This is a genomic window from Rhizobium sp. BK008, from assembly GCF_014197345.1.
Lineage (GTDB): Bacteria > Pseudomonadota > Alphaproteobacteria > Rhizobiales > Rhizobiaceae > Rhizobium > Rhizobium anhuiense.
The window spans coordinates 1-112,958 of sequence record NZ_JACIFK010000011.1 but is presented as its reverse complement, the minus strand read 5'-3'; the positions used below and the strand labels follow the sequence as shown (position 1 = coordinate 112,958).

The following is a 112,958-nucleotide window of genomic DNA, read 5'->3' as shown; positions in this document are numbered from 1 at the left end:
GCATGACGGTCTCGGCCGGCGCCAATGTCGGCGAGCGGCTGATGGCGATCGGCGACCGCCACTATGGCAAGATCCGCGCCTCGGCGATCGACTGGCTCGAGCGCGTCGAGATCGACGCCGATCGCATCGACGACCAGCCACGCGCTTTTTCCGGCGGCATGCGCCAGCGACTGCAGATCGCCCGCAACCTCGTCACCGGCCCCCGCCTCGTCTTCATGGACGAACCGACGGGCGGCCTCGACGTCTCGGTGCAGGCGCGCCTGCTCGATCTCGTGCGCGGCCTCGTCAACGATCTCGGTCTCTCGGCCATCATCGTCACCCATGATCTCGCCGTCGCCCGCCTGTTGTCGCACCGGATGATGGTGATGAAGGACGGCTACGTCATCGAGCACGGACTCACCGACCGCGTGCTCGACGATCCGCGCGAACCCTATACGCAGCTGCTCGTCTCCTCGATCCTGCAGGTCTGAGCTCCGAAACCAAGGAAGAAGAAATCATGGCAACGCCCCTCGTCGTTTCCGAAGTCTCGAAGAGCTTCACCATGCATCTGCGCGACGGCATCAGGCTGCCGGTCGTCTCCGATGTCGCCTTCTCGGTCGCGTCTGGCGAATGCGTCGTGCTCGGCGGCCCGTCGGGTATCGGCAAGAGCTCGCTGCTCAAGATGATCTACGGCAATTATGCCGTCGACACCGGCCAGATTCTCATCCGCCACGACGGCCGCATCGTCGATCTCGCCGCCACCGATCCGCGCACCGTGCTCAAGGTGCGGCGCCATACGCTCGGCTATGTCAGCCAGTTCCTGCGCACCGTGCCGCGCGTCGCGGCGATCGACGTGGTTGCCGAGCCGCTGGTGGCGCGCGGCGAGGACGCCGGCACGGCACGGGAAAAGGCCGGCGCTCTGCTGGCCAGGCTCAACCTGCCGGAAGCCCTCTGGCAGCTTCCGCCCGCCACCTTCTCCGGCGGCGAGCAGCAGCGCGTCAACATCGCCCGCGGCTTCATCACCGAACACACGATCCTGCTTCTCGACGAACCGACAGCCTCGCTCGATGCCAGGAACCGTGCCGTCGTCGTTGGCATGATCGCGGAAAAGAAGAAGGCGGGTGTCGCCCTTCTCGGCATCTTCCACGACGAGGAAGTGCGCGAGGCGGTCGCCGACCGGATCCTCGACGTCCAGCAGTTCTCACCGAGAAAGATCGCCGCATGAGCCGCAAGCTTGGTATCGAACCCTACTTTCATGAGACGGCATCCATCAGCGATTCCACCTTCGGGCGGTATACGGAGGTCTCCGAACGGTGCCGCATCAGCGAGGCTACGTTCGGCGATTATTCCTACATCATGCAGGACGGCTCCGTCTGGTGCGCGACGATCGGCAAGTTCGTCAATATCGCCGCCGCCGTGCGCATCAACGCCACCAACCATCCGACCTGGCGGGCGACGCTGCATCATTTCACCTATCGCGCCGCCGACTACTGGCCGGACGGCGACATGGAGACCGACTTCTTCGCCTGGCGCCGTGCAAACCGGGTGACGATCGGCCACGACGTCTGGATCGGCCACGGTGCGACCATCCTGCCGGGTGTGACCGTCGGCAACGGTGCGGTGATCGGGGCCGGCGCCGTCGTGTCGAAGGATGTTGCGCCCTACACGATCGTCGGCGGCGTGCCGGCCAAGCTCATCCGCGAACGCTTTCCGAAAGAGGTCGGCGAACGGATGGACAGCCTTGCCTGGTGGGACTGGGACCACGATCGGCTGCGTCTGGCGCTAGCCGATTTTCGCAACCTGAGCGCGGAAGATTTCCTGTCCCGCTACGGCGGCTAAACCCCCGATATAGGGGCGGAGAATTGTGACAGGACTTACACAAATGTGACACGCGAGGTTCATCAAGCGGGACTAATGCGATGCTGACCAAGGCCTGGATCGCAAGGGAAGAGCATGATGTTCGAGCTGAAGAATGTCACACGTCGTTTCGGAAAAAAGCTCGCCGTCGATTCCGTCACGCTCGCCATTCCCCAGGGCCAGATGGTCGGCATCATCGGCCGCTCCGGCGCCGGCAAGTCGACGCTGCTGCGCATGATCAACCGCCTTCAGGAGCCGAGCTCCGGCACCATTCATTTCGCCGGCGTCGCGGTCTCCGGGCTTCGCGGCCGGGCGCTGCGCAACTGGCAGCGCGACTGCGCGATGATCTTCCAGCAGTTCAACCTGGTGCCGCGCCTCGACGTTCTGACCAATGTCATGCTCGGCCGTCTCAACCACCGCTCGACGCTGATGAGCCTGCTCAACATCTTCACCCGTGAGGAACGTGTGCATGCCATCGCCGCGCTCGAACGCCTCGGCATCGAGCAGACGGCGCTGCAGGCAGCCGGCACGCTTTCCGGCGGCCAGCAGCAGCGCGTGGCAATCGCCCGGGCGCTGATGCAGAACCCGAAGATGGTTCTCGCCGACGAGCCGATCGCCTCGCTCGATCCGCTGAACGCCAAGATCGTCATGGATGCGCTGCGCGATATCAACGAGCGCGAAGGCATCACCGTCATCACCAATCTCCACACGCTCGATACCGCCCGCAGCTATTGTGAGCGCATCGTCGGCATGGCCGGCGGCCGCGTCGTCTTCGACGGCAAGCCCTCGGAGCTCACCGCCGAGGCGGTGAAGGAAATCTACGGGACGGACAAGGACGGCGCCGGGATCGACGAAACGGTGACCTCGACATCCATCAATATCGCCCCCGAGCGGGCAGACAATCAATCCGCCGGCACCCAACCGTTGGCGCTGGCCGGTCTCTGAGAGAGGCGGCCGCGATCGAGCGCCCGCGTCAAGGGCACACTTCTTCGTAACGGGAAGACCGGGGATACCGGTCAATAGGAGAGACATATGTTGAAGAAAGCACTCTTTGCAGCAACGGCGCTCTTCGCGCTCGCCGGCGCTGCCCATGCTGTCGACCTCAAGGAATTCCGCATCGGCATCCTCGGCGGCGAAAACGAAACCGACCGCCTGCGCAATTATGCCTGCCTTGCCGACCACCTGAAGCAGGAATTCGGCTTCGAGAAGGTTTCGCTTTTCCCGGCCGCCGATTATGACGGCGTGATCCAGGGCCTGCTCGGCGGCACGCTCGACTTCGCCGAACTCGGCGCCTCCGGCTATGCCGCCGTCTACATCAAGGATCCGAAGGCTGTCACGCCGATCCTGACGACGCAGCAGAAGGACGGCTCGACGGGCTACTACTCGATCGGCCTCGCCCTGAAGTCCTCCGGCATCAAGTCCATCAAGGACGCCAAGGGCAAGAAGCTCGGCTATGCCGATCCGGATTCCACCTCGGGCTACCTCGTTCCGCTGACGCAGATCCCGAAGGACACCGGCATGCCGAACGACAAGTTCTTCGCCTCGACCCAGTTCAACGGCGGCCATGAGAACAACCTGCTTGCTGCCTATGACGGCAAGGTCGACATCGCCGTCGACGACTCGTCGGGCATCGGCGATTTCAAGGACGGCTACACCTCCGGCACCTTCCGCAAGGAAGTCGACAAGGGCGCCGTCGATCCGAACAAGCTGGTCGAAGTCTGGCGTTCGCCGCTGATCCCGAACGGCCCGCTCGTCGTTCGCAACGCTCTCGGTCAGGAGTGGCAGACGAAGCTTGCAGCCTTCTTCACGGCTCTGCCGGCCAAGGATCACAAGTGCTTTACCGCCGTCGAAGGCGGCGACTACCAGGGCTACTCGCCCGTCAAGCACGACTTCTACAACGCTGTCGTTGAAGTCCGCAAAGCTGCCATCGGCGGCTGATCGGATCCTTGAATGCGGGCGGCCGGGAACGGCCGCCCTTGTAACCGGACGAGGCCTTGATGACCATTGCCGACACACAGCCGCAGATGCAGAGCACCAAGGACATCGGCACCGCCTGGGACCGCATGGTCGCCAAACGGCGCTTCTACACCATCCTCGGCCTGGTCATTCTGATTGCGGCTTTCGTCAGCTCCGTCCGTTTCGCTGACGAGAGCAACGCCGGCCATTTCTTCGACCGCCTGCCGCATCTCTTCGACTTCCTGAGCTGGCTCATCCCCAAGGATTGGCATGATGTCTGGCGGGCATTGTTCGACATTGCGAGCGTCAACGACAAGGGCGGCGAGGAATTCAATTTCGACAAGGGCCGCGTCTACGTCTGGGGCGCCTTCTACATTCCCGAATATTTCGAACTGATGATCGTCACCATCAACGTGGCGCTGATCTCGACGATCATCGGTTTCGTCTTCGCCGTTCCCTTGAGCTTCTTTGCTGCCCGCAACCTGACGAATTCATGGCCGCTGCGCATCTTCTCCAAGCGGCTGATGGAGTTCCTGCGCGCCTTCCCCGAGATCGTCATTGCCGGGCTGTTTTCGGCGATCCTGTCGATCGGACCGGTCGCCGCCATCATTGCCATCAGCCTGCACACGGTCGGCGCACTCGGCAAACTTTTCTACGAAGTGGCCGAGAATATCGACATGAAGCCCGATGAGGGCATGAAAGCCGTCGGCGCCAACTGGTGGGAGCGCGTACGCTTCGCCGCCCTGCCGCAGGTGCTGCCGAATTTCACCTCCTACGCGCTCTTACGCCTCGAGATCAACGTGCGCGCCTCGACCATCATCGGCGCCGTCGGCGGCGGCGGCATCGGCGAGGAGCTGAAGCTTTCGATCTCGCGGGGATTCGGCGCCAAGACGATGGCGCTCGTCCTCCTGCTGTTCGTGACGATCGTCGCCGTCGACCAGTTCTCCGCCTGGCTGCGCCGCCGCCTTGTCGGCGAGCACGCCTTCCTCCTGCAACATTGAGGCCGCCATGACGGTGATCGACGCAAACCGCATGCACGAGATAGAGACGCGCTATCCGGAATATTTCCATCGCTCGTTCCGCCAGCGTTTCGGTGGGCTGATGATCCTTATGGCGACGCTGCTCTACGGCCTCTACGCCGCCTGGTTCTTCGACCTGTCCAAGCTCTTTGCCGAAGCGCATTGGGAGCGCGTCGGCATCTATCTCAGCCAATGGGTGAGCTACGACGTCCAGCCGGAACTCCGCATTCAGGACGACGGCTCGATCGAGGTGCGTTATCCGCGTTTCTCGCCGCTCGGCGACAATCCGCATCCGGATTGGCTGGTCAACAATCCCGACGGCAGCATCAGCGTTTCGATCAGCGGCACCAGCCGCAGCGTCACTGTCTCGAAGAGCGAGACGATCGTCACCGCGCATGGCGTCAGCGTCCCGATTGAGCTTTCCAGCGGTGCGCCGAAAGTCGTCGGACCGGTGCCCGGCTGGATGACGGTCTATGACGACAACGTGCTGGCCGATCTCGGCTTTGCCGGCAATGTCAGCATATCCGTCGACCGGGTGAAGATCCGCAAGCGTTTCATCGGCTGGGCGAATTTCATCTTCGACACGCAATCCTCCTTCTTCGACAAGCCGGTCGGCGAAGTCGTCAGCCTCATCGTCTCCGGTCCGCGCATCAAGCCCGACCAGTCCAACCTGTCGCTCGCCTTCGACGATATCTGGAACAACAGCGAATGGCAGCACGGCGACGTCTGGACGAAGCTTTTCCAGACGATCGTCATGGCGTTCCTCGGAACGCTGCTCGGCTCGCTTACCGCCTTTCCGCTCGCCTTCATGGCAGCGCGCAACATCACGCCGAACCGGCTGCTGAACCAGATCCTGAAACGCTTCTTCGATTTCCTGCGCTCGGTCGACATGCTGATCTGGGCGTTGTTCCTGACGCGCGCTTTCGGCCCCGGCCCGCTTGCCGGCAGCGGCGCGATCTTCCTCACCGAGACCGGCACGCTCGGCAAGCTCTATTCCGAAGGATTGGAGAATATCGACAACAAGCCGCGGGAGGGCATCAAATCGACCGGCGCTCAGACGGTGCTCGTTCATCGTTACGGCATTATGCCGCAGATCGTTCCGGTCATCGTCAGCCAGACGCTCTACCAGTGGGAATCAAACGTGCGCGGCGCGACCATCATCGGCGCTGTCGGCGCCGGCGGCATCGGCCTCAAACTCTGGGAGGCCATGCGCACCAACGCCAACTGGGAAAATGTCGCCTATATGGTCATCCTGATCCTGATCGTCGTCTTCCTTTTCGACACGGCCTCGAACGCGCTGCGCCACCGGCTGATGGGCACAAAAACCCACTGATCCACCCATCAAAGGCGGCGGCGGCGCTGCCGCCATCATCATTCTGTCACGGAAATCTTTTAGCCGGAGCCTGCTTGCGGTTCGCCGCCAAATCACTGCACATTGCGCTCCCCCGTTTCGAAGATCCCCAGGATAAAAGCCTTGCGCTACGCTCTCTATTTCTCGCCGCCGAAGGATCATCCCCTGACCGGCGCGGCCTCGCTCTGGCTCGGCCGCGACGCTTTCACGGGCGAGACCTATCCGGCACCGGACCATGAGCGACTGGGTGCGGCAGAGCAGTTCGAGCTGACCACCGACCCGCGCCGCTACGGCTTTCACGCCACGATCAAGGCGCCGTTTTCGCTCGCTGCCTCCGTCACCGAGAAGGATCTCCTGGGGGTTGCCGAGGATTTTGCCCAGCGCACGCCAGCCTTCGAGATTCCGGAACTCGTGCTCGGCCAGCTCGGCCGTTTTTTTGCCCTCGTTCCCGGTTCTCTTCATCAACCTCTTCAGGATTTCGCCGCGAAGGTGGTAAGGTCGTTCGAACCGTTCCGTGCCGCGCTTTCCGAGGCCGATATGGCGCGGCGCAACCCGGATAAGCTCAGCGACAGCCAGCGCGCCCATCTGCAGCGCTGGGGTTATCCCTACGTCATGGAGGATTTCGGCTTTCACATGACGCTGACCGGCCAGGTGCCCGAAGCGCGCGCCGCGGTTATGAAAGCGATTCTGACCGAGCGTTTTGCCGATTTCACCGGCCGTCCGCTTCCAATTTCCGGCCTTGCCGTCTTCACCGAGGAGACGCGCGGTGCCCCGTTCAAAGTTCATTCCTGGCTGCCGCTTGCCGGCGCCAAACGCTGAAAGACCTGACGAGATGAGCAAAGAGACCGTGTTTTCCAATGCCCGCATCGTTCTCGAGGATGACATCCTCTCAGGATCGATCCTCATTCGCGACGGCAAGATCGCCGATATCTCCGAGGGCAGCTCGGTAGCCGGCGAAGATTTCGAAGGCGACTACGTCATTCCCGGCCTCGTCGAGCTGCACACCGATCATCTCGAAGGCCATTATCAGCCGCGTCCCGGCATACGCTGGAACAAGACCGCCGCAGTCCAGGCGCACGACGCCCAGATCGTCACCTCGGGCATCACCACGGTGTTCGACTGCCTGCGCATGGGTGCGGATGAGGACGGCGGCTTCGAACATGGCGAGATGCGTGAGATGGCCGATGCCATCCAGTCGGCGGAGAAGGAGGGCAGGCTGCGCGCCGAGCACCTGCTCCACCTGCGCTGCGAGGTCTCGGCCGACAATGTGCTCGAACATTTCGCCGATTTCGAAAACGACCGGCATGTGCGGCTCGTTTCGCTGATGGATCATGCGCCCGGCCAGCGTCAGTTCCAGACGATGGACCAATATATCTTCTACTACCAGAAGAAGCGCGGCCTGAGCGACGAGGCCTTCGCCCGTTTCGTCGCCAAGCGCCAGGCGGAATCGGCCCGCAATTCGACGCCGCACCGCAACGCCATCGCCAAGGTCTGCGCCGAGCGCGGCATCACCGTGGCAAGCCATGACGACGCCACACTCTCCCACGTCGACGAGGCGATCGACAACGGCGTGCGCCTGGCCGAATTCCCGACCAGCTTCGATGCCGCCCGGGCATCGCACGGACATGGCATGAGCGTGCTGATGGGGGCGCCGAACATCGTGCGCGGCAAATCCCACTCCGGCAACATCGCTGCCCGCGATCTTGCCGAAATGGGCGTACTCGACGTGCTTTCCTCCGATTACGTGCCGCTCAGCCTGCTGCATGCACCCTTCATTCTCGCCGACGAGGTGGAGAGCATCACGCTCCCGAAGGCGATCGCCATGGTGACGTCGACGCCTGCCCGCACCGTCAGCCTTGACGATCGCGGCCGGATCGCGACGGGACTGCGCGCCGATCTCGTCCGCGTCCACCGCGCGCATGGCGTGCCGGTGACACGCTCCGTCTGGCGCCAAGGACGCCGTGTCGCATGATGCCGCACGAACCCCATCCCGGAGCCGGAGCCGAGCGCGGCATCATGGTCGTCGTCGTCGGGCCGAGCGGCGCCGGCAAGGATACCCTGATGAACCTTGCCGCCCGGCATTTCACCGGCCGCACCGACGTTCATTTCACCCGCCGCGTCATCACCCGTCACCGTGACGCCGGCGGCGAGGATCATCTGTCCATCTCCCTCGAAGGCTTCGCCGCCATGGAGCAATCAGGCTCCTTTGCCGTCTGGTGGGAGGCGCACGGCCTGAAATATGGGATTCCCGCCGAGGTTTCGGTGGCGCTGTCCAGAGGCCATGTCGTCGTCGCCAACGGCTCGCGCTCGGCGCTTCACCGTTTCCAGGCCGCCTTCCCGCGGCTGAAGGTCATCAACGTCACCGCCCGCCCGGAAGTGCTCGTCGGCCGGCTGGAGGCGCGCGGACGCGAGACGCATGAGGATATCATGGCCCGACTCGCCCGCGGACCGCTGACGGTGCGCGGCGAATATGACGTGACGGAACTCGACAATAGCGGCTCGCTCGAAGAGGCCAAGCAGAAGATGATCACGATCCTCGAGGGATTGCTGGCGGAGACGCACTGACGGGAGAGGCAGGGCATGCGCGCCATCAGAGTGGTCGACTACGATCCTTCCTGGCCGCGGCTCTTTGCCGAAATCAGCGCCGAGGTCTCCATCCTGCTCGGCGACCTCGTGCTTTCCACCGATCATATCGGCAGTACGTCCGTGCCCGGCCTGGCGGCCAAGCCGAAGATCGACCTCGATGCCGTCGTGATATCCGACGACGTCCTGCTGGTGGCGATCGAGGCCGTGCGCGCTGCGAATTTCGTCTTCCACGGCGATACCGGTGAACAACGATGGGCCTTCACGCGCGATTGTGAAGGTTATGGCTTCAAGCTCTATCTTTGCGGACCCGATAATCGCGCACATCGAGAGCGCATTCTGTTTCGCGATTATCTCAGGGATCACCCGGAGCGAGCCAAAGCCTATGCCGATCTGAAACGTAGGCTGGCCGCGGAGGCAGACGGCGATTGGGGCCTTTACACCGGCGGAAAGACCACGTTTGTTCGCGAGACGCTGCGACCGGCAAGCTTGAGGCTGTGAAATTGAGCTGCGCCCCTATCTTCAAAGCGTGTCCGGCCCTCTCCTGGAGCGATTCCGTTTTTCTTCTAATCACGGAATTGCTCTATCTCTTTTGTTTTCACGCAATTCCCGGCAAAAGCGTTTCACGCTTTGCCTGGCAAAATCGCTGCACACTTTTGCTGGATTGCTCTTTCACCCCGGCCGGCTGGTTTCATCAGAGGCGTGACCGCCCATGGTTTCACCGATTGACTGTTGCATCCATGCGCGGAAACGCGCCAATGTCACCTCATTCCAGCGCTCTCGCGATCCGACGAAGTAATAGCCTCCAAGCCGGACATCCGTTCCGAGCAATTCGACGAGCCGCCCGGCACGCAGGTCGTCTGCAGCGATCAAACGCGTGGCAAGGGCTATTCCTTGGCCTGCGACAGCCGCGTCGACCGTCAGATTGGCCGACCACAGCCGTGGACCATTCAAAATTACTTCATGCTCGAAGCCAGCCTTGCGAAACCATTGCCGCCATTGATCGCGGCTTTCCTCGTGGATCAACGGTTGGCGCACCAGATCGTCGAGGGTGCGTATTGGCGCATTCCTGCTGATCCATTCGGGGCTTGTGACCGGAAACATGCGAGGCCTTTCCAGCAGGATCCAACGGACATTCCCTCTTGGCTCCTCCGAGTAGCGGATGTCGACATCGGCCTCATAGCGCGTGAAATCCGGTTCGAGATCGGTCGCGCGCATCACGAAATCGATCCCGGGCAAGGCAAGCTGGAGCTGATTGAAGCGCGGTGTCAGCCAACGCGTTGCGAGGCCGGGCACGCACCAGATGCGCAAGACAGTGCGGTTGACTGCTGGGCGCAATTCCGCCGTCGATTTGGCAATGAGGTCGAAAGCCGTTCCCACGGTCTCGGCAAAAACCCTGCCTTCCGCCGTCAGCCTGATGCCGCGCGGTCCGGCATCGACAAGCCGCGTGCCAAGCCAGGCTTCGAGGTTACGGACGTGGCGGGATATGACGGTATGGCTGAGATTGAGATCGTCCGCGGCCCTGCGCATTGAGCCCAGCCGGCTGACCGCCTCGAAGGCGCGCACCATGGATAACGGCGGTAAACGTCCGCGTTTCTGAGCACCTTCCGGTTCATCTGCTAACGATTTCCCTCTGCGCAATCCCGTCCCCCAAAGGAAAACCAAAATCGGAATGCCGTGTACACATCCATATGCCATAGGCTTCGGAACTTGGGTGTAACGAAGAGTGGTGCACGGTGGTGCATATGGTGCACCACTAACCTGTCGATTGGCAATTGCCATATCCGACCTTTTCATAGGCGAGTCGTGTCGAATTTGCCGGCGGGTGCAACGCCTGGCCGGAAACACCGGTTGGGAGTGGTGCATCGACGTGTCCACCGAGGGCAACAAAAAGCGCCTTTCCGCCCCTTGGGACATACGCCAGCATTGTTCGCAGCAAAACCGTCCGCCTGTTGGAGATGACACACGGCAAGCCCGTTGAAGCCGGCCTTGCCTACCCCACGGACGCGGCCGGCGATCGCCACCGATCCCGAAGATCGTGGTTGTCAACCAAGCATCGGGCAGATGCTCAACAAACAGGGGAAAGCGAATGAAACTCAAGAACACGTCGACGATTGCAGCTCTGGGATTGCTGTCACTGGCGGTTGCTACGGGGCCGAGCGTGGCCAGGGACCTCACCATAGCTTCCTGGGGCGGCAACTTTCAGGATGCTCAACGAAAGATTTTTTTCCAACCCTTCGCCGAGGATACCGGAAAGCCTCTGCTCGATGAGGCCTGGGATGGCGGCATCGGTGTCCTTCAGGCGAAGGTCAAGGCTGGCAATCCTTCCTGGGATGCGGTGGAGGTCGAGGCGGATGAGCTTGCGCTCGGCTGTGCCGACGGTCTTTTTGAAAAGGTGGACTGGAGCAAGCTCGGCGGCAAGGATGCATTCCTCCCTTCCGCCGTAAGCGATTGCGGCGTCGGCTCCATCGTCTGGTCGACTGCGATCGCCTATGACGGCGCAAAGATTGCCAAGGGCCCGGAATCCTGGGCCGACTTCTGGGACGTGAAGAAATTCCCCGGCAAGCGCGCCCTGCGCAAGGGGCCGAAATACACACTCGAATCCGCGCTGATGGCCGATGGCGTGCCGGCCGATAAGGTTTACGAGGTCCTGGCGACGCCGGAAGGCATCGACCGTGCTTTTGCCAAGCTCGACGCATTGAAGCCGAGCCTGGTCTGGTGGACCTCGGGCGCCCAGCCACTGCAACTGCTTGCCTCCGGCGAGGTTGCCATGACCAGCGCGTATAACGGCCGCATCACCGGCATCAACCGCTCGGAAGGCAGGAAGTTCAAGGTTGTCTGGCCGGGCAGCATCTACGCCGTCGACAGTTGGGTCGTCCTGAAGGGCGCTGAAAACAAGGATGCGGCCTTTGACTTTGTTGCCTTCGCTAGCAAGTCGGAAAATCAGGCAAAGCTGCCGCAATATATCGCCTACGGCCTCACGAACACCGAAGCCGGCAAGACCCTGCCGCCCGATCAACTGGCCGACCTGCCGACGACCCCGGCCAACATGCAGGGAGCCGTCAGCCTTGATACGGACTTCTGGATCGACAATTCGGAAGCGCTGACCAAAAGATTTGACGCCTGGCTGGCACAGTAGCGGCACGATATCGCCCCCACGGATCGCTCCTGCCGAGGATCCATGGGGGCTTCCGCCTATCCTCGTCACTTCGTCTCCTTGAGAACAGACAATCCGAACGGAGGGCCGCCGTGGCTACGCCGCGCATACGCTTTGAAAGAGTCTCCAAATCCTTTGGCACGCTTCAGGTCGTCAAAGACCTGTCGCTCGACATCGAGAGGGGCGAATTCGTCAGCCTTCTCGGACCGTCGGGTTCCGGCAAGACAACCTTGCTGATGATGGCGGCGGGTTTCGAAAACCCCACCGGTGGCAGCATCTTTCTCGACGGCCGCCGTATCGACCATCTGCCACCGTATCGGCGCGAAATGGGCGTCGTCTTCCAGAACTATGCGCTCTTTCCGCATATGTCGGTTGCCGACAACATCGCCTTTCCGCTGAAGATGCGCGGTATCGGACGCAGCGAGATCGAAGGTCGAGTAAAACGGGCGCTCGACATGGTGCAACTGTCTGCAATGAGCAACCGAAAGCCGGCCCAGCTTTCCGGTGGTCAGCAGCAGCGTGTGGCACTTGCCCGCGCTCTGGTGTTCGAGCCGGCCGTTGTGCTGATGGACGAGCCGCTGGGGGCGCTTGACAAACAGTTGCGGGAACAGATGCAACTCGACATCCGCGCGCTGCACAAGCGGCTGGAGCTGACCGTGGTGTTCGTGACCCACGATCAGGCCGAGGCGCTTACCATGTCCGATCGGATTGCAGTCTTCAATCATGGGAACATCGAGCAGATCGGCTCGCCGCGCGATATTTATGATCGCCCGCAAACGCGCGTCGTCGCCGAATTCATCGGCGAAACCAATCTGATAGAAGGAACGGTGACGGCGACGGGAAAAACCGGGGCCTCGGTCGAGCTCGCCGATGGGCGGCATCTGATCGTATCGGGCAGCGGCTCCCTCTCCGTCGGAACCCGCGTCCATATTTCGGTCCGTCCTGAGCGGATTTCTCTTGCGGCCCGCGGGACTGGGTCTGCGACGAATGCCTTGCCGACGAAAATACTCGACAGCGTGTACCAGGGCGATCACCTGCGGGTGCAGCTTGACCACGATGCCTTCCGCTTCATAGTCCGGACCGACAGGCGATCGGCGGAGTGGGCAGCGGGCGCCGATGTGGTGGCTCATTTCGCACCGGACGATTGTTGGGTGATTGCGGCATGAGTCCGTTCCGTCAAAGCATCGGCACCTTCGCTCTTGTCCTTCCTCTTACTCTGTTCCTGGGTGTCTTCTTCATCTGGCCACTTCTGACGGTGCTTGAGCAGGCGGTGTCCGATCCGGTCGTCAGCCAAAACCTGCCCCGGACGACGGCCGCGATCTCCGCCTGGAACCGTAATTCCGAGTCCTCCGACGAGATGCAGATTGCGCTTGTCGAAGACCTGAAATCGATCGACGACGATCAGAATCTGGGCGAGGTGGTTCGAAGACTTAACAGCGCCCAGCCGGGCTTCCGCACGCTGATGCGAAAGACCGTCGCCGCCGCGGAAGGCAGCGCCGAACCGACAAAACTTGGAGAGGTGGACTCACGATGGAACGATCCCTCGTTCTGGCGGGCCATTGCCGAGGCGACCTATCCTTATACCGATCGCAATCTCCTAGCCGCAGTCGATCTTCAGCATGACGCATCGGGAGCGATCGTGGCGATGCCGGCCGGGGAGTCGGCCAATCAGGCGATTCTTCTCAGAACATTCACTGTGGCTGCTGTCGTGACCGTGGCAACATGCCTCATCGGCCTGCCATATGCGATGCTGATCGCAGCCTCCAGCGGCTGGCGGCGACAGCTCCTCCTTGTCGCGGTGCTCCTGCCGCTATGGACGTCGTTGCTGGTGCGCACCGCGGCTTGGTACATCCTCCTGCAGGACAAGGGACTTATCAATTCCTTCCTCATGTCGCTCGGCCTCTTCAGCGACCCGTTGCCGCTTCTCTTCAACCGAACGGGCGTCATTATCGCCATGACGCATGTTCTGCTGCCCTTCATGGTCCTGCCGATCTACAGTGTCCTCATCGCAATCCCCCGAAATCTCATGCCGGCGGCAGCCTCTCTCGGCGCGCGGCCGATCCGGGCCTTCCTGCAAATCCTGTTGCCTCTGACATTGCGCGGTATCGCTTCCGGTGGACTGCTCGTCTTCATGGCAGCCCTCGGTTACTACATCACGCCGGCGCTCATCGGCGGGCCCAAAGACCAGATGATCAGTTCGGTGATTGCCTTCTATGCCACCGGCTCCGCCAATTGGGGGATGGCCGGCGCGCTCGGCATCGTGCTGCTCGCCGCGACCATCGTGTTCTACGGCGTCTATGGCCGGCTCTCAACGAAGACGGCAGGTGCCTGACATGACAGTTCGTTTGCTTAAATTTCTGTATGGTGCGGCAACGGTGATTTTTCTGCTGGCCCCGCTTTTGGCGATCCTTCCGATCGCATTTACCTCCAGCAGTTTCCTGTCCTATCCCATCCCTTCTTTTTCGACCCGCTGGTTTGCGGAACTCGCAAACGCGGACGCCTGGCGGCGGTCCATCGTCAACAGCTTGCTGATCGGCACGGGGACCACACTGCTTTCAACCGTGCTCGGCATGCTGGCCTCACTTGCATTGCGCAGGCGCATTGTCTTCGGCTCTACACTGCGGACAATGTTCCTTCTGCCGATGGTCGTTCCGGCGGTCGTGCTCGGAGTCGGGCTTCAAATTCTGTTTGCCAAGCTCGGATTTCCGAACACCTTTGCGGCCGTCATCATAGCGCATACGGTTGTCGCCGTACCTTTCGTGCTGATCAGCATCACCGCGTCGCTTGACGGCATCGACTATCGAGTCGAACGGGCGGCGACGAGCCTGGGCGCTTCTCCAGCAAAGGTCTTCTGGAAAATAACGCTGCCGCTCGCCATACCGGGTGTACTGTCGGGCGCGGTGCTTGCTTTTGCCACCTCGCTTGATGAAGTCGTGCTGACCCTGTTTGTCGCCGGCCCAAACCAGTTGACGCTCGCGCGCCAGATGTTCTCGTCCATTCGCGAAAACATCAGCCCGGCCATCGTTGCCGCGGCATTTCTCTTCATCCTCGGAACGATCTTTCTCGGAGGCCTGCTTGCCATCGTGCACAAACGCGCCGCCCGTTCCGCAGTCGCGGGGTGATGTTCGGCCACTGGAATGCCGCGCCCTCACGCTGAGCCGCGATGGCGCGGCTCCTGCCGATCAATCCCCGTCGCCCCGCCCAGAAACGATCTCGCGCTTGCCGACGTGGTTGGCCGGGCCGACGAGGCCTTCCTTTTCCATGCGTTCCACCAATGAGGCGGCGCGGTTATAACCGATGCCGAGGCGGCGCTGGATGTAGGAGGTGGAGCATTTCTTGTCGCGCATGACGACCTTGACCGCCTGCTCGTAGAGTTCGTTGCCATCCTCGGAGGCCATGGCGCTCTTGTCGAAAACGGCGCCGGCTTCCTCCTCTTCCGTCTCGTCCTCCTCGTCGGCGGTGACGGTGTCGAGATATTCGGGGCGCCCCTGTGTTTTCAGATGGGCGACGACCTTTTCGACCTCCAAATCCGAAACGAAGGGACCGTGGACGCGGGAAATGCGCCCGCCGCCCTGCATGTGCAGCATATCGCCCTGACCGAGCAGTTGTTCGGCGCCCTGTTCGCCGAGGATGGTGCGGCTGTCGATCTTCGAGGTCACCTGGAAGGAAATGCGGGTCGGGAAGTTTGCCTTGATCGTGCCGGTGATGACATCGACCGATGGGCGCTGTGTGGCCATGATCAGATGGATGCCGGCGGCGCGGGCCATCTGGGCGAGGCGCTGGATCGCGCCTTCGATGTCCTTGCCGGCGACCATCATCAGGTCAGCCATTTCGTCGACGATGACGACGATATAGGGCATCGGCGTCAGGTCCAGCGCCTGGCTTTCCTCGATCGGAGCACCGGTGCCCTTGTCGAAGCCGACCTGGACCATGACGTGGATGGTCTCGCCCTTTTCGCGGGCCTGCGCCACGCGGTCGTTGTAACCGTCGATATTGCGCACGCCGAGGCGCGACATCTTGCGGTAGCGCTCCTCCATTTCGCGCACGGCCCATTTCAGCGCCATCACCGCCTTCTTCGGATCGGTGACGACGGGCGTCAGCAGATGCGGGATGCCGTCATAGACGGAGAGTTCGAGCATCTTCGGGTCGACCATGATCAGGCGGCACTGTTCCGGCGTCATGCGATAGAGCAGCGACAGGATCATCGTGTTGATGGCGACCGACTTGCCCGAGCCGGTGGTGCCGGCAACAAGCAGATGCGGCATCTTGGCGAGCTCGGCAATCACCGGCTCGCCGCCGATCGTCTTGCCGAGGCCGAGCGCCAGCTTGTAACCGCTCTTCTCGAAATCCTGGCTTTCGATCATCTCGCGGAAATAAACGGTTTCACGTGTCACATTCGGCAATTCGATGCCGATGACGTTGCGTCCGGGGACGACGGCGACACGGGCCGAGAGCGCCGACATCGAGCGGGCGATATCGTCGGCCAGTCCGATGACGCGCGACGACTTCACGCCTGGCGCCGGCTCGAATTCATAGAGGGTGACGACGGGGCCGGGACGGACATGGATGATCTCGCCCTTGATGCCGAAATCTTCCAGCACGCTTTCCAAGAGCCCGGCATTCTGCTCCAGCGTCTCCTGCGACATGATCTCGCCGAGGCGTTCCGGCGGTTCCTGCAGCAGGGCGCGCGGCGGGAATTCGTAGCCGGATGCGTCGACCCTTTCGGGCCTCACGGCCAGACGCGGCGACGGTAGAACCGCAGCCACAGGCGGCGTACGCTGCGGCGCGGGCGCTGCCGGAGGGGCTGATGCAATTTGAGGGGCTGGCGTGACCTGGGGTGCGGGTGCAATCTGAGCCTGCACGACCGGCGCCTCGACAATAATGCGCCTCGGCTTTTCCAGGGATGGGGCGGCCGGAGGACGCACGGCGACCTTTGCGGACATCGCAGCGGGCGGCGAGACCGGGCGGGAGGGCACGGGAGCGACAGCCGGCCGGCCGGGGCGCCATTCCATGATCTTGAACAGCGAAGTGATCGATTCGGGCGTGGCCTCAGCCTTCGGGAACGAGATCACGGGGGGGGCGCGAACCGGCTCGGCCTCTTCGAAGGCCATGACTTCCCAGAAGGCGAAATCCGAAATGGAGGAAAGCTCAGCGGTGGCGCGGAAGGCAGGCGCGCGGACCTCATCAGGCAACGGTGCCTGCTGCAGTTCGACCATGTCGGGTGCCGTGGAAATTTCCTCCGGCTCCGGCAGATAGATATCGAACGGCACGTCGACGGCAACCGGCTCTATCCGTATCGCCTGCTGTGCAAGCTGCGAATCATCGCGACCGGGCTCATTCGGCGCGCGCCGTTTGCTGATCAGCGTTTCCGGCGTGCGGGTGAAACGAACATTCGGCGCGAGGGAAAAATTGCTCTGCCAAATGGGCGCTGCCGGCTTTTCTCCTGGATTTTCCTCCGGAAGCTCAGTTTCAATCCCGCTGGAAAAGTCCCCGGCGTCCGTCAAATTGGTTCTGGGAAAACGCATGCGTCCGCTACTCACTCATGCTTGGCAAATTACGACCCTACCGGGATAGAAAAGGAAGGTTAATAAGTTCCTTCCTTCCGTACCGTTCCGACACGGCTCCTGGTGGCAAATTGCTGCACTTTCAATGGCTTGCGCTAAGCGGAAAAATCTTTGCCAATTTTGAAGAGGTGGCTAAGCGCGTCGCGTCGAATCTGATTGATGCGACGTGCTTCGGGTCTTTGTTTGATGCATGTCGTTGTCCCAAAACCGCCGCGCACTTTTGGGCGACATGCATTAGTGCGCCTCGTCCCAATTGGTGGCGGCGCGCGCATCGACCCTCAGCGGCACGCGCATTTCGAGCGCCGGCATGGTGGCGTTTTCCATGACCGAGACGATGACCGGCATCGCCTTTTCGACATCGTCATCCTCGACCTCGAAGATGAGTTCGTCATGCACCTGCAGCAGCATGCGGACGCGATCGCCAAGGCCGACTTCGGCAAGCGCCGGCTCCATCCTGATCATCGCCCGGCGGATGACGTCGGCAGCCGAGCCCTGGATCGGCGCGTTGATCGCCGCACGCTCGTTGAAGGCGCGCACGGACGGATTGGACGAGCGGATTTCCGGATAGTTGATGCGGCGGCCGAAGATCGTCTCGACATAACCCTTGTCGCGCGCCATGGCCTTTCGGCTTTCCATATAGTCGCGGATGCCGGGGAAACGCTCGAAATATTTCTTGATGTAGTCGCCGGCTTCCGAACGCTCGATCGAAAGCTGATTGGCAAGGCCGAAGGCCGAGATGCCGTAGATGATGCCGAAATTGATCGCCTTGGCGCGACGACGGACCTCGCCCGGCATGCCTTCGACCGGCACGCCGAACATTTCCGACGCCGTCATGGCGTGGATGTCGACGCCGTCCTCGAAGGCTTTGGTCAGCTGCGGGATTTCGGCCACATGGGCAAGCACGCGCAGCTCGATCTGGCTGTAGTCGGCAGAGATCAGCTTGTGGCCGGGCGTCGAGATGAAGGCGGTGCGGATCTTCCGGCCTTCGGCGGTGCGCACGGGAATGTTCTGCAGGTTCGGCTCAGAGGACGACAAGCGCCCCGTCGTCGTCGATGCCAGCGAATAGGAGGTATGCACCCGCTTGGTCTCAGGGTGGACATAGCCGGGGAGCGCGTCGGTGTAGGTCGATTTCAGCTTGGTGAGCTGGCGCCAGTCGACGATCTTGCGCGGCAGCTCGAAACCGGCGGCAGCCAGATCTTCGAGCACCTGGGCGGAGGTGGACCATTGGCCGGTTTTCGTCTTGCTGCCGCCGGCAAGGCCCATCTTGCCGAACAGGATGTCGCCCAGCTGCTTCGGCGAGCCGATATTGAAACGCTCGCCGGCCAGCACGTAGATCTCGTCCTCGAGGCGCGCGGCCCCCTGGGCCAGCTCGCCGGACAGGCGCGACAGGATCTGCCGGTCGACGGTGATGCCGCGCGCTTCCATGCGCGCCAGCACCGGCAATAGCGGTCGCTCCAGCCGCTCATAGACGCTGGTCAGCCCTGCCGCCGCCAGCCGGGGCTTCAGCACCAGCCAGAGGCGCAGCGTCACGTCGGCATCTTCGGCGGCATAATGGGTGGCGCGGTCGATGGCGACCAGATCGAAGGTGACGTTCGCCTTGCCGCTGCCGGCCACGTCCTTGTAGGGGATCGGAGTATGGCCGAGGAATTTTTCCGAGAGCGGATCCATGCCATGCGCGCCGGTGCCGGCGTCGAGCACGTAGGAGATCAGCATCGTATCATCGAAACTCCGGGTCTCGATGCCGTAGCGCTTCATCAGCAGGTAATCGTATTTCAGGTTCTGGGCGACCTTGAGAACCGATTCGTCCTCCAGCAAAGCCTTCAGCCGCGGCAGGGCATCGCGCATGGGGATCTGGTTTTCGGCAAGGCCGCCGCCGAGCAGATCGCCGACGCCGTTCTTGTGGACGAGCGGCACATAGGCGGCGCGGATCTTCGTGCCGGTGGGATCGGCCGTATTGTCGGCGATCGCCATCGAGAAGCCGACGATCTCGGCCTGCATCGCATCGAGCGAGGTCGTCTCGGTATCGAAAGCAACGAGGCCGGTCGCGCGCGCATCGGCGATCCACCGGTCGAGCGTCGCCAGGTCGCGGATCGTCACATAGGCCGTATGATCGAAGGGCAGCGTCGCAAAGGCCTCAGCCCGCGCCTTGGCAAGATCGGCGGGCGAAAAGGCGCCTTCGACGACAGCCTTCGCCTTGGCGCGCGGCGGCACCGGCACGGATTCGCCCGAGACTTCGGGGATCCCGCCGGCAACGGGTTCGGGTTCCGCCGCACTGAGATCGGGGCCGTGGGCCGCCTCGCCCCATTCGATGTGGACGACCGCCGGTTCGATGCTGCTGGCATCGCAATCGCAGGCTTCGGCGACCCGGCGCGTCAGGGTGGTGAATTCCATCGTCTTGAGGAAGCCGATCAGCTTCGGGCCATTCTGCGGCTCGAGCACCAGCGCGTCGAGATCGAGATCCAGCGGCACGTCGGTGCGCAACCGCACGAGGTCGCGCGAGAGCTTGGCCATGTCGATATTGGCGAGGATCGTCTCGCGGCGCTTGACCTGCTTGATCTCGGTGGCGCGCTCGAGCAGCGTGTCGAGATCGCCGTATTCCTCGAGGAGCTGGGCGGCGGTTTTCGGGCCGATGCCGGGAATGCCGGGGACATTGTCGACCGAATCACCGGTCATCGCCTGCAGGTCGATCATCTTTTCAGGCGGCACGCCCCATTTTTCGATGACATCGGGAATGCCGATCTGCTTGTCCTTCATGCTGTCATACATATGGACATTGGGGCTGACGAGCTGCATCAGATCCTTGTCGGAGGAGACGATGGTGACATCGGCGCCTGCTGCCTCGGCCTGGCGGGCGTAGGTGGCGATGATGTCGTCGGCCTCAAAACCTTGGGTCTCGATGCAGGGCAGATTGAAGGCGCGGGTCGCCTCTCTTATGAGGCCGAATTGCGGGATGAGCTCTTCCGGCGGGGCGGAGCGGTTCGCCTTGTAGGCGTCGTAGAGATCCTTGCGAAACGTCTTGGCAGAATAATCGAAGATGACGGCAAGATGTGTCGGCGTCACGCCGACATCGGTATTGCGTGCATCCCTCAAGAGCTTCCACAGCATGTTGCAGAAACCGGACACGGCGCCGATCGGCAAGCCGTCCGTCTTGCGGGTCAGCGGTGGCAATGCATGAAACGCCCGGAAGATGAATCCGGAACCATCGATTAGGAAGAGGTGATCGCCTTTTTTCATGCGTGCATGGATAGCGCGGGCATTGGACGAGGTCCATATAAAGTTCGGCGCGCAAAAAGGATTCAGCGTGCGCAGCGCCGTCTATTCCTGCTCACCAAACTGTTACCGATTTGTAACGATCGCTCTCCCTTGAAAAACCACATTCGCAGCCACAAATCCATGTCACCGGCGCTTGATCGCGCCGCGGGTCTGATTACCGGCTTGTCCCCCGCCGCGTCAGGCTTGGACAAAGGCCTTATCCCCCTCTCCGGGCCTTTGTCCCCACTTTAAAGTCGCCATGGCCAACCTCCAGGCCATGGCGACTTTTGTTTTTTCCAGCCACTCGAAATTATCGTCGCGGCTTGCATCTTATGAAGCATCGCCTGCGATTTGCTGCATTGTCTCCAGCATGGTTTTGAGCCTAACTTGCAATCATGGGATTTAACCGCATGGATTCGGGAGCCTACCTTGCCAGCCAACTGGCGAAGGGTTTTGCCCGCTCGCTGCACCAGCGCGCGGTCGGTCTGGGTTTTTCTCCGGGCCAATTCCCCATTCTGCTGGAACTCTGGGCCGAAGACGGGCTGACCCAGAAACAGCTTCTCGAGCGGGTCGATATCGAGCAGGCGACCATGGCCAATACGCTTTCGCGCATGGTCCGCGACGGATTGATCGAACGCCGTCCACATCCCTCCGACAGGCGGGCGCAACTGCTCTTCCTGACGCCGAAGGCCCGCGCCATGGAGGCCGAGGCGATCGAGATCGCGCGGGAGGCCGACCTTGCGCTGTTTAAAGGTTTTCGGGTCTTCGAGCGCGAGCTGACGCTCGAATATATCCGCCGGCTTCTGGAAAACGCCAAGGCGCTGTGAAGAAGCTCATTCGCCAGCACTGTGTGCGTGTCGTAACGAGAACACGCCGGTTTCAATCTGCGCGGTCAGGACGTTTTCGTGGGCGGCAAGCTTGACGCTCGGTTCGATATCCGGCTTGCCAAGCAAAAGGCCCTGTACTTGCGCGCAGCCTTCCTCGACGACGATCCGGCGCTGCATTTCGGTTTCCACGCCCTCCGTCACCACCGGCATGCCGAGGCTGTGGCCAAGACCAATGATGGCGCGCACGATCGAGCGCGCCGCCGCATCATGTTCCAACAGGCCGGTGAAACTGCGGTCGACCTTGATCTTGTCGAAAGGGAATGAACGCAGGTTGGAAAGCGAGGAAAAACCGGTGCCGAAATCATCCATGACGATGTGCACGCCGAGCTTGTGCAGCCGCAGCAACATCGTCATCACCCGGTCGCGATCGCGCATGAGGGCCGCCTCGGTGATCTCGAGCTCCAGCCGGCTGGGTGCAAGCCCGGTTTCGGCGAGGATCGCCTCGATCCGCTCACAGAGGTTCGGCAGCATGAATTGCACCGGCGAGAGATTGACGGCGATCATCAACGGCAGCGGCCAGCGCACGGCCTCCCTGCAGGCCTGCTGCAACACCCATTCACCGAGTTGGACGATCGAGCCGCTTTCCTCGGCGATCGGGATGAAGATATCGGGCTCGGTCAAGCCGTGACCTGGCCGGTTCCAGCGCATCAGGGCCTCATAGCCGCCAATCTCGCCGCTCAGCGCATCGAGGATCGGCTGATAGCTGACATGGATCTGGTTGCGGATGATCGCATGGCGCAGTTCGCTTTCGATCTGGCGGCGGTTCCGTGCCGCCTTATCCATTTCCGCGTCGAAGAAACAGACCTTGCCGCGACCGTCATGCTTGGCGCGGTAAAGTGCAATATCGGCATTGTTGCAGAGTTCTTCAGCAGCAGCGCCGTCCGCCGGATAGAGTGCGATGCCGACGCTGACACCAACGGCTGTGGGGTCACGCGCCGTGTCCATCTCGGCGGCGAATTCGTCGAGTATCGCCGCCGCAAGCTTTTGCGCCGCTGCCGGCTGCTGTCCGGCGGGCTGAAGGATGGCGAATTCATCGCCGCCGAGGCGGGCGATCGTATCGCTCTCATCGGCCACGCGGCGCAGGATCGAGGCGACCTTGCCGAGAATGCGGTCGCCTTCGGCATGACCGAAGATATCGTTGACGGCTTTGAAGCGATCGAGGTCGAGATAGAAGAGGGCAACCTCGCTGTTCTTTCGTTCGGCCATCTGCAACGCCTGCCGGATGCGGGTATCGAACAATGACCTGTTCGGCAGATCGGTGAGCACGTCGTGGTGGGCGAGATGCTCGATCATCTCCTCGGCCTGCCTGCGCTCGGTGAGATCGCGCACCGCCAGCACCTCGCAATTGTGTCCGCGATAAACAATCCTGCTCGCGGTCACTTCGACGGCAATCTCCTTGCCGTTCCTGGTGTTGAGCAGCGTTTCGCCTGGCTTGTTCTGCCCAGTCCCCTGAATAGCGGTCAAAACAGCCGAGGGCGCCTTGCCGGCAAGATCGGCAAGCTTCCAGCCGGAAAGCCCCTGAAAGCGTTCATTGGCATCGATGATCCGGCCTTCCCGCAGGATCAGCAGTCCTTCCTGCGAGGCATTCGCGAGCCCCCTCAGATCCGTCAGGTGGCTTTCGATAAAGACCACCGCGAGCGCAATCAGAATGAGCGTCGTCGCCGCCGCCACGACGATCGCGGCGAGCAGGCTGGCGTCGAGCACCGTTGCCGGAACCTCTTTGCCGGGATCCGGTACGAGGGTGATGCTGGCCATCGAGATGAAATGGAGAGCGCAGATCGCGAGGACGAAAGTGATGGACGAGGCGAGGAGCCGCCTCGATCCCTTCAATTCGAAAAAAGCGTGGAAGGCGGCGCTCGACAACAGCGCTCCTGCGAGAACCGCAGTCAGCGTCATGAAGGGATCATAAACGATTACCGCCGGCGTTTCGATCGCCTGCATGCCGGTCAGGTGCATGGAGGCGATGCCGAGCGCCATCAGAACGCCGCCGCGCACGCGAGAAAGCCTGCCGCGGCTTTCCGAAGCGACGAGGATCGCCGCCCACGAACCGGCAACCGACAAGAGGAAGGAAAGCGCCGTCAGGCCCAGCTGGTAGCCGATCGGCATGCCGCCGTCATAAGCCAGCATCGCAATGAAGTGCGTTGCCCATACGCCGGTGCCGAAAGCAAATGCCGAGGCGCCAATCCAGAGTTTGCGCCGCCCGGCATCGCATTCCTGGGCGCGGGAAAGCGGCAGCATCGCCGCCATCGCGCCGACCAGACAGACCGCTGCCGCCGCAAGCACCAGCCGCCAATCGTGATTGTCCCGAATACATGCGATGACCGAAAACATCTGCCCCTCCCACAGCTGAATTCGATCAGGTTATTTAGGTTATGCTAAATAACCGTAAATTGAATTAGTATTCTCTTCTATATTATTCAGTAAATCTTCCTGATATTGATCCATGCCCCGCCGGTCTTTCGCGCCGCCGATTTTTTGTTTTTCCGCCTCGCCTGCCTTTCTGGTTTGGTCTATCGTCCGGCCGAATTTCAAAAGGAGTCGAAAATGACCGATATCAATCAGGTGCTTGCGCGCGCGGACCAGAACCTTCCATCGAGCCTCGACAAGCTATTCGAACTTCTGCGCATCCAGTCGATTTCCACTGATCCCGCCTATAAGGCCGAATGCCGAAAGGCGGCGGAATGGCTCGTCGCTTATCTTGAAGGGCTCGGCTTTACGGCCTCGGTGCGCGACACGCCTGGCCATCCGATGGTGGTCGCCCACCATGCCGGCGCTGCTTCCGATGCACCGCATGTTCTCTTTTACGGCCATTACGACGTCCAGCCGGTCGATCCGATCGAGCTCTGGGAAAACGATCCGTTCCAGCCGTCGATCAAGGATCTCGGCGAGGGTCGCAAGATTTTGACCGGCCGCGGCACCTCGGACGACAAAGGCCAGTTGATGACCTTCGTCGAGGCCTGCCGCGCCTATAAGGAGATCAACGGCGCGCTTCCCTGCCGCATCACCATTCTCTTCGAGGGCGAGGAAGAATCCGGCTCGCCATCCCTGAAGCCCTTCCTCGAAGCCAATGCCGCCGAGCTCAAGGCCGATTATGCGCTCGTCTGCGATACCGGCATGTGGGACCGCGACACGCCGGCAATCGCCGCCGCATTGCGTGGCCTCGTCGGCGAGGAAGTGATCGTGACGGCCGCCGACCGCGACCTGCATTCCGGTCTGTTCGGAGGCGCTGCGGCCAATCCGATCCATATTCTCGTCGAGGCTCTTGCCGGCCTGCATGACGTGACAGGCCGCATCACGCTCGACGGCTTCTATGACGGCGTCGAGGAAACACCCGACAATATCAAGGCGTCCTGGGAGACGCTCGGCAGGACCGCGGAGAGCTTCCTCGGCGAAGTCGGCCTTTCCATTCCGTCCGGCGAAAAGGGCCGTTCGGTGCTGGAACTCACCTGGGCGCGGCCGACCGCCGAAATCAACGGCATCTGGGGCGGATATACCGGCGAAGGCTTCAAGACGGTGATCGCCGCCAAGGCTTCGGCCAAGGTTTCGTTCCGGCTTGTCGGCACGCAGGATCCAGACGCCATCCGCAGGGCTTTCCGTAGCTATATCAGCACGAAGATTCCCGCCGATTGCTCGGTCGAGTTCCATCCGCATGGGGGCTCGCCGGCGATCCACCTTTCCTATGATTCGCCGGTTCTGACCAAGGCGAAGAACGCGCTGTCCGACGAATGGCCGAAACCCGCCATCGTCATCGGCATGGGCGGGTCGATCCCGATCGTGGGGGACTTCCAGAAGATGCTCGGCATGGAATCGCTGCTGGTCGGCTTCGGCCTCAGTGACGACCGCATCCATTCGCCGAACGAGAAATACGAGCTTGTCTCCTACCACAAGGGCATCCGCTCCTGGGTACGGATCCTGCAGGCGCTCGCCGCCTGAGAGGGAAAGGCGCGCCTTCAGGATGCGCCATGCGAAAATCGCGACAACAAAAAGGCCGGTTCGAACCGGCCTTTCGTCGTCCGCTCATCTCAGTGCCAGTTCATCCGTGGTCAAGGAGAAAGCGGTATTGCAATGAGACTGCCCGCGAAAGGTTAACGGGGCGTTAACGGCACCAACTCCAGTCGGAAACATTGGTTGCAGCTTCAGGCGCCGCGGATTTGCCGTTCAAGCTACGTTCATCGCGGACGACATATAAGCCATTGAAAGATAAGATGAATGATAGCGCCCTAACAGCTGCGGGCGATCGCTCTATCTTTTGTTTCAAGGGCACATGCCACGGAAACACGGCCAATTGCTGCCTGAAAAACGTGCCAACGAGGACTGAGAAGCGTGAAAAATCTCTTTGTTAAAATCGCAGCGGCCGGCCTGTTCATGCTGGCGCCCGCCATAGCGCAGGCTGCCGAGGGCTACTCGACGGCGAACGTCAACATGCGTGCGGGTCCGAGCACCCGATATCCTGCCGTCGCAGTCATACCGGCCGGTTCCTCGGTCGAGATCCGCGGATGCCTTTCCGACGTCAACTGGTGCGACGTCGAGTTCTACGGCGGCCGCGGCTGGGTCTCCGGCCAGTACGTGCAGGCCCTCTACCAGCAACGCCGCATCTATGTCGGTCCGCAATATTACCGTCCGCTCGGCATTCCGGTTATCCGCTTCAGCGTCGATAATTATTGGGACCGCTATTACCGCAACCGCGATTTCTATCGCGAGCGTGACCGCTGGAGCCGCGGTCCGGACTATTATTACCGCGACCGCGACAACCGGGATCGGGATCGGGATCGGGATCGGGATAACGTAGATCGCGACCGGGATAACCTAAATCGCGAGCGGGATAACCGGGATCGCGACCGGAACTGGCGCGAGCGGGATCGCGACCGAGATTGGCGTGATGGTGACCGGGATCGGCGCGGCGTCAATCAAAGGGACGATCGGCAACGAGACGATCGGCAAAGGTACGACCGGCAAGGAGCCGACCGGAGGGGCGATGATCGCAGACCGGGCCGTAGGGATTTTGATTGCCGCCCCGGCGATCCCTCCTGCGACCAATGAAACAGAAGGGGCGGCAGCGCCGTCCTCTCTCGAGGTTTGCCAGCCAAGGCAACCATCCAAGAAAAAGCCCGGCGCTCCCATGAGGGATGCACCGGGCCTGATGTCGATCGGCGCGTGTTGAGGGGAGACGGCCGATCATGCGCGGGACGTGAGGGGTTGTCCCGCTTCTCCCTAAACAATCGCCGAGCCTATTGGTTCCACCGACCAGACGGAAGATGTTCAACGCAACGCCGAAAGCAGCGTGTGCATTTCCGCCTCACGGCCACGAGCCATCCTCAGCCGGCTTTCCTCCATCCCCGGATTTCTCCAAGGCCGGCTTCATTCAATTTTGTCGAATCGACCGTTACCGCCTGCGCAGATATGACGCCTGTGTGCGTCTGCCCGCCTCGCCGGCGAGCGCAAATCGGCGCGCGCTATGTCAGATTTGCGACAGTCATGAAAATTGGCATGGATGCGCGCAAGAGGCCGACGACAATTTGATGTGAGGGTATCGTGATGCTCTTGTGTTGCGGGGTTGTTTATTGCAATTTCGTGGCGTTGCGGATTGATCGTAATCCGTTCGAGGCTGGACCCTGATGACGCAAGACTACCTGGCTTTCCTGGGGCTTTTCGCCCCCCGGGCAGCCGCCACAGATGTTACCGTTTGGCATAAACACAACCCACTCCTGCCTGTCCGCCTTACCGATGGGGCGAAGCTCAATCCTTCCGGCCAGATCTGGCGCCGCTTTCATCTGGGCGAGTGGGAATATAAGCAGGACCCGGAAACGCTCGACGATTACGAGGCCCGGCAGTTTTGAAGGCCAATGCATGTCGCAGAGAAATCTGTGGCGGTTTGGGACTTACGGCGCACCGTATCAATGCGGTTTGACGCGACGCGCTTTACCTGCGCGATCTGCTTTGATTTCCATTATTAACACCCCGTTAAATCGCCGCATTTACAGTTCAGTCGGATGATCACGGCGCCCGCAAGTGCACCGTTGTGCGAAGCCAAGCTTCGCGATCGAACATGGGGTATGACCGGTCCGCGATGGCAGGCAGAGGCAGATCAGGCGACAGAATAGAACCGTCCTTCAGCGGCCGCCCGGCACGCGACGATGACGAATTTTCGCTCGATGCCGACGATCGCATCGCCGGCAGCCGATCCCAGCGCCGCGGCGGTTCAAAACCGCCGCCGCAGCGTGCCGCCCCCCGGCGGCGGCGCGAGCCGCGGGAGCGTGACGGCGGCGGCCTTTTCGGTTTCATGCGCCGCGTGATCTACTGGTGCGTCGTGCTTTTCATCTGGGCCGGCATCGGCGTTGCCGGGCTGGTGGTTTATTATGGCTCGCGCATGCCGAGCGCCAGCACATGGGCGATCCCGGAACGGCCGCCGAACGTCAAGATCACCGCCGTCGACGGCAGCGTCATCGCCAATCGCGGCGCCACCGGCGGCGAGGCGCTGTCGCTCGAAAACATGTCGCCCTATATTCCGGAAGCCGTCATCGCCATCGAGGATCGGCGTTTCTATTCGCATTTCGGCGTCGATCCGCTCGGCCTCGGCCGGGCTGTAGTGACCAACTTCACGGCCGGCCACATGGTGCAGGGTGGCTCGACACTGACACAACAGCTTGCCAAGAACCTCTTCCTCTCCCCTGAGAGGACGCTGGAACGCAAGGTGCAGGAGGTGCTGCTCTCGCTCTGGCTGGAGCAGAAATACACCAAGGACCAGATCCTTGCGATGTATCTCAACCGGGTGTTCTTCGGATCGAACGCCTATGGCGTGGAGGCGGCCTCGCGCCGCTATTTCAACAAATCGGCGCGTGACGTGAACCTCGGCGAGGCCGCGGTGCTGGCCGGCCTGCTCAAGGCGCCGTCGCGGCTTTCGCCAGCCCGCGATGCGGAAGCGGCGAATGCACGCGCGCAGCTTGTGCTCGCGGCAATGCGCGAACAGGGCTTCATCACCGATTCCGAAGTCAAGACCGCGATGTCGCAGACCCCGGCTTCGGCCAAGAGTTACTGGTCGGGCGCCGGGCACTATGTCGCCGACATGGTGATGGACGAGCTGCCGGGCCTGATAGGCGACGTCAAGGAAGACGTCATCGTCGATACGACGATCGACAAATCGCTGGAAAAGAAGGCCGAGCAATCGCTGGTCGACGTGCTCGACAAGGAGGGCGGCAAGCTCGACGCCTCGCAGGCGGCCCTCGTCTCGATCGACGGCACCGGCGCGATCCGGGCGCTGGTCGGCGGCAGGGACTATGCGACGAGCCAGTTCAACCGCGCCGTCAAGGCGAAGCGCCAGCCGGGTTCCTCGTTCAAGCCCTTCGTCTATGCCGCCGCACTCGAGAAAGGGCTGACGCCCTACTCGGTGTTCAACGACGCGCCGATCCGGATCGGCGACTGGACACCGGAAAATTATGAGAAGAAATACAATGGCGAAGTGACGCTGGCGACCGCCCTTGCCAAGTCGCTGAACACGGTGGCCGCCCAACTGGTGATGTATGACGGGCCGGATCAGGTGATCAAGCTTGCCCACCGGCTCGGCATCGAAAGCGAACTGCAGCCGAACGCCTCGATCGCGCTCGGCACGTCCGAAGTGTCGCTGATGGAACTCACTGCCTCCTATGCCGCCTTCATGAACGGCGGCTACAAGGCGACGCCGCACGTCATCCGCCGGGTGACGACCGCCGAGGGCAAGGTTCTGTACGAAAATACCTATGACAGCCCGCCGCGCGTGCTCTCCGAGCAGATCGTCGCCGAGATGGATGCAATGATGATGGGCGTCATAGACAACGGCACCGGCAAGAGCGCCAAGATCCCCGGCTGGCAGGCCGCCGGAAAGACCGGCACGACGCAGAATTCGCGCGACGCGCTCTTCGTCGGCTTCACCAGCAACCTCACCACCGGCGTCTGGTTCGGCAATGACGACGGCAAGCCGATGAAGAAGGTGACCGGCGGCGGCTTGCCCGCAAAGGCCTGGAAGGAATTCATGATCGCCGCCCACAAAGGTCTTTCGCCGGCGCCGCTCTTCGGCAACGGCCAGTTGACTGCCGATCCGAACAGTGGTCAGCCGATGGCACAGACGGCCCCCGGTGATGGACAAGGGGGTAGTGCACAGTCGGGCGGCGGGCAACCGATGACGGCGGAGGCGCCGCCGTCGACGATCGGCGGCATCATTTCCGGCGTCTTCGGCGGCAACGACAATGCAAACCGCTATCCGCAAGCGCCTGCCCGGCAGCCGGCGGCGCCCTCCGGCAACGGCCCGGTTCCGCCTGCGGACATTGCCGAAGGCGGCGGTTCCGGCTATGAGGGCATGGTGCCGCCGGGCGATGTCGGCGGGCCGCAGACGACCTCTTCCGTGCAACCGCGGCGCACGACGCTGCTCGATCTGATCATGGGCCAGTGAGATCCTTTGCTGCATGCCCGGCGCAAGGCCGATGCTCTAGATATCGACCGCTTTGCGGACATGAGGCAAGCTCTTTCCCGGCGACTGTCAAAATTGAATGCAACACATTCGTTTTGCCGGATTCCGGGCCATTTCTCGCCTTGCAGTCCAGAAAACCGCTCCTTATATACGCCGCATCACCGCAATCACGATTGCGTAATCTTAAGTAGACCCATCCCGTAAGGGGCTGTCAGGGAAATGCCTTCTCGGGGTTCCGACAGCTTGCTTCAAGGAGAGAATGACATGGCAAAAGTAATTGGTATCGACCTTGGAACGACAAATTCCTGCGTCGCAGTCATGGACGGCAAGGACGCCAAGGTTATCGAGAATGCGGAAGGTGCACGCACGACCCCTTCCATGGTGGCATTTTCCGATGATGGCGAACGCCTCGTCGGCCAGCCGGCCAAGCGCCAGGCAGTCACCAACCCGACGAACACGCTCTTTGCGGTCAAGCGCCTGATCGGCCGCCGCTACGAAGATCCGACCGTCGAGAAGGACAAGCACCTCGTTCCCTTCACCATCGTCAAGGGCGACAATGGCGATGCCTGGGTCGAAGCCAATGGCAAGGGCTATTCGCCCGCACAGATTTCCGCGATGATCCTTCAGAAGATGAAGGAAACCGCCGAATCCTATCTCGGCGAAAAGGTCGAAAAGGCCGTCATCACCGTTCCCGCCTACTTCAACGACGCGCAGCGCCAGGCAACCAAGGATGCCGGCCGCATCGCCGGTCTTGAAGTCCTGCGCATCATCAACGAGCCGACCGCTGCAGCCCTCGCCTACGGCCTCGACAAGAAGGACGGCAAGACCATCGCTGTCTACGACCTTGGCGGCGGCACCTTCGATATTTCGATCCTTGAGATCGGCGACGGCGTCTTCGAAGTGAAGTCCACCAACGGCGATACCTTCCTCGGCGGTGAAGACTTCGACATGCGTCTCGTCGAATATCTCGTCGCCGAGTTCAAGAAGGACAACGGCATCGACCTGAAGAACGACAAGCTTGCCCTGCAGCGCCTCAAGGAAGCTGCCGAAAAGGCTAAGATCGAGCTGTCGTCCTCGCAGCAGACCGAAATCAACCTGCCGTTCATCACCGCCGACGCCTCCGGTCCGAAGCATCTGACGCTGAAGCTGACCCGCGCCAAGCTCGAAAGCCTGGTCGACGATCTCGTCCAGCGCACCATCGCGCCGTGCAAGGCAGCCCTCAAGGATGCCGGCGTTACCGCCGCCGAAATCGACGAAGTGGTTCTCGTCGGCGGTATGAGCCGCATGCCGAAGGTCCAGGAAGTCGTCAAGCAGCTGTTCGGCAAGGAGCCGCACAAGGGCGTCAACCCGGATGAAGTCGTGGCGCTTGGCGCCGCCATCCAGGCCGGCGTTCTGCAGGGCGACGTCAAGGACGTGCTGCTCCTCGACGTGACGCCGCTGTCGCTCGGCATCGAAACGCTCGGCGGTGTCTTCACCCGTCTGATCGAACGCAACACGACGATCCCGACGAAGAAGAGCCAGACCTTCTCGACCGCCGAAGACAACCAGCAGGCCGTCACCATCCGCGTTTCGCAGGGCGAGCGCGAAATGGCCGCCGACAACAAGCTGCTCGGCCAGTTCGACCTCGTCGGTCTGCCGCCGTCGCCGCGCGGCATGCCGCAGATCGAAGTCACCTTCGACATCGACGCCAACGGCATCGTGCAGGTTTCGGCCAAGGACAAGGGCACCGGCAAGGAACAGCAGATCCGCATCCAGGCTTCCGGCGGCCTTTCCGACGCCGACATCGAGAAGATGGTCAAGGATGCTGAAGCCCATGCCACCGAGGACAAGAAGCGCCGCGAGGCCGTCGAAGCCCGGAACCAGGCCGAAAGCCTGATCCATTCGACAGAAAAGTCGCTGAAGGATTACGGCGACAAGGTTTCCGAGGCCGACCGCACCGCGATCTCGGATGCGATCGCCGCGCTGAAGACGGCTTCGGAAGCCTCCGAGCCGGATGCCGACGACATCAAGGCCAAGACCCAGACGCTGATGGAAGTGTCGATGAAGCTCGGCCAGGCGATCTATGAAGCACAGCAGGCCGAAGGCGGCGCTGCCGGCGATGCCTCCGCGGAAGGCGGCGACAATGTCGTCGATGCCGACTACGAGGAAATCAAGGACGACGACCGCAAGAAGTCCGCGTAATCCGCGACGGCGTGGTTATGCTTCAACACCTGATCCGGCTGCTCACCATGGCAGCCGGAAATCCATTTCCGGGGTTTAATCCTTAATGGCAAAAGCGGACTATTACGAAACTCTGGGTGTAGCCAAGACGGCGGACGAGAAAGAGCTGAAGAGCGCCTTCCGCAAACTGGCGATGAAATTCCATCCGGACAAGAACCCGGATGACAAGGACGCCGAACGCAAGTTCAAGGAAATCAACGAAGCCTACGAGATGCTCAAGGACCCGCAGAAGCGGGCGGCCTATGACCGTTATGGCCATGCGGCCTTCGAGCAGGGCGGCATGGGCGGCGGTGGCGGCGGATTTGCCGGCGGCGGCTTCTCCGACATTTTCGAGGATATCTTCGGCGAGATGATGGGTGGAGGGCGCGCGCGCCAGCGCTCGTCGGGCGGCCGCGAGCGCGGCGCCGATCTTCGCTACAACATGGAAATAACGCTGGAAGAATCTTTCTCCGGCAAGACGGCGCAGATCCGCGTTCCCACGTCGATCACCTGCGACGTCTGTTCGGGCTCTGGCGCCAAGCCCGGCACACAGCCGAAGAACTGCGGCACCTGCCAGGGATCGGGACGCGTGCGCGCGGCCCAGGGCTTCTTCTCGATCGAGCGGACCTGCCCGACCTGCCACGGCCGCGGCCAGATCATTCCCGACCCCTGCCCGAAGTGCCATGGCCAGGGCCGGGTGACGGAAGAGCGTTCGCTCTCGGTCAACATTCCCGCCGGCATCGAGGACGGTACGCGCATCCGCCTGCAGGGCGAAGGCGAAGCCGGCGCCCGCGGCGGACCGGCCGGTGACCTCTATATCTTCCTGTCCGTCAAACCGCATGAATTCTACCAGCGCGACGGAGCCGATCTCTATTGCGCCGTTCCGATCTCGATGACGACGGCCGCGCTCGGCGGCACCTTCGACGTGGCGACGCTCGACGGCACCAAGTCGCGCGTGAGCGTGCCCGAGGGCACGCAGGCCGGCAAACAGTTCCGCCTCAAGGGCAAGGGCATGCCGGTGCTGCGTTCGGCACAGACGGGCGACCTCTACATCCAGATCCAGATCGAGACACCGCAGAAGCTCACCAAGCGCCAGCGCGAACTGCTTCAGGAATTCGAGCAGCTTTCCTCCAAGGAGAACAATCCTGAATCGACGGGCTTCTTTGCCCGGATGAAGGAATTCTTCGAGGGCTGAGCGGCGATCGACACGCCTATCTCTAAAGCCGGGGACGGAAACGTCTCCGGCTTTTTGTTGCGCGAGTCCCAATTTGCGACATTCGCCGCTCGTGCCGGGAAATCTGTTCCAGAACGACACGGCGGCGCGAGGGAAGACGACTTGCATTAACGCAGCCAGATGATGCCGCTTGCAAGTTTTCCAAATGAATTCAGTCTCTGCCGTCAGCGCACAACACCGAAAACCGGAAGCGATATTCGGAAGAGACGATGCCCAGGTTCGAAGCGATAGAGCATCCTTTGCTCGACGCGACGTGCTTTAGAGCAATTGCAGCAAAAGTGCGCAGCGGTTTTGCCAGGCAAAGCGTGAAACGCTTTTGCCGGGAATAAACAAAAAGATAGAGCATTTCCGTGAATCGGAGAAAAACGGAAATGCTCTAGTGGGAACAACCAAACCAAGGGTATCGACCATGGCGCCAGCCTTTTCCTCTCAGTCCGAAGACGTCGACGTTCTCGCCGGCGCCATCTACACATGGTGCGCCGAGCGCAATATCAAGCTTCGCAGCCAGCAGGGCCTTTCGATCGCCAGCATCGCGATCGACCTCTATCATGCCGGCCACCAGACGCAGGACGACCTGCTGATGGCGCTGCACGAATGCGAGATTCACTAAAACGCGATATCGAACCTCATTCAGGTGACCTGCTTCCAGTCTCTGTCCTGATGCACGCCGTTCCCCAACCGCTGCACAGCCATATCTATCCGGACATAATTCAGGCCCGGAACAGATCGTGCTTTTCGGTGAGCCGGCGGCAGGGATCAGACGGCGGTTTCTGCCGCTTCGCCTGTCATGAGGGTGACAATGGTCTTGACCGCTTCCTTGCCTGCCGGTGAGCTCAGCTTGTCGTAGCTCAGCGCAAGCGCATAGGCGTCGGGGCTGAGTTCGATACGGCTGCCGAATTGCGATATGCCGGCTCCCTCGAAAAGAGCAGAGATATCGACATCGAGAAAAACCGCGATCTGATGCAGCTTGCTGGCGGAAACGCGGTTCGTCCCCTTTTCGTATTTCTGGATCTGCTGGAAAGTCAGTCCGAGTGCTTCGCCAAGCTCGAGCTGGGAAACACGGCGAAGAGCGCGAAACTGTCTTACGTTGCGACCAACGATAATATCAACCGGATCTGGCACTTCATCACTCTCTGATACGTAAACGGTTCGTTTACCATATCGTTTTCACGGGATAACTCAACCCTACAGTTGCAAATTTCAACCGACTTTTTTTGGACCTTACGTTACGTCAGTGGCCTCAAGGGAATGCGGCAAAAGCCCGAATATCTGGCGCTTGACGACATTGAGCGTGACCGTCGACGGTATCGGTCCAGCGATATGGGATCATCCTCTCTCAGGTTGTATTTTTAGCTGATTAGAGGGCGGCATGCTGACCGTTACATCGGAAGGATGCCGGACGCCAGGACCTCGGTCACGGGATCTGCCGGAAAATATGCCCCCGCGGTATTTCGCGCCCTGAACTTATCCCCATGTGGCCCCCAAGCCTCGCTGCGACACCACCAGGGCACGCGATCCACGGCCGTCAAGCTGTCAGCCTTGCCATCAACGCCGCTTAGGCTTAGCTGTCACGCTTCACGATTCCGGACATTCAATGCCGCACAAGGTTTCTCTTTCCCGTCTGAAGCTGACCGACTTCCGCAATTATGCGGCGGCGGCCCTTACCCTTGACGGTCGACACGCCGTGCTCACGGGAGACAACGGCGCCGGCAAGACCAATCTCATGGAGGCCGTCTCGCTGCTTTCGCCCGGCCGCGGTCTGCGCCGCGCCGCCTATGGCGATATAACCCGGGTCGGCGCGGCCGGCGGCTTTTCGATCTTCGCCGCACTCGACGGCATGGAGGGCGACGTCGAGATCGGCACCGGCATCGAAACAGGCGAGGAGACCACCACCCGCAGGCTGCGCATCAACGGCACCCCGGCAAAGACTGCCGACGAGTTGACCGACCACCTGCGCCTTCTCTGGTTGACGCCGGCGATGGACGGCCTCTTTACCGGCGCCTCTTCCGACCGGCGCCGTTTTCTCGACCGGCTGGTGCTGTCGCTCGATCCCGCCCATGGCCGCCGCGCCAGCGATTTCGAGCGCGCCATGCGCAGCCGCAACAAATTGCTGGACGAGGGCCGCTTCGATCCCTCCTGGCTCGCCGGCATCGAGGAGCAAATGGCAAGCCTCGGCATCGCCATGGCGCTCGCCCGCCAGGAGATGCTCGGCCTGCTGACCCGGCTGATCGAAGAAACGCGGGAGACTTCGCCCTTCCCTTCGGCATCGCTGCAGCTCTCGGGCTTCATGGACGGACAATTTTCGCGCCCCTCGGTCGACCTCGAGGACGATTACGCGGCGATGCTGGCAGAGAGCCGCTATCGCGATGCCGGCGCAGGGCGCACGCTCGAGGGGCCGCACCGGGCCGATCTCATCGTGCATCACCGCGAAAAGGCGATGGAGGCGGAGCGTTGTTCCACCGGCGAGCAGAAAGCATTGCTTGTCGGCCTGGTGCTTGCGCATGCGCGCCTCGTCGGCAATCTCACCGGCCATGCACCGATCCTGCTGCTGGACGAAATCGCAGCGCATCTCGACGAGAATAGACGCGCGGCGCTGTTCGATCTCATCGACGGGCTCGGCGGCCAGGCCTTCATGACCGGAACGGATCGCTCGATGTTTTCGGCGCTGGGCGACAGGGCGCAGTTTTTCACGGTGGCGGAGGGACGGGTGTTCGAATGACCGAGGCAGCTTTTCCCGACGTCGGCCGTCATGATAACATCGGTGCCATGGAACCGCTCAGCCCGGACGAAATCGCCCGTTATCACCGCCACATCCTGCTCCCCGAGATCGGGGGCGCCGGCCAGCAGAAACTGAAAGCCGCCCGCGTGCTGGTGATCGGCGCCGGCGGCCTCGGCGCGCCGATCCTGCAATATCTGGCCGCAGCCGGCGTCGGCACGCTCGGTATCGTCGACGACGACCGGGTGTCGCTCTCCAACCTGCAGCGCCAGGTGATCCATGATTCCGGAACGATCGGCGAGTTGAAGACGGAGAGTGCTGCCTTCGCCATCGCCCGGCTCAATCCGCATGTCCGGCTGATCCGCTTCGAGGAACGCTTTTCCCCGGAGGCCGCCCGCCGTCAGCTCTCCGGCTTCGATCTGCTGATCGACGGCTCCGACAATTTCGACACGCGTTATGCCGCCGCCGATGCGGCCGAGGAAGCGCGCATTCCGCTCGTCACCGGCGCCGTCGGCCGTTTCGACGGTTCGCTGACGGTTCTCAAGCCCTATGAGAGTACCGAGGACGGAACACTCTACCCTTGTTATCGTGACCTCTTTCCGGAAGCGCCGCCGGCGGGGCTCATTCCTGCCTGCGCCGAGGCCGGCATCATCGGCGCGCTGACCGGCGTCATCGGCACGATGATGGCGATGGAAGCGATCAAGCTCATCACCGGCACCGGCGAACCACTGGTCGGACGGCTGCTGCTCTACGACGCGCTCTCGGCCCGCTTCGACACGGTCCGCTACAGAAGACGCCGCACGCGGGAGAGGCAGACCGGATGACAATCGTCCCTCTCGACCAGAGCTTCACGCGCTGGGACGAACTGCTCGCGCTCATCCTCGCCGCCTTCGCTTCCATGAACGGCAGGATCGACCCGCCATCCTCGGCGCTCAAGCTCACGACCGAGTCACTGGCCGAAAAGGCCAGGGCCGAGATCGGCCATGTCGCCATCGACGGCGAAAAGCTGATCGGCTGCCTCTTCCTGCGGCCGGAGGCCGATTGTCTCTATGTCGGCAAACTCGCCGTTCTGCCCGAAGCGCAGGGAAAGGGCATTGGCAAGCGGCTGCTGACGATTGCCGAGGAAACGGCCGCATCGCTCGACCTTCCCGCCTTGCGGCTGGAAACGCGGATCGAGCTCACGGAAAATCATACCGTCTTTGCCGCCTGGGGATTTTCCAGAACCGCCGAGAAAGCGCATCCCGGCTTTGCCCGGACGACGTTCATCGAGATGCGCAAGGCCATTGCGCCGACGATTCGCCCCGTCTAAATCAAATGCACGGCTTCAACGCCCCGGCAGCACCCGATTGGGCGGCCTGTGACCGTCGATGAAGGTGCGGATATTGATGATGACCTTGTCGCCCATATCGATGCGGCCTTCGATCGTCGCCGAACTCATATGCGGCAGCAGCACGACCTTGCCCTCATTGGCGAGTTTGACGAGCTTCGGGTTGACGGCAGGCTCGTTTTCGAAGACGTCGAGGCCGGCGCCGGCAATCCGGCCCTCCCTGAGGCATTTGATCAGCGCAGCCTCATCGACCACGTCGCCGCGCGCGGTGTTGACGAGATAGGCCGTCGGCTGCAGCAGCGCCAGACGGCGCGCCGAAATCAGGTGGAAGGTCGCCGGCGTCGACGGACAATTGATCGAAACGATGTCGACGCGGGCGAGCATCTGGTCGAGGCTTTCCCAATAGGTCGCCTCCAACTCGTCCTCGACGGCTGGATTGACGCGTTTGCGGTTGTGATAGTGGATCGACAGGCCGAACGACTTGGCGCGGCGGGCCACCGCCGTACCGATGCGGCCCATGCCGACGATGCCGATGCGCTTGCCGTGAATGCGCCGGCCGAGCATCCAGGTGGGAGACCAGCCGGCCCATTCGCCCGGCTTGTCGGTCAGCACACGCGCGCCCTCACCAAGCCTTCTCGGAACAGCGAGAATCAGCGCCATGGTCATGTCGGCGGTGTCCTCGGTCAGGACGTTCGGCGTGTTGGTGACGGTGATGCCCTTGCGCGCCGCCGCCTCGACGTCGATGTGATCGGTGCCGTTGGAGAAGCTCGCAATCAGCTTCATCTGTGGCCCCGCCTGTTCGATCAGCGCCGCGTCGATGCGGTCGGTGACGGTCGGCACCAGCACGTCGGCGGTCTTGACCGCGGCGACAAGCTCGGGAACGGAACGCGGCGCATCGTCGATGTTCAGCTCGGCGTCGAAGAGCTCGCGCATGCGGGTTTCGACGGCATCGGGCAGCTTGCGGGTGATGTAGACCTTCGGTTTTTTCTTCGCTGTCATGGCTGGCTGTGGTGCCTTGTTCAGAGGTCTTTAACCAAGAGGGGTGATAATTTTCCCATTCCGGGCATTTTCTACCAGACCCGCACGCGAAGACAAACAAAACTCGCGGTGCAGCCGGGGAATGTCAGAGCCCGGACCGCGAGCAGGCCGGGCCTGCCCGCGAATTCGAGCAAACGGAAACCTCCATGCGCAGCAAAGTTCTGAAGTCCTGCCTCGCCCTTGCCATCGCTCTGGCTACATCCATGGGAACCGTCGAATTCGCCCATGCGCAGGCGGCCAAAGGTCCAAGCGGATTGCCATTGCCGCGTTTCGTCACCCTGAAATCCAAGCGCGTCAATCTGCGCATCGGCCCGGGAACGGATTACGCCGTCTCGTGGATGTACCTGAAATCCGGCCTGCCGGTGGAAATCATCCAGGAATACGACAACTGGCGCCGCATCCGCGATGCCGACGGGACCGAAGGCTGGGTCAACCAGTCGCTGCTATCGGGTCAGCGCGCGGCGATCGCCGCCCCCTGGATGAAGACGAAAGGCAAGGGCGTCTATGTCAATCTGCGCCGCGAGGCGCTGCCCTCCGCCTCGATCGTCGCCAAGCTGGAACCCGGCGTGATGATCACGATCGGCGAATGCAACGGCGACTGGTGCCGGGCCGAAACCGAAGGTGCCTCCGGCTGGGTGGCGCAGTCGGAGATCTGGGGCGCCTATCCCGGCGAAGCCTTTAAATAAGCCCTGCCTGTTTGGCGGCCTCGGCAAGCGAGGTCATCGGGCGCGGGCCGATCTGCTGAATGACGATGCCGGCGGCCAGGCAGCCGAGCTTGCCGCAATCCTCCAGAGAGCGCCCCTGGGTGTAGCCATAGAGGAAACCGGAGGCGAAGAGGTCGCCGGCGCCCGTCGTATCGACAACTTCCCTGATCCGGATCGCATCGACGTAAAAACGCTCGTTGCCCTTCAGGATGACGGCGCCATGCTCGCTCATCGTCACGGCAGCGATCTTGCAATCGGCGGCGATCCTGTTCAGCGCCTCCTCGAAATCATCGGTCTCGTAGAGCGACAGCGCTTCCTGGCGATTGGCGAAGACGATATCGACCTTGCCGGAGCGCATCAGATCGAGGAATTCGCCGCGGTAGCGGCCGACGCAGAAACTGTCGGACAGCGTCATCGACATTTCGCGGCCGTTTTCGTGGGCGATGCGGGCACAGTCGAGAATCGCTTCCTTGGCGCGTGGCGGATCCCAGAGATAACCTTCGAAATAGGTGACCTTGGCGTCGGCGACGACGTCGGGCTCGACGTCTTCGGGGCCGAGCTCGACGCAGGCGCCGAGATAGGTGTTCATCGAACGCTCGCCGTCCTCGGTGACGAAGATCATCGAGCGCGCCGTCGGCGGGAAAGTGCCCTTGGGCCGGGTCTGATAGTGGACGCCCTGGGCGCGGATGTCGTGGGTGAAGATGTCACCGAGCTGATCGGCGGCGACATTGCCGAAATAGGCAGCCTTGCCGCCGAGGTTAGCCACGCCCGCCGCGGTATTGCCGGCGCTGCCGCCGGAGGCTTCGAGCGCCGGTCCCATGCGCGAATATAGAAGTTCGGCGCGTTCGGCATCGATGAGGTTCATCGCCGCTTTGGTGATCTGATTGTCAATGAGGAACTGGTCGTCGCAACGGGCAATGATATCCACGATTGCGTTGCCGACTGTCAGAACATCGAATCTTGTCATGAAAAGGGAAGTCCCCGGATTTGTGATAGCCGGGGTTTGGTCTTAGCGAAATTTCCGCGGTTTGGAAGGATAAATGGGACGACGCTTCTATTTCTTCGCAAAAGTGCCGCCTATTCGTCATGTCGCTGTCATTTTCAAAATCTAGAAATACTCGCAGGAAGACCGGCATGAGCAGCTTTCAGTTGCAGCCGGGCGCACGAGGGATGACCCTTCGATCTTACCGGCGCGATGCTGACCACGGATGAACTGGCAGCTTTGTGATCCGGATATCCGGCAGGGCCGGAGCGGAAAAGCGGGCTGAGCCCGCTTTTTTTGCCTTTGGGTGCCCCGGCTGCCGGATCGGGCGGTGATGGCCTTTTCAATCCAAACAGTTTGCTGGTACTCAATAATTCCGTAAATCGATTCCGCTTTACGGAATATGCAGGAATTCAAAGTGCTGCAGTGTCCTTTGCGCATCTGAAAAGCGCGCGACGCTGTAGATGTCGGATACTCCCCGCGCAGAGCAACCTCCCTCATGTCAGCCATCATTCTCGACGTCCTTCCCATCTTCCTCCTGATTCTCATCGGCTGGGTGATCGTCCGCAGCGGCCTGATGGCATCGAATGTCGGCGATGCGCTCGGCGAATTCGTCTTCAAGATCGCCGTGCCGCTGCTGCTCTTTCGCACCATCGCCGAGGCGGATTTTCATGGCGCCTCGCCCTTCCGGCTCTGGATCGTCTATTTTTCCGGCGTCGCCATCACCTGGACGGCCGGCCATCTCGCCGCCACGCGGCTCTTCGGCCGCGACGAACGCATCGGTGTCTTGGCCGGCGTTTCCTCGGCCTTCGCCAACAATGTCTTTATCGGACTGCCGCTGGTCGAGCGTACCGTCGGCGACGAGGGGCTGGTGGCGCTGTCGATCCTGCTTGCCGTGCATCTGCCTGTCATGATGGTCGCGGGCACGGTGCTGATGGAGCATGCCGAGCGCAAGATCGACGGCAAAAGCGACCGCAGCATGATGTTCGTGCTACGCCAGATCGCCATCAATCTCGTGCGCAACCCGCTGGTGATCGGGCTTGCGGCCGGCATGGCCGTGCATCTTTCCGGTCTCACCATGCCGACGGCGGTGGCATCGGTCGTCGGGCAGATCGCCGGCATCGCCGGTCCGGCGGCGCTGATATCGCTCGGCATGGCGCTGGAGAAATACGGCGTCTCCGGCAATGTCGGCATCGCCAGCGTCACCTCGACATGCAAGCTGCTACTGCTGCCCGGTTGCGTGTGGGCGGCGAGCCATCTCCTCGGCCTCAGCCCCGAATGGACGGCAGCGATCGTGCTGACTTCCTCCGTACCGACGGGCGTCAACGCCTGGCTGATCGCCAACCGCTTCGGCGTCGGTCACAGCCTTGCCGCCTCGACTATCACGGTGACGACGGCGCTCGGCGCCATCACGGTCTCGCTCTGGGCCTATTTCCTCGGCGCCTAGAGCGGTTCAGCTTTTTTACGCGATTCCCGGCAAAACCACTTCGCGCTTTGCCTGGAATTGCTTGGCGGATCTCCGCAAAACGAAAGCCCGGCTTGCGGGCCGGGCTTCCATACCATGCGATTGTCCTGCTGCGTCACTGCGTCGCGGTTTTCGGATCCGGCAGCGGCACCGGCGAATCGGCCAGCGTGTGCAGGTAGAGGATGACGTTGGCGCGATCCTGATCCTTCGCCAGACCGGCGAAGCCCATCGCAGTGCCGGGAACGTCCTTCTTCGGCGCCAGCAGGAACTTGTTGAGATATTCGAAAGTCCACTTCTCGCTGCCGCCCTTGGAGAAATCCTTCATGGGAGCGGAATAGGCGAAGCCTTCATGCGAGGCGATCGGGCGATCTACGACACCAAAGAGGTTGGGACCGACCTTGTTCGGTCCCCCTTTGGTGCCGTCATGACAGGCCTGACACTTCTTGAAGACCGTTTCACCGGCCTTGGCATCTGCAGAAGCGAGCAATTGCGCGATCGGAACGGCAACGGCAGGCGCAGCCTCACCACCAGCGGCGGGCGCCTCTTCGGCAACGATCGCGAAACCTTCCTTTTCCGGCGCTTCGGAATGGAAGATCCCTTCGGACGCGATGGAGACAGACATCAGAACGAAAATCGTCCCGAGCAGCGCCCCCACGGCCGTATTGACGTATGAATTCATCTGCAATGCTCCCCTTGCAGCCGGCAGACCATAAACCGGACCATCTTGAAATCGCGCGGAACCTATGTCTTTTGGTGGATCGTTGCAACTGTCTAAATGGTCTTGTGCGTGAGACTTTTTGACACTTTTCAGCCCGGAATAGAAGGCCCGAACAATGAGTGATTCAAATTTAGACGGCGTGCTCGTATTGATCCCGGCGCGCATGGCCTCCACTCGGCTTCCGGGCAAGCCGCTTGCCGATATTTGCGGCCTGCCGATGATCGTTCAGGTGGCGCTGCGCGCCAGGGAAGCGGCCATCGGCCGGGTCGTCGTCGCCGTCGACGATGATCAAGTGTTCGATGCCGTGGCCGCGGCCGGCTTCGAGGTCGTCATGACCAGCACGGATCATCAGTCGGGTTCCGATCGGATCTTCGAGGCGCTGACGAAAGTCGATCCGGACGGAAAGGCGAAAATCATCGTCAACGTCCAGGGCGATCTGCCGACGATCGATCCGGAAACGGTGCGCGCAGCCTTGCGCCCTCTCGAAAACGAGGCGGTCGATATCGGGACGCTGACGACCATAATCGACAATGAGGAGGACAAGACCGCGCCGCACATCGTCAAGATCGTCGGCTCGCCGCTTTCCGACGCCCGTCTGCATGCGCTCTATTTCACCCGGGCAACCGCGCCTTACGGTCAGGGGCCTCTCTACCACCATATCGGCCTTTATGCCTATCGGCGGGCAGCGCTTGAACGATTCGTCTCGCTCGGTCCGTCGACGCTCGAAAAGCGCGAATCGCTGGAGCAATTGCGGGCACTGGAGGCCGGCATGCGCATCGATGCCGAGATCGTTGACACGGTTCCGCTTGGTGTCGATACTCCCGCCGACCTCGAAAAAGCGCGGCGCATCCTCTCCGCAAAGTCGAATTGACGGAACCATCATGAATATCAAGACCAACAGGATCGCCTTCCAGGGCGAGTTCGGCGCCAATTCCGACATGGCCAGCCGCGACATGTTTCCGACCATGGAGCCGCTGCCCTGCCAGACCTTCGAGGATGCGTTCACGGCGGTCGACAACGGCGACGCCGACATCGGGATGATCCCGATCGAGAACACGATTGCCGGGCGCGTCGCCGATATCCACCATCTGCTGCCGGAATCGCGGCTGCACATCATCGGCGAATATTTCATGCCGATCCGTTTCCAGCTGATGGTGCTGCCCGGGGTGACCAAGGACGAGATCCGCACGGTGCACAGCCATATCCACGCGCTCGGCCAGTGCCGCAAGATCGTTCGCGCCAATGGCTGGAAGCCGGTGATCGCCGGCGATACGGCCGGGGCGGCAAAGCTCGTGAAGGAAACCGGCGACCGCTCGATGGCCGCCTTGGCACCGCGCCTTGCCGCCGATCTCTACGGTCTGGAGATCATCGCCGAGAATGTCGAGGATACTGAAAACAACGTCACCCGTTTCGTTATCCTGTCCCGTGACGAAGAATGGGCACAACGGAATTCGGCGGAAGAAAAGGTCGTCACCACCTTCGTCTTCAACGTCCGCAACATTCCGGCCGCGCTCTATAAGGCGCTTGGCGGTTTTGCCACCAACAATATCAATATGACCAAGTTGGAAAGCTACCAGCTCGGCGGAAAATTCGTGGCGACGCAGTTCTACGCCGATATCGAAGGCCATCCGAACGATCCGAACGTGCGCCGGGCATTGGAGGAACTGCGCTTCTTCTCCGAGAAAGTGAGGATTCTCGGCGTCTACAAGGGGCACGCGATGCGAGGCCTGCTTTAAACAGGCCCCGTTCTTAAACAGACCTCGTCATTCGGCGATTATTTATCCGGCTCACAGACGCGCAGGCGATGACCGTCAGGATCGAGCACGACGAAGGTCGGGCCAAAATCCAGCTCGGTCAGTTCCTGGGCGATCGGCAGGCCGCGTTGACGCCAGTCCTCATAGTGCCTGGCGACGGCATTTTCTCCCTCGACCATGAAAGCCACTTCGCCGCGGTTGCCGATGGCGGAGGGCTGCGGCTCGACCTTGCTGCGCCGCCAGAGGCCGAGCGTGAAGCCGCCCTCGAGCGGAAAAGCGACGAAATTCGGCGCTTCCACGGCCGGTTCGCGGTTCAAGAGGTTCCGGTAGAAACTGGCGCTTTCGGCCGGGTCCTTGACGTAAAGGATTATGAGATTGGGGCTGGTCATTTCGGTTCTCCCGTTGTTGTGAAATAAATCCGCGAGGGATCGCCTGCTGCCAATTCATGGCAGCAGGGTGCGACGGGGCGTAGCGATCGCAACGCCCCGTTCTCGTCAGGCAGATTGTTGGAAGGGATAGGCGACCTAAAGCGGGAAACGGTCCTCGCAGTGCGGGCCGCGTCCGTCGATGAAGCCGAGGTCGCGCTTTAGGTAATCCGGCGTTGCTTCAAGGTCGAGGCTGGTGCGGTTCCCCTTGGGAAACCTGAAAATATTGATGACCAGATGCAGCAGGCCGGAGCGCGCCGACTGGCGGACATCGGCAAAAGTTTCGGCCGAAATGACATCGGCAAAGGTGTCGCCCGTAAAGCGGTCGTTGGTCAAATGAATGGCTGGAGGCGTTACCATGATCAGTACTCCTTCCTGGTGGAATGGTACTCATAATAACCCTGCCTACTGACAGTTTCTGGCAGCAGCGTTAGTTCTCGACCGGAACGTCCTGCGTCTCACGCCACTCCTTGAGCAGTACCGTGCGGCGGCGCGGATAACGCACCTCATGCAACGCCATGTCGATAATGCGGTCGGTGCGGAAATGGCGGAAATCCTGGCGCAGTTCGCACCAGGCCATGAGGACACGCACATGCTCGAAATAACCGAGCGCAAAAGGCCAGACGCGACGGCGCGAGATTCGGCCCTGCTCGTCGCCATAATGCAGTTCGAGGATGCGCTCCAGACGGATCGCCTTGCGGATGGCCGAAACATCGGCCTTGTCCTCGTCCCGGCGTTTGGGGCCGACGAAAAGGGCTGCCGAATCGATCATCTCCCGCATATCGGCCGGCAGCACGGCGGCAATCTTGGCCAGCGCGTCGGCGCCGGCGCCGGCAAGGCGCGGCTCGGCGGCGCGAGCCACCCAGCGCGAGCCAAGCACCAATGCCTCCAGCTCTTCTTCTGAAAACATCATCGGCGGCAGCATGAACCCCGGCTTCAGCACATAACCGATGCCGGCTTCGCCTTCGATCATCGCGCCCTGCGCCTGCAGGCTGGCAATATCGCGATACAGCGTGCGCAGGCTGACGCCGGTCTCCTCAGCCAGCACCGTGCCGGTCACCGGCCGGCGGTAACGCCGGAGCGTCTGCAGCAGCGTCAGCAGCCGTTCCGAGCGGGCGACCGGCATGACGCTAGCGCTTCCACTCCACCCAGTCGCGCATCAGGCGGTGGGCGATCGCCCCTTTCGGCGGCGAGGCCTTGCCTGTCGCGCTCGGGCGTTCCAGCATCTCGATCGTTTCCTCGCGGGTGAACCAGCGGCAATCCTCGAGTTCCGTCTCGTCGCGGTTGATTTCGGTGGATTTCGCCTCGGCGTAACAGCCGATCATCAGGGAATGCGGCATCGGCCAGGGCTGCGAGGCGTGGTAGCGGATGCGGCCGGTGCGGATGCCGGATTCTTCCAGCGTTTCGCGACGCACGGCATTCTCGATGGTCTCGCCGGGTTCGACGAAGCCGGCAAGGCAGGAATACATGCCGGGCGCGAAATGCGGGCTGCGGCCGAGCAGGCAGAGGTCGCGTTTCTCGTCGATCGTCAGCATGATGACGACGGGATCGGTGCGGGGAAAGATCATGTGTTGGCAGGCGGCGCAGACACGCTTGTAGCCGCCGATGTGGATCTCCATCGCCGAGCCGCAGCGGCCGCAGAAGCGGTTGTCGCCATTCCAGCGGATGAGGCTGGCGGCCTGGGCGAATTCGCCGAGCAACACCTCGTCGATCAGCATTTCGCGAAACAGCGTGCGACCATCGGCGGGCTTGTATTGGCTGGTGAGGTCGTCGACGCCGATGCCGACGGGAACGGCAAGGCGCGGCTCGCCTGATTTACGATAACCGAGAAGCACCGTCTCATCCCAATCCGGCTGCAATTCCTGGAGCTCATAGCGGGCAAAGAGCGGATCAAGCACCTGGCCGTCATGCTTCAGCACCAGCTTATCCCCGGCGAAGGCGAAGATATGGGTGCCGTCCTTGGCCAGCGCCTTTTCGACGGACTGTTCGTCGCGATGCTCGGAATCGCGATTGAGGTCATTGGCGGCAAAGGCCGTGAGATTGCTGGGTTCCGGATGCGGCACATCCGAATCGAAAAGCGAATGACTCATGATGAAAGGGCTTCCCGCAGCTTCACTGTGAATTCATCTCTCTTTCCGTCTTCGTAGGGTTCCGCGCGCCCGAAGCCCCAGACGGGACCCGGCCAGTTGGCATCGCCTACGAAGCGGGCAATGACATGAACATGAAGCTGGCGGACGATATTGCCAAGAGCCCCGACATTGATTTTTGTCGCGCCGGTGATCTCCTTCAGGGCTTTGGAGACCAGTTCCGTCTCGAAGGCGAGCAGCACCTGGTCGAGCGGCGTCAGTTCGAAGATTTCGGTGATATCGGCCCGGCGCGGCACAAGAATGAGCCAGGGCCAGCGGGCATCCCTCGACAATCTCAGATCGCAGAGACCGGTAACCATGATGCTGACGCTATCGTTTTCCAGCCGGGGGTCGAGCACGAAACCGTTCAAAGGGCATTCTCCTCATGTTTTCCAACGACTAGCAGTTTTTTTGCATGTTGGCTTGCTTTTGATGACGATATTGCCGATATGTGCATCCGGGAGGTTGGTGGTGGACGAGCCACTCGCCAACCGGGTCAGGTCCGGAAGGAAGCAGCCCTAACGAGCCCGGCACGGGTCATCGTGCCAGCCTCCCACCTTCTCTCCACGAAGTGCCCGACGATCCGGGCGACAAGCAGGGCGATGAGCGACACCGAGCGACAATCAAAAGATGCCGCCTCGACGGGCACCGGGTACCGGGTGCTGGCTCGCAAATACCGCCCCAAGGATTTCACGGACCTGATGGTCGGCCAGGAGCCGATGGTCCGCACCCTCACCAATGCCTTCGAAACCGGCCGCATCGCCCAGGCTTACATGCTGACCGGCGTGCGCGGCGTCGGCAAGACGACGACGGCGCGCATCCTGGCGCGGGCGCTGAACTACAAGACAGCCGACATCGACAAGCCGACGATCGATCTGCGCGTGCCCGGCGAACACTGCCAGGCAATCATGGAAGGCCGGCATGTCGACGTGATCGAGATGGATGCCGCCTCCCATACCGGTATCGACGATATAAGAGAGATCATCGAGCAGGTGCGCTACCGACCGGTTTCGGCGCGCTACAAGGTCTATATCATCGACGAAGTGCACATGCTGTCGACGCAGGCCTTCAACGGCCTGTTGAAGACGCTCGAAGAGCCGCCGGAGCATGTGAAATTCATCTTCGCCACCACCGAGATCCGCAAGGTGCCGATCACCGTGCTGTCGCGCTGCCAGCGCTTCGACCTGCGCCGCATCAGCGCCTCCGATCTTGTCGGGCTGTTTTCAACTATCGCCGCCAAGGAAGGCATCGAGGCGGAAGCGGACGCGCTGGCGATGATTGCGCGTGCTGCCGAAGGCTCAGCGCGCGACGGCCTGTCGCTGCTTGACCAGGCGATCGCCCATGGCGCCGGCGCCGTGCAGGCGGAAGCCGTGCGCGGCATGCTCGGACTTGCCGACCGTGCCCGGATCGTCGATCTCTTCCAGCACGTCATCAAAGGCGACGTGGCCGCCGCACTCGGCGAGTTCCAGAGCCAGTACGAGGCCGGCGCCAATCCGGTGGTGGTGCTGACCGACCTTGCCGATTTCACCCATCTGGTGACGCGGCTGAAATATGTGCCGGATGCGGCAAACGACCCGTCGCTCAGCGAGATCGAACGCACCAAGGCGGCGGAATTCGCCAAGGGTGTTGCGGTGACGACGCTGTCGCGCATCTGGCAGATGCTGCTGAAGGGCATTCCGGAAACGGAAGGCTCGTCGCGGACGGCAGGAGCAGCCGAGATGGTGCTGATCCGACTTGCACATGCCGCACACCTGCCAGCGCCCGAGGATGCGGCGCGGCGGCTTGCCGAATTTTCCGGCGACAATGCCGGTCCGCGGCCCTCCCCTTCGCCTTCCGGCAACGGCGGCGGCAGCGGAACGCGGGTCCCCTATCAGAGCAGTGTCGCGGCGCGCGCACCCGAGCCGACACCACGGCCACTACCCTCAGGGCCGACGGCGATGCTGCGCGCCGTGCCCAATCCCGAACCGCAGAATATCGGCCGTACCGAGGCAAAGCCTGCAGAGGCTCCGAAGCCGCTCGTGCGTGTCAATTCGATCGGCGACATCGTCGACCTCGCGGGCGAGAAGCGCGATGTCAAATTGAAAGCACTGGTGCGCAACTTCGTGCGGCCGGTGCGGCTCGAGCCGGGCCGGCTGGACGTGAACCTCACCGAGGGCGCCCCGAACACGCTGCTTAACGAACTCGCCGTCAAGCTCAAGGAATGGACCGGAATCCACTGGATCGTCAGCACCAGCCGCGAAGAGGGCGGGCCGACGATGGTGGAGGCGGAAGCCAAGGCACAGGAACAGCGCGTCAGCGATGCGCGTCAAGATCCCGATGTCGCGGCGATCCTGGCGCATTTTCCGGGCGCCAAGATCATCGACGTGCGCGTGCGGGCGCCCGAACCGGACGAGGAAGGCGAGGCGACGCCGCCGGCTGCCGCCGAATCCGAGGAAGGTGACATCCTGCCCGGCGACGACATGGAATTCTAAAAGTTCAACAAGGAGCGAGACGATGCGCGACATCATGGGCATGATGGGCAAAGTCAAGGAAATGCAGGCCAAGATGGAGCAGATGCAGGCGGAGATCGCCGAGCTCACGGCCGAAGGCAAGGCGGGCGGCGGCCTCGTCGCCGTCGTCATGTCAGGCAAGGGCGAGCTGAAGAGCCTGAAGATCGACCCGTCGCTGTTCAAGGAAGACGATGTCGAGATCCTCGAGGACCTGATCGTCGCCGCTCACAAGGACGCCAAGGAAAAGGCCGAGGCGCTCGCCGCCGAAAAGACCAAGGCTCTGACCGCCGGCCTTCCGATCCCGCCGGGCTTCAAGCTGCCGTTCTGAGACGGGCGCACCTATTCAAGGCCCAAAGTCCGATCTAGCGCGCTTCGTCGCTCTCGGATTCCAACATAGCCCGCAGTTTGTAGTGAATTGGGGCGGCGAGATATCGCGCCCGATCTGCCGCCCGAAGCCGTCGACCGAAAGTCTCCATCAGCTCCGGCATGGTGATCTTGGCTCCGTGAAAGGGCGTGCATTCCACCGACATTCCGGCCTTGGCCACGCCGCTCCGGATGACACGGCAATAAATGCCGGGACGGGCGGCGGCGGTATAACGTTTGACGAATTTCGGATCGGCCATCCTGGCGGCAAACGTGGCGCAGGGGATGCGGCACGCGGTGACTTCGAGGACGAGAGCGCCGATCACGAAGCGGTCACCGACGGCGACATCGCGATTGTCGAGATCCGAGATCACCATGTTTTCGCCGAAAGTGCCGGGCTCGTATGGCCGACCGAGCTCGCTGCTCCACCAGTCGAGCGTCAGCGATCCCTCGACATAAACAGCCTGATCGACACCGCCATGGTGTTTGCGGTTGCAGATGGCATCGCCGACCAGACCTTCGGCATCGATCATCACCGCGCCGTTGACGGCATGTTTGAAGATGCCGGTCTTGTAGCTCTTGCCCGGCAGTCTTTCCGGATTGCCGGTGCACAGCGCCAGGATTTTCATGGGATGGCCAATCCTTCCGCGATTCCGTTTCCGTTCCATATCAGTTAAGAACGGCGCATGGCAAAACGAGTCACCGGCCCCGAAATCGAAAAACTCATCCAGCTTCTGGCGAAGGTGCCGGGCCTCGGGCCGCGCTCGGCGCGCCGGGCGGCACTGCATCTGATCAAGAAGAAGGACCAGTTGCTCGGCCCGCTGTCGAATGCGATGGGCGAGGCCTATGACAAGGTGAAGATTTGCTCGCGCTGCGGCAACGTCGATACGGTCGATCCCTGCACCGTCTGCACCGACACGCAGCGCGATCAATCCGTCATCATCGTCGTCGAGGACGTATCGGATCTCTGGGCGCTGGAGCGCGCGGGCGCGATGAACGCCGCCTATCACGTCCTCGGCGGCACGCTGTCACCGCTCGACGGGGTCGGGCCCGACGATCTCAACATTCGCGGGCTGATCGACCGGGTCGGCGAAGGCGGTATCCGCGAGCTGATCATCGCCGTCAACGCCACCGTCGAGGGGCAGACGACGGCGCATTATATCACCGACCAGCTGCAGGGGCTGGACGTGAAGATCACCCGGCTGGCGCATGGCGTGCCGGTTGGCGGCGAACTCGACTATCTCGACGAGGGAACACTCGCGGCGGCCCTTCGGGCGCGGACAGTGATATGAGGGGTTTGCCTATGCCGAAAGAAGTTCCACGGCGGCTATTCGCACTCGCCCTAGCGACCGCCCTCCTCCCCCTCTCCGCCCTCGCAGCCCCTTCGAAAGCCGATGTCGAAGCGCAGTTCGAGACATGGGTACGGAAAGACCTCTGGCCGGAAGCGAAGGCGGGCGGGATTTCCGAGAAGACCTTCCAGGCTGCCTTTTCCGGCATCACGCTGAACTGGAACCTGCCCGATCTTGCCCCGCCGGGCTTCCCGCCGCCGAAGGAGCAGAAGCAGACGCAGGCCGAATTTTCCTCGCCCGGTCCCTATTTCAACGAGGACCGGCTGAAGAAGCTTGCCGCAACGGGGCGCGGCTTTACGGCGCAATATGATTCGACGCTGAAACGCATCGAGAAGACCTATGGCGTGCCCGGCTCGATCGTGCTGGCCATCTGGGGCCGGGAGACAGGCTTCGGTGCGGCGAAGATCCCGAACTCGGCAATCGAGGTGTTGGCGACCAAGGCCTTCATGTCGACGCGCAAGGAGATGTTCCGTACCGAGCTGGTGGCCGCACTCCATATTCTCGATGGCGGTGATGTCGCACCGGCCGATTTCAAGGGGTCGTGGGCGGGCGCACTCGGCCAGCCGCAATTCATGCCGACCAGCTATCTGAAATATGCCGTGGATTTCGATGGCGACGGCCATCGCAACATCTGGACCTCGGTGCCCGATACGCTCGCCTCGATCGCCAATTTCCTGGTCAAGAAGGGCTGGCAGCGCGACCGCGACTGGGGCTTCGAGGTGTCGATCCCGGAGGCGGTTTCCTGCGCGCAGGAGGGGCCCGATCTGGCAAAGCCGCTGTCGCACTGGGCCTCGCTCGGCATCGACCGCATCTCCGGCAAGGGGTTTCCCTCCAGCGAGATGAAGGCTGAAGGCATGATGCTGGTGCCGGCCGGCCGCGACGGGCCGGAATTCATCGTCACGCCGAATTTCTACATCATCAAGGAATATAATAATTCCGATCTCTACGCGCTCTATATCGGCAATCTCGCCGATCGGATCGCCTATAATGGCGGCGCCTTTGAGGGCAGATGGGGCGATGTCGGCAAGATGTTGCGCTCGGATGTCGCCGCCATGCAGAAGGCGCTGGAACGGCAGGGCTATGATGTCGGCGGTTCCGATGGTCTGCCAGGCTACAAGACGCGGCGTTCGATCGGCCAGTGGCAGGCCAAGAACGGCATGAAGCCGACATGTTTTCCCGAAGCGACGATGAAGGGCAAGCTGAAGTAGCCGGCTTCAGAGACTGCGCTTCAGCCCTTCATGGCTGGCCACAAAACCGAGCTTCTCGTAGAAGCGGATCGAATCCGCCCGCGTCTTGTCCGATGTCAGCTGCACGAGGCCGCAGCCACGCTCGACGCATTGGGCGATCGCCCATGCGATGAATTCAGAGCCGAGGCCCGAGCCGCGAAGGTCGCTGGCAACACGCACGCTTTCGATCTGACCGCGCCACATGCCTGTTCTCGAAAGGCCGGGAAGAAAGCTCAGCTGCAGGCAGCCGACGACACGATCGGCCGCGTCGGTTGCGACGGCCAGCAGCTGATTGGCGTCCGCCTCGATCGCCGCGAAGGCCGAGAGATACCGTGCGTCGACGGGATCGGTAACGATCTCCCTGGCGCCGCCGAGATCGTCATCGGCCAGAAGCCGGACGATGGCGGCAAGATCGGATTGGCGGGCGAGCCTGAACCTATACATGGCCGTTCTCAATGATGCAGATCGATCGGCGCCTTGTGGAAGACGTCGTTATCAGGCGGAATAGCCTGGCGTTCGATCATGCGGTGAACATGCGGCAAACCTTCGCCGCGGTGAAGCGCGCGAAGCCTGTCGATGTTTTCGGCATCGGCCTGCGTGCGCCGCTGGTTGTGTCTTATATATTCGACCCAGGTCGACGTATGGTAGGTCTCCGTCCAGAGCCCGGGATTTTCGAGATCGCGCATCAGCGCCCAATTGCGGGCGCCGTCGCGGATGCGGATGCGGCGGCGCTCACCCATCAGCGTCATGAATTCGGCAAGGTCGGTATCGGCGATCTCGTAGTCGACAAGGATGACGATCGGGCCACTGCGCGGCGTGATGTCGAGGCTGAGGGCCGGCTCGATGAAGCGGTTCAGCGGATCGAGGTTGAGCGAAGCGAAGGCCGGCATGGAAAAACGCAGGCCGATCGCGATGCCGAGCAGCATGACGACCGATGACATCAGCAGCGCATCGGCAACGCCATAACGATCGGCGGCAACGCCCCACAGCCAGCTGCCGCCGGCAATGCCGCCGAAGGTGACGGTCTGGTAGAGCGACAGCGCCCGGCCGACCACCCAGCGCGGCGTCGAAAGCTGGACGATGGTGTTGAACAGCGAAAGTGCGGAGACCCAGCAGGCGCCGGAGACGAGCAGCCCGGCGGAGGTGAGGACGGCACTCGGGCTCACGGCGGCGATGACGGCGCTCATCGCGAAGCCGGCAAAGGCCAGGCGGATGATCGTCTCGCTGGAAAGCATCTGGCGAAGCCTCGCATTCATCACCGCGCCGCCGATCGCGCCGATGCCGAAAGCGCCGAGCATGAAACCATAGGTCAGCGGCCCGCCGGCAACGAGATCGAGGGCGACGACCGGCAGCAGCGCCAGGATCGAGCTGGCGCCGATGCCGAAAAGCAGGCCCCTGACGAGGACCTTTTCGAGATTGGGCGACATCGAAATATAGCGCAGGCCGGCAAAGATGGCGCTGCCGAGCGCCTCCCGCGGCAGGGTCGAGACCGGCGTGGCCGGCCGCCAGCGCAGCAGGGCATAGATCAAGGCGAAGTAACTCACCGTGTTCACCGCAAAGGCCGCGGCCGCGCCGGCAGCGGCGACGATGACGCCGCCGATCGCCGGGCCGACACTGCGGGTGATGTTGAAGCCCATGCTGTTCAGGGTGACGGCGCCCGGCAGATCGGCGCGCGGCACCATGTCACCGACCGAGGCCTGCCAGGAGGGATTGTTGAGCGCCGTGCCGCAGCCGATCAGGAAGGTGAAGAAGAGCAGCAGCCAGGGTGTGATCCAGCCGAGAAGGGCCGAGGCCGTCAGCAGCGCCGAAACCGTGAGCATCATGCATTGCGCCGTCAGCATGACCCGGCGACGGTCATAATTATCGGCCAGCGCGCCCGATATCAGCGAAAACAGCATGATCGGTAGAGCCGTCGAGGTCTGCACCAGCGCGACCATGTCCTCCGAGGCGGTAATGGTCGTCATCATCCAGGCAGCGCCCACCGCCTGGATCAGGCCGCCGAAATTCGAGGAAAGGCTCGCGAACCAGATGGTGCGGTAGGTATCGTGCCGCAAAGGCGCCAATGTCGAGGAAGTGTAGGCCACGATTTCTCCCGCTTTTGTTATTGCGCCCCAGCGGCACTATATGCGCAAGACCGGCGCTGGCCATAGGCCTGTTCACGCGCGGCAAGCGAATTGGCGGAATCGGTCGCGGACCTTGCAATTTCGGAAAAACCCGACTATATGCCTCTCAAATTCTTGATCGCTTGATGAAGAGTGGGCCGCAAGGACCCGCTCTTTTTTATTAGCGCGATCGCCCGAACAGCTTGAAATTGCGAGGAGCGCACCGCTTGTCGGACATGACAAACGCAGACAACGAACTTGAGCCGCGGCTGATTACCGAAACCGGGCTCGACCAGCGTCTTGCCGATATCATCGAACCCGTCCTCGTCGGCCTGGGCTTCCGGCTTATCCGCGTCCGCATGCTGAACCAGAACGGCGCGACGATGCAGGTCATGGCCGAACGCAACGACGGCACGATGACGGTTCAGGACTGCGAAGAAATCTCGATGGCGATTTCTCCCGTCCTCGATGTGGAAGATCCGATCGATAAAGAGTATCATCTCGAGGTGTCTTCGCCCGGCATCGATCGTCCGATGGTGCGGAAATCCGATTTCGTCCGCTGGCAGGGCCACCTTGTGAAATGCGAGACGTCGATCTTGATCGACAATCGCAAGCGCTTCCGCGGCAAGATCGTCGAAGCAGGCGCAGATGGTTTCACGCTCGAGCGTGACCAGGTCGCCTATGGGGAAGAGCAGAAGGTCACCATTCCCTTTACGGCGCTCAGCGATGCGAAGCTCATTCTGACCGACGACCTGATCCGCGATGCGTTGCGCGCCGACAAGCTGGCAAAAGCACAGGCCGCCAACCAGAACGAAGCGGACGACCAGGAATAACCGATCAACAGACCGCTCCAGGGACGGGAACCCTGGAGTAAAGACGGAGAAACAAGACAATGGCAGTCAGTGCGAACCGGCTCGAACTTCTGCAGATCGCAGATGCAGTGGCGCGCGAAAAGGTCATCGACCGCGAGATCGTGCTGGCCGCAATGGCCGACGCTATCCAGAAGGCGGCACGCTCCCGTTACGGCACCGAGTCCAACATCCGGGCCGACATCAATCCGAAGACCGGCGAAATCCGCCTGCAGCGCCTGCTCGAAGTCGTCGACAAGGCCGAGGATTATTCGACGCAGATCCCGCTGGAGCTGGCCCGCGACCGCAATCCGGACGCCGCACTCGGCGACTTCATCGCCGACCCGCTGCCGCCGATGGATTTCGGCCGCATTGCCGCCCAGTCCGCCAAGCAGGTGATCGTGCAGAAGGTGCGTGAAGCCGAGCGCGACCGCCAGTTCGACGAATTCAAGGATCGCGTCGGCGAAATCGTAAACGGTACCGTCAAGCGCGTCGAATATGGCAACGTCATCGTCGATCTCGGCCGCGGCGAAGGCATCATCCGCCGCGACGAAATGATCCCGCGCGAAAACGTCCGCTATGGCGATCGCGTCCGTGCCTATGTCTATGATGTCCGTCGCGAGCAGCGCGGCCCGCAGATCTTCCTGTCGCGCACGCATCCGCAGTTCATGGTGAAGCTGTTCACCATGGAAGTGCCAGAAATCTACGACGGTATCATCCAGGTGAAGTCGGTCGCCCGCGATCCGGGTTCGCGCGCCAAGATCGCGGTGATCTCGAACGACAGCTCGATCGATCCGGTCGGCGCCTGCGTCGGTATGCGCGGTTCGCGCGTCCAGGCCGTCGTCGGCGAGCTCCAGGGCGAGAAGATCGATATCATTCCGTGGAGCCAGGACCCGGCGACCTTCGTCGTCAACGCCCTGCAGCCGGCCGAAGTCGCCAAGGTCGTTCTCGACGAGGATGCCGAGCGCATCGAAGTCGTCGTTCCCGACGAGCAGCTGTCGCTTGCGATCGGCCGCCGCGGCCAGAACGTCCGGCTGGCCTCGCAGCTGACCGGCTGGGACATCGACATCATGACGGAGGCCGAGGAATCGGAACGCCGCCAGAAGGAATTCAACGAGCGCACCAACCTGTTCATGGATTCGCTCGACGTCGACGAGATGGTCGGCCAGGTTCTGGCCTCCGAAGGTTTTGCCGCGGTTGAAGAACTGGCCTATGTCGATCTCGACGAAATCTCCTCGATCGACGGTTTCGACGAGGAGACGGCGCAGGAAATCCAGCAGCGCGCCCGCGAATTCCTCGAGCGTCTCGAAGCCGAGATGGACGAGAAGCGCAAGGCGCTCGGCGTCCAGGACGAGCTGCGTGAAATCGACGGCATGACCGCCCAGATGATGGTGGCGCTCGGCGAAGACGGCATCAAGACGATCGAGGACTTTGCCGGTTGTGCGGCCGACGATCTCGTCGGCTGGACGGAGCGCAAGAACGGCGAAACGAAGAAGTTCGAGGGTCTGTTCTCGAAATTCGACGTCTCGCGCGTCGAGGCGGAACAGATGATCGTCCAGGCCCGCCTCTCGGCCGGCTGGATTACCGAAGAGGACCTGGCGAAGGGGACCGAAGAAGAGGTCACCGAAGCCGAACAAGAAGCATGATGACCGTGCATGAGCCGGACGCTCTCCCTGATGAGGACGACGATCTTGCAGGTTATGACGTGAACGGACGCATGTGCATCGTGACGCGCGAAAGCGGATCGCCGGAAGAGTTGATCCGCTTCGTTGCCGCTCCCGATGGAACTATTGTCGCCGACCTGAAGCGCGAGCTTCCGGGACGCGGATGCTGGGTGAAGATCGACCGGTCGCTGGTCGACCGGGCGGTGGCGAAGAAGCTCTTCGCCCGCGCACTGAAAATGGATGTGAAGGCGGCGGACGATCTCGGCGCGAGCGTCGATCGGCTGCTCGCGGCGCAATTGATGCAGATGATGAACATGGCGCGGAAAGCCGGCCAGTTCGTCAGCGGGTCCGCGAAAGTGGATGCCGCGGTCAGAAGCGGAGCAGCGCTTGCGGTGTTCCACTCGACTGACGCAGCGGACGACGGCGTCCGGAAAATCGACCAGGCCCGCAAGGCCTGGCACCTCGGAATGGAGACCGAGGAGGAGATACCTTCCTTCCGTCTCTTCTCGGAGAGCGAAATGGAAGGCCTGATGGGCCAGAATGCTTTTATCCATGCCGCAGTGCTTGCAGGGCAGGCGGGTGAGGGTGTAGTGAAGCGCGCAAAGATGCTCGAACAGTACCGTATTGGCGGTCAGTCCCGGGCAGCGGGCGGCGCTGGCCGGCAAAAACAATGACGTGGTCACCGGCATCGGCCGGTCCCATTCTCATTGATCGACAGTATTGAACGACAGGGTCTGATCTAGTCATCGCTCCCTGTCCGAAGGAACGGGAACGAATGACCGATAGTAACGACGACAAGACAATCAGCGTGACGGGCAAAAAGACGCTTACCCTGAAACCATCGGGGATGAGCCAGGGCACCGTTCGCCAGGATATGGGTCGAGGTCGCACCAAAGCGGTCGTCGTCGAGACCCGTAAGCGGCGCCCGATGCGCCCGGAAGACGAAAAGCCGATCACACCTGTCGCTCCCGCGCCCGTCCGCGCAGCCGAACCGGCGCCTGCACCCGTGCAGGCACGCCCGCAGCAGCCGACGCCGGCACCGCGGGTTCAGCAGGGCAACAACAGCCAGACCAACCAGCGTCCGCAGCAGCCCTATCAGCAGCCGCGCTCGAACGATCGTCCGCGTCCGGTGGTGCTGAACCATCTGTCTCCGGAAGAGATGGACGCCCGCCGCCGCGCATTGGCCGAATCCCAGGCGCGCGACGCCCAGGACGCCATTCGCCGCGCCGAGGAAGAAAAGCGCCGTGCGGCCGAAGAGGTTGTCCGCAAGGCGGCCGAAGCGGAAGAAGCAGCCCGCAGGGCCGCCGAAGAGGCTGTCCGACAGGCGGAAGCGCCCGCTGCTGCCGAACCGGCAGCCGCCGCGGCCGCACCGGTTCCTGCTGTGGCCGAAGCTCGCTCCAACGCTCCGCGGCCGGCATCATCGGCGCCTGCTGCGCGCCGGCCCGATGCCGCAACACCCGCTGACGCCCGTCCGGCGCCGGGCGCCGCCGCACCGGCCGGTGTCCGTGGCCGTCGCAACGACACCGAGGATGACGATCGCGGCGCTGCGCGCGGCGGTCCGGCCCGTGGCCGTGTCGTTCGCCCGGAACCGGCAAAGCCGGTCACGACGCGTCCGAAGACGGAAGAAGAGCGCCGCCGCGGCAAGCTGACGATCACCACCGCTGACGCAGATGGCGACGACAATGCTCGTGGCCGTTCGCTTTCGGCGATGCGCCGCCGGCAGGAGAAGTTCCGCCGCAGCCAGATGCAGGAAACCCGCGAGAAGATCTCCCGCGAAGTCGTTCTGCCTGAGACCATCACCATTCAGGAGCTGTCGCAGCGCATGTCCGAACGCGCCGTCGACGTCATCAAGTACCTGATGAAGGAAGGCCAGATGATGAAGCCGGGCGACGTCATTGACGCCGATCTTGCCGAACTCATCGCCGGCGAATTCGGCCATACGGTCAGGCGCGTATCGGAATCCGACGTCGAACTCGGCATCTTCAACGTGTCCGACGAAGATGGCGAACTGGTTTCGCGCCCGCCCGTCGTTACCATCATGGGTCACGTCGACCACGGCAAGACCTCGCTGCTCGACGCCATCCGCCATGCCAACGTGGTTGCCGGTGAAGCCGGTGGCATCACGCAGCATATCGGCGCCTATCAGGTGGAGCAGAACGGCCAGAAGATCACCTTCATCGACACCCCCGGCCACGCCGCCTTCACGGCTATGCGTGCCCGCGGCGCCCAGGCGACCGACATCGCGATCCTGGTCGTCGCAGCCGACGACAGCGTAATGCCGCAGACGATCGAATCGATCAACCACGCCAAGGCGGCCGGTGTTCCGATCATCGTTGCGATCAACAAGGTCGACAAGCACGAAGCGGATCCGCAGAAGGTCCGTAACCAGCTGCTGCAGCACGAAGTCTTCGTGGAATCCATGGGCGGTGAAGTGCTCGACGTCGAAGTTTCGGCCAAGACCGGCAAGAACCTCGACAAGCTGCTCGAGGCGATCCTGCTGCAGGCGGAAATTCTCGACCTCAAGGCCAATCCGAACCGGACGGCGGAAGGCACTGTCATCGAAGCCCAGCTCGACCGCGGCCGCGGTGCGGTCGCGACCGTGCTCGTCCAGAAGGGTACGCTGCGTCCTGGCCAGATCATCGTCGCTGGCGACGTCTGGGGCCGCGTGCGCGCGCTCGTCACCGACAAGGGCGACCATGTGAAAGAAGCCGGTCCGGCAATGCCGGTCGAAGTGCTCGGCCTGTCCGGCACGCCGCAGGCCGGCGACAAGTTCGCCGTCGTCGAAAGCGAAAGCCGCGCCCGCGAGATCTCGGAATACCGTCAGCGTCTGGCCCGCGACAAGGCGGCTGCCCGCCAGTCGGGACAGCGCGGTTCGCTGGAACAGATGATGATGCAGCGCCAGAGCGCCGGCATCAAGGAGTTCCCGCTTGTCATCAAGGGTGACGTGCAGGGCTCGATCGAAGCGATTGCCGGCGCGCTGGAGAAGCTCGGCACCGACGAGGTCCGCGCCCGCATCGTCCATTCTGGCGCCGGCGGCATCACCGAGTCGGACATCTCGCTCGCCGAAGCCTCGAACGCGGCCATCATCGGCTTCAACGTTCGTGCAAATACGCAGGCACGCCAGTTCGCCGAACGCGAAGGCATCGAAATCCGCTACTACAACATCATCTACGACCTCGTGGATGACGTGAAGGCAGCGATGTCGGGCCTGCTGTCTCCGGAACGCCGCGAAACCTTCATCGGCAACGCCGAGATCCTCGAGGTGTTCAACATCACCAAGGTCGGCAAGGTCGCAGGCTGCCGTGTCGTCGAAGGCAAGGTCGAACGCGGTGCGGGCGTCCGCCTCATCCGCAACGACGTCGTCGTTCACGAAGGCAAGCTCAAGACCCTCAAGCGCTTCAAGGACGAAGTCTCCGAAGTGCCGATGGGTCAGGAATGCGGCATGGCCTTCGAAAATTACGAAGACATGCGCGCCGGCGACGTCATCGAGTGCTTCCGCGTGGAACACATCACGCGCACGCTCTAAACCGCTGCGCACGATATATCAGCCCGAACGCCATTCGCCAGCCGGCGGATGGCGTTCGGGCATCTGCCGACTTGACCTTTTGGAACAAAAGAGTCATGGACGCTCTCCTTTGACGGGTTCGATTCCCAGCCGCATCGGCAAATAGAGATAACAATGACCAGACCAACTTCCTCCGCGCCTTCGCAGCGCATGCTGCGCGTTGGCGAACAGGTTCGCGCCGCTATCACCCAGGTGCTTCAACGCGGCGAAGTGCGCGACGACGTCATCGAGGCGACCGTGATCTCGATCTCGGAAGTGCGCATGTCGCCGGATCTCAAGATCGCCACCGCCTATGTGACGCCGCTCGGCGTTTCCGATCATAGCGTGGTCATCGAGGCGTTGAACCGTCATGCGAAGTTCATCCGCGGCCGGCTCGGGCCGCAGCTTCGGCAGATGAAATACATGCCGGAGGTGCGCTTCCGCGACGATACCAGCTTCGACAATTACAAGAAGATCGACGAGCTGCTGCGTTCGCCCGAGGTCCAACGCGACCTCGACGGCGATAATGACGAACAATAAACAGAAGAGACGCATGTCCAAACCACGCAAACCCAAGGGCCGGCCGATTTCCGGCTGGCTGATCCTCGACAAGCCGGTGGATTTCGGCTCGACGGAAGCCGTTTCCAAGATCAAGTGGCTCTACAAGGCACAGAAGGCCGGCCATGCCGGAACGCTCGATCCGCTCGCCTCCGGCATGCTGCCGATCGCGCTCGGCGATGCGACGAAGACCGTTCCCTATGTGATGGACGGCCGCAAGATCTACGAATTCACAGTGAGCTGGGGCGAAGAGCGCGCGACGGACGATCTCGAGGGCGAGGTGACCGAAAGCTCGGACAAGCGCCCGACCGAACAGCAGATCCGCGATATCCTGCCTGGATATATCGGCACCATCAATCAGGTGCCGCCGCAGTTTTCCGCTATCAAGATAGCGGGCGAACGCGCCTATGATCTGGCGCGCGAAGGCGAAGCCGTCGAAATCCCGTCGCGCGAGGTCGATATCTTCCGACTGACATTGCTCGCCTGCCCGGATGCCGATCACGCGCATTTCGAAGTGGAATGCGGCAAGGGCACCTATGTCAGAGCGCTCGCGCGCGATTTCGGCCGCGAGCTCGGCTGCTTCGGCCATGTGTCGGGGCTGCGGCGCACCTTCGTCGCGCCCTTTGCGGAAGAGGCCATGGTGCCGCTTGCCGATCTCGTGGCACTGGAGGCGATCGAGGATATGGACGAGCGGCTTGCGGCCCTCGACGCACTGCTGATCGACACCTGCGAAGCGCTCTCGGCCCTGCCCCATCTCGTCATCAATGACGACCAGGCACACCGGCTGAAGATGGGTAACCCGATCCTGGTGCGTGGCCGCGATGCGCCGGTTGCCGAAAGCGAAGCTTATGCGACGGCCCGCGGCAAGCTGATCGCAATCGGCGAAATCGGCCAGGGCGAGTTTCGCCCGAAGCGCGTCTTCGGCTGATCGGCTATCCCAATGCATGTCGCCCAAAAGTGCGCAGCGGTTTTGGGGATAACGACATGCATAAATCAAAGGCCTAAAGCGCGTCGCATGAATCCGGATTGACGCGACGCGCTTTAGAGAGGCACAGTTTTACGCCTCTTCCCTTTGCTGCCTGAATGGTTTATAGGCAGCGCCAGCATCGGGTACGCCCGATTGCATTCGCGGCCAAAGCTGGACGACATCCCGGCTTTTGGCGACCTTTATCTCCTCTCTTAGAAAGGATCACCCGATGTCGATCACTGCTGAGCGCAAGGCTGCGCTGATCAAGGAATATGCGACCGTTGAAGGCGATACCGGTTCTCCGGAAGTCCAGGTTGCGATCCTGACCGAACGCATCAACAACCTGACCGAACACTTCAAGGACCACAAGAAGGATAACCATTCCCGCCGTGGCCTGTTGACGATGGTTTCGAGCCGCCGCTCGCTTCTTGATTATCTCAAGAAGAAGGATGAAGGCCGCTATTCCAAGCTGATCGCCAGCCTGGGTATCCGCCGCTAAGATTGTCCGGCGGGCGCTTCCGAGCGTCCGCCGGATCTGTTTCGGGACAAGGCTCCCGATGAAATGTTCCAGCCGCGCCCTATCTAAGCGGTGGAACGACCGGCAGACCCGGATGGGCCGGATCTGCCAAACCAACCGTTGACCTGTCATGGGGCAGGATTGCCGGATGCTTTCGGCCAAGGCTCATCAGTGAGTGCTGGCCCGGTTCCCCAGGGAACCTTCGGGTTGCTGGAAATCCTCGGATTTCCCGAGAGCCCGAGGAATGAAAAGCCTCCCGTTGTCTTGCCCGTGATACGTCACATTGATTGCGGTCGACTGTGCGCTGCGCCTTGATATCGGCGATGGCGCGTGCTCCCGCATTGAAGGACAAGACATGTTTGATACACACACCGTGGAAATCGAGTGGGCCGGCCGCCCGCTGAAGCTTGAAACCGGCAAGATTGCCCGTCAGGCCGACGGCGCGGTTCTCGCCACCTACGGCGAAACCGTCGTTCTTGCCACCGTCGTCTCGGCCAAGGCGCCGAAGCCCGGCCAGGACTTCTTTCCGCTCACCGTCAACTACCAGGAAAAGACCTATGCGGCCGGCAAGATCCCCGGCGGCTATTTCAAGCGCGAAGGCCGTCCGAGCGAGAACGAGACCCTCGTTTCCCGCCTGATCGACCGCCCGATCCGCCCGCTCTTCCCGGAAGGCTACAAGAACGACACGCAGGTCGTCGTCACCGTCATCCAGCACGACCTTGAAAACAATCCGGACATCCTGTCGATGGTCGCCACTTCGGCCGCGCTGACGCTGTCCGGCGTTCCCTTCATGGGCCCGGTCGGTGGTGCACGCGTCGGCTACATCAACGGCGAATACGTTCTCAACCCGCATCTCGACGAGATGGACGAATCGAGCCTCGATCTCGTCGTCGCCGGCACCTATGACGCCGTGCTGATGGTGGAATCCGAAGCCAAGGAACTCAACGAAGACGTCATGCTCGGCGCCGTCATGTTCGGCCACAGGGGCTTCCAGCCGGTTCTCGACGCGATCATCAAGCTCGCCGAAGTTGCCGCCAAGGAGCCGCGCGACTTCCAGCCGGAAGATTACTCCGCTCTCGAAACCGAAATGCTCGGCCTTGCCGAAGGTGAACTTCGCGAAGCGTACAAGATCACCCAGAAGGCCGACCGCTACGCCGCCGTCGATGCCGTCAAGGCGAAGGTGAAGGCACACTTCCTCCCCGAGGAAGGCGAAGCCAGGTACACGGCCGAGGAAGTCGGCGCAATCTTCAAGCATCTGCAGGCGAAAATCGTCCGCTGGAACATCCTCGACACCAAGAGCCGCATCGACGGCCGCGACCTCGAAACCGTGCGTCCGATCGTTTCGGAAGTCGGCCTTCTGCCGCGTACGCATGGTTCGGCGCTGTTTACCCGTGGTGAAACGCAGGCGATCGTGGTTGCCACCCTCGGCACCGGCGAAGACGAGCAGTATGTCGACAGCCTGACGGGCATGTACAAGGAGCGCTTCCTGCTCCATTACAACTTCCCTCCCTACTCTGTTGGCGAGACCGGCCGCATGGGCTCCCCGGGTCGCCGCGAAATCGGCCACGGCAAGCTCGCATGGCGCGCGATCCGTCCGATGCTGCCGACGGCTGAGCAGTTCCCCTACACGCTGCGCGTCGTCTCCGAGATCACCGAGTCGAATGGCTCGTCCTCGATGGCGACCGTCTGCGGCACCTCGCTGGCTCTGATGGACGCAGGCGTTCCGCTGGCCAAGCCGGTTGCCGGTATCGCCATGGGTCTGATCCTGGAAGGCGATCGCTTCGCGGTTCTCTCCGACATTCTCGGTGACGAAGACCACCTCGGCGACATGGACTTCAAGGTCGCCGGTACCGCCGACGGCATCACCTCGCTGCAGATGGACATCAAGATCGCCGGCATCACCGAAGAGATCATGAAGGTTGCCCTCGGCCAGGCCCAGGGCGGTCGCGCCCACATTCTCGGCGAAATGGCCAAGGCCATCACCGAAAGCCGCGGCCAGCTCGGCGAATTCGCTCCGCGCATCGAAGTCATGAACATCCCGGTCGACAAGATCCGTGAAGTCATCGGCTCCGGCGGCAAGGTCATTCGCGAAATCGTCGAAAAGACCGGTGCGAAGATCAACATCGAGGACGACGGCACCGTCAAGATCGCCTCCTCCTCCGGCAAGGAAATCGAAGCGGCCCGCAAGTGGATCCACTCGATCGTTGCCGAACCTGAGATCGGCCAGATCTACGAAGGCACTGTTGTCAAGACCGCCGACTTCGGCGCCTTCGTCAACTTCTTCGGCGCCCGTGACGGCCTCGTCCACATCTCGCAGCTTGCTTCCGAACGCGTCGCCAAGACGCAGGACGTTGTCAAGGAGGGCGATAAGGTCTGGGTCAAGCTGCTCGGTTTCGACGAACGCGGCAAGGTTCGCCTGTCGATGAAGGTCGTCGACCAGGCCACCGGCCAGGAAATTGCGAACGACAAGAAGAAGGAAGAAGCGGCCGAATAAGCCGCATCTCCCAGATTTGATTCCGGGCGCGGGAATCTTCCGCGCCCTTTTTGTATCCGAAGTCGAGACGAGATCCATGAGCCGCGAGACGCTGAAGACCCTGTTCCATCCCTTTGCCAGCGGCACTGTCGAGGCGCCCGGCGAGGGCGAGCGCGTGCTCTTCCTCGGCGCCGAGGCAGGCTTTGCGCTGCCGGACGGCTTTGCCGCCTCGCTCAGCGCCGTCCAGGGCTTCCGGCCGCTCTATCGGCAGCTGCTGGCGCAGCGGATCGAAGCGAAGCCGGAGATCGACGGCGACGACTACGATGCGGCTCTGGTGCTCTGCACGAAGCACAAGGGCGAGAACGAAGCCAACCTCGCCGCGGCGATCGCGCGCACACGGGTCGGCGCCCTGATCGTCGTTGCCGGTGCGAAGGAAGACGGCATCCAGCCGCTACGCAAGCGGCTGGAAGGTTTCAATCTCGCCGTCGACCATATGCCGAAATATCACGGTGTCGCCTTCTGGTTCGGCCGCCCTGCCGATGCCGACGAGATCATCTCGAAGCTGGCAAAGGCGCCGGTGCGCGTCGACGGCCGTTTCCATGCGACCGCCGGCATGTTCTCGCATGACCGGATCGATGCCGGATCGGAACTGCTCGCCTCGCGCCTGCCTGAGGATTTCACCGGCGACGTTGCGGATTTCGGCGCCGGATGGGGCTATCTCTCCGTGGAACTGGCGCGGAGATCGCGTGGACTGACCCGCCTCGACCTCTACGAGGCCGATCACGCGGCTCTGGAGGCGGCCAGGGACAATCTGGCGGAGAACTGCCCGAACGCGCCTGCGCGCTTCTTCTGGCACGATCTGGCGGGCGAACCGGTCAAGGACAAATACGATCTCGTCATCATGAACCCGCCCTTCCACGAAGGTCACGCCGCCGAACCTTCGCTCGGCCAGGCCATGATCAAGACCGCCGCATCCGCCCTGCGCGGCGGCGGCCGCCTGATGCTCGTCGCCAATCGCGGCCTGCCTTACGAACCGGTTCTGGCAGCGAATTTCAGGGAAAGCGGTGAAACCTGCCGCAACGCCCGCTTCAAGGTGCTGTGGGCGAAGAAATAGGGCTCAAGCGGCTTCGATACCGATCATCCCAACCGATACAACAAAAAGGCCGTGCGCATCATCTGCGCACGGCCTTTGAGTTTCAATCGGGTCGTTGTTTATTCGACATCCGCCTTGCGCAGCGTTTCCAGCGTCGGCATGGAGGTGACGTTAAACCCTGCGTCGACAAAGTGGATCTCGCCGGTGACGCCGGCGGACAGGTCGGAGAGCAGGTAGAGCGCCGAATTACCGACCTGATCGATGGTCACGGTCTTGCGCAGCGGCGCATTGCGCTGGTTCCAGGAGAGGATCGCGCGCGCATCAGAGATGCCGGCGCCGGCAAGCGTGCGGATCGGGCCGGCGGAAATGGCGTTGACGCGGATGCCGCGCGGACCGTAATCGGCGGCGAGATAGCGCACCGAGGCCTCGAGCGCGGCCTTGGCAACACCCATGACGTTGTAGTTCGGGATGACGCGCGTCGAACCATTATAGGTCAGCGTCAGCATCGCACCGCCATCTTCCATCAACGGAGCGCAGCGCTTGGCGATCTCGGTGAACGAGAAACAGGAAATGACCATGGTGCGGCTGAAATTCTCCCGCGTCGTATCGGCGTAGAGACCCTTCAGCTCGTTCTTGTCGGAGAAACCGATGGCGTGGACGATGAAATCGAGCTTGCCCCAGCGCTCACCGAGCGCGTCGACCACGGCATCGACCGAGGCGATGTCCTCGACGTCGCAGGGCAGCACGAAATCCGAATTGACCTCGGCAGCCAGCGGCTTGACGCGCTTGCCGAGCGCATCGCCCTGATAGGTGAAGGCGAGTTCCGCACCCTGTGCGGCGAGAGCTTTCGAAATCCCCCAGGCGATCGAGTGGTTGTTTGCGACGCCCATGATAAGCCCGCGCTTACCCTGCATGATTCCCGACATGTTGTTATCCGTTATAACGCTGGAAGACCAGCGTGGCGTTGGTGCCGCCGAAGCCGAAGGAGTTGGAGAGGGCAATGTCGATCTTCGCGTCGTCGATCCGTTTGCGCACGATCGGCACGCCTTCGAATTCCGGATCGAGCTCGGCGATATGGGCGCTTTCGCCGATGAAGCCTTGCTGCATCATCAGCAGGGAATAGATCGATTCCTGCACGCCGGCAGCACCCAGCGAATGGCCGGTCAATGACTTGGTCGACTGAATATGCGGAATCCTGGAGCCGAATACCTCGCGGATGGCGCCAATTTCCTTGCTGTCGCCGACCGGCGTCGAGGTGCCGTGGGTATTGATGTAGTCGACGTCGCCTTTGACGGTGGCGAGCGCCTGGCGCATGCAGCGGATAGCCCCCTCGCCCGAGGGGGCAACCATGTCGTAGCCGTCCGAAGTTGCTCCGTAACCGACGATTTCGGCATAGATCTTTGCACCGCGGGCCTTGGCGCGCTCCAGTTCCTCGAGCACCAGCACACCGGCGCCGCCAGCGATGACGAAACCGTCGCGGTTGACGTCATAGGCGCGCGAGGCGCTGTCCGGCGTGTCGTTATATTTGGAGGACATGGCGCCCATGGCGTCGAAGAGGTTGGACATCGTCCAGTCGAGATCTTCGTGGCCGCCGGCAAACATCACGTCCTGCTTGCCCCACTGGATCATTTCGGCGGCATTGCCGATGCAATGCGCCGAGGTCGAGCAGGCCGACGAGATCGAATAATTGACGCCGTGGATCTTGAACCAGGTGGCAAGCGTCGCCGATGCGGTCGAGGACATCGCCTTCGGCACGGCGAAGGGGCCGATGCGCTTCGGGCTGTTGTTCTTCACGGTGATCTCGGCAGCCTCGATCAGGGTGCGGGTAGACGGACCGCCGGAACCCATGATGATGCCGGTGCGCTCGTTGTTGCCGATGTCCTTGTCCTCGAGACCGGAATCGGCGATCGCCTGCTTCATGGCGACATGGTTCCAGGCGCCGCCCTGCGACAGGAAACGCATGGCGCGGCGGTCGACCAGTTCGGCAAGTTCCGCCGAACCGAGCTTTGGACTGCCCCATACCTGGCATTTGAACCCATGTTCGGCGAAATCGCTCGAAAAGGAGATACCCGACTTTGCCTGCCGCAAGGATTCGGTGACTTCGGCCGCGTCGTTTCCGATCGAGGACACGACACCCAGACCCGTGACAACTACCCGTCTCATCTGATCAAACCTTTGTTGTTTTCGTCCGTCGCTCGAAATGCGGTTTCAGGCCGTCTTGTCTTTCGATAGACCGACGCGAAGGTCGGCCGCCTGATAAATGGTTTCGCCGTCCGCCTTCAGCCAGCCGTCGGCCGTGCCGAGGACCAGACGGCCGCGCATGACGCGCTTGAAGTCGATGCCATATTCGATCAGCTTCGTATGCGGCCGGACCATGCCCTTGAATTTCACTTCACCTGTCGAAAGCGCCATGCCGCGGCCTTCCTCGCCGAGCCAGCCCAGGAAGAAACCGGTCAGCTGCCACATGCCGTCGAGACCAAGGCAGCCCGGCATGATCGGATTGCCTTCGAAATGGCAGGGAAAATACCAGTCGTCGGGGCGCACGTCATATTCGGCCCTGAGGTAGCCCTTGTCGAAGGCTCCGCCGGTTTCGGAAATGTCGGTGATACGATGAACCATCAGCATGGGCGGCAGGGGCAGCTGCGCATTGCCGGGGCCGAACAGCTCGCCATGTGCGCAAGCGATGAGTTCGTCGTACGAGAAGCTGGACTGTCTGGTCGTCATAAAGTTTCTTTTTCCCCCCGCGTGAAGCCGATGGATGTGAACGTGTAGTCCAAGTTCTTCAGAAAATGAAGCACGAGCAAGGCAGCTTCATTCATCGCCCCGGACCAGGCTTGCGCCATTATTTGGTGGTCGCATACAGGAAGGCCAGGGCCGCGACCAGACCTATTTGCGTCAAAAGCCGGTTTTTGCCGCGTTTATCAGGCTCTTGCCCTCATTGAACTATTGAAACGCTCCGGTGCAAAAGTTATACCGCTTGAAGAAACATGATTGCTTTATGCCAGAATAACCGGAGTTGGTCTTGATGACGGGTACGCTCCCGATCGCAATAGAGGTAAGGCTGCGCGGTGCAGGACTGCGCCCTACCCGCCAGCGTGTGGCGCTCGGCGACCTCCTGTTTGCCAAGGGCGACCGGCATTTGACCGTCGAGGAACTGCATGAGGAGGCGGTTGCCGCCGGTGTGCCGGTTTCGCTGGCAACCGTCTACAACACGCTGCACCAGTTCACGGAAGCCGGTCTGATCCGCGTCCTCGCCGTCGAAAGCGCCAAGACCTATTTCGACACCAATGTGTCCGACCATCACCATTTCTTCATCGAAGGCGAGAACGAGGTGCTCGACATTCCCGTCAGCAACCTGACGATCGGCAATCTGCCGGAACCGCCAGAGGGCATGGAGATCGCTCATGTCGACGTGGTGATCCGGCTGCGGGCAAAGCAGGGCTGACGACACCGCCGCTTCACATGACATCGTCGGGATGCCGGCCGGGCTTGTGCTTGTAGGTCGGGAAGGTCCAGCCGAACCACAGGGCTCCGCCGCGCACCGCAAAGGCCGCCACGACGCCGCAGGCAGACGCCAGATAGAGCTGCATTCCGAGCGCATTGGCCGCCGTGAACACACCGGCGCCGATGAGGGCCGCGGTCACGTAGATTTCCGGCCTCAACAGCACCGAAGGCTCGTTTGCCATCAGATCACGCAGGATGCCGCCGAAGGTCGCCGTCAGCGTGCCGGTGACGATCGCGATGGTCGGGGAGCCGGTGGCGGCAAGGCCCTTGGCGGCGCCGATCACGCAATAGGCGGCAAGGCCGATCGCATCCAGCCAGATCAGCAGACGATAGCGCGATTCCAGCAGGTGGGCGGTGAAAAAGACGATGACGCCCATGATGCAGCAGACGAGGATATAGCCTGGGTTCAGCACCCAGAAGACCGGAACGCGGCCGAGCACGATATCACGTACCGTACCCCCGCCCGTTCCCGTCACCATGGCGAAAAACAAAAAACCGATGAGGTCCAATTGCTTGCGTGACGCGGCGAGCGCGCCTGTCGCGGCAAACAGCGCAATGCCGGCATAATCGAGATAGACGAGCAAGGACATGCGAACCCCGAACCGGCAGACGTTCAGAGCATGATGCCGAAAAGTGTGAGCGGTTTTCTCATGACATCATGCTCTAACTCTTGAATTGACAACAGGATTCAGATTTTAGGCCAATTAGGCCTAAAATCATTCTGTTCTCGAGAACAGAACCACGGCGGCAAGGGCGGCGCAAGGCGGGGGCGCCATAAAGCTAGAGTCTTTACGTGATGCATGTCGTTGTCCTAGAACCGCTGCACAGTTTTGGCGACATGCATTGGGCCACAGAGCCTTTATCCAAAGAGGAAAGCCGTGAAAACGCTGGTGCTCGCCGTTCTGAATATCGTCCTGCTGCTTGTCATGCCGGCTGTCGCCTTCGGCCAGCAATCGCTGATTTCCGATCCTGAGATCTACGAGAAGAAACATTTCCAGGAGCAGTGCAAGACGGCCGAATTTGCCGACGGCTTCGTCACCCGGCAGGACATCAACAATGACGGTCTGATCGACGCGGTGGTCAATGAGGGTCAACTGACCTGCGACGGGCAGAAGGGGCCGCAATGCAATGACGACGGCTGCACCTATAATTTCTACCTGCAGGTTGCCGAAGGCGGTTATTTCATGATCGCGACGGCGCAGATCTATGGCTACGACTTCGTCCAGCGCTTCGGCAATATGGTGCTGGCGATGAAGATGCATCCGCGTTTCTGCGACCGCACGGAGGGCGATCCCTGCATCGTGACGGCCCGCGTCCGCGGCACGAAATTCGTCACCATCTCGAAGAAATAGCTCAGCATATGACCCGAAATCGGAATCGATATTCGGGTCATGCGCAAAGTCAAAGCGATCGAGCGTCCTTGGCGCGTCCTGTTGGACGCGCGGCGCTCTATTGCGGATAAAGTTCCGACGTGCGGCCGGCGAGATAATAGCCGACCAGGCCGTACCATTCGCGGATGGCGGTTGCCAAGTTCTGGGCATTGAGGTTCGGCTGGGTGAAATCCAATCCAAGTCTCACCTGGCCGTCGGTGCGATAATCGGTCGGCCAGGGCACGATATCGATGCCGAGCTTGCGGAAGATGCCGACGGATCGCGGCATATGAAAACCCGAGGTGATCAGCAGGCAATGGGAAAGCCCCTGGCTTGCCAGGAATTCCTTGGTGTTGACGGCGTTCTCGAAGGTCGTGCGCGATTGTCTCTCCTCGATCAGGCGATCCTTGCCAACGCCGAAGAGCGGGAAGAACCGCTCGGATGCCGCCGCATCGCCTTCGTAGATGCCCGAGATCGAGCCGTCGCCGCCCGATACCAGAATGCGCGACTGCGGAAATTTTTGCGCGAGCCGCAGAGCTTCGACGAAGCGGTCGGCTCCGCCATTGAATTCTATGCCGTGGCGCGCCGTGTTCACCTCATTTTCGAAGGCGCCGCCGAGCACGATCATGCATTGCAGGTTGTCGGGATCGGCAGTCGGCTTTGCGAAGCGCTGCTCGAGACCCTGCATCAGGAGGTTGCCAGCCGTGGTGTAGAGCGTAACGAAAAGGATGAGGGCCGAACCAGCTGCGCCGAGGATACTTAAGATACGCCAGCGCAGAAGGCCGGCAATGAGGGCCAAGAAGACGAGGAAGAATGCCAGCGACAGCGGCTGAGCAAAAATCCAGACAAGCTTCGAAATCAGGAACAAGACCCACTCCTTGAGGATTGGCGGCGGTCCCTTCTATCCGATTCGACGGTAACAGGAATGCGACGGTCTATTTCGCGCGCCGCACGACCGATCCGTGCGGCGGGATCTTCTGATTGAAGCGGCGCTGGAGCGGCCGCGGGATGAGCATGGCGACAAGCGCCAGCGCCATGGCAAAGAGGGAGACCAGCCACAGCGCATGCGCTCCGGTCAGCCGCGTCAGGACGGCGCCGACGATTGCACCAAGCACCATGCCGCCCCAGGGTACGATCTGGATCGTCCATTCGACACGACGATCACCGATGATCCAGCGGCCGATCCCGCGGCCGAAGCGCGACAGGGCACCGGTTACATAGGTCAGGCCGATCGGCAGGCCTTCGATGTGCTCGACGGCGGCGTTCACCATGCCCATGGAAAAAACGATCAGGTAGAACCGGGCGAAGAGCATGTTTTGCACCGTCATCATCGAGGCGAGCGCCAGGACGAGGCCGACGCAGCCAAGCACCACGAAGATGCGGCGTTGCGAAAGATGAGAGATGACGATGCCTGCCGCATTGCCGAGCACGAAGACGATGATGGCAGAGACCAGGACTGCCGCGTGATAAAGATTGCCCTCACTCAAGGCGAGTGCGGCCCGCGTCGTATTGCCGGTCATGAAGGAAACGAAATCGCCGGTGAGCAGAAGACCGGTTGCATCAGTCATACCGGCGAGAAACGAAATCGAGCCGACGAGGGCGAGCCCGGTCAGGGTTCGTCTGGTCCGGATGATGCGGCGGCGTCTTGCTCTGGTCATTGGCTGAAGGTCCTGGAGCCGAATCGCTGAGATTGCGGCAACAAGGATAATTCCTTTCGTTGAGGAATTGGCAAAGACGATCGGAAGGAGGTGAGGCGGACTTGAACGGCAAGACATTTTCGGCCATAGAGACGGCGTTGCTTCAGATCGAAGCTCCGTAAGCGTTTACGTCAATCAACGCGCAACCCGCCGGTCGGCGCTGCGCAATTGTCTGATCGGCACCTTACGGAGATCGAAATGCTCAAAGGCAAACTCCCTAAACGTTACAATACGATCATCATGCCGTTCATCCTCTCGCTGCTGATGACGTCAGTCGTCTCGGCGATCAGTATCGTGAGAGCCCAAGGCCTGACCGCGCCTGCCCTTGCTATGTGGCCCTCGGCATGGCTGCTCTCCTGGGCGATCGCCTTTCCTGTCCTGCTACTGGTGCTGCCGGTGGTCAAGCGGCTGACGGCTGTGATCGTTGAGGCGTGAGGAGCGCGAGGCGCCGGCGGGCTGCGCAAGCGGCCTGCCGGAAGCGTTCCGCCGCCCACGCGTAGCTCCCACCCTGCAGGACCTTGCCATTCGTTCAGCAAGCCGTCTCCTTTGATGTGTATCAAGGCATGCTTTTCGAGCAGGGATAAGGTCCGGCAACTTGCCCAGGCAGTCCAACAACATTCCTGCGGCAGGTTTTCCAAAGAGATCAATCGGTCGGGAGATAGGGTGATGCCATTAAAACTGATCAGTGGAATGATGAAGTCGTCCGGCGAGGAAGCGTTGCTTGCGATGGATGCGGGCGGCGCAAATCAGATGGTCGTCATTGACAGGGGAGCTCTTCAGGAGGTCGCAGAACCACGACGCTGCGACGAAAGCCGGCTTCAGGAAAATATCGATTTGTTCAGCCGGATTGCCTCCGCGAAATATGATTGCGGCGACGTCGAACCGGATGGGCGCATCCGAATTGGCGCGGACGATCTGCTTGCATGGCGGCAGAGTGCGCATGTCAAAAGCAAGCCGGCAAGCATAGCTTGATCGGTCCATACCTTGCGCCGGCAAGCCTGTCGATCAACACCGTCGTCACGCAGAAGGGCGCCCTCTTTGACGTACGTCAATTCATAATTCCAGGGCAGTGCGAGAGTGTGGCGAATATCAGCTCTCGCCTCTTTCCGTTTGGAGATCAGCATGAAGCAACACCTCTTTCTTCCGCTCCTCACCTATCCGGATGCGACTTCGGAATTCATGATCGCCAACGCCGTCGCACTTGCGCACCACATGCAGGCGACGCTGACCGTCTGTGCGGTGGAGATTACCGTTCCCGACGTGTCCAATGCCCTGTCGTCGCTGATCATCGATGCGGCGAAGATGGCGCGGGATGCCGGGGCGCTCAGCCGCAAGCGTGCCTCGGCGCTGACCCGGATGGCGGTCGATGCGGCAAAAGGCGCTTCCGTGGATGTGCGCACGCGCGAGATCAAGACTGCGGAGCCTTTCGTCGTCGAGGTCCTTTCGGAAGCATCGCGCGCCTACGATCTCGTGCTTCTGGAATCGGCCGGGATCTCCCGTCCGATCGTCGAGGCGGTGCTGTTTGCGTCAGGTCGGCCGCTCATCCTATATCCGTCTGCACCTTTCGGCGGCCGGATGGATCACGTCGCCATCGCCTGGGATGGCAGCCGCGCTGCCGCACGGGCGGCACATGATGCCTCGTTTTTCCTGGAACGGGCTTCCAAGGTTTGCCTGCTTTCCGTCATCGACGAGAAGCCGGTGGAATTCGAGACCGGCGATTGTCTGGTGGAGAATCTGCTGAAGAGCGGTGTCGTCGCGGAGGCGACGCGCGTGCGTGCGCGCGGCGAACCAGTCGGAGAGGTGCTGCAGACCAAAGCCTTCGAATTGCGGGCAGACCTTCTCGTCATGGGCGGGTTCGGCCATTCGCGTCTGCGCGAATTCGTGCTCGGCGGCGCTACTCAAGCCGTGCTGACCAATATCAGCCTGCCTATCCTGCTGTCGCATTGAGCACTGGCACGCCATCTTCAACGATCGAATTCGGAGAAAACGGCTCCGAACTCGTATCGCCAGAACAATCGAAGGCATGGAACATATGCACGCCGGTTATTCTCCCTTCCAACCTAACGACCGGAAGGACCATGCATCGCCCTCAGCCGACGAATCGTCTCGCAGCCGCCAGGTTTCGATGAAACCGTCCGCTTCCTGCCGGCCGCTTCGGCTGCCGCCTCCACCAGTTGAAAAGCATATTCCACGGCCGCTTCCGTATCATCGTGGCAGAGCTTTTCCGCCTGGCAGCGGGTTTCGAGCGATCGTCTGATCCGGCGTTTGATGGCAGGCACAACGGCATCGTTCGTGTGAGCGAAAAGGTGCCGCAGGCAGCTGGTAGCGACCACTTCCGAAACCAGAAGTTTTCCTTCGATTTCGCCGAGCGTCGGCACGGCAAATCGCGCTCCTCCGCTCTGGCAGTCACGATCTGTAACCAACATCATTGTTCTCCCATTTCATCATCGAGCGCTCTTTTCACCCGACGCAGGATCACCGCTCGTCCCTTTCGATCAGGTCGACGGCGCAAGCGCTCTTCCAAGTCGATAACGATCGACTGGTACTCATTGTGCCAATCAGGATGGCCAACCTCTTGTGGTGCAAGACGCGGGCGCGGGGAAGCAGGGCCCAAGAGTTCCGCGCCTTGCCTCGTCAGGCGGTAACAAGCATCGAGCGAGGGGATAAGGACCGTGATATCCGGCTGCTCCAATGCCAAACGGGATTTCAACTGGTCGCGCGCTGCATCTTCGCCATGAACCAGGAACAATCCTGTTCGAACCGGTTTGCGCGCTGCCACCCACTGCATCAATTCGGTCGCATCGGCATGACCACTATACGCCTCCAGAGAGTGAATGGTTGCACGCACGACGATTTCATCGCCTTGGATCCTGACCGTGCGCGCTCCGTCTTGGAGTAGACGTCCGAGCGTTCCCTCCGCCTGAAAACCGACGATGAGAACACTGCCCTCATCGCGCCAAAGCCAGTTCTTGAGCCGATGACGAATCCGGCCCGCCTCGCACATTCCGCTTGCCGCGATGATAATGTGGAAGCCACGGATAAGGTCGAGCGCCTTCGATTGCTCGGCGGTTTCCGTGAAGCGCACGTTCTTCGAATTCAATGCTTTGACCAGCAAATTTCCGTTCGCCATGGCGCGCGCGTAACGCTTGAATATCGCAGTGGCGCGCGACGCGAGCGGCGAGTCGATCACGATCGGACAGCGCGGCAGACTGCCTTCGTCCATCAAGATGTTGAGATCAGCCAGAAGCTCCTGGGTTCGTTCGACCGCAAAGGACGGGATCAGCAAAGCGCCGCTTGGATGATGGGCCTTCAGCACAATTTCAAGGAGCAGCCCGCGCCGTGCTTCATCCGAAACTTCGTCCCGCTCGCGATCGCCATAGGTGCTTTCGCAGATGACATAGTCGAACCCCTGGGGCGCTTCGGGTGCAGCCTCCAGCAATTTATGCTGAGGCCCGATATCGCCCGAAAACAGCATTCGGATCGGTTCATCCGTTCCCGAAAGCTCGATTTCGACCGATGCGGAGCCGAGAAGATGGCCGGCGTCCCAGAACCGGAAGCGGAGGTGGCCAGAAAGCTCGTGCCATTCCTTATGAGCGACGGCTTGAAATTGCGTCATCGCGACTCGTGCGTCATCCGCGTTGTAAATTGGTTCTATGGCGTCGCGTGATCTCCAGCGATTGCGGCGATTGAGCTGCTCGACCTCCGATTCCTGGATATGGCCGGAGTCCTGGAGCATGATCCCGCACAGGTCCAAGGTGGCAGCGGTACAGTAAATATGTCCGGCAAACCCGGCCTTCACCAGCTTGGGGACTAGGCCCGAATGATCGATATGTGCGTGGGTCAAAATGACAGCGTCAACGGCCGCCGGCTCGAAAGGGAAAGGACGATAGTTCAGCTCCTTCTCCGTTTTCGATCCTTGGAACATGCCGCAATCGATCACGATCCGAACACCACGATGGTCCAAAAGAAAGCAGGAGCCGGTCACCGATCCGGCTGCACCGTGAAAATATAAAACAGGATCTGACATGGCCTGCCCCCCAATTGTTCACACATCCTAGCCGGCGGGAAGACCGACCGCTTTGCGGCAGATCAATGAATGGGGGAGCAAGGGAGATTAGGGTTGGTCAATTCCAACAAGAGAGGCAACTGGTCATGACCATCAAAACTGTTTTGAGCGTCCTCGGCGTCAATCACTTCGACGAAGACTTGAAGGGCGCCATCGACTTTTGCGAAACCCACGGCGCCCATCTCACCGCAATGGCGATTTCGATGGGCGCAGCGCCCCCTATCGGTTCCTACGAGGTTGTCTCGACGGTCTGGGTCGAAGAACGTCAGCGCGAAATCGATCGCCTGGCCGATAAGAGTTCCGAGATCAAAGCAGTCCTCGCAAGGAGCGAGGTCTCTTTCGAGGTGCAGGAGATCTACACCGAATTCGCCTGGGCGGACGAAGATATTGCAGAGCGGGCACTCTATGCCGATCTCGTCCTGGTCGGCCCTCAGGCCGCCCGTGACCAGGAACTGCGGCGCAGGGTTATCGATGGTGCCCTGTTCCGGTCGCCGACACCGATGCTGATCAACCCGAGAAAGTCCAATGTCGGGCTTGCTCCAAAAGCGATCCTGCTGGCCTGGGACTCCAGCGACGAGGCTTCGCGCGCGGCACGTCAGTCGATCGAGTTCCTGCAGGCTGCTGAATCGGTGCATATCACGCTCGTCGATCCGCTGGCATCATCATCGGCGAATGGTGAAGAACCAGGCGCTGACGTTGCCACCTTTCTGGCACGCCACGGGGTGAAAGTTGATGTGGATTGCGTCGCAAGCGGCGGCCGCCGCGTCGATGAGGTGCTGCGGCAGCATGCCGCCGATGTCGCTGCCGACATGATCGTCATGGGCGCATATAATCATCCCCGGCTTCAGCAGCGTCTTTTTGGCGGTGTAACGCGATCGATGCTGGAGGAAACAAAAATTCCCCTGTTCCTCGCCCATTGAGCAAAACGCCCGGGTTCATCCCGGGCGTCCTCCCCCGGTTTTCAATCAACGGCCCGGCTTTCAATCAACGGAAAGCGCCGTTCGACCGGTAACCTCACGGACAAATATGCCGTAAAATATGTGCTCGGACTCAGAGGCCGTTGCCTGCGGCTGCGGCTTCAAGGCACCGATTTCCCACCAATCGAAGTGTTTTTGCAGCAACGACCAGGCTTGCAGCCTTTCATTGCGCCAAAGGTCTGTATCCGGAAACTCTTCGAAGCGCCCATCGACGACGACGCTCGTCCAGCCCTTGCCCGCGCCATGCTGGTCGATTTGCAGACAGACGTTTTCGTTCGCGCGCATCCAGTCGACCTTCCGGCCGGGCATGGAAAAACTGTAGATCACACCCTTTGCATAAGCGAAGTAGATCGGCACCAAGTAGGGCTTGTCATCCTTGCAACAGGCCAGGTGGCCAAACCGGGAATGCTCAAGAAAGGCGAAGCATTCTGCTTGCGTCAAGTCTTTCAGGATGTAGCTCATCGGTAACTCTCCTTGCCGCGACAAGTTCATATATTACCACCTGATCACACCCTGTCGTTGATGGAGCGCAATGACTGAAACTCCCACAGAGGCGAGACTCTCCCGCCTTGGAGTGCCGGTTAATTCGACAAAAGCCGGTTGATGGCGTTGTTATGGAGCAGCGTGCGGGTGATCCCTCCGAAGACACGTTCGCGAAATCGATTGTGGCTATATGCGCCTGCGACAATCAGATCTGCCGCCAACCTATCTGCAGCTTCGATGATCGTCATCCCTGCATCGCCTGTCTGTCGCGGCTCGATGATGCTCCGGGCTGGAACCGAATGGCGGGAGAGAAACCGAACAACATCATTCAGCGCTTGCTCATCGATCGGGTGGCTCTCCTCGATCGAAAGGACGACCACGTCTTGCGCCAAGATCAACAGAGGCATCGCGTCGACAATTGCCCGCCGCGATTCCTTCGTGTCCTTCCAGGCAATCACAATCGTCTGAGCTTCCAGAGGAGCCCGGGAGGCCGAAGGTAGCAGCACCGGTCTGCCCGCCGACAGCAAAACGTCCGGTATGTTAACCGTGCGTCGGTAATCGCGTGCCTGACCCTTCTCGACATCAAAGAGGACAATAAGGTCGGCCGCTCGTGCATTTTCAACGACAAAGGTTGCCGGGTCGGCAGCCTTTGTCTGCCAGGAGACGTGGTTCCTGAACGGCGCATGTCGCATGATCCGCTCGTGCAGGTCGCGTTGTCGCGTCTCGACCGCCTCCATCTCTTCACGCATGATTTTGGTTCCGGATGTCGGTCCGATGCTTGGCTCGATCACGAATAGCGGCTGGGCCGCGGATATGCAGGCGAGTTCAGCATTGCAACGCTCAGCGAGGTTTATCGCAAAGGTGAAGCGATGATCGGGCTGGGCATCGATATCGAAATGCGTAAGGATGGATTTGAAAGTCATGGCTGGCTCCCTCCTTCGTGAGGACATTCAAATCATGCTCGCGCTTCTGCGATTTATCACCTTGATTTTCGTCAAAGCGCGGGCCGCACGAACAGGCGATGCTAGCTCCAATCATCGGGAGGACATCACCCATGAAAGCGCAATTTCATTTGCCCCTCGTCACCTATCCAGACGCAAGCTCCTTTTCCCTCCTTCAGAATGCTGTCGCTGTTTCCCTTCACCAAAAGGCTGATTTAACGGCAAGTATACCGTTGGTCAGAATTGAACCCGTGCAACCGCGACTTCCGTCATTTCTTGACGTGGAAAAAATGCGTGCGGATGCCGAGCACGTCAGCAGAGACAATGGCGCCGTTCTCGGGCAGACGCTGCGTGACTATGCGAAGCAAGCCGAGATCGAGGTTGAGATACAGCCATTCGACGCGAGGCAACCGTTTGTCGCCCAAGCTCTTGCCGAGATGTCACGCGCATATGATCTTTCGATTCTGGAAGCATCCGAAATAATGAGGCCGCTGATCGAGAGCGTGCTGTTTGAAAGCGGTAGACCGCTCCTGCTTTTTCCCACGGACAATTTCTCCGGGCAGATCGATGCTGTCGCCGTCGCCTGGGATGGGGGAGCCACCGTCGCGCGGGCACTGACAGGTGCCAGATTCCTGCTGGAACGGGCTTCGCGTGTCATCCTGATTTCCGTGACCGACGACAAGCAGATTGACGAGCGCAGGCGAGACCACCTTGCGGCTGCACTTCGAAAGGCCGGCCTTGCCGTCGATGTCACGGCCGTCCAGGCGAACGGAGAACCGTCAGCCGGCGTCATCCAAGCTGCGGCGCTGGAACGCAAGGCTGATTTGCTGGTCGCCGGCGCGTTCGGTCATTCGCGGCTGCGCGAATTCGTTCTGGGTGGGGTCACACGGTCACTGTTGACGCGCCTTGAAATGCCCGCCCTCTTTTGCCACTAACTAGAGAGCACGGAGTGCGTTGCCGATCACGGCAACATCGATCACCTCCTGGAGAAAGGCGCCCTGCACAGGCGTGAGGTATCCCAGGCTCGCACAAACCATCGCGATCACCGATAGACCGACACCGCAAGCGACACTCTGAAGAGCGATCGCACGGGACCGCCGCGCGATTTGCAGCAGAGTTCCAATCTGCCCCAGGTCATCCCGCAGCAACACGACATCCGCCGCTTCAGCGGCGGCGGCAAGATTGCGCCGGCCAACGGCAACACCGACGTCGGCAGCAGCAAGTGCAGGTGCATCGTTGACGCCATCACCGATCATCATGACGCGCCCGTAGGATCTTTCCGCCGTCACCCTCTGAACTTTCTCGGCCGGCTCAAGCTCGGCACTGATCTGATCAAGACGAAGAGCAAGGCCGACGGCGTCCGCGACTTCGGCCCTGTCACCGGTCGCAAGGCTAAGCCGCTTGACGCCCAAACGTCGAAGATCCGCGATCGCCGGGACAGCATCCTTGCGAACCGGGTCGGCCATGACGATCGTACCAGCGAGAGCGTCATCGATCGCGACATAGGCTGTGACCGTGCTGTTGTCCTTCGGGCCAGGGCGAGTGGCGGACCTTGTCTTGCCGGCAATGAAATCCCATCCGCCAACGGCTACCTTGTGTCCGCCCACATATCCCTCGATGCCTTCTCCTGGCACTTCTGCGAGTTGGGCAGGTTTGGCAAGCCTCAGGCCACGTCGCTTCGCTTCTTCGACAATCGTTTGACCAATCACGTGGCCAGAGGCTTGATCCACAGATGCCGCGAGACGCAAAATCTCCTCGGCATCCCGATCGGTCTCGATTCTGACAACAGCAGGCTCTCCAGTCGTCAGCGTGCCTGTCTTGTCGAAGACGACGACCGAGATGGTCGCGAGGACCTCGAGGACATGAGCTCCTTTGACCAGGACGCCTGCACGGGCAGCTTTCGACATTCCTGCCACGAGTGCGACGGGAACGGCGAGAATCAGCGGGCAAGGTGTCGCGACGACCAGAACTGCAACAATCCGCGTGGGATCGCCCGACAACCATGCGGCCAGGCCGGCGATCACCAGGGTCATCGCCAGGAAGGCGAGGGAGAAGCGGTCGGCCAATCTCGATATTGGCGCTTTCGAGTTTCGGGCCTGGCTCACCATGCGGATTATTCCGGCATATGTACTTTCGCTTGCTGAGCCGGAGGCGATCATTTCAAAAGCATCGCCGAGATTGGAAGACCCGCTCATGATCAATTCACCGCTTTCTCGCCGCGCCGGCAACGGCTCGCCGGTGAGAGCCGCCTCGTTCAAGAGCGCGTGACCGGCTACAACCTTGCCATCGACAGGGACCACGTCGCCCTTTCGGACGAGCAGCTTGTCTCCCGGGGCAAGTGCCGCGATGGGAACCTGGGACAGGCCGGATGCGGTGACACGAACAGCGCTACGGGGGGCGCGAGACAGAAGTTCGCTCATACCGCTCTCTGCGCGCCCTTGAGCAAAGCTTTCCAGAAACTGCCCGCCTGCATACATGACAGCAACGATGGCGCCGGCAAAATATTCGCCAAACCAGAGCGCAGCACTCATGGACAGGGCCGCGATAAGATCCAGGCCGATATCGCCACGCCTCAAACTGAGTGCGACGTCAACAGAAAGCGCGACGATGACAGTGATCGTCGCGCTGACCAGAGCGGTGGTGGACCAGAAAAGCAGATCGCCATGCCACCACCGCAACAGACCGCCGACGATGAGGCCTGTGATTGCGATAGCCGCGAGCGAAAGAGGCCAAATGCGGTGAATAACCGTGAAGGTTATTGGAAGGCGGTAATTGATACGCGAAGAAGCACTCATGCCAGAACCAAGCCGGCAATCCCAGCAAAAGTCGCGACACAGCCTGCGATCGCGAAACGAATTGCATAGGCGATGCTCCCAACACTTGCCGCAAGAACGGCCTTCGCAAGCATATTGGCGAACGCCGCGACCGCTATGGCGCGAGCGGCTGCATCTGCAGGCACCTGGATGGATGACAGTTTCGCCACGGCAAGTGTTATCGCATCGAGATCGCCCAGTCCGGTGATGAACGCAAGGGCGACCAATGACTGGGTTCCGAAGACGATCAGGGTCAAGCGTGTCAGGACGGTTACGACGGCGAGAACAAGCGCGAAACGCAGCACGACCATGACCTCAAGCGGGTTTCGCGGCAAAAAATCAGTGCTCTCGTCCGGGCGCCGCAACGATGCGGCAAGGCCGCCTCCGATGGCGAAGATCATGGCAGCGGGAGCGAGCGATGGAGCCAGCTCCTTGAGTACAGCCGGTGCAATGAGGCCGCAAATCAAAAGCACCCGGGCGAGAGAAACGGCTCCCGCCAGCATCGCTCCGGCTGAAAGAAGCGGTGAGAGGGCGGGCATCTGTATCGACTGGCGGGCAAAGGAAAGCGTCAGGGCTGTCGACGAGACGATACCGCCGCTGGCGCCGGTCAACAGGATTCCGGCACGGGCGCCGCCAATCTTGATCAGGATATAACCAACAAAGGAAACGGCTCCCACCAGGATCGTCATCATCCAAAGCTCGAAGACATTGATCGCCTGCCAGGGATCGACCGGCTCATTGGGCAGGATCGGGAGGATGACGACCGTCATCGTCAGCAGGATCAGGGCGGCCCTCAGCTCGAGCCAGGTCAGGCGCCGAAGAAATCCATGCAAGGGTTCCCGCGCGGCGAGAAGGGCCGTTATTGCAACCGCGCTTGCTGCCGTTGCCGTCATATCTGCAACGACCGCGCCGAAACCCAGTGCGAAGACCGTTATTGCGGCAATCGTGCCGGTTGCACTGTAGTCTTCGTCATGTGTTGCCTGCATGCGGCTGAAAACGAGGATTGTGACGCAAAAGGAAACAAAGATAGCCGTCGGCAGAATTGGCCCCGTGACGGGCTGCAGGAAACCGCAGAAGCCGCCCAGGAAACTTGACAGGCCATAGGTGCGGATTCCCGCCACCCTTTTGCCTGGCGCGGCCTCACGATCCTGCCAGCCGCGCTCGATACCGACCAGGATGCCGATCGCAAGCGCGAGGCTGAGGCGCTGGAATGCTTCTGTCGTTACCAATGATGTCATCATCTGATGGTCCAGACGTGCCGGTCCATCCATCGCGGAAGGTACCTGTGCCGTCTATGTCGTTGCCGTTCATTTCGAATCATGCGCCGGCAATGTCAGAGCCGGCCCAGCGCATCGTCTGTGGACGTCTCACCGAACTGGTCGAGCGCCTCCTCGAGATAATCCGGCAGGAGAGGCATGCCGAGAAGATAGGCCGCTGTGCGTCTATTGTGCGCATCCGCTGCTCGGCTGCGAAGCTCATCCCAATCATTGACATTCCCATCGCCTCGACCGAGCCACGCCAAGGCGACCAGATCGATCTGTTCGTCTTCGTTGAGAGCCCAGATTGCACTCCTGAGTTCGGTCTCGACGGGATCGTCGTCATGATCTTCCAGCACTCCGATCATGTTGTCGTCGCTCGGGTTCGAGCCCGGATCCGGCTCGGTGATGACATCCTTGACGTCGAACTCCTTAGCCTTGAGGATGAGATAGCGGACGGTCTCCGGGGAAATGCTCGGCATCCATGCCTCGTTCACAGGGTCATTCATAAGTGGCCTCCGCGCCCAATATTTCATTTCAATTATATACCATGTGACATCGGGCTGCCGTTGCATTGAGAAGGATCAATCTACCCCACCGTCACATGACGAAAACGGCGAACGAGAATGGGCAGGACGTAGGCTTGACGTTCGTCCATGCCGATCGTCGCGTTTTCAAGACCGTAACGGTTTGCGAAATGAGGAGACGCTGATGCAGGCGATGATTTTGGAGGCGATCGGGACCCCTTTACGTCTGGTGGAGCGCGCCGATCCCGCGCCGGGCAAAGGCCAGTTGATGTTGAAGGTCGAAGCCTGCGCCGTCTGCAGGACGGATCTTCACGTCTGTGACGGCGATCTTCCGAACCCGAAGCTTCCCCTCGTTCCCGGCCATGAGATCGTCGGCGTCGTCGAGGCGGTCGGAGAAGGTGTCGCGGCGTCACGCAGAGGGCAAAGGGTCGGCGTACCCTGGCTCGGCCACACATGTGGCCGCTGCTCGTTCTGCCGCAGCGGAGAGGAAAATCTCTGCGACCAGCCGCAATTTACCGGCTATACGCGCGACGGAGGTTTTGCCACCCATGTCGTGGCCGATGCAGCTTACGCATTTGCGCTCGACAGCGAGGCCGATCCGGTCGCTCTTGCGCCGCTGCTATGCGCGGGACTGATCGGCTGGCGTTCGCTGAAGAAGGCTGGAGACGGCGCCCGGATCGGGCTTTACGGCTTTGGCGCAGCCGCCCATATCATCGCGCAAATATGCCGCTGGCAGGGCCGTCAGGTCTACGCTTTCTCACGCAGCGGCGACGCTGCAGCGCAAGGTTTTGCGCTCGGCCTTGGCGCTGCCTGGGCAGGGGGTTCGGAGGAAGCTCCGCCTGTCATGCTCGACGCCGCAATCATCTTCGCACCTGTCGGCGAACTCGTACCGGCTGCACTGAAGGCGGTGCGAAAGGGCGGAAGGGTCGTCTGCGGAGGTATCCACATGAGTGAGCTTCCGGCCATGCCTTATGCGCTGATCTGGGGGGAGCGAAGCGTTGTTTCGGTCGCAAATCTGACGCGTGAAGATGCGGAGGAATTCTTCCCCATTGCCCGCCAGGCAGGCGTCAGGACCCACACGACCGTCTATCCGCTTGCCGAAGCCAATACGGCGCTCGACGACCTGCGTGCCGGCCGATTGAGCGGAGCGGCTGTCTTGAAGCCCTGAGCCGATGGGTCATCGCTGGCCACTGCATGATGGGATTTCAGACGGGCGCACGCAAATTACCGCCATGGCTGGCCGCCGCGTCTTGTCGTCAGTTGTCGCGGTGCTGCCTGCGCCACCATTTGTCCACCTCGGAGACCGCAAGCAGAGCGCAGGCGAGCGCCAGAAGCGTTGCCCATTCGCCAAGAGATACCGGTTGCAGGGAGAGTATGTCGCTGAGGAAGGGGAGGTGCATAGCGAGCATGTGGACCGCCTGGGCGACGAGCACAGCGACAAGCAGCAGCAGGTTACCGCCAAAACCTTGCCTGAAGAGAGACTGATATTCCGAGCGGCTGTTGCAGGTCTGGACGTTCTCGAAGAGGACGAAGAGCAGGAGCAGCATGTTGCGAGCCGCCCCTTCCGAATAGCCGTTCTGCAGCAGCCAGTAAAAGATGGCAAAACCACCAAGACCCATGACGAGGGTAGAAAGCAGCACACGGCGCAACATCAGCCGGTCGAGGATCGGTTCCGAGGGCTTGCGTGGCGGACGGCAGAATTCGTCGCCTTCGGCCTTTTCGGCACCGAGCGTGACATCTTGGATGCCGTTGGTGACCAGGTTCAACCACAGCAATTGCACCGGCAGCAGCGGCATCGGCAGGCCGAGCGGAATTGCCAGCATGAAGAGCAGCACTTCAGCCGCGCCGGTCGAGATGAGCATGAAGATCACCTTGCGAATATTGGCATAGGCGACCCGGCCCTCGCCGATACCGGCGACGACGGAGGAGAAATTGTCGTCGGTGATGATGATGTCGGCGCTGTCCTTGGCGACATCCGTGCCTTTGCGACCCATGGCAACGCCGACATGGGCGTGTTTCAGCGCCGGCGCATCGTTGACGCCGTCGCCGGTCATGGCAACGAAATGGCCCTGCCGCGCCAGCGACAGCACGATCGAAAGCTTCTGTGCCGGCTGCGCGCGCGCATAGAGCCGCGTGCGGGCGGTCAAAGCATCGAGGATCGCCGGCCCCTCCTGCTCCGCTTTGGCGATTTCGGCGCCGGTTGCGATCTGGTCGCCCTCGAAATCCAGGCCGGCTTCGGCGGCGATGGCGGTCGCCGTGCGGGGATCGTCGCCGGTTATCATGGCGACCGCGATGCCCGCGGTGCGGCAGCGACGAATGGCATCGGGTACTTCGGGCCGGATCGGATCCTTCATACCGACGAAGCCCAGAAAGACGAGGTTGACGAGATGATGGCGGCCATAGATGTCGTCGGAAGCCGCTGCCATCTCGCCATAGGCGAAGGCGAGCACGCGCAGACCGCGGCCGGCAAGTTCTTCCTTCTGTTTGATCAGCGCTGCCTTGTCGAGAGCGACGAAACCCTTGCCTGTGTCCATTCGATCGGCCATGGCGAGCACCGTCTCGGGCGAGCCCTTGACGAAGACATGGACGCTGTCTTCCGCGTCGTGGAAGGAGGCGGCATAACGCAGGTCCGGCTCATAGGGAATGGCGCTGAGGGCGGGAAAATCGGCGCGCAGATGCCTGTGATCGATGCCGGCCTTTCGGGCCGCCGCCAGCAGTGCGATGTCGACGGTGTCGCCGGTGCCGCTCCAGCCATCAGCCTGCTGCTGAAGGGTCGCCTCATTCGGCAGGGCGGCAGCCTTCAGCAGCGAAAAGGCTCTTTCGGCAGCAACTTCGCGGGTGACGCCGGGTGCGTGCAACTCGCAGCGATCGAGGTCATGGCCGGCGTCGAAGAAGAGGCGGGTTCCTTCCGGCAGGATCATTTCCGTCACCGTCAACTCGTTCATGGTCAGGGTGCCGGTTTTGTCGGTGGCAATCATCGTGCACGAGCCGAGCGCTTCAACGGCCGTCATGTTGCGGACAATGACATTGGCCTTCGACATGCGGCGCATACTGATCGCCAGCGCAACGGTGATGGCGACGGGCAAACCTTCGGGAATCGCGCTGACGGCAAGACCGACGCTCATCAGGAAAAGATCGTGAAGTGAAAGGCCCCGCGCCAGGCCGGCAGCAAGAAGCAAGGCCGTGGCAACGGCGACCGAGTAGGCTATGTTGCGCGAGAAATACTCGAGCCGGATCAGCAACGGTGGCTGCGAACGTGATCTTTCGCCGATACTGGTTGCAATCCTGCCGAGTTCGGTGGCCGACCCTGTCGCCGAAACGCGGCCGCGACCGCGCCCTCTGACGATCATGGTTCCGGCGAAGACCTGGGAGGAGCCGCTGCCGTTTGCGAACTTGCACACCGGCACGGATTCTCCCGTCAGCAGGGATTCGTCGCATTGAAGGTCGTCGCAGGCAAAGAGCGTGAGATCGGCCGGCGCGCGCCTACCGGATTCCAGCACGAGAAGATCTCCCGGAACAAGGTCGGTTGCGGCAATGGTCTGCTGCATTCCATCGCGGATCACCAGCGCGCTGGGCTGTTCGAGATTACGCAGGGCAGCGGCAGCCTTGCCGGCCGAGTATTCCTGGAAAGCGCCGATCGCGCCGTTGAGAATGAGGACTACCGCGATGAAGGCCGCGTCCTTTAGATCGCTGACAATGGCGGAAACCGCCGCGGCGCAGATCAGGATGTAGATCAGCGGGCTCAGGAACTGGTGCGCGAAGACGAGCAGGAAGCCGGGAGCAATTGATTTCGGCAACTCGTTGCGGCCGAAGCGACGCAGCAGCGCTTCGGCTTCGGCTTGCGAAAGCCCTGTCTCATCGCAGCGGATTTGAGCGGCGTGGTTCATGCCCTCATAGGACGGGATGTCCGGCAGCCTCGCCTTGATCTTCATCAAGGAACTCGTCCCAAGAGAGGGCGCGCCGTTACGGCGCGCCCTCATCGGAAGAGTCAGCCCGCCTTGATCGGGATCTTGCGTTCGCTCTTCAGGGCGTCGTTGCTTTTCGGCAGCTTTACCGTCAGCACACCGTTGGCAAAAGACGCATCGATCTTGGCGCTGTCGACGCTCGGCGGAAGCTGGAATGCGCGGTGGAAGGCGCCGTAACGGCGTTCGGAAAGATGATACTCCTTGTCCTTCTCCTCTTTGGTCTCCTGCTTTTCGGCCGTGATGGCGAGAATGCCGTTTGTGACTTTCACGTCGACATTGCTGGCGTCGATACCCGGCAGTTCAGCCGTGATTTCATAACCATTGTCTCTCTCGACGAGATCGACGGCCGGAGAGACGATCGTCGAGAGCGCCTTGTCGAAGGACAGTCTCGAAAAGGGGCGATGCCAGAAGCTCGGCGTGAAATCGTCGAAGAGCCGATCGATCTCCGAGCGCAGGCTCTCGAAGGTGGAAAGGCCCCTCTGCGGGGTCTTGTTCTTCTCATCGGTCTTGATCGGCAGTTTGGTGGCTGTGTTGGCCATGTTCTTGCTCCTCTGTCGTAACGTGTGGGACCGTTTCGCGGCGGGGTCGGCAGACGATCGCCGCAATAACCGAACTTCGCGTTCGGCAACGGACCGATCAAAGCCGATAACGGGCAACGCGGCATTGATCGCCGTCAATGTGTGTTTCGCCGCGATGCCCGGGCAATCTCCGTGAGACGGCAGAGCAAAATCGCCCATGCATAGGTGCAACACGAGGCTTTGAGGCAGGTGGATCGGGACGAGCCGACATCGCACGGCGGCCAGTGCGGAGGACGGTGCCTCTGGGCAAGGAAGTTTGCGAAAACGCTCTCTCGCGAGCAAGTGTTGAGAACCTTCGCGGGCGCCGGTTTCGGCTTTGCCGTCAGCGGTTCAGACGACAGCGACAGCTTTTCTTCCGCATCAGACAGTGATCTTCTTCATTGATCAGTACAGATCTTTGCCGCTTCGCCCAACGAACTCCGTTCGAAGGCCCTGATCGTGCGCTTGCTTGAGAAAACGATCGGCGCTCAGCATGTCGAGGGCGATGCTGTCACCAAGACATTGGCATAGCGGACCACAGAACTGTTCGTGGACCCACGCTCGGGCGCGGGCCGACAGAATGACGATTCGCCATTCATCATCCGTGCTTCGCTCAAGCCGGAAATCACAGTCGGAATGATAGGGCGGAGGGCTGCCCGCCGCCGCAAGCAGTGCTTCTCCCGTCCGGGTGGGTATCGTGTCCATGACAAATATAACCTGTTTCAGCGCTCCGACGGCGGCCAGGGGGCCGCCATCGATGTCAGACGTCGATCAACCGACCGAGAGCTGATCATCGAGTGTGGTGATCCCGGGCGCCGACCAAGCGGCTCGCTCGGCAGCGCGTCGTTCTGCCCAGGTCCTGACCTTGCCTTTCAGCGTCACTTTGCCGCCGGAAACATCGACTCGGATTGCCTCGGCCTGCAACTCCGCATCGCGCTCGAAAGCATCCTCGATGCGTTTCCTGACGTTGGCCGCGCTGGCCTTGGGTCTAACCTCGACCAGATTCGAGAGGCCGACAATGCCGGCCAGGTCTTTGACGGCATCTGACGCAGCGTCCTTCTGATATTGCCACTCGACCGCGCCGGTTAAGGTTACCCAACCCTTGAGGACCCGCACCTGCACCGCTTCTTTCGGGATGCAGACATTCCAGTCGATCATCTTTACCGCCCGCTGCGCGATATCGTCGTCGTCGGTGATGCGAGCGCCAAAGATACGAACCTCGATTTCCTGGGCGATGCCGCGAACCCCCTTCACGCGTTTGACCACGTGCTCGACCGCCTCCTTCTCCGAATACGTGCGGACATGTCCGGTGAGGGAAACGATGCCATTATCAACGGCCACGCCAATATTGGCCGCATCGACACTTGGCTCGAATTCGAGTTCGTCCAGAATGGCCTGTCTCAACGCAATGTTGTTCATAGCCTTCTCTCCACTTGGTTTCATCGACATGAACAGCGATAGGCCGCAATAGCCGGGACGTCGTTGATCCGGGTCAATAAAGCGAATTCCAAGAGTTTTGTGACGCCGGCGAAGGTATCGCCATGTCCCACGCACGATCCCCGTCAGGTTTTTGAGCCGTGTCAATGTGCAAGGCCGCTACGCCGCCAGAATGACATGACGGCCGAGACGCCGTCAGGGACATCAACCTCCCCGTTCCAATGTCGCATTGAGGATCGCTCGCTATGTTCAGAAACCGTCTCCGCAGCGCGAAGCTCTGGGATCGTATTGTCGGCGCCGAGGAAGCGGCGCTCCTGATTACCAATGGGATGACCGTCGGCATGAGCGGCTTTACGCAGGCCGGCGAGGCCAAGGCCGTGCCGCTGGCGCTGGCGGAAAGGGCAAGGCGCGATCCGCTGAGGATTACGCTGATGACTGGCGCCTCGCTTGGCCACAATCTCGATCGAACCCTCGTCGAGGCGCATGCCGTCGCGCGGCGCCTGCCTTTCCAATCGGACCCAGTCATGCGCGAGGCGATCAATGCCGGCGAGGTGATGTTCATCGACCAGCATCTTTCCGAGACCGTCGAGTCCCTGCGCAGCGGACAAGTCCCGCCAGTCGACGTCGCCGTCGTCGAAGCAACCGCGATTACAGAAGATGGCGGCATCGTGCCGACCACCTCCGTCGGAAATTCGGCGAGTTTCGCGATTCTCGCCCCGAAAGTGATCGTCGAGATCAACCTCTCTCAGCCGGAAGCTCTCGAGGGACTCCACGACGTCTACATTCCGACCAAGCGGCCGAGCCGCGAGGCAATCCCGATCGTGGCGCCCGACTGCCGCATCGGCGTACCGTTCATTCCTATCCCTGCGGAAAAAATTGCGGCAATCGTCGTCACGCAAAGCAGCGACAGTGCCTCTACGGTGGCGCCGCCGGATGCGCAGACCAACGCGATCGCTGGCCATCTGACAGAATTCCTGTCGCACGAGGTGCGGCGTGGCCGGTTGACGGAAAGGCTGCAGCCGCTGCAGGCAGGCATCGGAACGATCGCCAATGCGGTGCTTTATGGCTTCACCGCGACGCCCTTCCACGATCTCACCCTCTATTCCGAGGTGCTGCAGGATTCGACCTTCGATCTGATCGATGCCGGCAAGCTCGCCTTTGCTTCCGGATCTTCCATGACGCTCTCGGCGCAAAGGCATCGCAGCGTGCTTTCCGAGATCGGGCATTACAAGCAGCGGCTGGTGCTGCGGCCGCAGGAGATCAGCAACCATCCCGAAGTCATCCGCCGGCTCGGTATCATCGCGATCAACACGGCATTGGAATTGGACATCTACGGCAACGTCAACTCGACCCATATCGGCGGCACACACATGATGAACGGTATAGGCGGCTCCGGCGATTTCGCCCGTAACGCCTATATGTCGATCTTCGTGACAAAATCGCTTGCCAAGGACGGGGCGATCTCACGCGTCGTGCCGATGGTCAGCCATGTCGATCATACCGAGCATGATGTCGACATCCTCGTTACCGAAATCGGTCTTGCCGATCTTCGCGGACTGGCGCCGCGGGAACGCGCCAAAGTCATTATTGCCAATTGTGTGCACCCAAGCTACCGCGAGCTACTCGCGGATTATCATCGGCGGGCGCTGCTGCGCGGCGGGCACACGCCGCATCTGATCGAAGAAGCCTTGGGATGGCACGATAAGCTGCGCCGAACGGGACGGATGTTGTCGTAGGTGGCCGTAAGGCATCCTCAGAAATTCCGTGACACTCGTAGAAACGAGATCGGGAAGGCGGCGGACACCCGAACAGGCAACCTTGTCCGCGATTCAAGCCTTTAGCGCGTCAGCGCCGGCACTTCGTCCCTGGAAACGCCTTCGCCCCGCAAAGTGGTGGCGGCATCGCTCGCATCGCGGATCAGGGCGTATTTGACCTGAGTGACTTTGAGATCGCGATACCAGTCAACCAGTTCTCCCCAGGGATCAGTGATCTTGGCCAGACCGGAGATGAACGCGACGACGGTTCCTATCTCGGTCTTGCCGGTGACGACATAATAGCCGCCGAGTGCGAAGATGCCGACATAGCCGACCTGCGTCATCAGATTCATCAGAAAATTCATGGTGAACTTGATCCGGTAGATGCTCATATTGGTCGAGAAGAGCCGCTGCACCCGGCCGCTCTGGGCATCGAGAGCATCGCTGGTGACGACGTGCCGAACCATGCCCTCGCTGACGTGTCGCATCACCGTGATCTTGGTCTCGACCCGGCGGTTGATCGCCATTTGCATCAGCGGCACGAAGCCGATCTGCGGCAAGAAGACGACGGCGACGGCAAGCGCCATCAGCGGCTGCAGGTAGATCATGTAACCGCCAACCGCAATCAGGATGCCGGCCTGCAGTAGGGGCTCCGAAACGCTGGTGCCGACGAAGCCGCCGACGGGTTCCGCCTCGGCCAGGACGATTGAAAGCTGGACACCTTCGGCGAGCGCATCGACGGGAGATTCGCGAGAGCACTCGGATGCAGCGAGCACGCCCATGCGAAGCCAGCGGATCGCGACCTCGCCGATCCATCCGCGATAGAGGTTCAGCGCCAGCTTTGTCAGACCTTCCAGCAGGGCGAGGCCGAGGTAAGCGAAAACAAGAATCAGGATGGCCTGGTAGGAAGCGCCCCCAGTGGCCGCGTTGATGATGCGCCTTTGCACCTCAAGCGGCGCCGTACCGGCGAGGAAGAGGAGGATCGAAAGGGCGGCGATCGCGATCTGATGATGGCGACCCATGAGGAGCACGAAACCGAACAGGTTTTTCGGCATTTGACGTCCTGACCCCTCACCCTTCCGTTGAGACGACGAGTTTTTCCATGTCGGGAACGAGTACGAACGGTGCCGACGTTGCGAGCATCGAGGTGGCCAGCAGTTGGGCCATGCGAACGTTGGGAGCCGGGTGTTCCATGATCTTCCCTCGAATTCAGGCCTGTCTGGCCTCGCTCTCCGGCGGCGGGATTGCGACGCCGTAATAGGGATCGACCCAGACGAGCTGGTCCTTGATCGACGTCACGCCCGGGACATTCTCGACCGCGACTTTCGCGGCGAGACGTTCGCGTTCGTCGAAGATGGTGCCGTTCAGTTCGGCAACGCCGTTCGTGACCCGGCAATGGATGAAGCCGTTACGGCTCCAGCTCTGCCGGGCAAGCTCGGCGTCGATCGCCGCCTGGATCTGCGCATCGTTTGCGGAAACGGCGGCGGCCGGCAGGGCTTGCGAGAGTGCGCGCAGCAGGTCGGAGCGGGCAACGATGCCGACGAGCCTGCCATTGGCGACGACAGGCAGGCGCTTGATATCCTGACGCTCCATCAGCCTGACGGCGTCGGAGATCGAGGCGGTTGGCGCGATCGCGGAGACCGGGGCGGTCATCACTTCCTCGACCCGTCGCCCGTGCGCGCGGACATATTCGTCGGCGATCTTGCCCGGGCTGGTCAGCCATTCGAGCAGCCAGGAACGCTTGCGTTCCGTGTTCAGTTCACTGCGGCGCAGGAAATCGCCTTCGCTGACGATGCCGACGAGCGCTCCGTTCGCATCAACGACCGGCAGGCCGCTGATCCTGTTGTCGAGCATTAACTTCGCGGCGTCGGCAACGGAACAGGATGCCGTTACGGTGATCGGCGGTGAGGTCATGATGGCTTGAACGAGCATTTTCAACTCCTGACAAAGACAGGTTTGGGATCATGCTGGTGGCGCTCTGAAGCTTTCGAACGCGTCGGCATTTGCCGACGAAACCAGTGGAACGAAGGTAACTGCGATGAAAGCGAAATGCTTTGATCAGCGTCAAAATCAAAAAGGCAAGGAAAACGGCGCGGGCAGATGAACAGGGTATTGGGCGACGCGCCGCCTGTGTCCCCGCCGCTTCGGCCGGCGGGAACGCTGCGCAGCGGCCGGCTATGCCGCGGACTGCCCCGGAGTTGCGACTGCGCTCGCCTGTCCGGCGATGTCGAGCACTATGCGCCCCTCGATCGTTCCCGCCTTCAGCCCGTCAAAGATGTCGTTGATGTCATCGAGCGGCGCGGTGGCGATCTCGGCTCGGACGCGACCTTCTGCGGCGAAGGCGAGCGCTTCATCGAGGTCGCGGCGTGTCCCGACGATCGAACCACGCACGGTGATGCGCTTCAGCACCACGTCGAAGATCGGTGTCGGGAAATTGCCCGGCGGCAGGCCGACAAGACTAATGGTGCCTTTGCGGCGTACCATACTGAGGGCCTGCGAGAAGGCGGGCGGCGAGACGGCGGTGACAAGCACGCCATGCGCTCCGCCGCTCGTCACCTTCAGCACTTTCTCGATCGTGTCTTCGGAAAGCGCATTGAGTGCGAGATCGGCGCCTACCTGGCGGGCAAGGTCGAGCTTGGCGGCGGCGACGTCGAGCGCGACCACCTTGAGGCCCATCGCCTTGGCATATTGGATCGCGACGTGGCCCAGCCCGCCGATCCCCGATATCGCCACCCACTCACCTGGGCGCGCCTCGGTTTCCTTCAAGCCCTTATACGTCGTGACGCCGGCGCAGAGGATCGGCGCAATCTCGGCGAAGTCGACATTTTTGGGAAGGCGGGCGGCGAAAGCGGCGGAGGCGATGACATATTCGGCAAAGCCGCCGTTGCAGCTGTAGCCGGTATTGTGTTGGTGTTCGCAGAGCGTTTCCCAGCCGGTTTCGCAATATTCGCAGCGAAGGCAGGCATCGTGCAACCAGGCGACGCCGACCGCATCGCCTTCCTTGAAATCAGTGACACCGGGACCGAGGGCGGTCACGATGCCCGCTGCCTCATGGCCTGGAACGAAGGGCGGCGTCGGCTTGACAGGCCAGTCACCTTCGGCTGCGTGCAGATCGGTATGGCAGACGCCGCATGCGACGACCTTCACCAGAATTTCGCCCGGCCCGGGCACAGGCACCGGCACGCATTCGATTGCGAGCGGTTTGCCGAATTCGCGCACCACTGCGGCCTTCATCAGTTTGTTCATCATGATCTCATCCCTTCGCGATGTTTGTTCGGCGGGGATGATGAAGGCGGCGCCCGGCGGCGCATTGATTCATCGCAAAGCGGTTCTTGACGACGTTCATGGCACATTACGCACGCCGGCCTGATCTCGTCTCTTGCGATATGTCGAGGAGTGCGGGCCGGAGTCATCCTATCCCGTGCGCAAAAACATCTGACGATGCAACTGCTTCACGAAACCATCGGCGGACGACGACGGAAGTGGCCGCCGCAAGCGTCACCATGTCCTGAACTCGTCAATCCAGCCTGGCAGTAAAGACGTAACCGACGCCGCGTACGGCCTTGATGAATTGCGGTCTCTTCGGATCTGTTTCGATCTTGCGGCGCAGCCGGACGATCTGGGCATCGATCGTCCGGTCGAAGGCTTCGAGGTTTCGGCCCCGGGTCAGATCCATCAGCACGTCACGGGTTAGCACCCGGCCGGCATGCCGCACGAAGGTTGCCAGCATGTCGAATTCGCCGGTCGTCAACTCGATCTCCGCGCCGTCGGGATCGAGAAGCTGCCGGCGGCTGAGATTGAGCTTCCAATCCTCGAAACCGATGATCTCCTCGCTGACCGGCTCGGCATTGCGTGCCGAAGATTGCCGGCGGCGCAGGATCGACTTCAACCGTGCGTGGACTTCTCTGAGATGGAAGGGTTTGGCGATGTAATCGTCGGCGCCGACTTCCAGACCGACGATCCGGTCGACGACGTCGTCGCGGCCCGTCAGCATCATGATCGGAACATCGGATTGGGCGCGAATTTCGCGGGCAAGATCAAGCCCGTCCGTGCCGCCGGGAAGGACAAGGTCAAGCAGGATGGCATCGAAACTCTGCTGACGCAGGCGTACCCGCATCTCGATGCCGTCAGAAGCGGAAGAGACGGTGTAACCCTCGCCCTCGAAATAGCGCGTCAGCATCTGACGAATGCGCGGATCGTCGTCAACGACGAGAAGATGCGCGTCATGCTGAAGTGTTGCCATCGCCCATCCGTCAAGCCGCTGCTTGTTACAGACTGTTACCCAATGGCACCGTCTTTAACACGCGTGGCATCAGCGTGTCACCAGCGTCGGGTTAGTTGTCCTCATCGACAGCACAGAGGGAACGGTCATGCTGCAGACAACCAATTTTCATCACGCGCTGGAAATCGCCAATGCGGTGCTTCTCGGCTCCGAACAGAGCTGCCTGCAGGCGCTTTTCAACAAGCAGCCGGTCGAACTTCTGGCAGCCGGGGAATCGCTGTTCTTCGAGGGCGACGCCGCCAAACACCTCTTCGAAGTGGTGGAAGGAAACCTGCGCATCTTCAGGATCATCTCCGATGGCCGCCGGGTCATCACCGGCTTTCTGCAAGCTGGCGACATCGTCGGCGTGTCTTTGAAGAACCACTATCTCTACAGCGCCGAAGCCATCACCGACACCAGGGTCCGCCGCCTCTCGCGCAAGGCTTTCGAGGCCGAAGTCGGCAACTCGCCGGCGCTGCGGCCAGAGGTCTTTGCCCGCCTTCGCGACGAGATGGCCGCCGCCCAGAACCAGATGGTGCTGCTGTCCTGCAAGAACGCCGAGGAGCGGGTCTGCAGCTTCCTGCTGAAGCAGCTTCATCGTGACCCGGGCCATAGCCGGTCCAATGCCATTGTCGAGCTGCCGATGACCCGGCTCGACATTGCCGACTATCTCGGCCTGACGATCGAAACCGTATCGCGAATGATGACGAAGCTGGCGAACAAGGGGATCCTGGTATCGGCCGGCCGTCATTGCGTTCGCATCGTGAAATATGGAATGCTGGTGCAACTCTCCGGCGACGATGACGAATATGATGGCGACGAACGCGGCTTGCTCGCCTACGCTGGAAGGCAACGCCAATGATCCTGAAATGACGAAAGTGCCGGAATGAAACTTCCGGAATGCCGAGCGGCGCGGCGCAAATTTATGCGACGCGCTTTGACGACGCTGCGTCCGGCGGCATCGAGCGATGTGCGGTTCGTATCCCCGCCATTTCGGACGATTGCCACGCGCGACGCCATCTGCGGACATCATTTGCAGTGATCATGACCACGTCACCGCCGGCCTCCTTTGAACCGAGGCCGCTCGCCGCGATTTCGCAGAACGCGTCGACATATTGAAGGAAACGGACTTCGGTTGCGCGAGGTGGCGAGGCTACGGAGAGCAGCGCGCGCCTGGAGACAATGACGGTTTTCATGTCTGCGCCGAAACGCACATCGATGCGCCCAGACTTATCTCGCGCATTCAGGCTTGCTGTGACGACATCGTGCGGCACTTTCATCTCCTTTGAGCCGGCATCTCCGTTGAGCAGGAGCCTGCGTTGCATGAACTGCTGCCGGCCAGTGCTGCTCCCTCTCAAGGTACGAGATCAGCACAAAGACACTTTGACCTCGGTCAACTCCACATCATTTGCCGTGCGGCAACTCATGGAACTTGGGGGCATGACGGCGTGTGTCGGAACGCGTTGCCCGCGAGCGGATGGATCAGCGGGCCGACTTTGACGCCGAGCTGAGATGGACGACGATTTCCCCGGTGGACGCCAACATTGACCTAGAACAAGGAAGATCGCGCGCTTCGACGTCATAAACCATTCTGTTTTGTCAAAGGATGCGACAATGTCCGACTGTCTGGTCGCCAAGTATGGCGACGCGCGGTTCCCGCGCTACACGAGCTATCCAACGGCGCCAGCCTTTTCAGCCACGGTGGGGCCGGATGAATATGCGAGGGGACTCGCCAACATCGCAAAAGCCGGACCCGTCTCCGTCTATCTCCACGTCCCGTTCTGCCGCTCGATGTGCTGGTACTGCGGTTGTCACACGAGCATCACCCGGCAGGATGGTCCGGTTCGCGAATACCTGGATGTCATGAGCCAGGAGATCGAGCTTGTATCCTTCGCGGCCGGAAACGACGTCCCCGTTAAGAACGTTCATTTCGGTGGCGGCACCCCCACGATCATGAAGCCGCAGGAGTTTGCCGCAATCATGGCCAAGCTGCGGAGCGCCTTCCGGTTTGAGGCAGATACGAGCATCGCGGTAGAAATCGATCCACGCACATTGGCTGCTCCAATGATCGAGGCGCTCGGTGAAAGCGATGTCGATCGCGCAAGCCTCGGCGTTCAGAGCTTCGACCCGATCGTGCAAGCCGCGATCAACCGAACACAATCCTTCGAACAGACGGAGATTGCGGTCAGCGGGCTACGCTCCGTGGGCATCTCCAGTATCAACTTCGATTTGATCTACGGCCTTCCGAAACAGACCGTGCAATCCTGCATCGACACCGTCAGACTGGCCGCGCAGCTGCGTCCGGAGCGTTTCGCCGTTTTCGGTTATGCGCACATACCGACCTTCAAGAAGCACCAGCGCCTCATAGATGAAGCGTCGCTTCCGGATGCAAAACAGCGAAACGAGCAGGCCGAAGCCATCGCGGAAGAGCTTGCGAAGGCCGGATATGCGCGCATCGGGCTCGATCATTTTGCGCTGCCGGACGATCAACTCGCGATCGCTGCGCGCAACGGCACGATGAGAAGGAATTTCCAAGGTTACACGACGGATGACTGCGATACGCTGATCGGCCTCGGTGCTTCGGCGATCGGGCGGCTGCCGATCGGCTATGTCCAGAACCATGTGCCATTGGGGCTATATCAGGAGCGGGTTGCTTCCGGCATCCTGCCGACAGCCAAGGGATATCTTCTCACCGAGGAGGATAAGCTCCGGGCCAAAATAATCGAACGGCTTATGTGTGATTTCGAAGTCGATCTCGCAGGATTGAGCAAAGAGTCGGGTTTTGACATCGAATTCCTCATCGACCGAAACGATCGGCTCAGTGAGCTTGTCGCCGATGGCGTCGCGGCGATTTGCGGAGATCGGATTGTCGTGTCTCAAGACGCACGGTTCATGGTCCGCGCCGTTGCCGCGGCATTCGACGCCTATTTCGGTTCGCACGGACGCACGCACAGCAAGGCCGCTTGAGCGAGAAACCAGCCCTTGCTCGGCGCGCTGCCATGGCCCGCCAGCTTGTTGCTGCAGAGGTAATAGGATGAAGAACCCAATCCCGGACAGTTTCGGAGAACTCGAGAGCTGCTATGAGCAGCTTATGTCGTGGTGCGACGTGCTGCAGGCAATTGCCGACTTTCTGCCTTGCCATATCGATGAAGGCCTCTGCCGCCGTCTTTCACGCGGTCTGATCCCGCTATTGCTGACGACTCACCAGCTCGAAGAGCACTTGGTCTCGTCTGCGCTCGGACTGATCATGGAGGTCGAGGAGCTGTCCGATGCGAGGGAACACCGGCAAGCCGGTCGCCTATTCGATCATGATGCGGCTCAACACCTCGTCTTCACGCTGGAAACCCTGAGCGAGGGGCGCTGCCGGCTCTCCTGGGAAGCCGTAGGATATCAGCTGCGTTCGTTCTGCTGTTCGATGCGCCGGCATATCAAGTCGGAGCGGGAGATCATCAGGTTGCTTCAACGGGCAATGAAGGACGAACCGCCGTCGCGTCCCGATGCAGCTGCGCAAACGGAGGCGGCCTGAGCAATGCGACGCTGCCGCGAGCTGCCGTGCCGATAATCGCGAAGCAGCACGCGCTGAACGCGACGGTGCGGGACGGCGCGCAAGCGTGCCGTCCGCACCTGTCGGTCAATCACTGGGTGATCTGAGCCGGGGTGATCTGCGCGAGGTCGGCATCCAGCCTCTTGCGCGCCATGTTCGGCACCTTGGCGATCTTGATCGCGTCAAGGTTGGCCGGGTTGTCGCCGACCTGGATCAATGCAACCATGCCCATGCCCACATGCGGCGTGCACTTCAGGACATATGCGCCCGGAATATCGAACTTCGCCTGATACTGCTCGCTCGGCCTGGATTTGAACTCGGGAACGCCATCGGGAATGAGACCCTTGAACGTCTCGACGTTGTGGCTCTTGTCCGTGGGAATGAACGTGACAGTATCGCCCGGAGCGATCTTCAGGAAGCCGGGCTCAAACACCATCGCGCCGTCCGCGCCCTTGTTCAGCATCTGAACCTGGTGGTCAGCAGCCATCAACGGTGCAGCCGAAGCGATCAAGGCTGCCGTTGCAGCGATCAGACCGAATTTCAAACGCATTTGCATATCTCCTGTTCTCCGAGTCCGGTTCGGCCTCGCGGACGTTTTTTAAGACATGCAGGACGCAGGTTCTTTGATGCGGGTCAAACGCGGGAGAAACCACACGCACCGCGCGGGCGAAGGCGCAAGAGCGGGTGAGCTTGCACCGCCGACAGATGTCACCTTGCGTCGAGAAGTTCGCGGATCCTCAACGCCAGCTCCTTGGCGGTATAGGGTTTGCGCAGCCACCGGGCGCCCGGAACCGTATCATTGCCCGCGAGACCCGGTTCGGAATATCCCGACGTGAAGAGCACGGCAATGTCCGGCCGTAAAATACGCACCTCTCTTGCGAGCTCGTCACCCGTCATCCCGCCCGGCATCACGATGTCGGTAAAAAGCAGCGCGACGTCAGTGTTTTCCTTGAGGAGATCGAGCGCGCGGTGACCGTTTTCGGCTTCGCGCACCGTATAGCCCATCGAGGCGAGCCTGGCGACGGCTACGCGGCGAACACGGGCGTCATCTTCGACGACGAGCACGACTTCGTCCCCTTGCGGCAGTTGGCTCTCACCCGCGCCATGGTCCGGTGCCGCCTCTTGAGGCTTCCCGCCATTGGTTGCGGGGAGATATATCCGGACTGTCGTGCCGCGCCCCACCTCACTGTAAATCTGCAGATGCCCACCCGATTGCTTGACGAAGCCGTAGACCATGCTCAGTCCGAGACCTGTGCCCGAGCCGACTTCCTTTGTCGTGAAAAATGGCTCAATCGCATGCTTCCTGACCTCCTCCGTCATGCCGGAACCGGTATCCGTCATCGTGACCAGCACGAAATTGCCGCTGCGTAGCTCCGGATACATTTTCGCATAGTCGGCATCGAGATAGACGCGCGAGATCGTCGTCGTCAGACTGCCGCCCCTGGGCATGGCGTCCCTTGCGTTCAAAGCGATGTTCAGAATGGCATTCTGGAGCTGCGAGCTGTCCACAAGGACGTTCAGGCCAGATCCATCGATGACGGTCGACAACCTGATATTTTCGCCGAGCGTTCGACGGAGCAGATCCGAGAAGCCGCTCACAACTTGACCAAGATCGGCGTGCTTCGGATTCAACGGCTGTCGGCGACCGAAAGCGAGCAGTTGAGCCGTGAGAACAGCTCCGTCCTCCGCCGCGGCCTGAGCCTCTCCCAGGATTTCACGAAGGTTGCCGGGCGGCAGTTTGTCCTCGATCATTTCGAGATTGCCGCTGATGACGGTGAGGAGGTTGTTGAAGTCGTGCGCGATGCCTCCGGTCAACTGCCCGACAGCTTCCATCTTCTGTGACTGGCGAAGATCTTCCTCGATTTTGTAACGGCTGGTGAGATCGCGGATAAAACCGGTGAATATCCGCTCTCCGTTTGCCGTCGCTTCGCCGACGTGGAGTTCCATCGGAAATTGCGAACCGTCGGCCCGCTGACCGGTGACGACACGGCCGTAGCCGATGATACGTTTCTCGCCCGTATCGATATAGTGGTCGATGTAGCCGTCGTGGGCATCGCGATAGGGGTTCGGCATCAGGTTGCTCACGTTGCGGCCGCAAATTTGATCGGAAGACATTCCAAACAGCTTCTCGGCAGCCTTGCTGAACGAAAGCACCATTCCCTTGTCATCGATCACCACCATGGCATCCGGCACGGTGTCCAGGATCGAGCTCAGATGCGCTTCGCGGGATTTGACTACCTCTTGCGCTCGCTTCAACGCGCTGACGTCGCTGTTTGTCTGGATGACGGCAAGATCGCCATCCGGCAAATTGACCAGCACGCAACGGGAGGCAACATGAATCTCGTGCCCGCTCTTGTGACGATGAATGATTTCACCCTGCCAGAAGCCGCGCGACTTCAGTTGGTTGCGGATGTTTTCCACCGGTTCGGGGAACTGCGTCGCCAGCAATTCGTGCACCTCCTCCCCGACCGCTTCCTCTCTTGCCCAGCCATACATGTTCTCGCAGCCAATGGACCAATGCGTGACAGTTCCCTCAAAACGATGGATCAGGATGTCGGCTCCGTCCAGCACGTGCACCATGGCATCCAGTTCCTGGGACGATACGGTTCGCGGTGATATGAGGCGGTGAGGCATGAACGTCGATCCTGCGGCTTCGTTACGTCAGTGCAAGCTGACCCTATGACAGGATTTCTCCGAAAAATCATCAGCGTCGCCGGACAACTGCTTAAGAAGGGCGCGATTGACGATTCGCAAGTCATGCCTGCCCTCTGGAACGACGACGTTTCGCGATGCAAGTTTGGTGAGGGTGCGAGACACGGTTTCAATGGTCAAACCGAGATGGTCTGCAATGTCCTGCCGGTTCATGGGGACGCGCAGCAGGCTCTGCCGCGCCTGGGGATTGCGGCGGGATACAAGCTTCGCGATGAAACTGCACAGGCGCTCTTCCGCATTCTTCTTCGAGAGCAGTACCATCTGTTCGTGTGCGGCAGCCGTCTCCTGGCAGAGCAGGGAAATGTATGCGGTGTGAAGAGCATCCGACCGGGCGACTTCGTCGTGGAAGCTTTTCCGGGATACGCGGCGAATCCGGCATTCGGTCACGGCTTCCGCGGTGAAGAGGAAATCGCGTTGCAGCGATGCACCGATCAGGTCGCCGGCGAAGCAAAACGCGGTTATCACACGGCGGCCCTCCCCGACGATGCGATAGAGACGAACAACCCCCTCCACGACCTGGAAGAGATGTTTCGCCTCGTCGCCCTCCCAGCAGATGGCTCTCCCGGCGGAGATGGACTCCATTGCGGAGGAGAGGAAGAGCGCGGACAAAGATCGACCGGCATAGATCGTTTCGTTCGTCATTTCGGCATGTTCGAACGCTTGGTTTTTCTGCATCAGCATCGTCGTGTCCCCCATTGTCAGGACATGTACTAGAACCCCCTGCGTCACACCGGAATGAGCGGACGGTGCCAACGGGTGAAAGTTTGTAACAGTTTGTAACTGCGGCGGTCCGCGCCGGTCTTACTGTCCGCTCGTTGATGTAGATCAAGGAGTAATTCGCAGCTTCGTGACAGTCCTGCCGAGAAAGCCGGCCGCGACGCGGTCGTCTGTGCACTGGGGACGACATCATGAATTACACAACGGAAACGATGGTGATCACGGTCGCGGCGTTTCTAGCGTTGCTAGGAGCCGCATTCGCCCATGATCATCTCTTTGCGATCCATATGGGCATACTTTGCCTCTGCCTCGTCATCGGCGCTTTGCTGCTGGTCAGGAACGTTGACTTTTCACCGGCAGGCCAGCAACGCAAAGTCGACATATCCGGCTATTTCGACGAAGTGGTGCGTTATGGCTTGATCGCCACGGTGTTCTGGGGCGTGGTCGGCTTCCTGGTGGGCGTGATCGTCGCGCTGCAACTGGCCTTTCCCGACCTCAACATTGCGCCTTATCTCAATTTCGGAAGGCTGCGGCCGGTTCACACGTCGGCGGTTATCTTCGCCTTCGGTGGCAACGCCCTCATCATGACGTCGTTTTATGTCGTGCAGCGCACCTGCCGCGCACGTCTTTTCGGCGGGAACCTCGCCTGGTTCGTATTCTGGGGTTACCAGCTTTTTATCGTGATGGCTGCGACCGGATATGTCCTCGGAATCACCCAAGCCCGCGAATATGCCGAACCCGAATGGTACGTCGACCTCTGGCTGACCATCGTTTGGGTCGCCTATCTCGCCGTGTATCTTGGGACGATCCTCAAGCGCAAAGAGCCGCACATCTACGTGGCAAACTGGTTCTATCTCGGCTTCATCGTCACCATCGCGATGCTGCATGTGGTCAACAACCTGGCGGTTCCGGCGTCGTTTCTCGGCTCCAAAAGCTATTCCGCCTTCTCGGGCGTACAGGACGCGCTGACCCAATGGTGGTACGGCCACAACGCCGTCGGCTTCTTCCTCACCGCCGGCTTCCTGGGCATGATGTACTACTTCGTGCCGAAGCAGGCCAACCGACCCGTCTATTCATACCGGCTTTCGATCATCCACTTCTGGGCACTGATCTTCATGTACATCTGGGCCGGGCCCCATCATCTGCATTACACGGCACTGCCCGACTGGGCCCAGACACTCGGCATGGTTTTCTCGGTGATGCTCTGGATGCCCTCCTGGGGCGGCATGATCAACGGTCTCATGACCCTTTCGGGCGCCTGGGACAAAATCCGCACCGATCCGATCATCCGCATGATGATCGTCGCCATCGCCTTTTACGGGATGTCGACCTTCGAAGGTCCGATGATGTCGGTGAAGACAGTCAATTCGCTCAGCCATTATACAGAATGGACGATCGGTCATGTGCATTCCGGCGCGCTCGGCTGGGTGGGAATGATCACCTTCGGCGCGATCTATTATCTGACGCCGAAGCTATGGGGACGCGAGCGCCTCTACAGCCCGCGGATGGTCAACTGGCACTTCTGGCTCGCAACCCTCGGAATCGTCATCTACGCCGCCGTGCTTTGGGTTGCCGGCATCCAGCAGGGGCTGATGTGGCGCGAGTACAATTCCCAGGGCTTCCTCGTCTATTCCTTCGCGGAGACGGTCGCGGCCATGTTCCCCTACTACGTGCTGCGCGCGGTGGGCGGAACGCTTTACCTGGCGGGTGGTCTCGTCATGGCCTGGAACGTGTTCATGACGATCCGCGGCCGCGTGCGTGACGAAGCTGCGATCCCAACCACTTTCGTGCCCCAAGCACAGCCTGCCGAGTGAGGTGAGACATGGCATCGATACTTGATAAACATAAGATTCTCGAGAAGAACGCGACGCTTCTTCTCGTCGGCTCGCTGCTCGTCGTGAGCATCGGCGGCATCGTCGAAATCGCACCGCTGTTCTACCTGCAGAACACGATTGAAAAGGTGGAAGGCATGCGGCCGTATACGCCGCTCGAGCTGGCCGGACGAAACATCTACATCCGCGAAGGCTGCTACCTCTGCCACAGCCAGATGATCAGACCGTTCCGCGACGAGGTGGAACGCTACGGCCATTACTCGCTCGCGGCCGAGTCCATGTACGATCATCCTTTCCAATGGGGATCCAAACGAACCGGGCCGGATCTGGCCCGCGTCGGCGGACGCTATTCCAACGAATGGCATGTCCAGCATCTCGCCGATCCCCGGGCAGTGGTGCCGGAGTCGATCATGCCGAGTTACGCCTTCCTCAAAGAGCAACGGGTCACGGTCAAGGACGTGGGAATGGACCTGAAGGCCAACGAGGACGTGGGCGTACCTTATAACGACGACATGCTGGCGAATGCGGAAGCCGACATGAAGGCCCAAGCCGATCCGAACGCAGATACGACGGCCCTGCTTGCCCGCTATCCGAAGACGAAGACCGGCGATTTCGACGGCGATCCCGCTGCGCTGACCGAAATGGATGCCTTAGTGGCCTACCTGCAGATGCTCGGAACGTTGGTCGATTTCTCGACCTACGACGATGCGACCGGCTACCGGTGAGGTGATCCATGGAAACCTACACTGCAATGAGACACTTCGCCGACAGCTGGGGCCTTTTGGCAATGGCGGCATTCTTCGTCGGCGTGGTTGTGTTCACCCTTCGCCCAGGCAGCAAGCAGACGGCGAAAGAGGCCGCCGATATTCCCTTGAAGGATGATTGAGATGTCGGAAAAACATATCGATGAATTTAGCGGCGTCGAAACGACCGGACATGAATGGGACGGCATCCGCGAACTCAACAATCCGATGCCCCGCTGGTGGGTGTGGACCTTCTACGCCACCATTGTCTGGGCGTTGGGCTATGCGATCGCATATCCCGCGATCCCGATGATTACCGACGCTACGAAGGGCATGCTCGGTTTTTCCAGCCGCGCCGAACTGCAGCAGAACCTGGACCAGGCCAAGGCATCGCAAATGCAATTTCATGATCTGATCGCCGCCAAGACGGTACAGGAAATCGATTCCGATTCTGCCCTTCGCGAATTCGCAATCGCCGGCGGCGCGTCAGCATTCAAGGTGAATTGTGCGCCATGCCACGGCTCGGGAGCAAGCGGCGGTCCTGGATTTCCGAACCTCAACGACGACGATTGGCTGTGGGGCGGAGACCTGGATGCCATCCAGACGACGATCGCGCATGGGATTCGCTTCGACGGGGATACGGACACTCATGCTTCCGAGATGCCGCCCTTTGTCGATGTTCTGGATCCCATCCAGACAAGGCAGGTCGCGGCTTACGTCTGGGGGCTGACCAATACACCGTCGGACCCCGGTCTCGCAGAGGCGGGAAAACAGGTCTTCGTCGACAACTGTGCCGCATGTCACGGCGAGGATGCCAAAGGAAAAGCCGAAATGGGCGCGCCGGATCTCGCTGATGCGATCTGGCTGAAGGCCCGCGGCGAGGATGCGATCATCCGCCAGGTCGCTTCTCCGAAGCATGGCGTCATGCCCGCCTGGGCAGGGCGCCTCGGCGATACGACGGTCAAGGAACTGACGATCTTCGTGCATTCGCTTGGCGGCGGAACGTAAGGAGCAGAGCTATGGCGGCTCACGGCCACAATCCGATCCTCGATCTCTACGGCACGCCGCGCGCAGCGATACGATCACGTGTGTCGGCGCGCGCCAAGGCCCTGCCGCCACCGTCCGATCAGGATGATCCGGCAAAGATCGGCAGTTCGATCATCAGTTTGACCTGCCTCAAAGACCACGAGCAGACAAGCCGCTAGCTGCAGACTTGTCGAGGACGTCCCAGCGGTGTTCGTTCCCCGCGGTTCCTCCAGGCCACGCCCTCTCTCCAGGGCGTGGCCTTTTCCATTGGCGGGAAGACCTTCGTCTTGATCTGTATCAAGGAAAGGATGCGCGGCGGATGGGACAAGGTCGGGTGAAATCGGATAGGTCCCATGAACCTCTACACTGCACCAGATCCCGACAGCATCGAACGGCTCAGCGTCGAGCCGGTCAACGCCCGTCGCAATCGGCAGCCTCTCTATGCACCTCGGAAGAAGGTTTTTCCCAAGCGTGCAGAGGGGCGATTCCGTCGATTCAAATGGATCGTCATGCTGGTCACGCTCGGCATCTACTATCTCGCGCCATGGATTCGCTGGGATCGCGGTCCTTACGCGCCTGACCAGGCAATCCTCATCGACCTTTCCTCACGACGCTTCTTCTTTTTCTTCATCGAAATCTGGCCTCAGGAATTTTATTATGTGGCTGGTCTCCTCGTCATGGCGGGGTTCGGCCTGTTTCTCGTCACTTCCGCGGTCGGCCGCGCCTGGTGCGGCTACGCCTGTCCGCAGACCGTCTGGGTCGATCTCTTTCTCGTCGTCGAACGCGCGATCGAAGGCGATCGAAACGCGCGAATGAAGCTTGACGCCGCTCCCATGAGCTTTGCCAAGCTGAGGAAGCGTGTCGTCAAACATTCGATCTGGCTGCTGATCGGCGTCGCCACGGGCGGAGCGTGGATTTTTTATTTTGCCGACGCGCCGAGCCTGCTTGTTTCGCTATTCACTGGCCGCGCTCCTGCAGCCGCCTACGCCACGGTCGCCGTCCTTACTGCGACGACCTATGTGCTCGGCGGCCTCATGCGCGAGCAGGTTTGCACCTATATGTGCCCGTGGCCACGCATCCAGGGTGCGATGCTCGACGAGAATTCTCTCGTCGTCACCTATCATGACTGGCGGGGCGAGCAGCGGTCGCGTCACGCGAAAAAGGCGCAAGCCAAAGGCTTGCCGGTGGGCGATTGCGTCGATTGCAATGCCTGCGTGGCGGTGTGCCCGATGGGTATCGACATTCGCGACGGACAGCAGATGGAGTGCATCACATGCGCGCTCTGCATCGACGCCTGCGACGGTGTCATGGACAAACTCGGAAAGCCTCGCGGCCTGATTGCCTATGCCACGCTGAGCGAATACGCGGGCAACATGTCACTGGCGACCGACGAAGGGCGAACGGCCGTCCAGCCGTCTAGGGTTCGAAACGAGGATGGAAGCTTCGTCCCGGCGATCCGGCACTTCAACTGGCGCATCGTCTTTCGTCCGAGAATCGTCTTTTACGCGGTCGCCTGGGCATCGGTCGGCGTGGCCATGCTCGTCCACCTCGCCTTTCGCGAGCGCCTTGAACTCAACGTCGTTCACGACCGAAACCCCCAATATGTTCTGGAAAGCGACGGCTCACTGCGGAATGGCTACACGCTTCGGATCCTGAACATGGTGCCGACGCCGCGGGATGTGAACATAAGCCTGGTCGGGCTGGAGGGGGCGACGATGCGTATTCCCGAGTTCGGCAAGGAAGACGCTCGCCGCTTTACCGTCCATGCCGAACCGGACGCAGCCACGACGCTCAAGGTCTTCGTTACGCGCAAGCCCACCGGCGCCGCAATCAGTGAATTTCTGTTCGTGATCGAAGATACGGATCGCGCCGATCGGGCAACCTACCGGGCGGCGTTCAATGCACCGGGAGACACCAAATGAAGACCTCTGCCCAAGGTTTTACAGGCCTGCACATGCTGGTTGCGACCTCGACCTTCTTCGCTGTGGTGATCGCGGTGAATGTCACCATGGCCTTCTATGCCTCCTCCAGCTGGAGCGGTCTGGTCGTGGAAAATACCTATGTCGCCAGTCAGGAGTTCAACCGCAAAGCGGCGGCGATGAAGGCAATGGCGGCTTCCGGCGTCGCGGGCGATCTCTCCATAAGAGGGCATCAGATCCGCTACGACATTCACGACAAGAGCGGCGCGCCTGCGGCCGTCGACGACGTCGTGCTGAATTTCAAGCGACCCGTCGGAGATCACGAAGACTTCCACCTCACGCTCAGAAAAACAGCCGAGGGACGGTTCGAAGCAGATCACAACCTGGCCGAGGGTGACTGGATCGTCGAGGCCATCTCGCGAAACGACGGCTTGGTCGTCATGCATGAGGCCAAACGCATCGATACCAAGGAGTTGGACCGATGACCTGCTGCACCATGGACGCGGAAAGCGTGCTTGCTCTCAGCACGACGTCATCCAGTGCCGAAGAGGTCCGCCTTGCCAGCCAGCCGCTCGGCGGCGGACTGCGCCAGTTGGACTTGAGCGTTCCTGATATTCACTGCGGTGGCTGCATTTCGACCATAGAAGGGGCGTTGCTGACACTTCCTTTCGTCAAGACGGCGCGCGTCAATCTTACGGCTCGAAGGGTAACCTGCGTCTACCAGGAGGAGATGGAGACACATGCCGCCGATCCGTCCGAGATCCTCGCAGCGATCAACTCGGCCGGATATCGCGCGCATCTCTTTACCCCCTCGGCCGCCGAAAACGACAGAACCCGCAATCAGCTTCTCCTGGCGATCGGCGTTTCCGGCTTTGCGGCCGCCAACATCATGTTGCTTTCGGTATCGGTCTGGTCTGGCGCAGATGCCGCGACACGCGACATGTTTCATTGGATCTCGGCGATGATAGCAGCGCCCGCGCTGGTTTATGCGGGGCGTTTCTTCTTCAAATCGGCCTGGAATGCGCTCCGCCACGGGCGCACCAACATGGACGTTCCGATCTCTCTCGCCGTGACGCTCTCCTATGCCGTTTCACTGTGGGAGACCATCCATCACGGTGAACATGCATGGTTCGACGCGTCGGTTTCGCTGCTCTTCTTCCTGCTGATCGGCAGGACCCTCGATCATATCATGCGGGAAAAGGCTCGGGCGGCGATCAACGGACTTGCAAGGCTGGCGCCGCGCGGGGCCTTGCTGATCAATCCGGACGGGTCCCGACGTTACATTGCGGTAGAAGAGATCGCGGTGGGAGATGAAATTTCGATAGCGGCAGGCGAAAGGGTTCCCGTCGATAGCGTAGTGGTCAGCGGAGAAAGCGACGTGGATCTCTCCATCGTCACCGGCGAGAGCAGCCCCGTCGCCGTCGCCAGCAACAGCGAGGTGAGTTCGGGCGCGATGAACCTGACCGGCTCGCTCGTCCTGCGCGCGACGCGCATTGCCAAGAATTCGCTTCTTTCGGAGATCATCGGCCTCATGGAAGCAGCCGAGGGTGGAAGAGCTCGCTATCGCAGGATCGCCGATCGCGCTGCGGCGCTCTATTCGCCGGCCGTGCATCTGTTGGCGCTGGTCTCGTTTCTTGCCTGGGGCCTCCTCGGCGGAGACTGGAAACAGGCAATGCTGGTCGCGGTTGCGGTCCTGATCATTACCTGCCCATGCGCATTGGGCCTTGCCGTGCCCGTGGTCCAGGTCGTCGCCGCGGGGGAGCTTTTCCGCAAGGGCATCATGGTGAAGGACGGTTCGGCACTCGAAAGACTGGCCGAGACCGACACTGTGGCCTTTGACAAAACGGGCACCTTGACGATGGGCAGGCCGCGCCTTGTCAGAGTGGACGCCATGGAAGAGAACAGCACGGCAATCGCCCGCGGATTGGCCGTGCATTCACGGCATCCTCTTTCTCAGGCTCTGGTGCGGGGCACCGAAACCGCCCCCATGTCCTTCGACAGCGTCACGGAAATCCCCGGCGGGGGACTGGAAGCCAGGAAGGGCGCTGACGTCTATCGATTGGGCAACACGGCGTTTGCCTGCGGAACCAGCTTCGTGCCCCGCACCGCCGATAGTCCGTTCTCGGAAGTGGTCTTGTCGCAGAACGGCGTCGATCTTGCCCACTTCTTCTTCGATGACACGCTTCGCCCGGGCGCTCGCGAGGCCATCGGCCAGATCGACGCAGCCGGCCTTGAAACGCTGATCGTGTCCGGCGACCGTCAGATCGTCGTCGACAATACGGCGCATGCTCTGGGCATCGGGAGGGCTTTGGGCTCTCTGACGCCGAAACGGAAGGTCGATGAATGCCAGAGGCTGAACGGCGAAGGGCGTCGCGTGCTCATGGTTGGCGACGGGATCAACGACGCTCCTGCCCTTGCTGCGGCCCATGTCTCGATGGCGCCGGCCACGGCCTCCGATATCGGCAGACAGGCCGCCGACCTCGTTTTCTTCAACGATCGCCTCGACGCTGTGCCGGAAGCGATCGCCATTGCGCGAAGCTCCGCCAACCTCATCCGGCAGAACTTCGCTCTCGCCATCGGTTACAACGTCCTGGCGGTGCCGATTGCCATCGCTGGATTGGCGACGCCGCTCATAGCGGCGGTGGCAATGTCGACATCTTCGATCATCGTCGTGATGAACGCACTGCGCCTGAACGCGTTCGGCAAGCGTCCGGCTATGCAGATTCGGGGGCGGGTCGGCCGGAGTGCGGAGGTCAAGGCCGCATGAACATGTTGATCTATCTCATACCCATCGCACTGCTGATGGGAGGAATGGGACTGCTGGCATTTCTTTGGTCGCTGAAGAGCGGCCAGTATGACGATCTTCAAGGGGCCGCCTGGCGAATTCTCGCCGAGGACGAAACCGATCGAAGAAAACCCTAACCGCAACCGGGTCCAAACACGAAAGGAAGATGGATGCTTGCGAAAAATTCAGTCCTTCTGCAGTCCGACCTGTTCGCTGGTTTGGATCCGGCGACCGTGGAGCAATTCACCGCAACGGCTGAGGTTCGCACCTTCGCTGCTGACGAGAAGATCATAAGCGAGGGCCAGCAGGCATCATTCGTCTACTGCGTCACGAACGGGTTTGTCCGACTTTCAAAATCGGAATCCGCCGGGCGCGAGGCTGATATCTGCGTGTGCGAGCCGGGCGACACGTTTGGCGAATATCTTCTCTCAGGCGGCGGCTCCTATGCCTATAGCGCGTGGTCGGCCGACGGGGCCGAGGTCGCGCTGTTCGAGCTTGCGGAGTTGCAGGCATTTGCTGACCAACATCCGGTCATTCACCGGAACGTCATGCGCATCATGGTCAGGCATCTGCTCGGCGCGATGGATTGTATTGCCGGTGACCGGCTGCTCACGGCGGCGCAACGTGTGGCAAACTACCTGATGAGCCGCTGCCCCGCCTCGGCGTCCACCTCGCGGGTCTCGTTCCGCCTCCCTTACCGGAAGAGAATCCTGGCCGGCAAATTGGGTCTGGCGCCGGAAGCCCTGTCGCGAGCGTTTGCGACGCTCGCGGCATCGGGCGTCGAAGTCAGAGGCAAGGTCGTCCTGGTCGATAGCGTCGACCTGCTTCGCGAAGCGTGCTGAACCCGAAAAATTGGGATGGAAGAGCTCGTCGTTGACCGGAATCAATGTGCCGACCCCCGGCCTCGGTATGTTCAAGCGCAAAAGGGCGTCTGGACGTTATGGTTATTTGGATTGTTTTCGCGGTCATCACGACTGCCATCATCGCCTCTCTTCTTCATCCACTTGCGTCAGGCCGTGTCCGGTTCAACGATGGTGCGGCCGCAGCCGGCCGGGTCTATCGGGATCAACTTCTCGAACTCGACAGGGAATTGCTGGCGAACGAAATCGGCTGCAACGAGTATGAATACGCGCGGGCTGAAACAGCGCGGCGCCTTTTTAAGGCAAGCGAGCAGATGCAAGAAGAATGCCGCAGGTTGCCGCATCCGCACAGGTGGCTGAGGTTGGCGATCGCCGCGTTTCTGCCTTTGGCGAGCATTGGCCTCTATGGTCTTGCGGGTTCGCCCGACATGCCGTCGCTGCCGTTGCAAGCGCGATTGGAGGATCCTGGCCAGGACATTGCAATACTGGTCGCGAGAACCGAGCGCCACCTCGCGAGCCAGCCGGATGATGGCCGCGGATGGGATGTGATCGCTCCAATCTACCTCAGGGCCGGCCGGATCGCCGACGCACGGTCGGCTTACCGCAATGCCCTGCGTCTGTTAGGCCCGGACATTCATCGCCTGGGTGGCCTTGCCGAAGCCCTGATGGCGGAGGCGCAGGGTTCGGTGGACAAGGAGACGTTAGACGTCCTGCGACAGATCGTTCAGCTCGAACCTGAAAACCCCCGCGCCCGCTTCTACATCGCTCTCAGCAGCGAGCAGGCGGGACGGCGCGACGAGGCGCGCCAGGCCTTCGAGGCGCTGGCGAAGCAATCGCCGCCCGATGCGCCGTGGCTGCCGCTGGTCAACCAACACATCGCCATGAATGGCGCCAATCCGGCTGCCCCGGGCGCCAATTCGGCTGCCCCGGGCGCCGTTTCGGCTGCCCCGGGCAATCCCACGCAGCAGGATGTTGCAGCCGCCGAGATCATGAACGCCGGCGACCGGCAACAGATGATCCGCGGCATGGTCGAAAGCCTCGATGCCAAGCTCAGCGCGGATCCGAACAATTTCGAGGGATGGATGCGGCTCGTCCGCTCTTACGCCGTATTGAACGATAGGGATCGTGCTGCCGGCGCCCTGAAGCGCGGGCTTGCGGCCTTTCCGCCGGCCGGCGAACAGGGCAGGCAATTGCTGGCGCTTGCCCGGGAACTCGGCATAGCAACGGAAGGAATGGCGCAATGACGCGCAAGCAGAAGCGCCTGGCGGTGATCGCCGGCGGCATGG

At 61.2% G+C, this 112,958-nt stretch carries 108 protein-coding genes and 1 other RNA gene (1 of these 109 running past the window's edge); 67 read left to right on the top strand and 42 right to left on the bottom strand.

Annotated features, from left to right (window positions below; translation table 11 throughout):
- The 11 genes from phnK to FHT69_RS30925 all read left to right on the top strand — a co-directional run.
- Positions 1-470, top strand: the 3' portion of a protein-coding gene (gene phnK / locus FHT69_RS30975) for a phosphonate C-P lyase system protein PhnK (RefSeq protein WP_028756929.1). 307 nt of this gene lie to the left of the window's left edge; only the last 470 of its 777 coding nucleotides appear in the window; its start codon lies beyond the left edge, outside the window; the stop codon is at positions 468-470.
- A 26-nt stretch (positions 471-496) separates the two neighbouring features.
- Complete coding sequence (gene phnL, locus FHT69_RS30970; RefSeq protein ID WP_028756930.1) at positions 497-1,204, top strand: phosphonate C-P lyase system protein PhnL; 708 nt, start codon at positions 497-499, stop codon at positions 1,202-1,204.
- Complete coding sequence (locus tag FHT69_RS30965) at positions 1,201-1,818, top strand: DapH/DapD/GlmU-related protein (protein ID WP_183906395.1); 618 nt, start codon at positions 1,201-1,203, stop codon at positions 1,816-1,818. Before phnL ends, FHT69_RS30965 begins: the two co-directional genes overlap by 4 nt.
- A 117-nt stretch (positions 1,819-1,935) precedes the next feature.
- Positions 1,936-2,781 (top strand): phosphonate ABC transporter ATP-binding protein, encoded by an 846-nt coding sequence (gene phnC / locus FHT69_RS30960; protein ID WP_049813432.1) that lies wholly within the window; start codon positions 1,936-1,938, stop codon positions 2,779-2,781.
- An 87-nt stretch (positions 2,782-2,868) separates the two neighbouring features.
- Positions 2,869-3,774 carry a phosphonate ABC transporter substrate-binding protein gene (gene phnD / locus FHT69_RS30955; RefSeq protein WP_028756932.1) on the top strand — a complete coding sequence of 302 codons (906 nt, stop codon included), beginning with the start codon at positions 2,869-2,871 and terminating at the stop codon, positions 3,772-3,774.
- Between the two features lie 59 nt (positions 3,775-3,833).
- Positions 3,834-4,793, top strand: coding sequence for a phosphonate ABC transporter, permease protein PhnE (gene phnE / locus FHT69_RS30950; RefSeq protein WP_047617408.1), 960 nt, complete (start codon positions 3,834-3,836; stop codon positions 4,791-4,793).
- Between the two features lie 7 nt (positions 4,794-4,800).
- The gene (gene phnE, locus FHT69_RS30945) at positions 4,801-6,144 is read left to right on the top strand and encodes a phosphonate ABC transporter, permease protein PhnE (protein ID WP_168334081.1); all 1,344 of its coding nucleotides are present in this window, start codon (positions 4,801-4,803) and stop codon (positions 6,142-6,144) included.
- A gap of 141 nt (positions 6,145-6,285) precedes the next feature.
- Entirely contained in the window at positions 6,286-6,981 is a 696-nt protein-coding gene (locus tag FHT69_RS30940; RefSeq protein ID WP_168334080.1) for a DUF1045 domain-containing protein, read from the top strand.
- 13 nt (positions 6,982-6,994) lie between these two features.
- Entirely contained in the window at positions 6,995-8,134 is a 1,140-nt protein-coding gene (locus FHT69_RS30935; protein ID WP_028756293.1) for an alpha-D-ribose 1-methylphosphonate 5-triphosphate diphosphatase, read from the top strand.
- Entirely contained in the window at positions 8,134-8,727 is a 594-nt protein-coding gene (gene phnN, locus FHT69_RS30930; RefSeq protein WP_179869531.1) for a phosphonate metabolism protein/1,5-bisphosphokinase (PRPP-forming) PhnN, read from the top strand. The genes FHT69_RS30935 and phnN overlap by 1 nt, the downstream gene beginning before the upstream one ends.
- 15 nt (positions 8,728-8,742) lie before the next feature.
- Positions 8,743-9,246 carry a GrpB family protein gene (locus FHT69_RS30925; RefSeq protein WP_028756295.1) on the top strand — a complete coding sequence of 168 codons (504 nt, stop codon included), beginning with the start codon at positions 8,743-8,745 and terminating at the stop codon, positions 9,244-9,246.
- 171 nt (positions 9,247-9,417) lie between these two features.
- Here the strand turns inward: FHT69_RS30925 and FHT69_RS30920 are convergent, their stop codons facing one another.
- The gene (locus tag FHT69_RS30920; RefSeq protein ID WP_244604852.1) at positions 9,418-10,527 is read right to left on the bottom strand and encodes a LysR substrate-binding domain-containing protein; all 1,110 of its coding nucleotides are present in this window, start codon (positions 10,525-10,527) and stop codon (positions 9,418-9,420) included.
- Between the two features lie 307 nt (positions 10,528-10,834).
- On the opposite strand from FHT69_RS30920, the gene FHT69_RS30915 reads away from it, so the two are divergent.
- The 4 genes from FHT69_RS30915 (at position 10,835) to FHT69_RS30900 (ending at position 15,024) form a co-directional block, all read left to right on the top strand.
- Positions 10,835-11,884 (top strand): ABC transporter substrate-binding protein, encoded by a 1,050-nt coding sequence (locus FHT69_RS30915; protein ID WP_028755694.1) that lies wholly within the window; start codon positions 10,835-10,837, stop codon positions 11,882-11,884.
- 110 nt (positions 11,885-11,994) lie between these two features.
- Entirely contained in the window at positions 11,995-13,068 is a 1,074-nt protein-coding gene (locus FHT69_RS30910; protein ID WP_028755693.1) for an ABC transporter ATP-binding protein, read from the top strand.
- Positions 13,065-14,234: an ABC transporter permease gene (locus FHT69_RS30905; protein WP_183906394.1), complete on the top strand. Its 1,170-nt coding sequence runs from the start codon at positions 13,065-13,067 to the stop codon at positions 14,232-14,234. The genes FHT69_RS30910 and FHT69_RS30905 overlap by 4 nt, the downstream gene beginning before the upstream one ends.
- Position 14,235: 1 nt before the next feature.
- Positions 14,236-15,024 carry an ABC transporter permease gene (locus FHT69_RS30900; RefSeq protein WP_028755691.1) on the top strand — a complete coding sequence of 263 codons (789 nt, stop codon included), beginning with the start codon at positions 14,236-14,238 and terminating at the stop codon, positions 15,022-15,024.
- Positions 15,025-15,084: 60 nt separating this feature from the next.
- Here the strand turns inward: FHT69_RS30900 and FHT69_RS30895 are convergent, their stop codons facing one another.
- Together FHT69_RS30895 and polA are read right to left on the bottom strand one after the other, a co-directional pair.
- Positions 15,085-17,427 (bottom strand): DNA translocase FtsK, encoded by a 2,343-nt coding sequence (locus tag FHT69_RS30895; protein WP_028755690.1) that lies wholly within the window; start codon positions 17,425-17,427, stop codon positions 15,085-15,087.
- Between the two features lie 273 nt (positions 17,428-17,700).
- A complete protein-coding gene (gene polA / locus FHT69_RS30890) occupies positions 17,701-20,700 on the bottom strand; it encodes a DNA polymerase I (RefSeq protein ID WP_183906393.1) in 3,000 nt (999 codons plus the stop codon).
- Between the two features lie 428 nt (positions 20,701-21,128).
- Between polA and FHT69_RS30885 the strand changes: the two genes are divergently transcribed.
- The gene (locus tag FHT69_RS30885; RefSeq protein ID WP_028755688.1) at positions 21,129-21,545 is read left to right on the top strand and encodes a MarR family winged helix-turn-helix transcriptional regulator; all 417 of its coding nucleotides are present in this window, start codon (positions 21,129-21,131) and stop codon (positions 21,543-21,545) included.
- A 6-nt stretch (positions 21,546-21,551) separates the two neighbouring features.
- Here FHT69_RS30885 and FHT69_RS30880 read toward each other — a convergent pair whose 3' ends face one another.
- Entirely contained in the window at positions 21,552-23,936 is a 2,385-nt protein-coding gene (locus FHT69_RS30880) for an EAL domain-containing protein (RefSeq protein WP_183906392.1), read from the bottom strand.
- A gap of 213 nt (positions 23,937-24,149) precedes the next feature.
- Here FHT69_RS30880 and FHT69_RS30875 point away from each other — a divergent pair, with 213 nt between their 5' ends.
- The 7 genes from FHT69_RS30875 (at position 24,150) to FHT69_RS30845 (ending at position 34,088) form a co-directional block, all read left to right on the top strand.
- Positions 24,150-25,538, top strand: coding sequence for a M20/M25/M40 family metallo-hydrolase (locus tag FHT69_RS30875; RefSeq protein WP_028755686.1), 1,389 nt, complete (start codon positions 24,150-24,152; stop codon positions 25,536-25,538).
- 390 nt (positions 25,539-25,928) lie between these two features.
- Positions 25,929-26,645 carry an SH3 domain-containing protein gene (locus FHT69_RS30870; RefSeq protein ID WP_183906391.1) on the top strand — a complete coding sequence of 239 codons (717 nt, stop codon included), beginning with the start codon at positions 25,929-25,931 and terminating at the stop codon, positions 26,643-26,645.
- Between the two features lie 575 nt (positions 26,646-27,220).
- A complete protein-coding gene (locus tag FHT69_RS30865) occupies positions 27,221-27,442 on the top strand; it encodes a hypothetical protein (protein WP_028755684.1) in 222 nt (73 codons plus the stop codon).
- Positions 27,443-27,672: 230 nt separating this feature from the next.
- Positions 27,673-30,027 (top strand): transglycosylase domain-containing protein, encoded by a 2,355-nt coding sequence (locus FHT69_RS30860; RefSeq protein WP_097544474.1) that lies wholly within the window; start codon positions 27,673-27,675, stop codon positions 30,025-30,027.
- A 282-nt stretch (positions 30,028-30,309) separates the two neighbouring features.
- A complete protein-coding gene (dnaK, locus tag FHT69_RS30855; RefSeq protein WP_028755682.1) occupies positions 30,310-32,226 on the top strand; it encodes a molecular chaperone DnaK in 1,917 nt (638 codons plus the stop codon).
- Between the two features lie 85 nt (positions 32,227-32,311).
- Positions 32,312-33,439 (top strand): molecular chaperone DnaJ, encoded by a 1,128-nt coding sequence (dnaJ, locus tag FHT69_RS30850; RefSeq protein ID WP_028755681.1) that lies wholly within the window; start codon positions 32,312-32,314, stop codon positions 33,437-33,439.
- A gap of 448 nt (positions 33,440-33,887) precedes the next feature.
- On the top strand, positions 33,888-34,088 hold the full coding sequence (locus tag FHT69_RS30845) for a hypothetical protein (RefSeq protein ID WP_003544370.1): 201 nt from the start codon (positions 33,888-33,890) through the stop codon (positions 34,086-34,088).
- Positions 34,089-34,234: 146 nt separating this feature from the next.
- On the opposite strand, the gene FHT69_RS30840 is transcribed toward FHT69_RS30845, so the two are convergent.
- Positions 34,235-34,600: a helix-turn-helix domain-containing protein gene (locus FHT69_RS30840; protein ID WP_028755680.1), complete on the bottom strand. Its 366-nt coding sequence runs from the start codon at positions 34,598-34,600 to the stop codon at positions 34,235-34,237.
- 472 nt (positions 34,601-35,072) lie between these two features.
- On the opposite strand from FHT69_RS30840, the gene recF reads away from it, so the two are divergent.
- The 3 genes from recF to FHT69_RS30825 are packed head-to-tail and all read left to right on the top strand — an operon-like array spanning position 35,073 to position 37,503.
- The gene (recF, locus tag FHT69_RS30835) at positions 35,073-36,197 is read left to right on the top strand and encodes a DNA replication/repair protein RecF (RefSeq protein ID WP_028755679.1); all 1,125 of its coding nucleotides are present in this window, start codon (positions 35,073-35,075) and stop codon (positions 36,195-36,197) included.
- Positions 36,194-37,018, top strand: a complete 825-nt coding sequence (locus FHT69_RS30830) for a molybdopterin-synthase adenylyltransferase MoeB (protein WP_132573923.1) — start codon at positions 36,194-36,196, stop codon at positions 37,016-37,018. The genes recF and FHT69_RS30830 overlap by 4 nt, the downstream gene beginning before the upstream one ends.
- Positions 37,015-37,503, top strand: a complete 489-nt coding sequence (locus FHT69_RS30825) for a GNAT family N-acetyltransferase (protein ID WP_028755677.1) — start codon at positions 37,015-37,017, stop codon at positions 37,501-37,503. Before FHT69_RS30830 ends, FHT69_RS30825 begins: the two co-directional genes overlap by 4 nt.
- Before the next feature lie 15 nt (positions 37,504-37,518).
- Here FHT69_RS30825 and FHT69_RS30820 read toward each other — a convergent pair whose 3' ends face one another.
- A complete protein-coding gene (locus FHT69_RS30820) occupies positions 37,519-38,520 on the bottom strand; it encodes a 2-hydroxyacid dehydrogenase (RefSeq protein ID WP_097544477.1) in 1,002 nt (333 codons plus the stop codon).
- A 185-nt stretch (positions 38,521-38,705) separates the two neighbouring features.
- Here FHT69_RS30820 and FHT69_RS30815 point away from each other — a divergent pair, with 185 nt between their 5' ends.
- Positions 38,706-39,245, top strand: a complete 540-nt coding sequence (locus FHT69_RS30815) for an SH3 domain-containing protein (protein WP_028755675.1) — start codon at positions 38,706-38,708, stop codon at positions 39,243-39,245.
- Here the strand turns inward: FHT69_RS30815 and FHT69_RS30810 are convergent.
- A complete protein-coding gene (locus FHT69_RS30810; RefSeq protein WP_028755674.1) occupies positions 39,238-40,230 on the bottom strand; it encodes an adenosine kinase in 993 nt (330 codons plus the stop codon). The genes FHT69_RS30815 and FHT69_RS30810 overlap by 8 nt on opposite strands.
- A gap of 514 nt (positions 40,231-40,744) precedes the next feature.
- On the opposite strand from FHT69_RS30810, the gene FHT69_RS30805 reads away from it, so the two are divergent.
- On the top strand, positions 40,745-41,692 hold the full coding sequence (locus FHT69_RS30805; protein ID WP_028755673.1) for an AEC family transporter: 948 nt from the start codon (positions 40,745-40,747) through the stop codon (positions 41,690-41,692).
- A 133-nt stretch (positions 41,693-41,825) separates the two neighbouring features.
- On the opposite strand, the gene FHT69_RS30800 is transcribed toward FHT69_RS30805, so the two are convergent.
- Positions 41,826-42,389 (bottom strand): c-type cytochrome, encoded by a 564-nt coding sequence (locus FHT69_RS30800; RefSeq protein WP_028755672.1) that lies wholly within the window; start codon positions 42,387-42,389, stop codon positions 41,826-41,828.
- Positions 42,390-42,543: 154 nt separating this feature from the next.
- Between FHT69_RS30800 and FHT69_RS30795 the strand changes: the two genes are divergently transcribed.
- Together FHT69_RS30795 and FHT69_RS30790 are read left to right on the top strand one after the other, a co-directional pair.
- A complete protein-coding gene (locus tag FHT69_RS30795; protein ID WP_028755671.1) occupies positions 42,544-43,299 on the top strand; it encodes a 3-deoxy-manno-octulosonate cytidylyltransferase in 756 nt (251 codons plus the stop codon).
- A gap of 10 nt (positions 43,300-43,309) precedes the next feature.
- The gene (locus FHT69_RS30790) at positions 43,310-44,164 is read left to right on the top strand and encodes a prephenate dehydratase (RefSeq protein ID WP_028755670.1); all 855 of its coding nucleotides are present in this window, start codon (positions 43,310-43,312) and stop codon (positions 44,162-44,164) included.
- A 38-nt stretch (positions 44,165-44,202) separates the two neighbouring features.
- Here FHT69_RS30790 and FHT69_RS30785 read toward each other — a convergent pair whose 3' ends face one another.
- The 5 genes from FHT69_RS30785 to FHT69_RS30765 form a co-directional block, all read right to left on the bottom strand.
- Positions 44,203-44,571 carry a VOC family protein gene (locus FHT69_RS30785; RefSeq protein ID WP_017962745.1) on the bottom strand — a complete coding sequence of 123 codons (369 nt, stop codon included), beginning with the start codon at positions 44,569-44,571 and terminating at the stop codon, positions 44,203-44,205.
- A gap of 135 nt (positions 44,572-44,706) precedes the next feature.
- On the bottom strand, positions 44,707-44,967 hold the full coding sequence (locus FHT69_RS30780) for a hypothetical protein (protein ID WP_028755669.1): 261 nt from the start codon (positions 44,965-44,967) through the stop codon (positions 44,707-44,709).
- Between the two features lie 70 nt (positions 44,968-45,037).
- A complete protein-coding gene (locus FHT69_RS30775; protein ID WP_028755668.1) occupies positions 45,038-45,733 on the bottom strand; it encodes a helix-turn-helix transcriptional regulator in 696 nt (231 codons plus the stop codon).
- A gap of 4 nt (positions 45,734-45,737) precedes the next feature.
- A complete protein-coding gene (gene nudC / locus FHT69_RS30770; protein WP_028755667.1) occupies positions 45,738-46,697 on the bottom strand; it encodes an NAD(+) diphosphatase in 960 nt (319 codons plus the stop codon).
- Complete coding sequence (locus FHT69_RS30765) at positions 46,694-47,104, bottom strand: HIT domain-containing protein (RefSeq protein WP_047617373.1); 411 nt, start codon at positions 47,102-47,104, stop codon at positions 46,694-46,696. The genes nudC and FHT69_RS30765 overlap by 4 nt, the downstream gene beginning before the upstream one ends.
- Before the next feature lie 89 nt (positions 47,105-47,193).
- On the opposite strand from FHT69_RS30765, the gene ffs reads away from it, so the two are divergent.
- The 3 genes from ffs (at position 47,194) to FHT69_RS30750 (ending at position 49,550) form a co-directional block, all read left to right on the top strand.
- Positions 47,194-47,290: signal recognition particle sRNA small type (gene ffs / locus FHT69_RS30760), an RNA gene on the top strand.
- Between the two features lie 45 nt (positions 47,291-47,335).
- Positions 47,336-49,204 carry a DNA polymerase III subunit gamma/tau gene (locus FHT69_RS30755; RefSeq protein ID WP_183906390.1) on the top strand — a complete coding sequence of 623 codons (1,869 nt, stop codon included), beginning with the start codon at positions 47,336-47,338 and terminating at the stop codon, positions 49,202-49,204.
- Positions 49,205-49,226: 22 nt separating this feature from the next.
- The gene (locus FHT69_RS30750; RefSeq protein WP_183906389.1) at positions 49,227-49,550 is read left to right on the top strand and encodes a YbaB/EbfC family nucleoid-associated protein; all 324 of its coding nucleotides are present in this window, start codon (positions 49,227-49,229) and stop codon (positions 49,548-49,550) included.
- Positions 49,551-49,584: 34 nt separating this feature from the next.
- On the opposite strand, the gene FHT69_RS30745 is transcribed toward FHT69_RS30750, so the two are convergent.
- On the bottom strand, positions 49,585-50,214 hold the full coding sequence (locus FHT69_RS30745) for an MOSC domain-containing protein (protein WP_174824510.1): 630 nt from the start codon (positions 50,212-50,214) through the stop codon (positions 49,585-49,587).
- 57 nt (positions 50,215-50,271) lie between these two features.
- On the opposite strand from FHT69_RS30745, the gene recR reads away from it, so the two are divergent.
- Positions 50,272-50,877, top strand: coding sequence for a recombination mediator RecR (gene recR / locus FHT69_RS30740; RefSeq protein WP_047617368.1), 606 nt, complete (start codon positions 50,272-50,274; stop codon positions 50,875-50,877).
- A gap of 11 nt (positions 50,878-50,888) precedes the next feature.
- A complete protein-coding gene (locus FHT69_RS30735; protein ID WP_183906388.1) occupies positions 50,889-52,142 on the top strand; it encodes a lytic murein transglycosylase in 1,254 nt (417 codons plus the stop codon).
- A gap of 6 nt (positions 52,143-52,148) precedes the next feature.
- Here FHT69_RS30735 and FHT69_RS30730 read toward each other — a convergent pair whose 3' ends face one another.
- Both FHT69_RS30730 and FHT69_RS30725 read right to left on the bottom strand, forming a co-directional pair.
- Positions 52,149-52,604, bottom strand: coding sequence for a GNAT family N-acetyltransferase (locus FHT69_RS30730; RefSeq protein ID WP_047617364.1), 456 nt, complete (start codon positions 52,602-52,604; stop codon positions 52,149-52,151).
- Between the two features lie 8 nt (positions 52,605-52,612).
- On the bottom strand, positions 52,613-54,244 hold the full coding sequence (locus FHT69_RS30725; protein WP_047617362.1) for an MFS transporter: 1,632 nt from the start codon (positions 54,242-54,244) through the stop codon (positions 52,613-52,615).
- 245 nt (positions 54,245-54,489) lie between these two features.
- Between FHT69_RS30725 and rimP the strand changes: the two genes are divergently transcribed.
- From rimP to FHT69_RS30680, 9 genes are all read left to right on the top strand, one after another.
- Positions 54,490-55,095, top strand: a complete 606-nt coding sequence (rimP, locus tag FHT69_RS30720) for a ribosome maturation factor RimP (protein ID WP_047617361.1) — start codon at positions 54,490-54,492, stop codon at positions 55,093-55,095.
- Positions 55,096-55,154: 59 nt separating this feature from the next.
- Positions 55,155-56,756, top strand: coding sequence for a transcription termination factor NusA (nusA, locus tag FHT69_RS30715; RefSeq protein ID WP_047617359.1), 1,602 nt, complete (start codon positions 55,155-55,157; stop codon positions 56,754-56,756).
- Complete coding sequence (locus tag FHT69_RS30710) at positions 56,753-57,448, top strand: RNA-binding protein (protein WP_127431377.1); 696 nt, start codon at positions 56,753-56,755, stop codon at positions 57,446-57,448. Before nusA ends, FHT69_RS30710 begins: the two co-directional genes overlap by 4 nt.
- 101 nt (positions 57,449-57,549) lie before the next feature.
- Entirely contained in the window at positions 57,550-60,300 is a 2,751-nt protein-coding gene (gene infB, locus FHT69_RS30705; RefSeq protein ID WP_183906387.1) for a translation initiation factor IF-2, read from the top strand.
- Positions 60,301-60,453: 153 nt separating this feature from the next.
- A complete protein-coding gene (gene rbfA / locus FHT69_RS30700; RefSeq protein ID WP_047617355.1) occupies positions 60,454-60,858 on the top strand; it encodes a 30S ribosome-binding factor RbfA in 405 nt (134 codons plus the stop codon).
- Between the two features lie 13 nt (positions 60,859-60,871).
- Entirely contained in the window at positions 60,872-61,804 is a 933-nt protein-coding gene (truB, locus tag FHT69_RS30695) for a tRNA pseudouridine(55) synthase TruB (protein ID WP_168333931.1), read from the top strand.
- A 268-nt stretch (positions 61,805-62,072) separates the two neighbouring features.
- Complete coding sequence (gene rpsO, locus FHT69_RS30690) at positions 62,073-62,342, top strand: 30S ribosomal protein S15 (RefSeq protein ID WP_047617353.1); 270 nt, start codon at positions 62,073-62,075, stop codon at positions 62,340-62,342.
- A 373-nt stretch (positions 62,343-62,715) separates the two neighbouring features.
- Complete coding sequence (gene pnp, locus FHT69_RS30685; protein WP_127431376.1) at positions 62,716-64,854, top strand: polyribonucleotide nucleotidyltransferase; 2,139 nt, start codon at positions 62,716-62,718, stop codon at positions 64,852-64,854.
- A 76-nt stretch (positions 64,855-64,930) separates the two neighbouring features.
- On the top strand, positions 64,931-65,947 hold the full coding sequence (locus tag FHT69_RS30680; protein WP_183906386.1) for a class I SAM-dependent methyltransferase: 1,017 nt from the start codon (positions 64,931-64,933) through the stop codon (positions 65,945-65,947).
- 98 nt (positions 65,948-66,045) lie between these two features.
- Here the strand turns inward: FHT69_RS30680 and fabI are convergent, their stop codons facing one another.
- Genes fabI through fabA form a run of 3 tightly spaced genes read right to left on the bottom strand, consistent with a single transcriptional unit; the run spans position 66,046 to position 68,650 of the window.
- The gene (fabI, locus tag FHT69_RS30675) at positions 66,046-66,852 is read right to left on the bottom strand and encodes an enoyl-ACP reductase FabI (protein WP_063473396.1); all 807 of its coding nucleotides are present in this window, start codon (positions 66,850-66,852) and stop codon (positions 66,046-66,048) included.
- A gap of 4 nt (positions 66,853-66,856) precedes the next feature.
- Positions 66,857-68,089, bottom strand: coding sequence for a beta-ketoacyl-ACP synthase I (gene fabB, locus FHT69_RS30670; RefSeq protein ID WP_047617350.1), 1,233 nt, complete (start codon positions 68,087-68,089; stop codon positions 66,857-66,859).
- A gap of 45 nt (positions 68,090-68,134) precedes the next feature.
- A complete protein-coding gene (gene fabA, locus FHT69_RS30665) occupies positions 68,135-68,650 on the bottom strand; it encodes a 3-hydroxyacyl-[acyl-carrier-protein] dehydratase FabA (RefSeq protein WP_047617348.1) in 516 nt (171 codons plus the stop codon).
- Between the two features lie 301 nt (positions 68,651-68,951).
- On the opposite strand from fabA, the gene irrA reads away from it, so the two are divergent.
- The gene (irrA, locus tag FHT69_RS30660; RefSeq protein WP_047617346.1) at positions 68,952-69,371 is read left to right on the top strand and encodes an iron response transcriptional regulator IrrA; all 420 of its coding nucleotides are present in this window, start codon (positions 68,952-68,954) and stop codon (positions 69,369-69,371) included.
- 13 nt (positions 69,372-69,384) lie between these two features.
- Here irrA and FHT69_RS30655 read toward each other — a convergent pair whose 3' ends face one another.
- Positions 69,385-70,020 carry a trimeric intracellular cation channel family protein gene (locus FHT69_RS30655; protein ID WP_063473397.1) on the bottom strand — a complete coding sequence of 212 codons (636 nt, stop codon included), beginning with the start codon at positions 70,018-70,020 and terminating at the stop codon, positions 69,385-69,387.
- Positions 70,021-70,308: 288 nt separating this feature from the next.
- Between FHT69_RS30655 and FHT69_RS30650 the strand changes: the two genes are divergently transcribed.
- Positions 70,309-70,782 carry a hypothetical protein gene (locus FHT69_RS30650; protein WP_029868354.1) on the top strand — a complete coding sequence of 158 codons (474 nt, stop codon included), beginning with the start codon at positions 70,309-70,311 and terminating at the stop codon, positions 70,780-70,782.
- A gap of 97 nt (positions 70,783-70,879) precedes the next feature.
- Here the strand turns inward: FHT69_RS30650 and FHT69_RS30645 are convergent, their stop codons facing one another.
- On the bottom strand, positions 70,880-71,668 hold the full coding sequence (locus FHT69_RS30645; RefSeq protein ID WP_029868355.1) for a YdcF family protein: 789 nt from the start codon (positions 71,666-71,668) through the stop codon (positions 70,880-70,882).
- Positions 71,669-71,735: 67 nt separating this feature from the next.
- On the bottom strand, positions 71,736-72,458 hold the full coding sequence (locus tag FHT69_RS30640; RefSeq protein WP_029868356.1) for a YoaK family protein: 723 nt from the start codon (positions 72,456-72,458) through the stop codon (positions 71,736-71,738).
- 237 nt (positions 72,459-72,695) lie between these two features.
- Between FHT69_RS30640 and FHT69_RS30635 the strand changes: the two genes are divergently transcribed.
- The 3 genes from FHT69_RS30635 to FHT69_RS30625 all read left to right on the top strand — a co-directional run bounded on the left by FHT69_RS30635 (position 72,696) and on the right by FHT69_RS30625 (position 74,444).
- Positions 72,696-72,932, top strand: coding sequence for a DUF2798 domain-containing protein (locus FHT69_RS30635; protein ID WP_097544485.1), 237 nt, complete (start codon positions 72,696-72,698; stop codon positions 72,930-72,932).
- 231 nt (positions 72,933-73,163) lie between these two features.
- Entirely contained in the window at positions 73,164-73,469 is a 306-nt protein-coding gene (locus tag FHT69_RS30630) for a hypothetical protein (protein WP_048338295.1), read from the top strand.
- 150 nt (positions 73,470-73,619) lie between these two features.
- Complete coding sequence (locus FHT69_RS30625; RefSeq protein ID WP_183906385.1) at positions 73,620-74,444, top strand: universal stress protein; 825 nt, start codon at positions 73,620-73,622, stop codon at positions 74,442-74,444.
- A gap of 113 nt (positions 74,445-74,557) precedes the next feature.
- On the opposite strand, the gene FHT69_RS30620 is transcribed toward FHT69_RS30625, so the two are convergent.
- Together FHT69_RS30620 and FHT69_RS30615 are read right to left on the bottom strand one after the other, a co-directional pair.
- Positions 74,558-74,923 (bottom strand): hypothetical protein, encoded by a 366-nt coding sequence (locus FHT69_RS30620; RefSeq protein WP_029868359.1) that lies wholly within the window; start codon positions 74,921-74,923, stop codon positions 74,558-74,560.
- On the bottom strand, positions 74,923-76,524 hold the full coding sequence (locus tag FHT69_RS30615) for an MBL fold metallo-hydrolase (protein WP_029868360.1): 1,602 nt from the start codon (positions 76,522-76,524) through the stop codon (positions 74,923-74,925). Before FHT69_RS30615 ends, FHT69_RS30620 begins: the two co-directional genes overlap by 1 nt.
- Before the next feature lie 125 nt (positions 76,525-76,649).
- Here FHT69_RS30615 and FHT69_RS30610 point away from each other — a divergent pair, with 125 nt between their 5' ends.
- The gene (locus FHT69_RS30610) at positions 76,650-77,483 is read left to right on the top strand and encodes a universal stress protein (protein WP_097544487.1); all 834 of its coding nucleotides are present in this window, start codon (positions 76,650-76,652) and stop codon (positions 77,481-77,483) included.
- A gap of 60 nt (positions 77,484-77,543) precedes the next feature.
- On the opposite strand, the gene FHT69_RS30605 is transcribed toward FHT69_RS30610, so the two are convergent.
- Positions 77,544-78,002: a pyridoxamine 5'-phosphate oxidase family protein gene (locus FHT69_RS30605; RefSeq protein WP_183906384.1), complete on the bottom strand. Its 459-nt coding sequence runs from the start codon at positions 78,000-78,002 to the stop codon at positions 77,544-77,546.
- A 119-nt stretch (positions 78,003-78,121) separates the two neighbouring features.
- Complete coding sequence (locus FHT69_RS30600) at positions 78,122-78,946, bottom strand: universal stress protein (protein ID WP_063473400.1); 825 nt, start codon at positions 78,944-78,946, stop codon at positions 78,122-78,124.
- A 131-nt stretch (positions 78,947-79,077) separates the two neighbouring features.
- Between FHT69_RS30600 and FHT69_RS30595 the strand changes: the two genes are divergently transcribed.
- Positions 79,078-79,899 carry a universal stress protein gene (locus FHT69_RS30595; protein ID WP_183906383.1) on the top strand — a complete coding sequence of 274 codons (822 nt, stop codon included), beginning with the start codon at positions 79,078-79,080 and terminating at the stop codon, positions 79,897-79,899.
- Here FHT69_RS30595 and FHT69_RS30590 read toward each other — a convergent pair whose 3' ends face one another.
- The 3 genes from FHT69_RS30590 to FHT69_RS30580 form a co-directional block, all read right to left on the bottom strand.
- Positions 79,900-81,495: a heavy metal translocating P-type ATPase gene (locus FHT69_RS30590; RefSeq protein ID WP_246780779.1), complete on the bottom strand. Its 1,596-nt coding sequence runs from the start codon at positions 81,493-81,495 to the stop codon at positions 79,900-79,902.
- Between the two features lie 260 nt (positions 81,496-81,755).
- Positions 81,756-83,018, bottom strand: coding sequence for an MgtC/SapB family protein (locus FHT69_RS30585; RefSeq protein WP_063473415.1), 1,263 nt, complete (start codon positions 83,016-83,018; stop codon positions 81,756-81,758).
- 92 nt (positions 83,019-83,110) lie between these two features.
- The gene (locus FHT69_RS30580; RefSeq protein ID WP_063473402.1) at positions 83,111-83,542 is read right to left on the bottom strand and encodes a DUF3775 domain-containing protein; all 432 of its coding nucleotides are present in this window, start codon (positions 83,540-83,542) and stop codon (positions 83,111-83,113) included.
- 202 nt (positions 83,543-83,744) lie between these two features.
- On the opposite strand from FHT69_RS30580, the gene FHT69_RS30575 reads away from it, so the two are divergent.
- Entirely contained in the window at positions 83,745-84,728 is a 984-nt protein-coding gene (locus tag FHT69_RS30575; RefSeq protein ID WP_097631134.1) for a zinc-dependent alcohol dehydrogenase family protein, read from the top strand.
- An 88-nt stretch (positions 84,729-84,816) separates the two neighbouring features.
- Here FHT69_RS30575 and FHT69_RS30570 read toward each other — a convergent pair whose 3' ends face one another.
- The 4 genes from FHT69_RS30570 to FHT69_RS30555 form a co-directional block, all read right to left on the bottom strand.
- Complete coding sequence (locus tag FHT69_RS30570) at positions 84,817-87,492, bottom strand: cation-translocating P-type ATPase (RefSeq protein ID WP_097631135.1); 2,676 nt, start codon at positions 87,490-87,492, stop codon at positions 84,817-84,819.
- A gap of 56 nt (positions 87,493-87,548) precedes the next feature.
- Complete coding sequence (locus FHT69_RS30565) at positions 87,549-88,064, bottom strand: Hsp20/alpha crystallin family protein (RefSeq protein WP_047617325.1); 516 nt, start codon at positions 88,062-88,064, stop codon at positions 87,549-87,551.
- A 423-nt stretch (positions 88,065-88,487) separates the two neighbouring features.
- Positions 88,488-88,787 carry a hypothetical protein gene (locus tag FHT69_RS30560; protein ID WP_179869530.1) on the bottom strand — a complete coding sequence of 100 codons (300 nt, stop codon included), beginning with the start codon at positions 88,785-88,787 and terminating at the stop codon, positions 88,488-88,490.
- Between the two features lie 66 nt (positions 88,788-88,853).
- Positions 88,854-89,501 carry a BON domain-containing protein gene (locus FHT69_RS30555; protein WP_063473405.1) on the bottom strand — a complete coding sequence of 216 codons (648 nt, stop codon included), beginning with the start codon at positions 89,499-89,501 and terminating at the stop codon, positions 88,854-88,856.
- A 263-nt stretch (positions 89,502-89,764) separates the two neighbouring features.
- Between FHT69_RS30555 and FHT69_RS30550 the strand changes: the two genes are divergently transcribed.
- Entirely contained in the window at positions 89,765-91,255 is a 1,491-nt protein-coding gene (locus FHT69_RS30550; RefSeq protein ID WP_183906381.1) for an acetyl-CoA hydrolase/transferase family protein, read from the top strand.
- 101 nt (positions 91,256-91,356) lie between these two features.
- Here the strand turns inward: FHT69_RS30550 and FHT69_RS30545 are convergent, their stop codons facing one another.
- The 5 genes from FHT69_RS30545 to FHT69_RS30530 all read right to left on the bottom strand — a co-directional run bounded on the left by FHT69_RS30545 (position 91,357) and on the right by FHT69_RS30530 (position 95,516).
- Positions 91,357-92,328 carry an ABC transporter ATP-binding protein gene (locus FHT69_RS30545; RefSeq protein WP_028759092.1) on the bottom strand — a complete coding sequence of 324 codons (972 nt, stop codon included), beginning with the start codon at positions 92,326-92,328 and terminating at the stop codon, positions 91,357-91,359.
- A gap of 16 nt (positions 92,329-92,344) precedes the next feature.
- Positions 92,345-92,467: a hypothetical protein gene (locus FHT69_RS34605; RefSeq protein ID WP_281414290.1), complete on the bottom strand. Its 123-nt coding sequence runs from the start codon at positions 92,465-92,467 to the stop codon at positions 92,345-92,347.
- A 15-nt stretch (positions 92,468-92,482) separates the two neighbouring features.
- On the bottom strand, positions 92,483-93,205 hold the full coding sequence (locus tag FHT69_RS30540; RefSeq protein WP_028759093.1) for a CBS domain-containing protein: 723 nt from the start codon (positions 93,203-93,205) through the stop codon (positions 92,483-92,485).
- Positions 93,206-93,448: 243 nt separating this feature from the next.
- Complete coding sequence (gene adhP, locus FHT69_RS30535) at positions 93,449-94,522, bottom strand: alcohol dehydrogenase AdhP (protein WP_028757965.1); 1,074 nt, start codon at positions 94,520-94,522, stop codon at positions 93,449-93,451.
- A gap of 268 nt (positions 94,523-94,790) precedes the next feature.
- Positions 94,791-95,516 (bottom strand): response regulator, encoded by a 726-nt coding sequence (locus tag FHT69_RS30530; protein ID WP_028757964.1) that lies wholly within the window; start codon positions 95,514-95,516, stop codon positions 94,791-94,793.
- Between the two features lie 127 nt (positions 95,517-95,643).
- Between FHT69_RS30530 and FHT69_RS30525 the strand changes: the two genes are divergently transcribed.
- A complete protein-coding gene (locus FHT69_RS30525) occupies positions 95,644-96,396 on the top strand; it encodes a Crp/Fnr family transcriptional regulator (RefSeq protein ID WP_097631137.1) in 753 nt (250 codons plus the stop codon).
- 61 nt (positions 96,397-96,457) lie between these two features.
- Here the strand turns inward: FHT69_RS30525 and FHT69_RS30520 are convergent, their stop codons facing one another.
- Entirely contained in the window at positions 96,458-96,859 is a 402-nt protein-coding gene (locus FHT69_RS30520; protein ID WP_244604851.1) for a hypothetical protein, read from the bottom strand.
- Positions 96,860-97,148: 289 nt separating this feature from the next.
- Between FHT69_RS30520 and hemN the strand changes: the two genes are divergently transcribed.
- Together hemN and FHT69_RS30510 are read left to right on the top strand one after the other, a co-directional pair.
- Entirely contained in the window at positions 97,149-98,501 is a 1,353-nt protein-coding gene (gene hemN / locus FHT69_RS30515; protein ID WP_183844867.1) for an oxygen-independent coproporphyrinogen III oxidase, read from the top strand.
- Positions 98,502-98,568: 67 nt separating this feature from the next.
- Positions 98,569-99,060, top strand: coding sequence for a hypothetical protein (locus FHT69_RS30510; RefSeq protein WP_063473411.1), 492 nt, complete (start codon positions 98,569-98,571; stop codon positions 99,058-99,060).
- A gap of 109 nt (positions 99,061-99,169) precedes the next feature.
- Here the strand turns inward: FHT69_RS30510 and FHT69_RS30505 are convergent, their stop codons facing one another.
- The 3 genes from FHT69_RS30505 to FHT69_RS30495 form a co-directional block, all read right to left on the bottom strand.
- Entirely contained in the window at positions 99,170-99,628 is a 459-nt protein-coding gene (locus FHT69_RS30505; RefSeq protein ID WP_063473412.1) for a pseudoazurin, read from the bottom strand.
- 158 nt (positions 99,629-99,786) lie between these two features.
- Positions 99,787-101,712 (bottom strand): PAS domain S-box protein, encoded by a 1,926-nt coding sequence (locus tag FHT69_RS30500; protein WP_063473413.1) that lies wholly within the window; start codon positions 101,710-101,712, stop codon positions 99,787-99,789.
- A 27-nt stretch (positions 101,713-101,739) separates the two neighbouring features.
- Entirely contained in the window at positions 101,740-102,471 is a 732-nt protein-coding gene (locus tag FHT69_RS30495) for a Crp/Fnr family transcriptional regulator (RefSeq protein ID WP_183844866.1), read from the bottom strand.
- Positions 102,472-102,698: 227 nt separating this feature from the next.
- Between FHT69_RS30495 and ccoN the strand changes: the two genes are divergently transcribed.
- From ccoN to ccmI, 11 genes are all read left to right on the top strand, one after another.
- A complete protein-coding gene (ccoN, locus tag FHT69_RS30490) occupies positions 102,699-104,321 on the top strand; it encodes a cytochrome-c oxidase, cbb3-type subunit I (protein ID WP_097544496.1) in 1,623 nt (540 codons plus the stop codon).
- An 8-nt stretch (positions 104,322-104,329) separates the two neighbouring features.
- Positions 104,330-105,064 carry a cytochrome-c oxidase, cbb3-type subunit II gene (gene ccoO / locus FHT69_RS30485; protein ID WP_097631138.1) on the top strand — a complete coding sequence of 245 codons (735 nt, stop codon included), beginning with the start codon at positions 104,330-104,332 and terminating at the stop codon, positions 105,062-105,064.
- Positions 105,065-105,072: 8 nt separating this feature from the next.
- Positions 105,073-105,225: a CcoQ/FixQ family Cbb3-type cytochrome c oxidase assembly chaperone gene (locus FHT69_RS30480; RefSeq protein WP_017969139.1), complete on the top strand. Its 153-nt coding sequence runs from the start codon at positions 105,073-105,075 to the stop codon at positions 105,223-105,225.
- 1 nt (position 105,226) lies between these two features.
- Positions 105,227-106,090, top strand: a complete 864-nt coding sequence (ccoP, locus tag FHT69_RS30475; RefSeq protein WP_028757955.1) for a cytochrome-c oxidase, cbb3-type subunit III — start codon at positions 105,227-105,229, stop codon at positions 106,088-106,090.
- Positions 106,091-106,101: 11 nt separating this feature from the next.
- Complete coding sequence (locus FHT69_RS30470) at positions 106,102-106,287, top strand: hypothetical protein (protein ID WP_028757954.1); 186 nt, start codon at positions 106,102-106,104, stop codon at positions 106,285-106,287.
- Between the two features lie 174 nt (positions 106,288-106,461).
- The gene (gene ccoG, locus FHT69_RS30465) at positions 106,462-108,030 is read left to right on the top strand and encodes a cytochrome c oxidase accessory protein CcoG (RefSeq protein ID WP_183906380.1); all 1,569 of its coding nucleotides are present in this window, start codon (positions 106,462-106,464) and stop codon (positions 108,028-108,030) included.
- Positions 108,027-108,512 carry a FixH family protein gene (locus tag FHT69_RS30460; protein WP_097544498.1) on the top strand — a complete coding sequence of 162 codons (486 nt, stop codon included), beginning with the start codon at positions 108,027-108,029 and terminating at the stop codon, positions 108,510-108,512. Before ccoG ends, FHT69_RS30460 begins: the two co-directional genes overlap by 4 nt.
- Complete coding sequence (locus FHT69_RS30455) at positions 108,509-110,794, top strand: cation-translocating P-type ATPase (RefSeq protein ID WP_097595816.1); 2,286 nt, start codon at positions 108,509-108,511, stop codon at positions 110,792-110,794. The genes FHT69_RS30460 and FHT69_RS30455 overlap by 4 nt, the downstream gene beginning before the upstream one ends.
- Positions 110,791-110,949, top strand: a complete 159-nt coding sequence (gene ccoS / locus FHT69_RS30450; protein WP_028757950.1) for a cbb3-type cytochrome oxidase assembly protein CcoS — start codon at positions 110,791-110,793, stop codon at positions 110,947-110,949. The genes FHT69_RS30455 and ccoS overlap by 4 nt, the downstream gene beginning before the upstream one ends.
- 33 nt (positions 110,950-110,982) lie before the next feature.
- Positions 110,983-111,654, top strand: coding sequence for a Crp/Fnr family transcriptional regulator (locus tag FHT69_RS30445; RefSeq protein ID WP_047617299.1), 672 nt, complete (start codon positions 110,983-110,985; stop codon positions 111,652-111,654).
- Positions 111,655-111,752: 98 nt separating this feature from the next.
- Entirely contained in the window at positions 111,753-112,916 is a 1,164-nt protein-coding gene (ccmI, locus tag FHT69_RS30440; protein WP_183906379.1) for a c-type cytochrome biogenesis protein CcmI, read from the top strand.
- Positions 112,917-112,958 lie beyond the last annotated feature (42 nt).

Excerpts from the sequence above, each read along its gene's own strand:
- phnL (WP_028756930.1), top strand. The coding sequence starts at position 497 with ATGGCAACGCCCCTCGTCGTTTCCGAAGTCTCGAAGAGCTTCACCATG.
- FHT69_RS30965 (WP_183906395.1), top strand. The coding sequence starts at position 1,201 with ATGAGCCGCAAGCTTGGTATCGAACCCTACTTTCATGAGACGGCATCC.
- phnC (WP_049813432.1), top strand. The coding sequence starts at position 1,936 with ATGTTCGAGCTGAAGAATGTCACACGTCGTTTCGGAAAAAAGCTCGCC.
- phnD (WP_028756932.1), top strand. The coding sequence starts at position 2,869 with ATGTTGAAGAAAGCACTCTTTGCAGCAACGGCGCTCTTCGCGCTCGCC.
- phnE (WP_047617408.1), top strand. The coding sequence starts at position 3,834 with ATGACCATTGCCGACACACAGCCGCAGATGCAGAGCACCAAGGACATC.
- phnE (WP_168334081.1), top strand. The coding sequence starts at position 4,801 with ATGACGGTGATCGACGCAAACCGCATGCACGAGATAGAGACGCGCTAT.
- FHT69_RS30935 (WP_028756293.1), top strand. The coding sequence starts at position 6,995 with ATGAGCAAAGAGACCGTGTTTTCCAATGCCCGCATCGTTCTCGAGGAT.
- phnN (WP_179869531.1), top strand. The coding sequence starts at position 8,134 with ATGCCGCACGAACCCCATCCCGGAGCCGGAGCCGAGCGCGGCATCATG.
- FHT69_RS30925 (WP_028756295.1), top strand. The coding sequence starts at position 8,743 with ATGCGCGCCATCAGAGTGGTCGACTACGATCCTTCCTGGCCGCGGCTC.
- FHT69_RS30920 (WP_244604852.1), bottom strand. The coding sequence starts at position 10,527 with ATGGCAATTGCCAATCGACAGGTTAGTGGTGCACCATATGCACCACCG.
- FHT69_RS30915 (WP_028755694.1), top strand. The coding sequence starts at position 10,835 with ATGAAACTCAAGAACACGTCGACGATTGCAGCTCTGGGATTGCTGTCA.
- FHT69_RS30905 (WP_183906394.1), top strand. The coding sequence starts at position 13,065 with ATGAGTCCGTTCCGTCAAAGCATCGGCACCTTCGCTCTTGTCCTTCCT.
- FHT69_RS30900 (WP_028755691.1), top strand. The coding sequence starts at position 14,236 with ATGACAGTTCGTTTGCTTAAATTTCTGTATGGTGCGGCAACGGTGATT.
- FHT69_RS30895 (WP_028755690.1), bottom strand. The coding sequence starts at position 17,427 with ATGCGTTTTCCCAGAACCAATTTGACGGACGCCGGGGACTTTTCCAGC.
- polA (WP_183906393.1), bottom strand. The coding sequence starts at position 20,700 with ATGAAAAAAGGCGATCACCTCTTCCTAATCGATGGTTCCGGATTCATC.
- FHT69_RS30885 (WP_028755688.1), top strand. The coding sequence starts at position 21,129 with ATGGATTCGGGAGCCTACCTTGCCAGCCAACTGGCGAAGGGTTTTGCC.
- FHT69_RS30880 (WP_183906392.1), bottom strand. The coding sequence starts at position 23,936 with ATGTTTTCGGTCATCGCATGTATTCGGGACAATCACGATTGGCGGCTG.
- FHT69_RS30875 (WP_028755686.1), top strand. The coding sequence starts at position 24,150 with ATGACCGATATCAATCAGGTGCTTGCGCGCGCGGACCAGAACCTTCCA.
- FHT69_RS30865 (WP_028755684.1), top strand. The coding sequence starts at position 27,221 with ATGACGCAAGACTACCTGGCTTTCCTGGGGCTTTTCGCCCCCCGGGCA.
- FHT69_RS30860 (WP_097544474.1), top strand. The coding sequence starts at position 27,673 with ATGGCAGGCAGAGGCAGATCAGGCGACAGAATAGAACCGTCCTTCAGC.
- dnaK (WP_028755682.1), top strand. The coding sequence starts at position 30,310 with ATGGCAAAAGTAATTGGTATCGACCTTGGAACGACAAATTCCTGCGTC.
- dnaJ (WP_028755681.1), top strand. The coding sequence starts at position 32,312 with ATGGCAAAAGCGGACTATTACGAAACTCTGGGTGTAGCCAAGACGGCG.
- FHT69_RS30845 (WP_003544370.1), top strand. The coding sequence starts at position 33,888 with ATGGCGCCAGCCTTTTCCTCTCAGTCCGAAGACGTCGACGTTCTCGCC.
- recF (WP_028755679.1), top strand. The coding sequence starts at position 35,073 with ATGCCGCACAAGGTTTCTCTTTCCCGTCTGAAGCTGACCGACTTCCGC.
- FHT69_RS30830 (WP_132573923.1), top strand. The coding sequence starts at position 36,194 with ATGACCGAGGCAGCTTTTCCCGACGTCGGCCGTCATGATAACATCGGT.
- FHT69_RS30825 (WP_028755677.1), top strand. The coding sequence starts at position 37,015 with ATGACAATCGTCCCTCTCGACCAGAGCTTCACGCGCTGGGACGAACTG.
- FHT69_RS30820 (WP_097544477.1), bottom strand. The coding sequence starts at position 38,520 with ATGACAGCGAAGAAAAAACCGAAGGTCTACATCACCCGCAAGCTGCCC.
- FHT69_RS30815 (WP_028755675.1), top strand. The coding sequence starts at position 38,706 with ATGCGCAGCAAAGTTCTGAAGTCCTGCCTCGCCCTTGCCATCGCTCTG.
- FHT69_RS30810 (WP_028755674.1), bottom strand. The coding sequence starts at position 40,230 with ATGACAAGATTCGATGTTCTGACAGTCGGCAACGCAATCGTGGATATC.
- FHT69_RS30805 (WP_028755673.1), top strand. The coding sequence starts at position 40,745 with ATGTCAGCCATCATTCTCGACGTCCTTCCCATCTTCCTCCTGATTCTC.
- FHT69_RS30800 (WP_028755672.1), bottom strand. The coding sequence starts at position 42,389 with ATGAATTCATACGTCAATACGGCCGTGGGGGCGCTGCTCGGGACGATT.
- FHT69_RS30795 (WP_028755671.1), top strand. The coding sequence starts at position 42,544 with ATGAGTGATTCAAATTTAGACGGCGTGCTCGTATTGATCCCGGCGCGC.
- FHT69_RS30790 (WP_028755670.1), top strand. The coding sequence starts at position 43,310 with ATGAATATCAAGACCAACAGGATCGCCTTCCAGGGCGAGTTCGGCGCC.
- FHT69_RS30785 (WP_017962745.1), bottom strand. The coding sequence starts at position 44,571 with ATGACCAGCCCCAATCTCATAATCCTTTACGTCAAGGACCCGGCCGAA.
- FHT69_RS30780 (WP_028755669.1), bottom strand. The coding sequence starts at position 44,967 with ATGGTAACGCCTCCAGCCATTCATTTGACCAACGACCGCTTTACGGGC.
- FHT69_RS30775 (WP_028755668.1), bottom strand. The coding sequence starts at position 45,733 with ATGCCGGTCGCCCGCTCGGAACGGCTGCTGACGCTGCTGCAGACGCTC.
- nudC (WP_028755667.1), bottom strand. The coding sequence starts at position 46,697 with ATGAGTCATTCGCTTTTCGATTCGGATGTGCCGCATCCGGAACCCAGC.
- FHT69_RS30755 (WP_183906390.1), top strand. The coding sequence starts at position 47,336 with ATGAGCGACACCGAGCGACAATCAAAAGATGCCGCCTCGACGGGCACC.
- FHT69_RS30750 (WP_183906389.1), top strand. The coding sequence starts at position 49,227 with ATGCGCGACATCATGGGCATGATGGGCAAAGTCAAGGAAATGCAGGCC.
- FHT69_RS30745 (WP_174824510.1), bottom strand. The coding sequence starts at position 50,214 with ATGAAAATCCTGGCGCTGTGCACCGGCAATCCGGAAAGACTGCCGGGC.
- recR (WP_047617368.1), top strand. The coding sequence starts at position 50,272 with ATGGCAAAACGAGTCACCGGCCCCGAAATCGAAAAACTCATCCAGCTT.
- FHT69_RS30735 (WP_183906388.1), top strand. The coding sequence starts at position 50,889 with ATGCCGAAAGAAGTTCCACGGCGGCTATTCGCACTCGCCCTAGCGACC.
- FHT69_RS30730 (WP_047617364.1), bottom strand. The coding sequence starts at position 52,604 with ATGTATAGGTTCAGGCTCGCCCGCCAATCCGATCTTGCCGCCATCGTC.
- nusA (WP_047617359.1), top strand. The coding sequence starts at position 55,155 with ATGGCAGTCAGTGCGAACCGGCTCGAACTTCTGCAGATCGCAGATGCA.
- FHT69_RS30710 (WP_127431377.1), top strand. The coding sequence starts at position 56,753 with ATGATGACCGTGCATGAGCCGGACGCTCTCCCTGATGAGGACGACGAT.
- infB (WP_183906387.1), top strand. The coding sequence starts at position 57,550 with ATGACCGATAGTAACGACGACAAGACAATCAGCGTGACGGGCAAAAAG.
- rbfA (WP_047617355.1), top strand. The coding sequence starts at position 60,454 with ATGACCAGACCAACTTCCTCCGCGCCTTCGCAGCGCATGCTGCGCGTT.
- truB (WP_168333931.1), top strand. The coding sequence starts at position 60,872 with ATGTCCAAACCACGCAAACCCAAGGGCCGGCCGATTTCCGGCTGGCTG.
- rpsO (WP_047617353.1), top strand. The coding sequence starts at position 62,073 with ATGTCGATCACTGCTGAGCGCAAGGCTGCGCTGATCAAGGAATATGCG.
- pnp (WP_127431376.1), top strand. The coding sequence starts at position 62,716 with ATGTTTGATACACACACCGTGGAAATCGAGTGGGCCGGCCGCCCGCTG.
- FHT69_RS30680 (WP_183906386.1), top strand. The coding sequence starts at position 64,931 with ATGAGCCGCGAGACGCTGAAGACCCTGTTCCATCCCTTTGCCAGCGGC.
- fabI (WP_063473396.1), bottom strand. The coding sequence starts at position 66,852 with ATGTCGGGAATCATGCAGGGTAAGCGCGGGCTTATCATGGGCGTCGCA.
- fabB (WP_047617350.1), bottom strand. The coding sequence starts at position 68,089 with ATGAGACGGGTAGTTGTCACGGGTCTGGGTGTCGTGTCCTCGATCGGA.
- fabA (WP_047617348.1), bottom strand. The coding sequence starts at position 68,650 with ATGACGACCAGACAGTCCAGCTTCTCGTACGACGAACTCATCGCTTGC.
- irrA (WP_047617346.1), top strand. The coding sequence starts at position 68,952 with ATGACGGGTACGCTCCCGATCGCAATAGAGGTAAGGCTGCGCGGTGCA.
- FHT69_RS30655 (WP_063473397.1), bottom strand. The coding sequence starts at position 70,020 with ATGTCCTTGCTCGTCTATCTCGATTATGCCGGCATTGCGCTGTTTGCC.
- FHT69_RS30640 (WP_029868356.1), bottom strand. The coding sequence starts at position 72,458 with ATGACCAGAGCAAGACGCCGCCGCATCATCCGGACCAGACGAACCCTG.
- FHT69_RS30635 (WP_097544485.1), top strand. The coding sequence starts at position 72,696 with ATGCTCAAAGGCAAACTCCCTAAACGTTACAATACGATCATCATGCCG.
- FHT69_RS30630 (WP_048338295.1), top strand. The coding sequence starts at position 73,164 with ATGCCATTAAAACTGATCAGTGGAATGATGAAGTCGTCCGGCGAGGAA.
- FHT69_RS30625 (WP_183906385.1), top strand. The coding sequence starts at position 73,620 with ATGAAGCAACACCTCTTTCTTCCGCTCCTCACCTATCCGGATGCGACT.
- FHT69_RS30620 (WP_029868359.1), bottom strand. The coding sequence starts at position 74,923 with ATGTTGGTTACAGATCGTGACTGCCAGAGCGGAGGAGCGCGATTTGCC.
- FHT69_RS30615 (WP_029868360.1), bottom strand. The coding sequence starts at position 76,524 with ATGTCAGATCCTGTTTTATATTTTCACGGTGCAGCCGGATCGGTGACC.
- FHT69_RS30610 (WP_097544487.1), top strand. The coding sequence starts at position 76,650 with ATGACCATCAAAACTGTTTTGAGCGTCCTCGGCGTCAATCACTTCGAC.
- FHT69_RS30605 (WP_183906384.1), bottom strand. The coding sequence starts at position 78,002 with ATGAGCTACATCCTGAAAGACTTGACGCAAGCAGAATGCTTCGCCTTT.
- FHT69_RS30600 (WP_063473400.1), bottom strand. The coding sequence starts at position 78,946 with ATGACTTTCAAATCCATCCTTACGCATTTCGATATCGATGCCCAGCCC.
- FHT69_RS30595 (WP_183906383.1), top strand. The coding sequence starts at position 79,078 with ATGAAAGCGCAATTTCATTTGCCCCTCGTCACCTATCCAGACGCAAGC.
- FHT69_RS30590 (WP_246780779.1), bottom strand. The coding sequence starts at position 81,495 with ATGAGTGCTGCGCTCTGGTTTGGCGAATATTTTGCCGGCGCCATCGTT.
- FHT69_RS30585 (WP_063473415.1), bottom strand. The coding sequence starts at position 83,018 with ATGATGACATCATTGGTAACGACAGAAGCATTCCAGCGCCTCAGCCTC.
- FHT69_RS30580 (WP_063473402.1), bottom strand. The coding sequence starts at position 83,542 with ATGAATGACCCTGTGAACGAGGCATGGATGCCGAGCATTTCCCCGGAG.
- FHT69_RS30575 (WP_097631134.1), top strand. The coding sequence starts at position 83,745 with ATGCAGGCGATGATTTTGGAGGCGATCGGGACCCCTTTACGTCTGGTG.
- FHT69_RS30570 (WP_097631135.1), bottom strand. The coding sequence starts at position 87,492 with ATGAAGATCAAGGCGAGGCTGCCGGACATCCCGTCCTATGAGGGCATG.
- FHT69_RS30565 (WP_047617325.1), bottom strand. The coding sequence starts at position 88,064 with ATGGCCAACACAGCCACCAAACTGCCGATCAAGACCGATGAGAAGAAC.
- FHT69_RS30560 (WP_179869530.1), bottom strand. The coding sequence starts at position 88,787 with ATGGACACGATACCCACCCGGACGGGAGAAGCACTGCTTGCGGCGGCG.
- FHT69_RS30555 (WP_063473405.1), bottom strand. The coding sequence starts at position 89,501 with ATGAACAACATTGCGTTGAGACAGGCCATTCTGGACGAACTCGAATTC.
- FHT69_RS30550 (WP_183906381.1), top strand. The coding sequence starts at position 89,765 with ATGTTCAGAAACCGTCTCCGCAGCGCGAAGCTCTGGGATCGTATTGTC.
- FHT69_RS30545 (WP_028759092.1), bottom strand. The coding sequence starts at position 92,328 with ATGCCGAAAAACCTGTTCGGTTTCGTGCTCCTCATGGGTCGCCATCAT.
- FHT69_RS34605 (WP_281414290.1), bottom strand. The coding sequence starts at position 92,467 with ATGGAACACCCGGCTCCCAACGTTCGCATGGCCCAACTGCTGGCCACC.
- FHT69_RS30540 (WP_028759093.1), bottom strand. The coding sequence starts at position 93,205 with ATGCTCGTTCAAGCCATCATGACCTCACCGCCGATCACCGTAACGGCA.
- adhP (WP_028757965.1), bottom strand. The coding sequence starts at position 94,522 with ATGATGAACAAACTGATGAAGGCCGCAGTGGTGCGCGAATTCGGCAAA.
- FHT69_RS30530 (WP_028757964.1), bottom strand. The coding sequence starts at position 95,516 with ATGGCAACACTTCAGCATGACGCGCATCTTCTCGTCGTTGACGACGAT.
- FHT69_RS30525 (WP_097631137.1), top strand. The coding sequence starts at position 95,644 with ATGCTGCAGACAACCAATTTTCATCACGCGCTGGAAATCGCCAATGCG.
- FHT69_RS30520 (WP_244604851.1), bottom strand. The coding sequence starts at position 96,859 with ATGCAACGCAGGCTCCTGCTCAACGGAGATGCCGGCTCAAAGGAGATG.
- hemN (WP_183844867.1), top strand. The coding sequence starts at position 97,149 with ATGTCCGACTGTCTGGTCGCCAAGTATGGCGACGCGCGGTTCCCGCGC.
- FHT69_RS30510 (WP_063473411.1), top strand. The coding sequence starts at position 98,569 with ATGAAGAACCCAATCCCGGACAGTTTCGGAGAACTCGAGAGCTGCTAT.
- FHT69_RS30505 (WP_063473412.1), bottom strand. The coding sequence starts at position 99,628 with ATGCGTTTGAAATTCGGTCTGATCGCTGCAACGGCAGCCTTGATCGCT.
- FHT69_RS30500 (WP_063473413.1), bottom strand. The coding sequence starts at position 101,712 with ATGCCTCACCGCCTCATATCACCGCGAACCGTATCGTCCCAGGAACTG.
- FHT69_RS30495 (WP_183844866.1), bottom strand. The coding sequence starts at position 102,471 with ATGCTGATGCAGAAAAACCAAGCGTTCGAACATGCCGAAATGACGAAC.
- ccoN (WP_097544496.1), top strand. The coding sequence starts at position 102,699 with ATGAATTACACAACGGAAACGATGGTGATCACGGTCGCGGCGTTTCTA.
- ccoO (WP_097631138.1), top strand. The coding sequence starts at position 104,330 with ATGGCATCGATACTTGATAAACATAAGATTCTCGAGAAGAACGCGACG.
- FHT69_RS30480 (WP_017969139.1), top strand. The coding sequence starts at position 105,073 with ATGGAAACCTACACTGCAATGAGACACTTCGCCGACAGCTGGGGCCTT.
- ccoP (WP_028757955.1), top strand. The coding sequence starts at position 105,227 with ATGTCGGAAAAACATATCGATGAATTTAGCGGCGTCGAAACGACCGGA.
- FHT69_RS30470 (WP_028757954.1), top strand. The coding sequence starts at position 106,102 with ATGGCGGCTCACGGCCACAATCCGATCCTCGATCTCTACGGCACGCCG.
- ccoG (WP_183906380.1), top strand. The coding sequence starts at position 106,462 with ATGAACCTCTACACTGCACCAGATCCCGACAGCATCGAACGGCTCAGC.
- FHT69_RS30460 (WP_097544498.1), top strand. The coding sequence starts at position 108,027 with ATGAAGACCTCTGCCCAAGGTTTTACAGGCCTGCACATGCTGGTTGCG.
- FHT69_RS30455 (WP_097595816.1), top strand. The coding sequence starts at position 108,509 with ATGACCTGCTGCACCATGGACGCGGAAAGCGTGCTTGCTCTCAGCACG.
- ccoS (WP_028757950.1), top strand. The coding sequence starts at position 110,791 with ATGAACATGTTGATCTATCTCATACCCATCGCACTGCTGATGGGAGGA.
- FHT69_RS30445 (WP_047617299.1), top strand. The coding sequence starts at position 110,983 with ATGCTTGCGAAAAATTCAGTCCTTCTGCAGTCCGACCTGTTCGCTGGT.
- ccmI (WP_183906379.1), top strand. The coding sequence starts at position 111,753 with ATGGTTATTTGGATTGTTTTCGCGGTCATCACGACTGCCATCATCGCC.